General features: G+C 70.4%; 84 protein-coding genes. 57 read left to right on the forward strand and 27 right to left on the reverse strand.

What is annotated here, in order from left to right:
* The first annotated feature begins 8 nt into the window (after positions 1 to 8).
* On the forward strand, positions 9 to 215 hold the full coding sequence (locus tag ACYQ8L_RS02445) for a hypothetical protein (protein ID WP_459940256.1): 207 nt from the start codon (positions 9 to 11) through the stop codon (positions 213 to 215).
* A 399-nt stretch (positions 216 to 614) separates the two neighbouring features.
* Here ACYQ8L_RS02445 and ACYQ8L_RS02450 read toward each other — a convergent pair whose 3' ends face one another.
* Together ACYQ8L_RS02450 and ACYQ8L_RS02455 are read right to left on the reverse strand one after the other, a co-directional pair.
* Positions 615 to 1,565 (reverse strand): PA2778 family cysteine peptidase, encoded by a 951-nt coding sequence (locus ACYQ8L_RS02450; RefSeq protein ID WP_459940174.1) that lies wholly within the window; start codon positions 1,563 to 1,565, stop codon positions 615 to 617.
* A gap of 101 nt (positions 1,566 to 1,666) precedes the next feature.
* Entirely contained in the window at positions 1,667 to 2,065 is a 399-nt protein-coding gene (locus tag ACYQ8L_RS02455) for a PA2779 family protein (protein ID WP_459940175.1), read from the reverse strand.
* 171 nt (positions 2,066 to 2,236) lie between these two features.
* Here ACYQ8L_RS02455 and hemL point away from each other — a divergent pair, with 171 nt between their 5' ends.
* From hemL to ACYQ8L_RS02485, 6 genes are all read left to right on the forward strand, one after another.
* Positions 2,237 to 3,520, forward strand: a complete 1,284-nt coding sequence (gene hemL, locus ACYQ8L_RS02460; protein ID WP_459940176.1) for a glutamate-1-semialdehyde 2,1-aminomutase — start codon at positions 2,237 to 2,239, stop codon at positions 3,518 to 3,520.
* A 104-nt stretch (positions 3,521 to 3,624) separates the two neighbouring features.
* Positions 3,625 to 3,957 carry a P-II family nitrogen regulator gene (locus tag ACYQ8L_RS02465; protein WP_459940177.1) on the forward strand — a complete coding sequence of 111 codons (333 nt, stop codon included), beginning with the start codon at positions 3,625 to 3,627 and terminating at the stop codon, positions 3,955 to 3,957.
* A complete protein-coding gene (locus tag ACYQ8L_RS02470; RefSeq protein WP_459940178.1) occupies positions 3,954 to 4,205 on the forward strand; it encodes an AtpZ/AtpI family protein in 252 nt (83 codons plus the stop codon). Before ACYQ8L_RS02465 ends, ACYQ8L_RS02470 begins: the two co-directional genes overlap by 4 nt.
* Positions 4,189 to 4,599 carry an ATP synthase subunit I gene (locus ACYQ8L_RS02475; RefSeq protein ID WP_459940179.1) on the forward strand — a complete coding sequence of 137 codons (411 nt, stop codon included), beginning with the start codon at positions 4,189 to 4,191 and terminating at the stop codon, positions 4,597 to 4,599. Before ACYQ8L_RS02470 ends, ACYQ8L_RS02475 begins: the two co-directional genes overlap by 17 nt.
* A gap of 46 nt (positions 4,600 to 4,645) precedes the next feature.
* On the forward strand, positions 4,646 to 5,398 hold the full coding sequence (atpB, locus tag ACYQ8L_RS02480) for a F0F1 ATP synthase subunit A (RefSeq protein WP_459940180.1): 753 nt from the start codon (positions 4,646 to 4,648) through the stop codon (positions 5,396 to 5,398).
* Between the two features lie 71 nt (positions 5,399 to 5,469).
* Positions 5,470 to 5,799 carry an ATP synthase F0 subunit C gene (locus tag ACYQ8L_RS02485; protein ID WP_459940181.1) on the forward strand — a complete coding sequence of 110 codons (330 nt, stop codon included), beginning with the start codon at positions 5,470 to 5,472 and terminating at the stop codon, positions 5,797 to 5,799.
* 26 nt (positions 5,800 to 5,825) lie between these two features.
* Here ACYQ8L_RS02485 and ACYQ8L_RS02490 read toward each other — a convergent pair whose 3' ends face one another.
* The 5 genes from ACYQ8L_RS02490 to ACYQ8L_RS02510 all read right to left on the reverse strand — a co-directional run bounded on the left by ACYQ8L_RS02490 (position 5,826) and on the right by ACYQ8L_RS02510 (position 12,126).
* Positions 5,826 to 7,958: a PAS domain-containing sensor histidine kinase gene (locus ACYQ8L_RS02490; RefSeq protein WP_459940182.1), complete on the reverse strand. Its 2,133-nt coding sequence runs from the start codon at positions 7,956 to 7,958 to the stop codon at positions 5,826 to 5,828.
* Positions 7,959 to 7,961: 3 nt separating this feature from the next.
* On the reverse strand, positions 7,962 to 8,219 hold the full coding sequence (locus ACYQ8L_RS02495; protein ID WP_459940183.1) for a sulfurtransferase TusA family protein: 258 nt from the start codon (positions 8,217 to 8,219) through the stop codon (positions 7,962 to 7,964).
* On the reverse strand, positions 8,216 to 9,328 hold the full coding sequence (locus ACYQ8L_RS02500) for a YeeE/YedE family protein (RefSeq protein WP_459940184.1): 1,113 nt from the start codon (positions 9,326 to 9,328) through the stop codon (positions 8,216 to 8,218). Before ACYQ8L_RS02500 ends, ACYQ8L_RS02495 begins: the two co-directional genes overlap by 4 nt.
* A gap of 500 nt (positions 9,329 to 9,828) precedes the next feature.
* On the reverse strand, positions 9,829 to 10,926 hold the full coding sequence (locus tag ACYQ8L_RS02505) for an LbtU family siderophore porin (RefSeq protein ID WP_459940185.1): 1,098 nt from the start codon (positions 10,924 to 10,926) through the stop codon (positions 9,829 to 9,831).
* 150 nt (positions 10,927 to 11,076) lie between these two features.
* Positions 11,077 to 12,126 carry an energy-coupling factor ABC transporter permease gene (locus ACYQ8L_RS02510; RefSeq protein ID WP_459940186.1) on the reverse strand — a complete coding sequence of 350 codons (1,050 nt, stop codon included), beginning with the start codon at positions 12,124 to 12,126 and terminating at the stop codon, positions 11,077 to 11,079.
* Between the two features lie 147 nt (positions 12,127 to 12,273).
* Here ACYQ8L_RS02510 and nikR point away from each other — a divergent pair, with 147 nt between their 5' ends.
* The 4 genes from nikR to ACYQ8L_RS02530 all read left to right on the forward strand — a co-directional run bounded on the left by nikR (position 12,274) and on the right by ACYQ8L_RS02530 (position 15,861).
* Positions 12,274 to 12,693 carry a nickel-responsive transcriptional regulator NikR gene (gene nikR, locus ACYQ8L_RS02515; RefSeq protein ID WP_459940187.1) on the forward strand — a complete coding sequence of 140 codons (420 nt, stop codon included), beginning with the start codon at positions 12,274 to 12,276 and terminating at the stop codon, positions 12,691 to 12,693.
* 2 nt (positions 12,694 to 12,695) lie between these two features.
* Entirely contained in the window at positions 12,696 to 13,496 is an 801-nt protein-coding gene (gene cbiQ, locus ACYQ8L_RS02520) for a cobalt ECF transporter T component CbiQ (RefSeq protein ID WP_459940188.1), read from the forward strand.
* Positions 13,497 to 13,520: 24 nt separating this feature from the next.
* A complete protein-coding gene (locus ACYQ8L_RS02525) occupies positions 13,521 to 14,306 on the forward strand; it encodes an energy-coupling factor ABC transporter ATP-binding protein (protein WP_459940189.1) in 786 nt (261 codons plus the stop codon).
* A 211-nt stretch (positions 14,307 to 14,517) separates the two neighbouring features.
* On the forward strand, positions 14,518 to 15,861 hold the full coding sequence (locus ACYQ8L_RS02530) for a pyridoxal phosphate-dependent aminotransferase (protein WP_459940190.1): 1,344 nt from the start codon (positions 14,518 to 14,520) through the stop codon (positions 15,859 to 15,861).
* A 90-nt stretch (positions 15,862 to 15,951) separates the two neighbouring features.
* Here the strand turns inward: ACYQ8L_RS02530 and ACYQ8L_RS02535 are convergent, their stop codons facing one another.
* The 4 genes from ACYQ8L_RS02535 to ACYQ8L_RS02550 all read right to left on the reverse strand — a co-directional run bounded on the left by ACYQ8L_RS02535 (position 15,952) and on the right by ACYQ8L_RS02550 (position 21,473).
* The gene (locus ACYQ8L_RS02535) at positions 15,952 to 17,139 is read right to left on the reverse strand and encodes an ATP-binding protein (protein WP_459940191.1); all 1,188 of its coding nucleotides are present in this window, start codon (positions 17,137 to 17,139) and stop codon (positions 15,952 to 15,954) included.
* Between the two features lie 500 nt (positions 17,140 to 17,639).
* A complete protein-coding gene (gene cooS / locus ACYQ8L_RS02540; protein WP_459940192.1) occupies positions 17,640 to 19,520 on the reverse strand; it encodes an anaerobic carbon-monoxide dehydrogenase catalytic subunit in 1,881 nt (626 codons plus the stop codon).
* 58 nt (positions 19,521 to 19,578) lie between these two features.
* Positions 19,579 to 20,193 (reverse strand): 4Fe-4S dicluster domain-containing protein, encoded by a 615-nt coding sequence (locus tag ACYQ8L_RS02545; protein WP_459940193.1) that lies wholly within the window; start codon positions 20,191 to 20,193, stop codon positions 19,579 to 19,581.
* A gap of 5 nt (positions 20,194 to 20,198) precedes the next feature.
* Entirely contained in the window at positions 20,199 to 21,473 is a 1,275-nt protein-coding gene (locus ACYQ8L_RS02550; RefSeq protein ID WP_459940194.1) for an NAD(P)/FAD-dependent oxidoreductase, read from the reverse strand.
* 941 nt (positions 21,474 to 22,414) lie between these two features.
* Between ACYQ8L_RS02550 and ACYQ8L_RS02555 the strand changes: the two genes are divergently transcribed.
* The gene (locus ACYQ8L_RS02555) at positions 22,415 to 23,134 is read left to right on the forward strand and encodes an HAD-IA family hydrolase (protein ID WP_459940195.1); all 720 of its coding nucleotides are present in this window, start codon (positions 22,415 to 22,417) and stop codon (positions 23,132 to 23,134) included.
* Positions 23,131 to 23,979 carry a tRNA1(Val) (adenine(37)-N6)-methyltransferase gene (locus ACYQ8L_RS02560; RefSeq protein WP_459940196.1) on the forward strand — a complete coding sequence of 283 codons (849 nt, stop codon included), beginning with the start codon at positions 23,131 to 23,133 and terminating at the stop codon, positions 23,977 to 23,979. The genes ACYQ8L_RS02555 and ACYQ8L_RS02560 overlap by 4 nt, the downstream gene beginning before the upstream one ends.
* Before the next feature lie 236 nt (positions 23,980 to 24,215).
* Here ACYQ8L_RS02560 and ACYQ8L_RS02565 read toward each other — a convergent pair whose 3' ends face one another.
* From ACYQ8L_RS02565 to xth, 3 genes are all read right to left on the reverse strand, one after another.
* Positions 24,216 to 24,392, reverse strand: coding sequence for a hypothetical protein (locus ACYQ8L_RS02565; protein ID WP_459940197.1), 177 nt, complete (start codon positions 24,390 to 24,392; stop codon positions 24,216 to 24,218).
* 155 nt (positions 24,393 to 24,547) lie between these two features.
* The gene (gene fbp / locus ACYQ8L_RS02570; protein WP_459940198.1) at positions 24,548 to 25,576 is read right to left on the reverse strand and encodes a class 1 fructose-bisphosphatase; all 1,029 of its coding nucleotides are present in this window, start codon (positions 25,574 to 25,576) and stop codon (positions 24,548 to 24,550) included.
* Between the two features lie 196 nt (positions 25,577 to 25,772).
* Positions 25,773 to 26,561: an exodeoxyribonuclease III gene (gene xth, locus ACYQ8L_RS02575; protein WP_459940199.1), complete on the reverse strand. Its 789-nt coding sequence runs from the start codon at positions 26,559 to 26,561 to the stop codon at positions 25,773 to 25,775.
* Between the two features lie 123 nt (positions 26,562 to 26,684).
* On the opposite strand from xth, the gene ACYQ8L_RS02580 reads away from it, so the two are divergent.
* Positions 26,685 to 27,515 carry a 50S ribosomal protein L11 methyltransferase gene (locus tag ACYQ8L_RS02580; RefSeq protein ID WP_459940200.1) on the forward strand — a complete coding sequence of 277 codons (831 nt, stop codon included), beginning with the start codon at positions 26,685 to 26,687 and terminating at the stop codon, positions 27,513 to 27,515.
* Positions 27,512 to 27,991 (forward strand): L-2-amino-thiazoline-4-carboxylic acid hydrolase, encoded by a 480-nt coding sequence (locus ACYQ8L_RS02585; RefSeq protein ID WP_459940201.1) that lies wholly within the window; start codon positions 27,512 to 27,514, stop codon positions 27,989 to 27,991. The genes ACYQ8L_RS02580 and ACYQ8L_RS02585 overlap by 4 nt, the downstream gene beginning before the upstream one ends.
* Before the next feature lie 19 nt (positions 27,992 to 28,010).
* Here ACYQ8L_RS02585 and ACYQ8L_RS02590 read toward each other — a convergent pair whose 3' ends face one another.
* On the reverse strand, positions 28,011 to 28,895 hold the full coding sequence (locus ACYQ8L_RS02590; RefSeq protein WP_459940202.1) for a CopD family protein: 885 nt from the start codon (positions 28,893 to 28,895) through the stop codon (positions 28,011 to 28,013).
* Positions 28,896 to 29,027: 132 nt separating this feature from the next.
* Here ACYQ8L_RS02590 and ACYQ8L_RS02595 point away from each other — a divergent pair, with 132 nt between their 5' ends.
* The 8 genes from ACYQ8L_RS02595 to ACYQ8L_RS02630 all read left to right on the forward strand — a co-directional run bounded on the left by ACYQ8L_RS02595 (position 29,028) and on the right by ACYQ8L_RS02630 (position 36,508).
* Positions 29,028 to 29,804 (forward strand): enoyl-CoA hydratase, encoded by a 777-nt coding sequence (locus ACYQ8L_RS02595; RefSeq protein WP_459940203.1) that lies wholly within the window; start codon positions 29,028 to 29,030, stop codon positions 29,802 to 29,804.
* Positions 29,789 to 30,238, forward strand: a complete 450-nt coding sequence (locus ACYQ8L_RS02600) for a hypothetical protein (RefSeq protein ID WP_459940204.1) — start codon at positions 29,789 to 29,791, stop codon at positions 30,236 to 30,238. The genes ACYQ8L_RS02595 and ACYQ8L_RS02600 overlap by 16 nt, the downstream gene beginning before the upstream one ends.
* A 67-nt stretch (positions 30,239 to 30,305) precedes the next feature.
* Entirely contained in the window at positions 30,306 to 31,508 is a 1,203-nt protein-coding gene (locus ACYQ8L_RS02605; protein ID WP_459940205.1) for a citrate/2-methylcitrate synthase, read from the forward strand.
* The gene (gene icd, locus ACYQ8L_RS02610) at positions 31,505 to 32,674 is read left to right on the forward strand and encodes an NADP-dependent isocitrate dehydrogenase (protein WP_459940206.1); all 1,170 of its coding nucleotides are present in this window, start codon (positions 31,505 to 31,507) and stop codon (positions 32,672 to 32,674) included. Before ACYQ8L_RS02605 ends, icd begins: the two co-directional genes overlap by 4 nt.
* 104 nt (positions 32,675 to 32,778) lie before the next feature.
* On the forward strand, positions 32,779 to 34,101 hold the full coding sequence (gene tolB / locus ACYQ8L_RS02615) for a Tol-Pal system beta propeller repeat protein TolB (RefSeq protein WP_459940207.1): 1,323 nt from the start codon (positions 32,779 to 32,781) through the stop codon (positions 34,099 to 34,101).
* Between the two features lie 254 nt (positions 34,102 to 34,355).
* Positions 34,356 to 34,967 (forward strand): peptidoglycan-associated lipoprotein Pal, encoded by a 612-nt coding sequence (gene pal, locus ACYQ8L_RS02620; protein ID WP_459940208.1) that lies wholly within the window; start codon positions 34,356 to 34,358, stop codon positions 34,965 to 34,967.
* Complete coding sequence (ybgF, locus tag ACYQ8L_RS02625) at positions 34,968 to 35,861, forward strand: tol-pal system protein YbgF (RefSeq protein WP_459940209.1); 894 nt, start codon at positions 34,968 to 34,970, stop codon at positions 35,859 to 35,861.
* A gap of 2 nt (positions 35,862 to 35,863) precedes the next feature.
* Complete coding sequence (locus ACYQ8L_RS02630; RefSeq protein ID WP_459940210.1) at positions 35,864 to 36,508, forward strand: HEAT repeat domain-containing protein; 645 nt, start codon at positions 35,864 to 35,866, stop codon at positions 36,506 to 36,508.
* Here the strand turns inward: ACYQ8L_RS02630 and ACYQ8L_RS02635 are convergent.
* Positions 36,423 to 37,742, reverse strand: a complete 1,320-nt coding sequence (locus ACYQ8L_RS02635) for an HD-GYP domain-containing protein (RefSeq protein ID WP_459940211.1) — start codon at positions 37,740 to 37,742, stop codon at positions 36,423 to 36,425. The genes ACYQ8L_RS02630 and ACYQ8L_RS02635 overlap by 86 nt on opposite strands.
* Positions 37,739 to 39,370, reverse strand: coding sequence for a HEAT repeat domain-containing protein (locus ACYQ8L_RS02640; protein ID WP_459940212.1), 1,632 nt, complete (start codon positions 39,368 to 39,370; stop codon positions 37,739 to 37,741). The genes ACYQ8L_RS02635 and ACYQ8L_RS02640 overlap by 4 nt, the downstream gene beginning before the upstream one ends.
* Positions 39,371 to 39,498: 128 nt before the next feature.
* On the opposite strand from ACYQ8L_RS02640, the gene ACYQ8L_RS02645 reads away from it, so the two are divergent.
* From ACYQ8L_RS02645 to ACYQ8L_RS02745, 21 genes are all read left to right on the forward strand, one after another.
* The gene (locus ACYQ8L_RS02645) at positions 39,499 to 41,814 is read left to right on the forward strand and encodes a penicillin-binding protein 1A (protein WP_459940213.1); all 2,316 of its coding nucleotides are present in this window, start codon (positions 39,499 to 39,501) and stop codon (positions 41,812 to 41,814) included.
* Entirely contained in the window at positions 41,811 to 42,803 is a 993-nt protein-coding gene (moaA, locus tag ACYQ8L_RS02650; protein WP_459940214.1) for a GTP 3',8-cyclase MoaA, read from the forward strand. The genes ACYQ8L_RS02645 and moaA overlap by 4 nt, the downstream gene beginning before the upstream one ends.
* 175 nt (positions 42,804 to 42,978) lie before the next feature.
* Positions 42,979 to 44,580, forward strand: a complete 1,602-nt coding sequence (locus ACYQ8L_RS02655; protein ID WP_459940215.1) for an ATP-binding protein — start codon at positions 42,979 to 42,981, stop codon at positions 44,578 to 44,580.
* Positions 44,577 to 45,992, forward strand: a complete 1,416-nt coding sequence (locus tag ACYQ8L_RS02660; RefSeq protein ID WP_459940216.1) for a sigma-54-dependent transcriptional regulator — start codon at positions 44,577 to 44,579, stop codon at positions 45,990 to 45,992. Before ACYQ8L_RS02655 ends, ACYQ8L_RS02660 begins: the two co-directional genes overlap by 4 nt.
* Positions 45,993 to 46,307: 315 nt before the next feature.
* Positions 46,308 to 46,940 carry a corrinoid protein gene (locus ACYQ8L_RS02665; RefSeq protein ID WP_459940217.1) on the forward strand — a complete coding sequence of 211 codons (633 nt, stop codon included), beginning with the start codon at positions 46,308 to 46,310 and terminating at the stop codon, positions 46,938 to 46,940.
* A gap of 12 nt (positions 46,941 to 46,952) precedes the next feature.
* A complete protein-coding gene (locus ACYQ8L_RS02670; RefSeq protein ID WP_459940218.1) occupies positions 46,953 to 47,750 on the forward strand; it encodes a methyltetrahydrofolate cobalamin methyltransferase in 798 nt (265 codons plus the stop codon).
* 52 nt (positions 47,751 to 47,802) lie between these two features.
* Positions 47,803 to 49,230, forward strand: coding sequence for an NAD-dependent succinate-semialdehyde dehydrogenase (locus tag ACYQ8L_RS02675; protein ID WP_459940219.1), 1,428 nt, complete (start codon positions 47,803 to 47,805; stop codon positions 49,228 to 49,230).
* A 233-nt stretch (positions 49,231 to 49,463) separates the two neighbouring features.
* Positions 49,464 to 50,786, forward strand: a complete 1,323-nt coding sequence (locus ACYQ8L_RS02680) for a phenylacetate--CoA ligase family protein (protein WP_459940220.1) — start codon at positions 49,464 to 49,466, stop codon at positions 50,784 to 50,786.
* A 38-nt stretch (positions 50,787 to 50,824) separates the two neighbouring features.
* Positions 50,825 to 52,309 (forward strand): 4-hydroxyphenylacetate 3-hydroxylase N-terminal domain-containing protein, encoded by a 1,485-nt coding sequence (locus ACYQ8L_RS02685; RefSeq protein ID WP_459940221.1) that lies wholly within the window; start codon positions 50,825 to 50,827, stop codon positions 52,307 to 52,309.
* Positions 52,306 to 53,361, forward strand: a complete 1,056-nt coding sequence (locus tag ACYQ8L_RS02690; protein WP_459940222.1) for a uroporphyrinogen decarboxylase family protein — start codon at positions 52,306 to 52,308, stop codon at positions 53,359 to 53,361. Before ACYQ8L_RS02685 ends, ACYQ8L_RS02690 begins: the two co-directional genes overlap by 4 nt.
* The gene (locus ACYQ8L_RS02695) at positions 53,358 to 54,701 is read left to right on the forward strand and encodes an NAD(P)/FAD-dependent oxidoreductase (RefSeq protein ID WP_459940223.1); all 1,344 of its coding nucleotides are present in this window, start codon (positions 53,358 to 53,360) and stop codon (positions 54,699 to 54,701) included. The genes ACYQ8L_RS02690 and ACYQ8L_RS02695 overlap by 4 nt, the downstream gene beginning before the upstream one ends.
* A 62-nt stretch (positions 54,702 to 54,763) precedes the next feature.
* Positions 54,764 to 56,065, forward strand: a complete 1,302-nt coding sequence (locus ACYQ8L_RS02700; RefSeq protein ID WP_459940224.1) for an ABC transporter substrate-binding protein — start codon at positions 54,764 to 54,766, stop codon at positions 56,063 to 56,065.
* Positions 56,066 to 56,114: 49 nt separating this feature from the next.
* Positions 56,115 to 56,969 (forward strand): branched-chain amino acid ABC transporter permease, encoded by an 855-nt coding sequence (locus tag ACYQ8L_RS02705; RefSeq protein ID WP_459940225.1) that lies wholly within the window; start codon positions 56,115 to 56,117, stop codon positions 56,967 to 56,969.
* Positions 56,969 to 57,946, forward strand: coding sequence for a branched-chain amino acid ABC transporter permease (locus ACYQ8L_RS02710; RefSeq protein WP_459940226.1), 978 nt, complete (start codon positions 56,969 to 56,971; stop codon positions 57,944 to 57,946). The genes ACYQ8L_RS02705 and ACYQ8L_RS02710 overlap by 1 nt, the downstream gene beginning before the upstream one ends.
* On the forward strand, positions 57,943 to 58,689 hold the full coding sequence (locus tag ACYQ8L_RS02715; protein WP_459940227.1) for an ABC transporter ATP-binding protein: 747 nt from the start codon (positions 57,943 to 57,945) through the stop codon (positions 58,687 to 58,689). Before ACYQ8L_RS02710 ends, ACYQ8L_RS02715 begins: the two co-directional genes overlap by 4 nt.
* Positions 58,683 to 59,375, forward strand: a complete 693-nt coding sequence (locus ACYQ8L_RS02720) for an ABC transporter ATP-binding protein (RefSeq protein WP_459940228.1) — start codon at positions 58,683 to 58,685, stop codon at positions 59,373 to 59,375. Before ACYQ8L_RS02715 ends, ACYQ8L_RS02720 begins: the two co-directional genes overlap by 7 nt.
* Before the next feature lie 52 nt (positions 59,376 to 59,427).
* A complete protein-coding gene (locus tag ACYQ8L_RS02725) occupies positions 59,428 to 59,859 on the forward strand; it encodes a nitrous oxide reductase accessory protein NosL (protein ID WP_459940257.1) in 432 nt (143 codons plus the stop codon).
* A 304-nt stretch (positions 59,860 to 60,163) separates the two neighbouring features.
* Positions 60,164 to 61,309 (forward strand): ABC transporter permease, encoded by a 1,146-nt coding sequence (locus ACYQ8L_RS02730; protein ID WP_459940229.1) that lies wholly within the window; start codon positions 60,164 to 60,166, stop codon positions 61,307 to 61,309.
* 56 nt (positions 61,310 to 61,365) lie between these two features.
* On the forward strand, positions 61,366 to 61,971 hold the full coding sequence (locus ACYQ8L_RS02735) for an ABC transporter ATP-binding protein (protein WP_459940230.1): 606 nt from the start codon (positions 61,366 to 61,368) through the stop codon (positions 61,969 to 61,971).
* An 89-nt stretch (positions 61,972 to 62,060) separates the two neighbouring features.
* Entirely contained in the window at positions 62,061 to 62,954 is an 894-nt protein-coding gene (locus tag ACYQ8L_RS02740; protein ID WP_459940231.1) for a hypothetical protein, read from the forward strand.
* Between the two features lie 429 nt (positions 62,955 to 63,383).
* On the forward strand, positions 63,384 to 64,079 hold the full coding sequence (locus ACYQ8L_RS02745) for a vitamin B12 dependent-methionine synthase activation domain-containing protein (protein ID WP_459940232.1): 696 nt from the start codon (positions 63,384 to 63,386) through the stop codon (positions 64,077 to 64,079).
* Positions 64,080 to 64,112: 33 nt separating this feature from the next.
* Here the strand turns inward: ACYQ8L_RS02745 and ACYQ8L_RS02750 are convergent, their stop codons facing one another.
* The 7 genes from ACYQ8L_RS02750 to selB all read right to left on the reverse strand — a co-directional run bounded on the left by ACYQ8L_RS02750 (position 64,113) and on the right by selB (position 72,592).
* Positions 64,113 to 65,108, reverse strand: a complete 996-nt coding sequence (locus tag ACYQ8L_RS02750) for a M23 family metallopeptidase (protein WP_459940233.1) — start codon at positions 65,106 to 65,108, stop codon at positions 64,113 to 64,115.
* 506 nt (positions 65,109 to 65,614) lie between these two features.
* Positions 65,615 to 66,352, reverse strand: a complete 738-nt coding sequence (locus ACYQ8L_RS02755) for a ComF family protein (RefSeq protein WP_459940234.1) — start codon at positions 66,350 to 66,352, stop codon at positions 65,615 to 65,617.
* Positions 66,349 to 67,890, reverse strand: coding sequence for a 2,3-bisphosphoglycerate-independent phosphoglycerate mutase (gene gpmI, locus ACYQ8L_RS02760; RefSeq protein WP_459940235.1), 1,542 nt, complete (start codon positions 67,888 to 67,890; stop codon positions 66,349 to 66,351). Before gpmI ends, ACYQ8L_RS02755 begins: the two co-directional genes overlap by 4 nt.
* Positions 67,887 to 69,224, reverse strand: coding sequence for a tetratricopeptide repeat protein (locus ACYQ8L_RS02765; protein ID WP_459940236.1), 1,338 nt, complete (start codon positions 69,222 to 69,224; stop codon positions 67,887 to 67,889). The genes gpmI and ACYQ8L_RS02765 overlap by 4 nt, the downstream gene beginning before the upstream one ends.
* Positions 69,225 to 69,347: 123 nt before the next feature.
* Positions 69,348 to 69,710, reverse strand: a complete 363-nt coding sequence (locus ACYQ8L_RS02770; protein WP_459940237.1) for a TraR/DksA family transcriptional regulator — start codon at positions 69,708 to 69,710, stop codon at positions 69,348 to 69,350.
* Entirely contained in the window at positions 69,691 to 70,515 is an 825-nt protein-coding gene (gene fdhD, locus ACYQ8L_RS02775; RefSeq protein ID WP_459940238.1) for a formate dehydrogenase accessory sulfurtransferase FdhD, read from the reverse strand. The genes ACYQ8L_RS02770 and fdhD overlap by 20 nt, the downstream gene beginning before the upstream one ends.
* A gap of 121 nt (positions 70,516 to 70,636) precedes the next feature.
* The gene (selB, locus tag ACYQ8L_RS02780) at positions 70,637 to 72,592 is read right to left on the reverse strand and encodes a selenocysteine-specific translation elongation factor (protein ID WP_459940239.1); all 1,956 of its coding nucleotides are present in this window, start codon (positions 72,590 to 72,592) and stop codon (positions 70,637 to 70,639) included.
* Between the two features lie 334 nt (positions 72,593 to 72,926).
* Here selB and ACYQ8L_RS02785 point away from each other — a divergent pair, with 334 nt between their 5' ends.
* The 10 genes from ACYQ8L_RS02785 (at position 72,927) to ACYQ8L_RS02830 (ending at position 85,829) form a co-directional block, all read left to right on the forward strand.
* Complete coding sequence (locus tag ACYQ8L_RS02785; RefSeq protein WP_459940240.1) at positions 72,927 to 73,535, forward strand: TetR/AcrR family transcriptional regulator; 609 nt, start codon at positions 72,927 to 72,929, stop codon at positions 73,533 to 73,535.
* Positions 73,532 to 74,692 carry an acyl-CoA dehydrogenase family protein gene (locus ACYQ8L_RS02790; protein ID WP_459940241.1) on the forward strand — a complete coding sequence of 387 codons (1,161 nt, stop codon included), beginning with the start codon at positions 73,532 to 73,534 and terminating at the stop codon, positions 74,690 to 74,692. The genes ACYQ8L_RS02785 and ACYQ8L_RS02790 overlap by 4 nt, the downstream gene beginning before the upstream one ends.
* 143 nt (positions 74,693 to 74,835) lie before the next feature.
* A complete protein-coding gene (locus tag ACYQ8L_RS02795) occupies positions 74,836 to 76,005 on the forward strand; it encodes a (Fe-S)-binding protein (RefSeq protein WP_459940242.1) in 1,170 nt (389 codons plus the stop codon).
* 121 nt (positions 76,006 to 76,126) lie between these two features.
* Positions 76,127 to 76,918, forward strand: coding sequence for an electron transfer flavoprotein subunit beta/FixA family protein (locus ACYQ8L_RS02800; protein ID WP_459940243.1), 792 nt, complete (start codon positions 76,127 to 76,129; stop codon positions 76,916 to 76,918).
* Positions 76,915 to 77,880, forward strand: a complete 966-nt coding sequence (locus tag ACYQ8L_RS02805) for an electron transfer flavoprotein subunit alpha/FixB family protein (protein ID WP_459940244.1) — start codon at positions 76,915 to 76,917, stop codon at positions 77,878 to 77,880. Before ACYQ8L_RS02800 ends, ACYQ8L_RS02805 begins: the two co-directional genes overlap by 4 nt.
* A 403-nt stretch (positions 77,881 to 78,283) precedes the next feature.
* The gene (locus ACYQ8L_RS02810; RefSeq protein WP_459940245.1) at positions 78,284 to 79,600 is read left to right on the forward strand and encodes an FAD-dependent oxidoreductase; all 1,317 of its coding nucleotides are present in this window, start codon (positions 78,284 to 78,286) and stop codon (positions 79,598 to 79,600) included.
* Positions 79,597 to 81,339 carry a CoB--CoM heterodisulfide reductase iron-sulfur subunit A family protein gene (locus tag ACYQ8L_RS02815; protein WP_459940246.1) on the forward strand — a complete coding sequence of 581 codons (1,743 nt, stop codon included), beginning with the start codon at positions 79,597 to 79,599 and terminating at the stop codon, positions 81,337 to 81,339. Before ACYQ8L_RS02810 ends, ACYQ8L_RS02815 begins: the two co-directional genes overlap by 4 nt.
* Before the next feature lie 31 nt (positions 81,340 to 81,370).
* Positions 81,371 to 83,314 (forward strand): ATP-binding protein, encoded by a 1,944-nt coding sequence (locus tag ACYQ8L_RS02820; protein WP_459940247.1) that lies wholly within the window; start codon positions 81,371 to 81,373, stop codon positions 83,312 to 83,314.
* 344 nt (positions 83,315 to 83,658) lie between these two features.
* Positions 83,659 to 85,047, forward strand: coding sequence for a sigma-54-dependent transcriptional regulator (locus ACYQ8L_RS02825; protein ID WP_459940248.1), 1,389 nt, complete (start codon positions 83,659 to 83,661; stop codon positions 85,045 to 85,047).
* Positions 85,044 to 85,829, forward strand: a complete 786-nt coding sequence (locus ACYQ8L_RS02830; protein ID WP_459940249.1) for a phosphorylase family protein — start codon at positions 85,044 to 85,046, stop codon at positions 85,827 to 85,829. The genes ACYQ8L_RS02825 and ACYQ8L_RS02830 overlap by 4 nt, the downstream gene beginning before the upstream one ends.
* A 60-nt stretch (positions 85,830 to 85,889) precedes the next feature.
* Here ACYQ8L_RS02830 and ACYQ8L_RS02835 read toward each other — a convergent pair whose 3' ends face one another.
* Positions 85,890 to 88,694, reverse strand: coding sequence for a class I adenylate cyclase domain-containing protein (locus ACYQ8L_RS02835; protein WP_459940250.1), 2,805 nt, complete (start codon positions 88,692 to 88,694; stop codon positions 85,890 to 85,892).
* A gap of 387 nt (positions 88,695 to 89,081) precedes the next feature.
* Here ACYQ8L_RS02835 and ACYQ8L_RS02840 point away from each other — a divergent pair, with 387 nt between their 5' ends.
* The 3 genes from ACYQ8L_RS02840 to ACYQ8L_RS02850 all read left to right on the forward strand — a co-directional run bounded on the left by ACYQ8L_RS02840 (position 89,082) and on the right by ACYQ8L_RS02850 (position 93,325).
* Positions 89,082 to 89,432 carry a hypothetical protein gene (locus ACYQ8L_RS02840; RefSeq protein ID WP_459940251.1) on the forward strand — a complete coding sequence of 117 codons (351 nt, stop codon included), beginning with the start codon at positions 89,082 to 89,084 and terminating at the stop codon, positions 89,430 to 89,432.
* The gene (locus ACYQ8L_RS02845; RefSeq protein WP_459940252.1) at positions 89,429 to 91,105 is read left to right on the forward strand and encodes a hypothetical protein; all 1,677 of its coding nucleotides are present in this window, start codon (positions 89,429 to 89,431) and stop codon (positions 91,103 to 91,105) included. The genes ACYQ8L_RS02840 and ACYQ8L_RS02845 overlap by 4 nt, the downstream gene beginning before the upstream one ends.
* Before the next feature lie 108 nt (positions 91,106 to 91,213).
* Complete coding sequence (locus ACYQ8L_RS02850; protein WP_459940253.1) at positions 91,214 to 93,325, forward strand: cytochrome c3 family protein; 2,112 nt, start codon at positions 91,214 to 91,216, stop codon at positions 93,323 to 93,325.
* 231 nt (positions 93,326 to 93,556) lie between these two features.
* On the opposite strand, the gene ACYQ8L_RS02855 is transcribed toward ACYQ8L_RS02850, so the two are convergent.
* Both ACYQ8L_RS02855 and ACYQ8L_RS02860 read right to left on the reverse strand, forming a co-directional pair.
* Positions 93,557 to 94,333: a sugar phosphate isomerase/epimerase family protein gene (locus tag ACYQ8L_RS02855; protein ID WP_459940254.1), complete on the reverse strand. Its 777-nt coding sequence runs from the start codon at positions 94,331 to 94,333 to the stop codon at positions 93,557 to 93,559.
* Positions 94,334 to 94,352: 19 nt separating this feature from the next.
* Positions 94,353 to 94,757 (reverse strand): acyl-CoA thioesterase, encoded by a 405-nt coding sequence (locus ACYQ8L_RS02860; RefSeq protein WP_459940255.1) that lies wholly within the window; start codon positions 94,755 to 94,757, stop codon positions 94,353 to 94,355.
* Between the last annotated feature and the right edge of the window lie 188 nt (positions 94,758 to 94,945).

Below are 94,945 nucleotides of genomic sequence, written 5' to 3' on the forward strand. Positions count from 1 at the left end.
ACGAGATTTTGGCGGAGGTGGCGGAAGAGTTTGGGGTGGAACAGGCGGCGATCACTGGGCCGAGTCGGGAGCGGAAGGTAACACGGGCCCGGCGCGAGTTTTACCGGCGAGCCCGCCGGGAGGCAGGGGCGACATTTGACGAATTGGCCCGGCGTACGGGCCGGACACAGGCATCGGTGTGGCAGGCCGTAAAGTCGGGGGAACGAACGCAGTAGAGGGGAGCAGGACTTTATAACCTGTCAACGTCCCCTAGGTTTTGTGGCAGGGGGAGGGCGACCGAGACGGGCCCGGCCGGGCGGGCGCTGTCGTGGTGTTCCCCCAGACCACTCGGTCGGATGCCCTGCGGCTCGATCGGTTCAACACCATCGGGGCGAAGCTCGCCGCCCGCTCCGGGGTGCCCCTGGTGCCGGTGGTCCTTCGGACCGATGCCTGGGGCACCGGCCGGCGGCTAAAGGACTTCTCTATCCCGGTCAACGACGTCCCGGCCTCTCCCGCGGTCCGCCGCACGCTCCTCTTCGGCCATTTTCGCGTCCGTCGAAAAATGGTCGCGACCGTTTTACGACGATCCGTAAAATGGTCAGGGCCCCGGGCGAGTCTTCCCGCGCCCCACCGTCCTACCGTCCTACCGTCCGCCCGGCGTCCCGGCCCACCGACCGCTCCGTGTCCCGGTATGCCGCCGGGTCGAGACCGAGGCGTTCCGCCGCGTCCACGGCCATGCGGGCCAGGGCCTTGGCCTCGTCGTGCCGGCCCTGCTTCGCCAGTAGGAGCGCCAGGTTGTTCAGGGGTTCGGGCCGTTCGGGCGCGGTGGCGTGGGCCCGCCGGAACGCGGCCTCGGCCCCGGCCGGGTCGCCGGTCGCCGCGAGCGCGTTGCCCCACCCGAAGGCCCCCCGCCAGTCCTCCGGCCAGCGGGCCAGGAAGGCCCGGTAGCCCCGGGCCGCCTCGGCCGGCCGCCCGGCGGCCTCCAGGTCGGCCAGGGCGTCGAGTACGGCGTCCGGGCCGGCCTCGGCCGGGAGTTCCTCCGGCGGCAGGACCGCGAGGCCGAACCCGCCGGCCCGAAGCCAGGTCCGCACGAAGGTGCTTCGCCGCACCGCCTCGGGCTCGGGCCCCCCGGCGTGCAGGATCACCTCGTCGGGGGTGAATCCCACGAGCACGGAGTAGTGGTACACGGGCGCCCAGGAAAGCCCCCGGTTTTCCAGCACCAGCACGGGATGACCGGCGGCCACCTCCCCGAACAGGGCCGAGGGCTCGGCCGGCAGCCGCCAGGCGAGAAGGCCCCGACTCCGGGCCTCCCGGGCGAGGTCTAGGGGAAACGTGCCGTTTCGGCCGGGGGTGAAGACGAGGGGGGCGAGGTCCTCGGGCGAGGCGGCCTGCCCCGCCCACCCGAGCACCATGGCGAGCGCCGCCGGGCCGCAGTGGTCGCGGGTCTGCGCGATCACCGGCACGCCCTCGACCCGGGCCGTCCGGGGCAGGTCGGGTCCCAGTGCCACCCGGGGCGCGCAGCCCGAGCAGACCAGGGCGCCAAGGGCGAGGATCGCGGCGAGACGGGAAAGCGCGGAAGTCCCCATGGGCGAGGAAGCGAAGGGGGGCGGCGTGGTCCCTAAGGGCTCGCCGCCCCCCGCGGGTTTTGCCCCCCACTCCCCCCATCGGGGGAGTGGGCCGGGGGGCCCTACCGCACCGTGCGCTTCACGAACGGAAACACGTCGGTAAAGCCAAGGATGTCGGTGATGAGGAGCACCAGGAACACGAAAACGGCCGACCCCACGATCACCCCCAGGGGGTCGCCGCCGGCCGGCATGGCGGCGAGCCGCTCCAGGGCCTCCCGGGCCTCGGCGTCGGTGAGCCCCAGGGCCCGCCGCTGGGCCTCGGCCGGATCGATCCCGAGCTCCCGGAGCGCAGCCGCGATCTCCTCGCGCTCCAGCGCCGAGGCGAGCCGCTCCTGGGGCGCCAGGGCCTTCCGGGTCGGGATCCAGCCGGCCACCGCCGGCGAGGTGGGAAGCGAAAGGCACAGGAACGAGAACACCAGAACCAACGCCGTACCCGACTTCCACGACTCACGAAATCGCATGCCAACTCCTCCCTGATGGGACCGGTGGGAACGGAGACGGCCGGAAGTGTAGGCAACTTGACCGAACGCCTCAAGCCGTTGGGCCGGGCCCGGCGAGGTTGCATCGGGCGGCCGGGCCGTGGTAGCCATGCCCGCTGGTCTTCGTTCCCCCTTTCCGTTTCGGAGGATTCCATGCGCCACGACCGGTCCCACGAGCTTTTCGAGAAGGCCCAGCGGTTCATCCCCGGCGGCGTGAACAGCCCGGTGCGGGCGTTTCGGGCGGTGGGCGGGAACCCCGTGTTCATCGCCCGGGCCGAGGGGGCCCGGCTCTACGACGTGGACGGCAACGCCTACATCGACTACGTGGGCTCCTGGGGCCCGATGATCCTGGGGCACAACCACCCCGAGGTGCGCGAGGCCCTCGCCAAGGCCCTGGCCGACGGCACGTCCTTCGGGGCGCCCACGGAGCTCGAGGTGGAGATGGCCGAGCTCGTGTGCGAGATCGTGCCGAGCGTGGAGATGGTGCGGATGGTGAACTCCGGCACCGAGGCCACCATGAGCGCGATCCGGCTGGCCCGGGGCTACACCGGCCGGGACAAGATCGTGAAATGCGAGGGCTGCTACCACGGCCACGGGGACTCCCTGCTCGTCAAGGCCGGCTCGGGCGCGACCACCTTCGGGGTGCCCACGAGCCCCGGGGTGCCCGCGGATTTCGCCAAGCACACCCTCACCATCCCGTACAACGACCTCGAGGCGTTCGAGCGGGTGGTCCGCGACAACCCGGGCCAGATCGCCTGCCTCATCGTGGAGCCGGTGCCCGGGAACATGGGCTGCATCCCGCCCCAGCCCGGATACCTGGAGGGGCTGCGGGAGATCACCGAGCGGGAGGGGATCGTGCTCATCTTCGACGAGGTGATGAGCGGGTTCCGGGTGGCCCTGGGCGGCGCCCAGGGGCGGTTCGGGGTGACCCCCGACCTCACGACGATGGGCAAGATCATCGGCGGCGGGCTCCCCGTGGGCGCCTACGGCGGAAAGCGCGAGATCATGGAGAAGGTGGCGCCCGTGGGGCCGGTGTACCAGGCCGGGACCCTGTCGGGGAATCCACTGGCCATGACCGCGGGGCTCGTGACGCTGAAGCTCCTGCGGCGGCCGGGTGTGTACGAGGAGCTCGAGGCGAAGTCCGAGAAGCTCTGCGACGGGATCGCCGAGGTGTTCTCCCGCCGGGGCGTGCCGGCGTTCCACACCCGGGTGGGCTCGATGTTCACGACCTTCTTCCAGGAGGGACCGGTGACTGACTACGCTTCGGCTCTCCGGAGCGACACCGCGGCGTTCGGCCGGTTCTTCCAGGGCATGCTGGAGCGGGGCGTGAACCTGGCCCCCAGCCAGTTCGAGGCCGGGTTCATGAGCCTTGCCCACACCGACGAGGACATCGCCCGCACGGTGGAGGCGGCCGACGAGGTGCTGGCATCGTTCTGACGCCGGCGCCTTTCCCATTCTCGGTTGACCCGTTTTTCGGCCGTGTGCTATAGAGGGCCGACTTTTCGGCCCGGGGGCTTTTCCGGGCGCCCCGGGGCGTGCCCATGCAGCTTCTCATCCTGGTCCTGAACCGCGAAGAAAAGCTCGAGGAGGTGCTCACCTACTTCCTCGAGGAGGGGGTGAGCGGGGCCACGATCCTCGAAAGCGAGGGAATGGCCCGGTTCCTCTCCCAGGAGGTGCCGATCTTCGCGGGGTTCCGGGATCTGTTTTCCCCCGCCCGGCCGTTCAACCGCACGATCCTCTCGGTGGTGCCCGACGAGAAGGTGGACCACCTGGCCGAGGGGCTCGGCCGGATCCTGGGCGGGTGGGACAAGCGGGGCCAGGGCGTGCTGTTCACGGTGCCCGTGGGGCGCACCTGGGGGGTGCGTACCGAATGAAGGCGCCTCGGCGCGAGACGGTTCGTCTGATCACCCACGTGAGCGCCGGCACCCTGGAGCTGGGGATGTCGGTGGCGATCGGGGCCGGCATCGGGTACGCGCTCGATACCTGGCTCGGCACCGGCCCCTGGATGACCCTGTTTTGGCTCGTCTGCGGGGTGATCGCCGGGTTCCGCAGCCTGGTCCGGGTGCTCCGGAACCTGGAACGGGCCGAGGCGCAAAAGGAAGACGATGCGGACGCCCCCTGAGACCCCTGAGTCGCCGTTGGGGGAACCCGAGGAGGACGCGGGCGAACCCGTCAGCATCCGCCGGATCCAGGTGTTCAACCTGGTGCTCACGGCGGCGGGGACCCTTGCGGGGCTTGCGGTTTCGCGGCGGTTCGGCCTGGGGATCCTGCTGGGCGGGCTCGTCATGGCCGCCAACTTCAAGGTGATGGCGGCCGTGCTCCAGTCGGTGTTCGGCAAGGGGTCCACGAACCCCGTGAACATCGGGCTCTACTGGGCGAAGTTCGCGGGGCTGATGCTCCTGGTGGGGGTGCTGGTGGTCAAGTTTCGGGTCGATCCCATCGGCCTGTTGTGCGGATTGGGCGCGATCTTCGTCGCCATCACGGCCGAGGCGGTGTTCCGGCTGATCGGCTGGTAGCGGCGGGACCGGCCCGTCGGGGTTCCAGATCGGGAGGCAGGGTTTCATGGCTGCGGAAGGGCACCACGATATTCTCTGGAGTTCCCTGATCCCCGGGCTCAAGCAGCTCGAGGAACACTTCGTCAACCCCTCGAACGGCGAGCCCGCGTTCCACGTGTCGAACGCGATCCTGATCGTTCTGATCATCCTGTGCCTGGTGGTGATCGCCCGAAGCAAGATTAAGGACCGGATCGAGCGGGACGAGGACCTGATTCCCGAAGACCGGCTCACGGTGCGAAACCTCATGGAGCTCATGGTCTCCGGGATCCTGAAGATCATGGAGGACTCCATGGGCCCGGTGGCCCCGCGGTTCCTCTACCTCGTGGGTTCGCTCGCGTTCTTCATCCTGTTTTCGAACCTCGCCGGGCTCGTGCCCGGGTTCGCCCCGCCCACCGACAACCTGAACACCACCCTGGCCTGCGCGCTGGTGGTGTTCGTGGCCTACAACCTCTACGGGTTCAAGGAGCACGGGCTCGCGTACCTCAAGCACTTCATGGGGCCGTTCTGGTGGCTCGCCTGGCTCATGATCCCCATCGAGATCATCTCGCACCTGGCCCGGCCCATGAGCCTGAGCCTGCGTCTGTTCGGAAACATCATGGGCGACCACAAGGTTGGCGCCATCTTCTTCATGCTGGCCCCCCTGGCCGTGCCCGTATTCACCTCGGTGTTGGGCCTGTTCGTGTCGTTCGTGCAAACCTTCGTGTTTATGCTGCTCACCATGGTGTACCTGTCGGGCGCCATCGAGCACGGCGAGCATTAGGGTTCGGCTACGCGGCCCGCGTGGGCGCGGACCGCGTTTTTCAAAAACCCCACAGAGAGGAGGTGAGAGACATGCTGAAGCGCATCTGGACCATCGCACCCATGGCCTTCACGGCCATCGCCCTGGCCGCCCCCGCGTTCGCCGCCGAGGCCGCCGAGGGTGGGGAGAGCCTGGCCCTGCGGGGGTTGCTGGCCCTTTCGGCCGGCTTCGCCATCGCCATCGCCGCCGCGTTCGGCGCCCTGGGTCAGTCGAAGGGCCTTGCGGCCGCCCTGGAGGGCATCGCCCGCAACCCCGCCGCCAGCGGTAAGCTGGTGACCCCGATGATCATCGGCCTCGCCATGATCGAGTCGCTGGTGATCTACGCCCTGGTCATCGCCCTGATGATCGTGCTGAAGCTGTAGGAGGCCGTTTTCTCCTATCGGCTTCTTCATCTCGGTTCGGTTCGAGGGCAGGGAGAGTTTTCCCTGCCCTTTTTGTTTGCCCCGAGGGCGGCCTCGACGGCCCCCAGGAGGTCGGAGAGTCGGTAGGGCTTGGGCGCCGTGGCGCAAAACCCGTACGCCTCGGGCCGGGCGAGGACCGGGTCGTTGGCGTACCCGCTTGAGGCGATGGCCCGCACCTCGGGGTCGAGGTCCCGCAGGGACCGAAGCGTCTCGAGGCCGCCCTTCCCCCCGGGCACGGTGAGGTCCAGGATCACCACGTCGAAGGGCCGGCCCCGGTCGAAGGCCTCGCGGTACAGCGCGACGGCCTCGTCCCCGTCCCGGGCGGTTTCCACCTCGAACCCCTCCATGTCGAGGAGGTCGGCCGCGGCGTCGAGGATCATCTCCTCGTCGTCCATGAGGAGAACCCTCACCGGGCGGTCTGCCTGCGGTGTCTCGGGTTCCGCCGTCTCCGGCGTCTCGGCTTCCCGAACCGATGCCCCCGCGGCCGGCAGCCACACCCGCACCTCGGTGCCCCGGCCGGGTTGGGAGTCGAGTTCGATCCGGCCCCCGTGCCGGGTCACCACCGAATAGGCGGTTGTGAGCCCCAACCCGGTGCCGTCCGGCTTGGTCGTGAAATAGGGGTCGAACACCCGGGGAAGCACCTCGGGGGGGATGCCCTTGCCCGTGTCCGCCACGGTCACCAGCACCCCGGGTTGCCCGGAGGCGTCCGGGGCCGGGGCGGGTTCCAGGGCGATCCGGATCGCGCCCCTGTTCCCCATGGCCTGGGCGGCGTTGAGCACGAGGTTTTGCACCACGTGGGCCAACTGGTGGGGATCGGCCTCCACGGCGGGCAGGTCGGGCGGGGCGGAGAACTCATAGGCCACGGAGGAACCCGCCAGGGCGAACCGGGCCGTCTCGTCCACCAGGGAGGCGAGATCGATCGTCTGCTTCCGGGGTTCCCCGCCCTTCGCGAAGGTGAGGAGTTGGTGGGTCAGGCCCTGGGCCCTCACGGCGGCCTCCTGGGCCGTGGCGAGCCGCTCCCGGGCGGGGTGGTCCGTGGGCAGGGAGCGGGCCGCGAGTTCCAGTTGCCCGAGAATCCCGGCCAGGACGTTATTGAAGTCGTGGGCGATCCCGCCGGCCAGCACCCCAAGCGATTCTAATGTCTCCCGTCGCCGCCGCTCCTCCTCGGCCCGGCGCAGCGCCGTCACGTCCCGGAAGATCCCCCGGGTGGCCACCGGCCGGCCGTTTTCCCACACCCAGTTCACCGCCCCTTCCGCCTCGATCCGGCGGCCGTCCTTGGTCCGGAACGCCACCTCGATGCGCCGGTTCTCGCCCGCGGGTGTGGGATGGGCCAGCAGGCTGCGGCAGTGTTCGATGTAGCCGGGATCGAGCGCGTCGAAGATGCGCATGTGTTGGAGGTCGGCGTCGGCGTAACTGAGGGTTTTCTTCCACGTCCGGTTCACGTAGAGAATCCGCCCTTCGGGGCTCACGCTCAGGATGAGGTCGCTTGCGTTGTCGAGAAAGTCCTGGAGCCGCTCCTCCCGTTCCGCGATCTCCCGGTGGGCCCTCACCCGCTCGGTGATGTCCAGGTAGATCAGGACCACGTGGTCGGCCTGCCCGGTTTCGTCGAACACAGGGCTCGCGAACACTTCGTAGGCCCGGCCCTCCCGCTGCCATCGGGGGTGGCGGACCGGCCGTCCCGTCTTGAGGGCCCGGAGGGCCGAGCAGCCCAGGGCGGGGGGACGGGCACGCCCGCAGAGGGCTTGGTAACAGGGGATGTCCTGGCGGCCGGTCGGGTTGATGCAAAACAGACGTTTGGCCGCGGGGTTCGAGGTGCGGATCCGCAGGTCCTGGTCCACCATCACGATGGCCACCGAGGCATACTCGAAGATGGCGGCGAGTTCCGCGTAGGCGAGGTGCAGCCGGGCGTTTGTGTGCTTGAGGTGCTCCATCACCTGGGCGAACGCGCCCGCCACCGTGCCGATGGGGTCCAGCTCGAGGAGGTGCTCCTCGTCGAGTTCCTCGGGGCGCAGGGGGGCCGTGCCGATCACGCCCAGGAGTTCGTTCGTCTTCTCCCGCACGTAGGCGAGCAGGCGCTCGTGACGTCGGGCGGGGTCTTGGGAGTCCCGGGGCTCGGCCATGGTCTACTCCCGTTTGGCCTGGATCGTGATGCGAAACGAAGCCCCATCGGGCTCCACGGCAACGTCATAACCCATGGCCCGGGCCGAACCGGGCACCGTGGCGGTGGCATCCCGGTAGTCGGTGTGCACCACGAGCCGGACCTCGCCCGCCCGGAGGCGTTCTTTGAGGCGGTTCATCTCCCGCAGGGTGACGAGGAGGGTCGAGGGACAGATCTGTCCCCGGACGTCGATCACGTGATCGCGGGGCGGTTGGTGGTTCATGGGGAGGCCTCCTGGGCTCTCGCGGCGGCGGGGTTTGACAGCACCACCCACGAGACGAGGATCCGGGTTCCGAGCCAGGTTCCGGGGAGGAGCCCGGCCACGAACACGAGGCTTTGCAGGGCGAGGATCGGCACCCCGCCCCAGAGGTGCCACACGTTGCACCCGGCGCCCATGCGGGCCCCGATCCCCATGAGGCCGCCCCCGACGATCGCCGAGACGTACTGGCGGGCCGGGGCCCTCAGCCGGAGCCGCCACTCCCCGGCAAGCCGCGCCGAAAGGCCCGCGCCGGCCAGGATGCCGGCGATGATCGGCCCCTGGAGGAGGGCCACGCCGTCCCAGCGGGGCCCGGGGCCTCCGACGAGGGGAAGGTCGGCCCAGGCTAGCCGGAACGACAGCGGCGCCGCCCGGAAAAACTCGTTGGCGGCCACGTGCGCCGGCGCGAGCCATGACTCGGCGGCGGCCGCCAGTTTCGTGTAGGCGGTGGTCACCCCGATCGGCACCCCCGACACCGCGCACACGGCCGCGCTGATCCCGCTCAAACTCAAGGCCGCGGCCAGGGGGGAAACCCCCCCGGGCACGGAAAACGGCCGGGAAAGTTCCCCTCGGCGCCACCACCGCCACGCCCACCCCAGGAGGGCGGCTGTGAGCGGCAGGACGAGGGCCCACGGGGGAAGGCCGAGCGCCTGGGGCAGGGTCACGGCGTCGCCCCCCACCCTGGTGGGCGCGGCGACCCGGGTCCAGAACGGGTGAAATTCGGCGTAGAGCCCGCTTCCCCCGAGGATCCCGAGGAAGGCGGCCAGGTGGAGCCCCCTGCCCTGGGCCACCTTGTAAAGCGTGCCCACCACACACCCGCCGGCGAGCACCATGCCGACGCCGAAGAGGACCCCCCCGGCCGCACCGGCCAGGTGGGCCGGGCCCAACAGGGGAAAGGGGTAGGCGGAAAGGAGCCCCGCCGCCCGAAGGGCCTCGAACAGAAGGGCCGTCACGGCGATGCCCACGACCAGCGTGCGGGTCAGCACGCGGTCCCCGAACAGGAACGGGTCGCGCAGGGCGGCCACCAGGCAGTAATCGGCCCGGTGGAACAGCGCCCCGGCTGCGACGCCTAGCACGAAAAGGCTTCCTGCGAGAGTGACCGGCGTCATACGCCCCTTCCAAGGATCTTCGGCTAGGCGGCTGGCTGCTTGGCAGCTAGGCGGCTAAGAACATTCGGGATCCCGACATCATCGCGCCGGCCAACCCGTGGGAGCGGCTGCCGTATCAGGGGCCGGAATTCAGAAGACAGAAGTCAGAGCACCCCCTGTCCTCTGTCGTCTGTCCACTGACTCCTGACACGGTCGCCGGTCTGCGGCCTCCGGTCCTCTGTTCCAGGAGGTCTACCGGAGTTTCCACCTTTGCGCAGACCCGATTGCCCGTAAGGTACCGCTACTTGTGCTGCATGTGAAGGTCGGCACGTTCGGTGGCGTCCTTGAGGCGGAATCCCGGTTTTGGTGCTCAAGGCGAGCATTCGAGAAAAAAGAGGGCGACCCATGGTGGGTCGCCCACGGCGAAAGGGCTCCGGCGCCGCGGTTCGGAAGGAGGGCGCCTCAGCCGAGGTCCCGTGAACCCTTTCTCAAAACTCCACGGCGAGTTGGGCCGTGAGGGTGTCGGCGGAGTCGGTTTCGGGTTCGAAGTCCTCGTCGAAGGCGGCGTGGAGGTACTCGAGGGCGAGGCTCACCTGCTCCCAGGGGCTCCAGGACACGACTGCGCCGGTCTGGAGCCGGGGGAAGCCGGCGAGATCCCGGCTCCCGGCGAGGCGGGCGGCGACCTCCACGGTCGGCCGGACGTCCCAGGCGGCTTCCAGGTTCCAGGTGAGGGGGCGGTCGCCGGACCCGTCGGCGTCTTCGTCGAGGTCGGCCCGGTCAAAGGCCCCGAGGGAGCCCAGGAGTTCCCCGGAGAGCTCGAACGGCCCCGCCGCGATGACGGCGTAGGCGCTCCAGCCGGCCACCCGGTCCCTGTACTCCGGGAGGAGATCCGCGTCGGTGTCGGCGAGGTCCGACAGGAGGCTTGCCCCGAGTTCCACGCCGTCCAGGGGCCGAAGGACCGCGCTCACGCCCCAGTCCTTCACGTGATCCTCCTCGGCCTGGCCGGCGGCGTTCACCTTCTCGGCGTCGCCGTTCATGGCGAAGAGCGACAGCGTGAACCGGTCGTGGTCGTACCCGATGAGAACGGCGGTTTCCCGGGTTTCCCCGAGCTCCAGTGTGAGGGGGTCGGAAACGAAGTGGCTCGGGAACGCTCCGAAGGGCACGTACTGCCTGCCGAACCGGCCGAACCAGGCGCCCCGGCGGTAGTCCAGGGTGGCCTCGTCCACCTCGACCCCTTCGGTCTCGTCCTCTTCGTACAAGAGAACCAAGGTGGCGCTCAGGTTCTCGTGGATCGCGGCCTCGAAACCCAGTTGGGCCGTGGCCAGCACGAGGTCGCTCGCCGCCTCGTCATCCCCGGAACGGGCGTCCCGGCGTTCGTAAGAGGCTTCGACCTCGAGGAGCCCTGAAAGGGAAAGGCGGTCGCCGATCCGTGTGCCGACCCCGGCGGCCTTCTTTTCTTCGAGCGTGTGATAGAGTTCGGCGTTTCGCTTTTCCAACGCCTCCACCCGCTCTTCCAGCGTGGCAGCCGGCGACAGGGCGGGGGGCAGGGCCAGGATGGCGCACAGGCAAAGGGCACGGCAGCGCATGATGTCTCCTCCTTCTGGAATTTCCAAGGTTTCCGGCCGCACGGGTGCCCACCCGCCGAAGGGGGCGGAGGGGGAACCGAGGGCCGAAAGCGGGGGAAAGGAACGGGGGCCGGGCGGAGGGCCCGGCCCCGGGTCAGTCCGAAGGCCGGATCAGGTCGGGGAGTTCGCCGCGGTCCGGCCCTTTCTTCGCAGGGCGAACCCGAGACCCAGGGCCGCGGCCAGGGTGAGGAGGCCGCCCACGATCCCCGAGACGCTCGTGCCGGGGTCCACGGCGGGCCAGGCCTCGGATCCGGAGGCCTCCCCGCCCGCCTCGGGTTCCTCGGCGGGGCCGGGCAGGCTGTAGTCGGGCAGGAACGAGAGCTTCTCCTGGAGGCGGGCGAGCGCACCGTGGACGCCGTCGGCCGGGGCCGGGAGTTCCTCGGACCCGGTCACCTTGGCCAGCGACCACTCCAGGCCGTCGGGGTGGGCCGAGGCGAACCACGACAGGGCCCCGCCGACCACGAGGGCGGCCACGCCGAGGGCCACCAGGAGCCGGCGATGCCCGGCGGCCGACCGGGGAGCGTCGGGGGCGAACAGGCCGGGCTCGGCCCGGCGGGCGAAGTTCACGACCGCGGCGGTGACCAGGCCCTCCCCCACGCCGATGGCGAGATGGATCGGGAGTATGAGCGCGGCGAACTGGCCGAAGGAAAGCTCGGTGATGCCCGAGGCGATGGTCTCCACCACCACCCCCAGGGCCCCGAGCTCCAGGCCCACCACGGCGCCTGCGAGGCTTGCGAGGCTCAGGCGCACCGGGGAGGGTCGGTCGCCGGCGAGCGGCCGGAAGACCAGGGGGTAGGCCACGAAGCAGGGAAACACCCCCAGGTTGAAGATGTTGGCCCCCAGGGCCAAGAGCCCGCCGTCCGCGAAGAAGAGGGCCTGGACCGCCAGCACCGAGGCGATGGTGAGAAAGGCGGCGTGGGGCCCCAGGAGGATCGTGAGGAGGAGGCCCCCTCCGATGTGACCGCTCGACCCGGTGCCCGGGATGGTGAAGTTGATCATCTGGGCCGCGAACACGAAGGCGCCCAGCACCCCCATGAGCGGCACTTTGCGGTCGTCGGCCTCCTGTTGCACCCTGCGGGCGCAGTAGACCGTGGTGGCGGCCGTGGCGGCCCACATCGCGCCGCCGACTCCGGGGGACAGAAGGGCATCGGCCATGTGCATCGGGGATCCTCCTGTGTTATGGTTTCTGCAATCGTGGCACCGAACGCTACCCGTCCCCGGGGCTCGTGTCAACAAAAAAATATTCGTGCTACCGTAGTCCTTAGAGCGTGCCACGAGGGCGGGCGGTCATGGAGGCGGAGGCATCCGATGGGAGAACTGGTTCGGTTCGGGATCTCGATGGACGAGCAACTTTTGGGTCGGTTCGACGAGCTCATCGCCCGCAAAGGGTACGCGAACCGGTCGGAGGCGATCCGCGACCTCATCCGAAACGCCCTGGTGGAGGACCAGTGGAGCCGGGGGGACGAGGAGACCGTGGGAACGGTGACCCTGGTCTACGACCACCACGTGCGCGACCTCGCGGACAAGCTCACCGAGCACCAGCACGACCACCACGACGCCATCATCTCAGCCCTGCACGTGCACCTGGACCACGACCACTGCCTCGAGGTGGTGGTGGTGCGGGGGCCGGCCGAGCGGGTGCGGCGCCTGGCCGATGAGCTGATCGGCACCAAGGGCGTGAAGCACGGGAAACTCGTGACCACCACCACGGGGCGGGGCATCGCCTGACCATGGCCCGCATCGAGGACGCGGTTCTCGACCTGGGGCGGCTCGACCGGCTGGCCTACGCCGACACCCCGGTGCACCGGCTCGACCCCCGGGCGAAGATCCTGGCCACGGTGGTCTACCTGGTGGCCGTGGTGTCCCACGGCAAATACGAGGTGTCGGCCCTCCTGCCCTTCGCCGTGTTCCCGGTGGTGCTGGCGGCCCGGGCCGGGCTGCCGGCCGGGTACCTCCTGCGGAAGCTCCTTCTGGTGGCGCCGTTCGCGGTGCTCGTGGGGGCCGCGAACCCTTGGCTCGACCGGGCCCCGCTTCTCCAGTTGGGCCCCGTTACGGTGACGGGCGGGTGGGTGAGCTACGCCTCGATCCTGGTGCGGTTCGCGCTCACCATCGGGGCCGCGCTGGTGCTCGTGGCCACCACCGGCTTCTACGGGGTGTGCCTGGGGCTCCAGCGGCTGGGCACGCCGCGGGTCATGGCCGTGCAGCTCCTTCTGCTCTACCGCTACCTCTTCGTTTTGGCCGGGGAGGCCCTGCGGCTCGTGCGGGCCCGGAACCTCCGGCGCTTCGGTAGGGGCGGGGCCGGCGTGGGGGTGTACGGAAGCCTCGTGGGCAGTCTGCTCTTGCGAACCCTGGGGCGCGCCCGGAGGATCCATACGGCCATGCTGTGCCGGGGGTTCACGGGAGAGTTTCGCACGATCCGGGACCTTCGGTTCCGGCCGACCGACTGGGCGTTCCTGGTGGGCTGGTCGGCCGTGTTCGCCCTGTTTCGGTGGGTCCATCTGCCCCGCCTGCTGGGCAGCCTCTTCACCTGACCGCGTACGCATCATCGGGACGCCATGAGCCATCACATCGTCGAAGTGTCGGATCTCCGGTTCGCCTACCCCGACGGCACCCAGGCCCTCCGGGGCGTGTCGTTTCGGATCACCCATGGGGAGTCGGTGGCCGTGGTGGGCGCGAACGGGGCCGGGAAGTCCACCCTGCTCCTGCACCTGAACGGCGTGCTCGTCCCCCAGGCGGGCGACGTGCGCATCGGGGAGGTGCCGCTCACCCGCTCCACCCTGCCCGAGGTGCGGCGCACCGTCGGCATGGTGTTCCAGGACCCGGACGACCAGCTCTTCATGCCCACGGTGTACGAGGACGTGGCGTTCGGGCCCCTCAACCTGGGGCTCCCGCCCGATGAGGTCGACCGGCGGGTGCGGGAGGCCCTGGAACGGGTCGGGGGCTGGGAGCTCCGGGATCGCCCGCCCCACCGGCTCTCGGGGGGGGAGAAGCGGGCGGTGGCCATCGCCACGGTGCTCGCCATGGGCCCCGACATCCTCGTGATGGACGAGCCGAGCTCCAACCTCGATCCCCGGGCCCGCCGCAGGCTGATCCACCTCCTCGCCTCGTTCGAACACACGAAGATCATCGCCACCCACGATCTCGACCTCGCCCTGGAGCTCTGCGAGCGCACGATCGTGATCGCGGGGGGGCAGGTGCTCCGCGACGGTCCGACGCGCGAGGTGTTCTCGGACGACGAGGTGCTGGAGCAGGGCGGGCTCGAGCGGCCCCCGGCTCTGCGGCCGTGCCCGGCCTGCGGCGCGGTGCCCGCCCGGCCGGTTGACACGGCCCCTGTGCCGTGATACGAACGTTCGCCATGCAGACCGAGCGTTTCCTTCCCGCGATCCCTGCGTCGGCTCGAGCTACCGGCGCGGCCGCTGCGGCCGCATCGCGTGGGTCCGCCCGTGGAGCGGGGTCCGGAGGCGCCCGGTAGAGCGATCCGAGGCGGGTTCCGACACACCGAAGGCCACGGGCAGAACGCCCGTGGCCTTTTTCATGGGAGGCGAAACGGCCATGCGCAAGAACATCGTCCACGTGGGAGCCGGGGAGCTCACCTACGAGATCCGGGCCATCGTGCGGGTGGGCGAGGAGCTCCAACGCCTGGGGGTGCCGGTGCGGTGGGAGAACATCGGCGATCCCGTGGCCAAGGGCGAGCCGGTGCCCCGGTGGATGAAGGAGATCGTGGCCGACCTGGCCCTGCAGGACTGCTCCTACGCCTACTGCCCCACCAAGGGGCTCCAGGAAACCCGGGAGTTCCTGGCCGACCGGGTGAACGCCCGGGGCGGGGCCCAGGTCACCCCCGAGGACATCGTGTTCTTCAACGGGCTCGGCGACGCGATTCAGAAGGTGTACGGGTTCCTGCGGCGGGAGGCCCGGGTCATCGGCCCGTCGCCGGCCTATACCACCCACTCCTCCGGCGAGGCGGCCCACGCGGGCCAGAAGCCGGTGTGTTACCGGCTCGATCCCGACCGGGGGTGGATGCCCGACCTCCAGGACCTTCGGCTCTCGGTCAAGTACAACCCCTCGGTGGCGGGCCTGTTGCTCCTCAACCCCGACAACCCCACGGGCGCCGTGTACCCGCCCGAGGTCCTGGAGGAGATGGTCGAGATTGCCCGGGAGTTCGATCTGTTTGTCGTGGCCGACGAGATCTACGCGAACCTGGTGTTCGACGGGGTGCGCACCTGCCAGCTCGCGGACGTGATCGGCGATGTGCCGGCCATCTCCATGAAGGGCATCTCGAAGGAGCTCCCCTGGCCCGGGGCGCGGTGCGGCTGGATCGAGGTCTACAACGCAGAGAAGGACCCCGTGTTCCGGCGCTATGTCCAAAGCATCGTGGACGCGAAGATGGTGGAGGTGTGCTCCACCACCCTGCCGCAAAAGGCGATCCCGCCGATCCTCTCCCACCCGGAGTACCCCGGGCACCTGGCCGAGCGTCGGGCCCGGTACGCCCGGTACGCCGATCTGGCCTGTGAGGTCCTGAACGCCTTGCCGGGGATCCACGTGGTGCGGCCCAACGGGGCCTTCTATCTCACGGTGCGGTTCCTGCCAGGCGCGCTGACCGCCCGCCAGACCCTTCCGGTGGCCCAGGAGCCGGTGCGGCGCCTGGTGGAGCGGCTGGTGGCCGAGCCGGGTACCAGCCTGGACAAGCGGTTCGTGTACTACCTACTGGGGTCGGCGGGGGTGTGCGTAGTGCCCCTGAGCTCGTTCGCCACCGAGGAGCAGGGGTTCCGGATGACCCTGCTCGAGCCAGACGAGGGGCGGTTCCGAGAAACCCTGGAGATCCTGGCCGACGCCATCGAGCGTTACCTGGCCTCGGACCCGGCGGTCCAACCGGCGGCCCGGGCGGCGGCGGGGTAAATGGAATTATCCTTGCAAATTGGGAGACAGGCTTCCCGATTTGCAAGGATAACCAGGAGGGCGTGGGGTTCCGAGAAGCGCGAAGCCCCGTCAGACCCCACCTGCCTGGCCGGCGAGTTCCTGGGCCAGGAACGCAAGGGGAACGGCCCACACGTCTTCCGAGAGCGGGTAGGGCTCGTTGCCCGGGTACACCACGAACCGCCGTGCCGGCTGGAGGTCGGCGCAGGCCGAATAGAACCCCCGGGCGGGCTTGGGTGTGAGGTTTCGCTTGACCTCCACGGCCCAGAGGGCACCTTCGGGAAAGCGGAGGAGGAGGTCGATCTCGGCACCCCCGGCGGTCCGATAGTAGAACCCTTCGACCCCTTCCGGGGCCACCGCCAAGAGATTCTCTACCACAAACCCCTCCCAGCTCCGGCCCGCGATGGGGTGGGCCAGCAGGGCGTCCAGGTCGCGGATCCCGAGCAAGGCGTGCACCAGGCCGCTGTCCCTCACGTAAACCTTTGGGGATTTCGCCAGGCGCTTTCGGATGTTCGCGTGCCAAGGAGGAAGGCGCCGCACCAGGAGCAGGTCGGCCAGAAGGTCCACGTACGCCGAGGCCGTCTTGGACGACACCCCCAGACTCCGGGCGAGTTCGGATGCATTGAGGGGGGAGCCCTGAAGATGGGCGAGCATCGCCCAGAAGCGCCGTAGGGTCTCCGCCGGGATTCTGCGGCCGAACTGGGGCACGTCCCGTTCGAGGTACGTGCGCACGAAGTCCAAGCGCCACCGAAAGCTTCGGGCGTCGTCCGGCGCGAGAAAACTCTCGGGAAAGCCCCCCCGGAGCCAGAGACGGCTCTCGGGGTCCGGTGCTCCCGCGTCCTTCACCTCAAGAAGATCGAAGGGCCCCAGTTCGAGGAACGATACCCGTCCGGCCAAGCTTTCCCCGGATTGCCGCAGTAAGTCCAGCGAGGCGGACCCCAAAAGGAGGTACAGCCCCTCCCGGTGCCCCTCTCTCCTTGCGCGGTCGATGAGCCCCCGCAGTACGGGAAAAAGCCCCGGCGCGCGATGAACCTCGTCGAGGATCACCAGTCGGCCGAACAGGGTGGGCAGGTAGCGCTCCGCCTCCGCGAGTTTGGCCCGGTCCTGCTCCGACTCCAGGTCCAAGTAGACGGCCTCCATCGCCTCCGCCACGGTCATGGCGAGGGTCGTCTTTCCCGCCTGGCGTGGCCCCAGGAGCACCACCGCCGGGGTGTCCTGAAGCCTGCGAAGCACGGTGGGGAGAAGGCGCCGTTGGATCATGGACGTCACTATGGAGGGTGATATCCAAAATTGCAAGGATAGAATGATCTGCGGCTGAGGATTGTTGGAGTTTTGGATATGCGAAGACCTGAAAACGCATTGCCGGCGCCGGGTGGTGGCCGGTTCCCTCCAGGCGCGAGTGCGCCACCCCTTTTCGCCGCGCCTTCGCACGCCGCCGCCAGTCCGGGGCACCAGTGGCGGAAGTTCGGGATCTTCCAAAGCCATGCAAGCCTGGTGGGCCGCGGTCACTTGAGGGGCCACACCCGGCTTTCCACTAGCCCCCACCCGCTGGTTTCCGTGGCAAGAACGGGGCCCTGACAATGCTTCCGTTGGCGTTGGTAGAATTATGCTTGCAAATTGGGAGAGAGGTTTCCTGATTTGCAAGGATCATCGGCGAGAACGGTTGGGGCTCGGTGGGGGAAGCGCAAAACGGGCCGGAGAGGGATCTTCCCCTCCGGCCCGTTTCCGTCGCCGTCGCTTCGGGAAGCGGGCTCCCGGGATCAGATCCCGAGGCCCGTTCGCTTCGCCTCGATGTGGGCCGTGATGGCCTCGGCGCATTTCGCCGGGTCGGGCTCCACCACGAACCGGGCCCCGATCACGTCCTCCAGGCCCTCGGTGGCGAGTTTTACGATGTTGGGGGAGCCCAGGATCGGGGGCACCACCCCGAGGAACGTGGTGATCCCGGCCGCCACCACGTAGAAGGCGATGGCCACCGCCTTTTCCGAGTACCACTCGGGCGCGGCGCCGGCCAGCGGCAGTTTGGCCGTATCCACGCCGAGGGTGTTCGCCAGGGCGCCGGCCAGGTGTAGGATCCGGGTGTTGTCCACGCACGAGCCCACGTGGAGCACCGGCGGGATGCCCAGGGCTTTGCACACCTCCCGGAGCCCGGGGCCGGCCAGGTCGGCCGCTTCCGGCACCTTGAACCCGGCCTTGGCGTTGGCCACGGCGGCGCACCCGGTGTCGAGCACCAGGATGTCGTTGGCGATGAGCCGTCGGGTGAGCTCCACGTGGCCCTGGTCGTGCTTGACCTTGGGATTGTTGCACCCCACCACCCCCACGGCGCCCCGGATCTTGCCGGCCGCGATCGCGTCCACGAGGGGCTTCGGGGTGCCGCCCAGGGCCTCGAGCACCGCCTCCACGCTGAACCCCGACATCTGGCTCACCGGCTCCGCCGGGATCGAGACGGCGCCGGGTTTGCGGTTTCGGAAATTCTCCACGGCCTCGCGCACCACCTCCCGCGCGAGGGCCTCGGCGTTCTCCGGGTTGAACTCCCGGTGCTCGGCCCCGGGGAACTTGGCTTTGGGGCTCGTGGACACGAACTTGGTGTGATAGCACTGGGCCGTGCGGGTCAGCGCCGGCATGATGCACTGGTAGTCCACGATCATCATGTCCACGGCCCCGGTGACGAGCACGAGCTCGGTCATGAGGTGGTTCCCGGCCATGGGGATGCCCCGGCGCATCAGAAGTTCGTTGCCGGTGCAGCATAGCCCCACCAGGTTGATGCCCTGGGCGCCGAGTTCCTTCGCCCGGGCCACGAGCGCGGGGTCCTCGGCCGCCCGGGCCACCATCTCGGACACCACCGGGTTGTGGCCGTGGAGCAGGATGTTCACCTGGTCGGCCCGGATCACCCCCAGGTTCGCCCAGGAGGTGGTGGGCTTGGGCACCCCAAACAGGACGTCGGAGAGCTCGGTGCCGATCATGGAGCCCCCGAGGCCGTCGGCCAGGGCCGTGCGGAACCCGTGGAGCAGGATGTTCACGTAGTCGTTGTCCACCCCCATGTGGGTGCGGTGCATCATCTCGGTGACCTCCCGGTCGATGCCCCGGGGGAGGATGCCGAGCTTCTCCCACACGGCCACCCGCGAGGCCGGCATCCGGTTCACGAACTGGAGCCGGCCCTTCTTCATCCCGAACTCCTCGAGCATCTCCTCGGCGAGCTCCCGGGCCAGCGCGAGGGCGTCCTTGCCGTCGGTGGCGATCCCGTACTCGGCGGCCAGGGCCCGGAGTTTCCCCTCGTCGTCGATGGCGTAGCCGGGGGCGCGGCCCTCCCCCACGGCCAGGAGCGTCTCCACGAGGTCTCGGCCGTGGTCAGAGTGGCTGGCCGACCCGGCCGCGATCATCCGGCCGAGGTTGCGGGCCACCATGATGTCGGCGTCGGCGCCGCACACCCCCTGCTGGGGGCCTTCGCCGAAGGGGTCGATCCGGCACGGCCCCATGGCGCAGATCCGGCACGACAGGCCGAGGTCGCAGTACCCGCACCGGGGCTTCTGGGCCTCGTGGCGGTCCCACACGGTCTCGATGCCCTCCAGGCGGGCCTTCTCGATGACGCTCGGGGCGTCCTGGGTCACGGTGAGTTCTCGGACTTCCTCGATTTTCACGGCCATCGGTTCTCCCTCCATTCGGTGGGAATGCGGGTTCGAGCAGACGGGACGACGGGGAACCTCAGGCCCCGGGGCCCACGGCCTCGGCGGCCTCGCCCAGGGTGCGCCACAGTTCCACGGCGGGGGGCCGCCGCGGCGGGACCTCGGCCGCGGCCCTGAGCCCCAGGCTCACCTCCCGCGCCAGCCGGCGGGACTCGGCGCGCAGGATCTCGTTGGGGTCACCGAACTCCAGGGCCCCAACGAGGCACGTCTCCACGCAGGCCGGGACGAGGCCGCGCTTCTGACGCTCCACGCAGTTGTCGCATTTGACGGCCACGGTGCGGCCGGGCACGCGGTGATCCTCCCGGTACCGGATGACCCCGAACGGGCACGCCATGGCGCACATCCCGCAGTTGATGCACCGGGAGGGGTCCACCACCACGGCCCCGGTGGGCCCGTCGCGCCGCAGCGCCGCCGGCATGCAGGCCTGCACGCAGGGGGCCGGATCGCAGTGGCGGCACTTGTTGGGGAAGGCCAGGGTGCCCGGGCCGGGGCCCACGTGAATCCGCGGCGCGGGTCTCGGCGTCTCGAACACGGCGCCGTAGAGGGTTTGGGTTCGGGAGTGGGCCACGGCGCAGGCCGTCTGGCACTGCATGCAGCCCACGCACCGGTCGGGATGGACCACGACGGTCTTCATGCTCGCTACCTCCCGTGGATGGATGGAAACGGCGGAGGGGCAAGGGGGAACGCGAACCCGCCCCACCCGATGCGGTCGAAAAGGGGGTCGAAAGGGAGTTCCGCCAGGGAGGCGCCCCGCCGGATGGCCGCGATCACGATGCCGGCCCGGCTCGGCGGGGCCGACCCGTCCGGGCCCCAGGCCACGAACCCCACGAGCCGCCCGTCCCGGAGCACCACCCGGCGGTACCCGCCCTTCGGGTCCTCGGCCTCCCGCACCTCGAAGGGGCCCTCGGGCGGCCGGGTGATGCCAGCGCTCACCAGGTGCCAGGGGCCGATCTTCACCGAGTTCCGGGCGAGGCTTCCGGGGTAGGCCTCGTCGCACCCGGCCATGTTCCGGCCGGCCGCCGTGCCCTGCTCCACGGCGGCGGGCCAGATGGCGTTGAGCCGGGGTTCGCCCCAGGCCACGTCGTACGCCCGGATCGCGTCGCCGGCGGCCCACACGTTCGGAAGGGGGGTGCGAAGCCCCTCGTCCACCGGGATGCCTTGCCAGGCATCCACGCCAGCGGCCCCCAAAAGTTCCCCTCGGGGCTCCACCCCCTTTCCCCGGATCACGAGGTCGCAGGGCAGCACCTCACCGCCCTCGAACCCCACCGCGGTGGCCCGGCCTTCCTCCCGCACGATCTCGGCGGGCCGGAGCCCGGTGCGGACCCGGATCCCCTCGGCCTCGAGGGCCTCGGCCATCCGCCTGCCGGCCTCCGGGTTCACCACCTGGGACAGGGGCGCCCCGGAACCGATGCACAACGTCACCTCCAGGCCGCGGCGGGCGAGCGCGTGGGCCGCCTTCACCCCCACGAGCCCTCCCCCGAGCACCGCGGCGCGTTGGGCACCCCCGGCGATTTCACGGTCGATCGCCTCGGCGTCGGCCCGGGTGCGGAACCCGAAGACGTTCGGGGCGTCCTCCCCGGCGATCCCCAGCGGCTTCGAGGCCGCGCCGGTGGCGAAGAGGAGCCGGTCATAGGCTAGGCCTTCTCCGGAAGCGAGGCGCACGGTCCGATCCACCGGGTCGAGGCCGACGGCCTTCGCCCCGGTCCGGATGCGGATTCGCCCGTCGGAGGAAAGGGGCAGGGGGTAGAGGGTTTCCGGCGCCTCGCCGGCCAGCACGTAGGAGATGAGGGGCCGGCAGTAAGGGGGGTGGGGTTCCTCGGTGAGGAGGGTGATCTCGGCCGCGGGGTCCACCGAGCAGATCGCCTCGGCCGCCGCGAGCCCCGCGGCGCTCGCTCCCACGATGACGTAGCGCATGGTTTGTCCCCCGATCGTCGTGGTACGCTGGAAACGGGCCAAACCTAGCAGGCGAAACCCCGTTCGACAAGGGTTCGCGGGGGCCGCGGGGTTACATCTTGATACCTCCAAGAGTATTGCCGGGGGCGGGTGGGGGACTGGTTCCGGCCGGGCGCGAGTGCGGCACCCGATCGCCGCGCCTTTCCATGCCATTGTCGGCGCGGCAGGGCGGGGCGACGGTGGCGGACGTTCCGGATCTTCCCAAGCGATCCTGGCGTGGTGATGGCGCGGCGGGGTAAGGGGCCGCACCCGCCTCTCCACCAGCCCCCCACCCGCGGGTTTCCGTAGCGACGACGGGGAGCTGACAATACTTCCGTTGGTCTTAGTGCCCCATTTTGTCGATGTCCGACGGGTTGGGGGAACCACGGAGGACACGGAGGGCACGGAGGAGACGGTGTGAGGCGTGACAAAAGCCTGGGCGCCGGTTCCCGCCGCCGAGGGCCCGGGAAAGCGGCGGGGCCAAGACGAAAGGGCCTCCTCCCGTTCCCGCCCTACAAGTAACTTCGGGTAGGCGGCTGGGCTGCTTGGCAGCTAGGCGGCTAAGAACATTCGGGGCTCCGGCGCCATCGCGTCGGCCAACCTGTGGGAGCGGCTGCCGTATCAGGGGCCAGAATTCAGAAGTCAGAGGTCAGAGAACCCCCTGTCCTCCGTCGTCTGTCCACTGACCCCTGACACGGGCGCCGGTCCCACGCTAACCCTTGACTTCGGCGTTACTGTCCTGCGTAGAGGGCCCCAAAGGGGCCTCGGGTAGCTTCCAGGTAGCCTCGGTCCGCGGTTGCTCGTCGGCGGTCTCCAGTCCTTTGGCCCAGGCCGCGGCGATTCACCTGTGGCTGAAAGCGAGGAGTTATTGTTCTTGCGGGCTGGCCGCCCCGCGGCCTACGAGAGCTTCCATGAAGGAGCGCATGACCATCGAGGCGGTTTCGTTCGACGCGGGAAACACGCTCATCCGGCCCCGCACGTCGGTGGGGGAGGTCTACGCCGAGGCGGCCCGGCGCCACGGGGTCGAGGCCGATGGCTGGGCCCTCGACCGCAGGTTCCGGCAGGTGTTTGAGCAGCGCCGGGCCGAGTTTCTGCCCGCGGTGTCCCGGCCCCACACGCCGGAACGGGAGCGGGCCTTCTGGAGGGGGCTCGTGGCCGAGGTGTTCCGGGCCGAGGGACTCTGGCCCGCGGTCCAGGACCGGTTCGAAGAGATCTTCGACCACCTGTACGACGCCTTCGCCCGGCCGGAGCCGTGGGAGGTGTTCCCCGACGTGCTACCGTGCCTCGCCCGGCTGGACGAGTTCGGGATTCCCGCGGTGGTGGTCTCCAACTGGGACAGCCGGCTGCGGGAGATCCTGGCCGGGCTGGGTCTCCTGGACCGGTTTCGGTTCGTGGTCGTGTCGGCAGAGGTGGGGGCGGAAAAGCCGGATCCGGAGATCTTCCACGGGGCGGCGAGGCGCCTGGGTCTGCCCCCCGGGCGGATCCTCCACGTGGGCGACCTCGTCCGGGAGGACCTCCTGGGTGCGCAGCGGGCGGGTCTCCGGGCGGCGTTGGTGGACCGGGACGGCACGGCTCCGGGGCACCGCCCGGTGGTGCGGGATCTCCGGGAGATTTGGGGTTGGCTCAACGGAGGGCAACCGTGAGGCAGCGGCCCCCCGGTTGGGTCCCACCCGGCCCCGTGCCCCCGGGGGACCGGGGGGACCCAGAGCTCCGGCCCGCGCCGGGGGAGACCCTGGACTGCCTCTCGGGGCACTGGAAGATCTTCCAGTTGCGCCGGGGACACCGGTACTCCACCGACGACCTGCTGACGGCCTGGTACGCCGTGGCCTGGTGCCGGCGGGTCGGGCGCGTCCCACGGCGCCTCCTGGACCTGGGGTGCGGCATCGGCTCCGTGGGGCTGATGGTGCTGTGGCGGTTTCCGGAGGCGAGCCTCGTGGGCGTGGAGGCCCAGGCCGTGAGCGCGGGGCTCGCGAGGCGCACCGCCCGGTATAACGGGGTGGCCGACCGGGTGGAGATCCGGCATCGGGATTTTCGGGACCCGGACGCCTTCGGGGCCGGCGAGCGGTTCGACCTGGTCACCGGGAGCCCGCCTTATCTAGAGCCCGGGGAGGGGACCCGGAGTTTCCTGCCCCAGCGGGGGCCGTGCCGGTTTGAGGACCGGGGCGGTATCGAGGGCTACGCCCGAGTGGCGGCGGAGAGGCTTGGGGAGGGCGGGCTGTTCGTGTGGGTTCATGCCACCCGGTACCGGGACGGAAACCTCCGAGCGGCCGAGGTCGCCGGCCTGGGCCGGATTGCGGTTCGGCCCGTGGTGTTCCGGGAGGGCCGGGAAAGTCTGATCAGCTTGTTCTGTGCATCACGATCCGACAGGCTGGTGGTGGAGGAGGAGCGGCCCCTCACCGTCAGGGCGGCCGACGGCACCTGGACCGAGGAGTACCGGGCGGTCCGCCGGGAGATGGGGTTCCCGGCATATTCCCCACGGTCACGCTAGGGCCCGCAGGAGCCTGCAAGGGACCGGAGACCGTGTCAGGAGCCAGAGGACAGACGACGGAGGACAGGGATTCTCGGACCCCTGACCTCTGAATTCTGGCCCCTGACACGGAGACGGCGGACCGCCGACCGTGGACCGAAGTGCCCGGCCCTTCCCCTCTTCCGACCCCCGAAAAAACGAAAGCCGCCAACGGCGGCAACGGATGCTTCCCCCAGGATGCCCTTCTCCGGGAAGGGTCAGGCCGCCTTCCGTCGCGAGATCGACTTGATCTCCCTCCAAAGCCTGCGCTTCGTGTCGGGGTCGAACCCCTGGCGGTCGGCCCAGGCGTCGAAGGCCAGGCGCTTCTCGACGGGGTAGAGGCGGTAGTCGCGGAGAAATTTCTCCGCCAGGTAGGTGGTGTACTCCCGAGTCATGGTGTTTCACCTCCGTGTCGGGGAGTAGGTGTGGTAGTGCTCCTTTTCACGAACAGGAAGAATAGATCCAACCAAAATGGTTGTCAACCCTGGGGGGCCAGAAAAACAGCGCCCCCGCCGAAGCGGGGGCGCCGGGGTTTCGCAAACGGGGCGGCTCAACGCGGGGTGTCGTGTTCCGCGATGAACCGCTCTGCCTCCCGTACGTTCTCCACCGAACCGGCGAAGAAGGGAACCCTCTGGTGGAGCGATTCCGGCACGACGTCCAGCACCGGACCCGTTCCGGTGCTCGCGGCACCGCCGGCCTGCTCGCACAGGAACGCCATCGGGGCGCACTCGTAGAGGAGCCGGAGCTTGCCGTGGGGTTTGCGGGGGTCCTTGGAGTCGGCCGGGTACATGAAGATTCCGCCCTTGAGAAGCGTCCGGTGCATGTCGGCCACCATCGACCCGATGTACCGGGCGCCGTAGGGCCGGCCGGAGGCCGAGTCCTTTTCCTTCATGTACGACACAAACCGCCGCACCCCCTCCGACCAGTAGGGGAAGTTCCCCTCGTTCACCGAGTAGGTCTTGCCCCGGGCCGGGATCCGGATGTCCGGGTGGCTCTTCAGAAACTCGCCCACGGAGGGGTCGAGGGTGAACCCGTGCACGCCGTTCCCGGTGCTCAGCACGAGCATGGTGGAACTCCCGTACACCACGTACCCCGCGGCCGCGAGCCGGCGGCCCGGTTGCAGGAGGTCGTCGGGCGTTCCCTCGTCGCCCTCGGACACCCGTCGGTGGATCGCGAAAATCGACCCGATGCTCACGTTCACATCGATGTTCGACGACCCGTCCAGGGGGTCGAGGGCGATGGCGTACTTGGCCTTTCGCCACTTCGGCGGGAACACCACCGGTTCGGCCAGTTCCTCGCTCGCCAGGATGCAGAAGTGCCCGCTGTTGCGGAGCACCGACATCCAGACCTCGTTGGCGTACCGGTCGAGCTTCAAGACCTCCTCCCCCTGCACGTTCCGGTCGCCGGTGTACCCCAGGATGTCCACGAGTCCGGCCTTGTTCACCTCCCGGGAGATCACCTTGGCGGCCCAGGCGATCTGGTTCAGGATGTCGCTGAACTCGCCCGTTGCCTCCGGGTGAACCTGCTGTTCCTCCCAGATGTGCCGCGTGAGCGTGATGCCGAGTCCCCGTCCGTCCATGCTCGTTCCTCCCGTGGAAAGGCTGAAACGCTGGAAAGCTAGGAGGGTTGGGAAGCCGGGAGGCGAACCATCCGCTGTTCCGGCCCGTTCCCGGCCTCCTGGGAAAAAAGCCCTCTGACCCCTGCCGCCTCCGTGATCTCCGTGTCCTCCGTGGTGGATCCCCTGCAGGGCGATCCACCGGGGGGACCGGTAACCGCTAGGCCCCCTCCCCGAACGCCACCCACACCGGGGCGTGGTCCGAGGGGCGCTTCCACCGCCGGGGCGAAAGGTCCACCCCGGCCTGGGTGCACCGGTCCGCCACCGGCGGGGTCGCGAGCACGTGGTCGATCCTCAGGCCCTGGTTCTTCCAGAAGGCGCCGCCCCGGTAGTCCCACCAGGTGTACATCTCCTCCCCGGGGTGGAGTCGGCGCAGGCAGTCCTCCAGCCCAAACTCCCTCAACCGGCGGAGGGCCTCTCGTTCCGGTTGGGAGAACAGCACCCGGCCCTCCCAACTCGCCGGATCGTAAACGTCCTGGGGTTCGGGGGCCACGTTGAAATCCCCCGCCAGCACGAGTTCGTCCCCCGGGGTGAACTCCCGGTCCAGATACTCCCGCAAGGCCTCGAAAAAGGCGAGCTTGTAGCCGAATTTTTCGGACCCCACCGCCTCGCCGTTGGGCGCGTACACCGAGATCACCCGGAGGCCCTCCACGGTCACCGCGAGGAGCCTCCGCTCCCGGTTCAGGGGGTGATCGTCCGAAAGGTGGGGAAACCCCACCACGGGATCGGCCAGTGGCAGCCGGGACAGCACGGCAACCCCGTGGTAGCCCTTCTGGCCGGCGACCGCCACCCGGATCCCCCGCTCCTCGAACGGTTCGCGGGGGAAGGCGTCGTCCTCCACCTTGATCTCCTGCAGGCACAGGACGTCGGGGCGGCGCCGATCCCAGTACCGGAGCACGTGTTCGAGCCGGGCCCGCAGCGAGTTGACGTTCCAGGTGGCAAGGACCAAGGCGGTCTCCGGGATGAGCAGGCGACGGTAGACCCGGTGCTTCAATAGCAAACCGGGGCTCCCGTGCCAAGGAGGGAACCTCCGCCTGGCGCGGAGCGGACCGGACCCCTATACTGCCAACCCATGCTCACGCGAACGCGCTGGAAGGTGCAGGAGATCCCGGCCGAGCCGGGGGAGGCGGAGGGGCTGTGGGCGGCGGCCCGGGAGGGCGGTGCGACCGGGGCCGTGACGTCCTGGGGGAGCGGGATTCCTGGCCGGCGATTTCTCCGCGTCTTTTGGGAGGTCCGCGAGGGCGCGCCCGTCCCGAGCGAGGGGGAGGATCTGGAGGAGGAGAACTGGACGCCGTACTGGCGTCAGACCCTGCGCGCGGTGCCCGTGGAACAGGGGATATGGCTGGTCCCGGCCTGGACGGAGCCCCCGGACGAGGCCGAGGGGACGGTGCTCCGGATCGACCCGGGCATGGCGTTCGGCGCCGGGGACCACCCGACCACCCGGCTTTGCCTGCGGCTGCTCCGGGAACTCGCCGGGGCCGGCCGGTTGCCCGAGCGGGTCCTCGACGTGGGCACGGGCACGGGGGTTCTGGCCCTTGCCGCCGCGGTCTGGGGCGCCGGGGAGGTGATCGCTCTCGACATCGACCCCTTCGGGTTCGCGGCGTGCCGGAGAAACGCCCGGCTGAACGGTCTCGAGGATCGGGTGCGGCCCCTTCTGCTGTCCCCGGATCTGCTCCGGGGCCGGTACCCGTTGGTGCTCGCGAACATCGTGGCTTCCCAGTTGCGAACCCTCGCGCCGGACCTGCGCCGGTTCCTGGCCCCGGCCGGCCGGCTCGTGGTGAGCGGGTTTCAGGCGGAGGAGGCGGACGGGGTGGCCACCGCCTTGGGGCTCCCGTTGGAGGAGCGCCGGGAGGAAGACGGGTGGGTCGCCCTGGTGGTGGCGAGCGGGGAGGAGGAACCGTGACCGCCCAGGTGATCCCGCTCCTGCCGCGACGGCGGATCGAGGCGGAGATGCTCGCGCGGGTGTACCGGGTGCTCTGCCCCCAGGTGGGCCCGGAGAAGGCCCTGGCCGTGATCCGTTCGGCGGTGGAGGGCGCGGCCGAGGCGGCCGGCCGGGAGTTCGCGGCCTCGGCCACCGAAGGGCCGTGCCTTTCCCACTTCGCCACGGTCGTGGACCGGTGGCGGGAAGGGAACGCCCTCGAGATCGAGGATTTTCGCCTCGGGGAGCGGGAGCTCTCGTTCCGGGTGACCCGGTGCGCTTACGCCGAGCTCTACCGCTCGATGGGACTTTCCGAAACCCTCGCCCACACCCTCTCATGTTCCCGGGACGCGGCCTTCGTCCGGGGGTACCATCCCGGGCTCCGGATGGAGCGGGAGGGAACGATCGTGGAGGGCCACGGGGCCTGCCGGTTTCAGTTCCTGTGGGGTTGCTCGGCGTAGCGCCGTTGGCCGCCCCGGATCAGCCCCATCGCCAGAGGCCGAGAACCACCAGGACCCCCAGGGCCACGACGAGGTTCACGTAGGACAGCACGAGGAACACCCGCTTCGCGGGATGCCGCCCCTCGTCTCCCTCCTCGAGGGCGGGCCACGAAGGGAACCCTTCGAGCTTTTCCGGGCCGTGGGGCGCGTGGGTGAGGGCCTCGGTGAGATCCTGGCCGGCCCGGTGTCGACGCACGTGGACGCCGTCGGCCCACCGGGGGCTTCGGGTGAGGTCGTAGATCCGGTCGCCCACCCGCACCCAGGCCGGCCGGCCTTCCTGGCCGTCGTTTTTCTGCCAGGCGCCCTGGAGCCGTTTGAGCCGGGGGCTCAGCACCAGGGTCACGAAGGCTGCGGAGACGACGAGGAACAGGAAAAGCCCGATCTTGACGAGCAGGAGCCGGCCGGAGTGGGAGGCCAGCAAAGCCGCGGGGTGGTGAAACCGCATCTTCGTCAACGGCACGCCCGTGGCCGCCAAAAGCGCCATGGAGATCCAGGCCAGCCGCATCTCGGCCTTGGGCAGCCCGCCCAGGGCGTACCGGGGCCTTAGGATCAGGTGCACATAGAAGATCGTCCCGAACCACACCACCGCCGTGGTCAGGTGGACGAATCCCAGGACGAACCGAAGGACCTTGACCGGGCCGGACCAGGCCGAGCGCTTCACCTCCCCGGGGATCGGCCACCGGTACCCCCCGGCCGAAAAGGCCTCGCCGGTCGGGGTGAGGGGCCCGCCGCCCCCGGGGTCGCGGTGGCACAGGGCGCAGTCCTGGCCCGTGCGCTCCGCGTACTCCTCGGTGGCCGAGGAAACGGCCGCCGAACAGAGAAGGAGCGCGACCGCGAGGGTGGCTAACCAAGCGGGTCTCGGCATCGGAGTGGTCTCCTTCTGGCCTGGGGGAGGGCCCCGCTTGCGAACCTTCCCGGCTTGGTATCATCTTGCGGCGGCTGCGGCAAGTGGGCGCCGGGCTGCCCCCGTACCCGGAACACGCAAGGAGGAAACCCGATGACGTATCAAAACATCCTGCTCGAGCGAGACGGCCCCGTGGCGATCCTGACCCTGAACCGGCCCAAGCAGATCAACGCCCTGAGCCTGGCGCTCATGAACGAGGTGCTCCACGCGCTGGAGGCCATCGCCGCCGACCGGGAGGTGGGCGCCGTGGTGATCCGGGGGGCGGGCAAGCACTTCTGCGCCGGTCACGACCTCTCCGAGATGACCGGCCGGGACGTGGTCGCCTACCGGGAGATCTTCGACACCTGCACCCGGATGATGCACCGGATCCAGTCGATTCCCCAGCCCGTGATCGCCCAGGTGCACGGGGTGGCCACCGCGGCGGGGTGCCAGCTCGTGGCCACCTGCGACCTGGCCGTGGCCGAGGAGGGGGCCCGGTTCGCGACGCCGGGGGTGAAGATCGGGCTTTTCTGCTCCACCCCGATGGTGGCCCTGAGCCGGGCCGTCGGCCGCAAGAAGGCCCTCGAGATGCTCCTGACCGGGGAGTTCCTCGACGCGGCCGAGGCCCGGGTGTTCGGGCTCGTGAACCGGGTGGTGCCGGCCGACCGCCTGGCCGAAGAGACCCTCGCCCTGGCCCGGAAGGTGGCGGCCGCGAGCCCGCTCACCGTGGGGCTGGGGAAGCAGGCCTTCTACCAGCAGATCGACATGCCCCAGCCCCAGGCCTACGCCTACGCCAAGGAGGTCATGAGCCTCAACGCCATGGCCGCGGACGCCCAGGAGGGAATGTGCGCGTTTCTCGAGAAGCGGGCGCCCAAGTGGCAGGGCCGGTGACCTGTTCGGCCTGGGAGCGATGGAAGCCGGCCGCCCGGGCCCGGACCCACGCCCTGGCGGCCGCGGTGCTCTGGACCCTCGTCGGCCTGGGGCTTGCGGCGGCCGGGATCGTGTGGACGGCCGGGGGGCTCGGGGTGTGGGGGTGGGGCTCGGGGCTTGCGGCGGTGGCCGTGGGGGTCGCGAAAGCCCGGATGGCCCTGGAGCCCACGGCCCGTAAAGCGCTCGCCCGAATCCGGGCCCGGGGGGACGGGCGGTGCCTGGGAGGGTTCCTGTCGTGGCGGTCGTGGATGTTCGTGGTTGCCATGATGGCGCTCGGGGCCGTGCTCCGCCGCAGCCCCGTGCCCCGGGGCCTCCTGGGGTTCGTGTACCTGGCCGTGGGCACCGGGCTCCTCTGGGCGAGTCGGGAGTTCTGGGCCGGGGCCCGGCGGCTTTGACACCGGCCGGACGGCGGGTAGGTTGGAACGGAGACGTTTCCCACCCTGCCGTACGGAGGCGACGTTCATGGCGACCGAGCAAGTCTGCTACCCGCGGGTCAAAAATGTTGGGCTGCGGGGCATCACCGTGGCCGACACGAAGGTGAGCTTTATCGACGGGAACGAGGGCGTTCTGATCTACCGCGGCTACCGGATCGAGGACCTGGCCCGGTACAGCACCTACGAGGAGGTGGCCCATCTCCTGATCCACGGCCACCTGCCCTCCAAGGCGGAGCTCGAGGCGTTCTGCGCCCGGCTTCGGGCCGCCCGGGAGGTGCCGGCTGGGGTGGTCGAGAGCCTGCGGCTCCGGCCGACGTCGGCCTCGCCCATGGACGTCCTGCAGGGGGCGGTGGCGTTTCTGACGGACCACGATCCCGACCTCGGCGAAACGACGAAGGAGGCGGTCCAGGCCCAGGCCGAGCGCCTTGCGGCCCGGCTGCCCGGGGTGGTGGCCGCCTGGGACCGGATCCGGAAGGGCGAGCCCGTTCCCGAACCCCGGGACGACCTGGGCCATGCCGCCCACTTCCTCTACCAGCTCACGGGCAAGGTCCCCGACCCGGAGACGGCCCGGCTCTTCGACGTGTGCCTGCTCCTGCACGCCGACCACACCTTCAACGCCAGCACGTTCGCCGCCCGGGAGGTGGCGAGTACCCGGGCCCACCTGTACGCCGCCGTGGGGGCGGCCGTGGGGGCGCTCTCGGGGGAGCTCCACGGCGGGGCGAACACCCGGGTCATGGCGATGCTCCGGGAGATCGGGTCGGTGGAGGCCGCCGAAGCCTACGTCAAGGCGCGGCTCGACGCCGGGGAGCGGATCATGGGCATGGGCCATGCCGTGTACAAGACCCTCGATCCCCGGGCCCGGATCCTCAAGGAGATGGCCCTGGCGCTGGCCGAGCGCACCGGAGACCGCCACTGGCTCGACATCGCGGAACGGGTTCGCGAAGTGACCCAGCGGGAGTTCCGGGCACGCAAAGGAACTGAGATCTATCCCAACGTGGATTTCTACTCGGCCCCGGTGTACTACCAGATGGGGATCGAGCCCGACCTGTTCACCCCGGTGTTCGCCCTGGGCCGGGTGGCCGGCTGGGCGGCCCACGTGATCGAGGAGAAGTTCGCCGAGGCCCAGGAAAAACCCGCGCTCTACCGGCCCAAGGCCGAGTACGTGGGCGAGTACTGCGGGCCCCAGGGGTGTGTCTACGAGCCCCTGGAGGCGCGGGAGAGGGGCGCATGACGGCCGAACGTCCCGAGGTGGTCTACATCCCGGGCGACGGGATCGGCCCCGAGGTGATGCCGGCGGCGATCGAGGCGATCGAGGCGGCCGTCCAGGGCGCGTACGGCGGGGCCCGGTCCATCCGGTGGACCGAGGCCGCGGCCGGGAAGCGGGCCCTGGCCGAAACCGGGTCCCCCTTGCCCGAGGCCACCCTCGATGCCATCCGGCGGGCCCGGGTGGCCCTCAAGGGCCCCCTGGAGACCCCGGTGGGGGGCGGGATCCGGAGCCTTAACGTGGCCCTGCGGAAGATCCTGGATCTCTACGCCTGCGTGCGCCCCGTGCGGTATTTCCCCGGCGTCCCCTCGCCCCTCAAGAACCCGGAACGGGTGAACGTGGTGATCTTCCGGGAGAACACCGAGGACGTGTACGCCGGGTACGAGTGGCAGGAGGGCACCCCCGAGGCAATGCGGGTGATCCGGTTCCTGAACGACGAGATGGGTTGCGAGATCCCGAAGGACTCGGGGGTCGGGATCAAGCCCATGAGCGTCACGGGGTCGAAGCGCCTGGTGCGGATGGCGATCCGCCACGCCCTGCAGCGGGGGCGGGGGGTGGTGACCCTGGTCCACAAGGGCAATATCATGAAGTACACCGAAGGGGCGTTTCGGCGGTGGGGCTACGAGGTGGCCGCCCAGGAGTTCGCCGAGAAGACCGTGGTGGAGGCCGAGTTGGGGGGCGGGGGGCCGCCGCCGGGCACCGTGGTGGTGAACGACCGGATCGCCGACGCCATGTTCCAGGAGCTCATCCTCCGGCCCGAGCGCTACGCCGTGCTCGCCCTCTCGAACCTGAACGGCGACTACATGTCGGACGCGGCGGCCGCCCTGGTGGGCGGATTGGGACTCGCGCCGGGCGCGAACATCGGCGACGACTACGCCGTGTTCGAGGCGACCCACGGCACCGCCCCCGACATCGCCGGGCAGGGGAAGGCCAACCCGGGGAGCCTCATCCTGTCCGGGGCCATGATGCTGCGCCATCTGGGCTGGGACGAGGCGGCCGACCGGCTCGAGGGGGCCGTGGAGCGGGTGCTCGCGGCCAAGCGGTTCACCCCCGACCTGGCGGCCCAGGTGGACGGGGCGGAGGTGCTTTCCACGGCCGCGTTCGGCCGGGCGGTTGCGGCGGAGGCGGCCTGAGGGGATCCCCGGCCCCGGCCTTGACTTCCCGGCCCCCCTGTACTATGGTGCCGGCGCTCTGAAATCGCTCAATATTTCTAAGGTTTTTCTAATTTAGGGGTCTCGTGGCGCGAAACGCGACTGGCGCGCGGTTCTGTGCGCTCTTCCTCGCTTTGGGCTGGCTCGTGGCCGCGCCGACGGCGGGCGCCAAGGTGTACATCGACATCAACGCCCCGGCGCTTCGGCCCGTGCCGGTGGCCGTGCCCCTCCTGCGCAAGGAGGCCGGGGTGTCGGGCGAGCCCCACCGGGTGATCGCCGAGGTGCTCCGGTGGGACCTCGGGTTCGCGGGCCTGTTCGAGGTGGTGGACCCCCGGGCCTACCTGGAGGACCCCCAGAGGGCGCCTCTCCAGCCCGACGCGGCCGGATTTGCGGACTGGCTGGCCGTGGGGGCGGAACTCCTGATCAAGGGGCGGGTGGCCCCGGGGGAGGCGGGGCTCGCGGTGGACCTGTGGGCCTACGACGTGCTTCGCAGGAGCTTCATCCTGGGCCGGCACTACGAGGGGCCGGCCCAGGCGGCGCGGACCGTGGCCCATCGGTTCGCCAACACCCTGCTCGAGGAGTTCACCGGCACGCCGGGCCCGTTCGGATCCCGGGTCGCGTACGTGGTGGGGGCGGGGCGGGGCAAGGAGCTCGCCCTGGTGGACATGGACGGGGCGAACCCCGTGCGGCTGACCCGCACCGGGTCCCTTAATCTGAACCCGTCGTGGTCGAGGGACGGCGGATTCCTCTACTATACGTCCTACGTGTTGGGGGAGCCGGACCTCTACCTCCTGGATCTTTCGGACGGGCGCTCCTGGGTGGTGTCGCGGCGGGGGGGCATCGACCTCGGCGGCCGGGACTCGCCGGACGGCACCGAGATTCTGCTCACGCTCTCGGAGGACGGGAACTCCGAGATCTACCGCATGGACAAGGCCACCCGTCGACTCGTCCGGCTCACCCGCAGTCGGGCGATCGACGTGGCGCCGTCGTGGTCGCCCGACGGCCGGCAGGTGGTGTTCGTGTCGGACCGGATGGGGAATCCCCACATCTTCGTGATGAACCGCGACGGGGGGGATGTGCGCAGGCTTACCTACTCGGGCACCCACAACGGGGATCCCGAGTGGTCCCCCCGGGGGGACTGGATCGCGTACACGGGCAAGGACGACCGAGGCCGGTTCCAGGTGTATCTCGTGGACCCCCAAGGCCGGGAGGTCCGGCAGTTGACGTTTGGGGCCTGGGACACCTACGATCCCACCTGGTCGCCCGACGGGCGGTTCCTGGCCGTGACCTCGAACCGGGAGGGGGAGAAGGCCGTCTACGTATTCCGGGTCGGCGGCCAGGAGTTCCGCCGGATCACCCCCCGGGGCGAGGTGGCCGAGCAGCCGGCCTGGGGCCCGGCGGGGCCGTGACCGCGACCGTGCAAGGTTGAAACACGCCACGACGCCGCGAAGGCTGCCAGCGCGTGGCTTGTTGGCCTCCCGGCCACCGGGCCGGGCTGCGGTCCGCAGACACGAGCCGGTCGAGGCCGGGACGTTCGGAAGGACCTAGAGTGGGCGTCGGGTTGCCCGGTTTGCCGGGATAGGCTTCCCAGTATTCCGGCTTTCACGCATGTCTGCCGCTTTCCTGCCGTATGATGCGGGACGACGAAAAGGAGGATCGTGACATGGGTCGTACGACGCTGCGATGGGCTGTGGTGGGGATGATGCTGGCCGCGCTGGCCGTGGCTGGGTGCTCCAAGAAGCAGGTGCGCCAGGAGGGGGAGACGGCGGCCCCGGCCGCCAAGGTGACGCCGGTGGAGCCCGCTCCCGCACCGAAGCCGGTGGTACGCGAGACGCCGAAGCCCGCCCCCGCGCCCGAACCCCCGCCGGTGCGAACCGGCGCGGTGGAGCCGGCCCCCGAAAAGCCCGTGGAGGGGGCGGGGCTCGCCCGGGAGACCACCCCCGGGCTCGAGCGGATCCATTTCGACTTTGACAAGGCCGTGATCCGGCCCGACGCCCAGGAGGTGCTTCGCCGGAACGCGGAGTACCTGCAGCAAAACCCCGGGGTCCGCATCCGGATCGAAGGCCATTGCGACGAACGGGGGACCACGGAGTACAACCTGGCCCTCGGGGAGCGGCGGGCCAAGGCCGCGTTCCAGTACCTGATGGATCTCGGCATAGACCCCAACCGCATGAGCGTGGTGAGCTACGGCGAGGAGATGCCCCTCGATCCCCGCCACAACGAGGAGGCCTGGGCCAAGAACCGCCGGGCCGAGTTCGTGGAGGTGGAACGGTAGATGCCGGCTCTCTTCGGCCGGGGTGGTCGCGCGGGCAGGATCCTCGCGGGGGCCCTGCCCGCTCTCGCCCTCCTCGCGGTGTCCTGCGCGCAGATCCCCACCCGGGACGACGTGGCCCGGCAGGACGCCCGTTTCGCCGCCCTGGAGGAGCGGTTCCTCAGGCTCGAGCGGGCGCTGAGCGAGGCACGGGCCACCGAGGCGGCCCCCGCGGCGCCCGACTACGGGCCCCGGCTGGCCGAACTCGGCCAGCAGGTCGAGGCCCTGGACGCCCAGGTCCGGACCCTGCTCGGCCGCGTGGACGCCCTGGAGAAGCGGCCGGCCCCCGCGTTGCCCTCCGGCCGGCTGGAGGCTCTCGAGCGGCGGCTCGAGGAGCTCGGGAAGCGGGTGGCCGCGCTGGAGGCGAGGCCGGCCGCGGCCGCCCCGGCGGCCCCCGCCGCCAAGCCGGCCCCTGCGCCGGCCCCGGCGGTCGAGCCGCCGAAGCCGGGGGCGGCAAAGCCCGAGCCGCCCAAGCCCCAGGTCTCGGCCCAGGAGCTCTACGACAGGGCCTACGCCCTCTATAAGGAGGGGAAGCACGAGGAGGCCCGGGAGGCGTTCCAGCGCTTCATCGAGCTCTACCCCAAGAGCGACCTCACCGACAACGCCTACTTCTGGATCGGCGAGAGCTACTACGACCAGCGGGAGTTCGAGAAGGCGATCCTGGCGTACGACAAGGTGGTGCAGGAGTTCCCCCGGGGCGACAAGGTGCCGAGCGCCCTCCTCAAGCAGGCCTTCGCCTTTGACGCCATCGGCGACCCGGTGGACGCCCGCATCCTCCTCAAGAAGCTCCTCCGGGAGCACCCCTCGTCGGAGCAGGCCGCCATCGCCCGGAAGAAGCTGGAGATGCTGGGGGAGTGAGGGTGACGCCCCGTCGCCGTCACATCCTGGCTCGGCTTCAGGACGACGACCCCGGGGTGCGCCGGGCCGCCGCCGGGGCCCTGGACCGCCTGGACCTCCTGGAACGGCTCCCCCAGGCCGTTCAGGAGGCGGCCGCCGGGACGGTGGAGGACTGGGTGGCGCTCCTGCGGGCGCTCGAAGGGGTGCGCGACGAGCTGGGGCTCCGGTTCGCCGTGCGGGCCCTCGGGCACGGCGACGCCGGGGTGCGGGTCGCGGCCCTGCGGGTCGTGGAGGCCTACCGGGACTGGCGGGTGACCCCCCGGGTGGTGGAGCGCTTGGCCGACGAGGAGCCCCTCGTCCGGGTTCGGGCGGCCGAGGTCCTGGGGGACCTGGGGGACCGGAGGGCGGGCCCGGCCCTGGCCGAGCGGCTCGACGACCCGTCGCCGTCGGTGCGGGCGGCCGCGGCCCGGGCGCTGGGGCTCTTGGGGTTCCAGGCCGCCGAGGGACGACTCGTGGCCTTGGCGGCGGACGCGGACGCCGCGGTACGGGCCGCGGCCGTGGAGGCCCTGGGCCGGATCGGGTTCAGCGGCGAAGGCGGGCGAGAACCTCGTGGGCCCGGATCCCGTGGACCAGGGGGTCCACCCACCGAACCACCTCCCGGCCCGTGATCGGCCTCACGGCCTGCTCCCCCGGGGGGAGCGGCCGGCCCGAGGGATCGACCACGACGCACACCTCCCCCACCTCGCCGGCCTCGGTCAAACGGGTCACCACGCCCACCTCGCCCGTCGTGAGCCGAACCGCCGACCCTACCGGCACCGTGCCGATGGCTTTCCGGAACGCCTCCACCGCCTCCGGGTCGAAGTTCTTTCCCGAAAGCCACTGCACCTGGGACACCGCCTCAGGAAGCGGAAGGGGCCGGCTGTAGGGGCGGTGGGTCGTCATGGCGTCGTAGGCGTCCACCACCGTGACGATCGGGCTCAACCGGTCCCGCCGGTAGCCGGGGGGGCGGTCCGGATACCCGCCGCCGTCGTGGTGCATGTGGTGTTCGTAGACCAGCCGGGCGGCGCCGGGGGGAAGCCCGTCCATGGCTTCCAGGAGTTGACGGCCCAAGACGGGGTGGCGCCGCATGGCGGCCCACTCCGTCGGATCCAGGTGCCCGGGCTTCCGGACGATCTCGGCCGGGGTGCGGGTCTTCCCGATGTCGTGGAGGAGCGCTCCCACGCCCAGGCGCTCGGTCTCCTCTGTGCCGAGCCGCAGCTGCTGCCCCAGGGAGAGGGCCAGCAGGCACACGTTCACGCTGTGGTGGAAGGTGTACCGGTCGTAGCTCTTGAGGAGCGCGAGCCCCTGGGCCACCGCGGGGTCCTCCTCCAGGATGCCCATGAACTGCTGGACGCACCGGCAGGCCCGCTCCGGGTCGGGGATCCGCCCCTCCTGGGCCTCCCGGTAGGCGACCTCCAACGCGTCGAGCGCCTCGAAGTAGGTTCGCCGGCCCCGCTCCCACGGGCTGCCCTCGTCCACCTTGGTCAGCCGCACGTGGGGGCTCCTCCAGGGGGAGGGGTCGGAGCCGGTGAGCCAGGCGAGGAACCGCCCCACCTCCGCCCCGGTGGCCCCCGGCCCGATTTCCACGGCCTCGACGTCCCGGGCCGCGAGCCACCGGACCAGATCCCCGGCAACCGGATCCTCGGGGAGCCAGGACACGCCACCGCAAAGGAGGTGGGAAGGGGTCTTGGCGAGGAGCAAGGGTTCGCCGGGGGCGAGGGCCTCGGCCAGTTCCCCGTCGAGGGCCCGGAGGGCCCGCACGACCGCCTTGTGCCCCGGCGGGTAAAGGGTTTGGGCCTTGGCCGCGCCCACGAGGCTCCGCAGGAGGCGGTCGGCTTGGCCGGGCGTGAGTTTTTGGGTCATGACGCGGCTCCTCCGTCCCGGGCCGCGGCGAGCGCCCGGCGGGCGGCCGCCCGGAGCCGGGGGTTCCCCCCCTGGGCCACCCGCTCCAGGGCCGCCACCGCCTCCTCGCCGCCCAGATCTCCGAGCGCCTGGATCGCGGCCTCCTGGATCTCCTCCCAGCGGGACCTCCGAAACCAGGGGCGTTTGCGGACGACTCGGAGGAGCCGCGGCACCGACTCCCGGTGGCCGATCCGGCCCAGGGCCCGCAGCACCGCCGGCTTGAGGTCCCACTGGGGCGATCGCACCGGGATGCTGTCATAGAGTTTCCAGAGGGCGTCGGCCATCGCGGCCGACCGCCGGGCGGCCGCGGCCGAGATGGCCATGAGCCGCACCGAGGGGTCGGGGTCGGCAAGGAGTTCCCGGATCCGCTCCTCGGCTTCGGGCAACCGGGAACGGCCGAGCATCCGGGCGGCCTCGCGCCGGATCCGGGGGTCCGGATCGGTGCTTGCACGCAGCACCCCCTTCACGGCCTCGGGGGTGCCGATGCCGCCCAGGATCGTCACCATGTTCCGCACCACGTACCACCGCTGGTCCTCGAGCATCTTGAGGGCCACGGGGACCACCGGTTCCCCGATGCCCACCAGGATCTCCACCAGGCGGCGCCGCCCGAGGCGGCGCTTCTCGGCCACGAGGGCGTTCACAAGGGGTACCACGGCATGCCGGCCCAGGGCCCGGAGCACGTAGGCCCCGGCCTCGGCGTCGGCCTCGGAGGTTTCGCTGGCCACGCGCCCGATGAGCCAGTCGAGAAACTCCCCCCTGAGGAGCATCCGGATGGTGTCGAGCAGGTAGTCGCGCCGGACCTCGTCCCCCAGGGCATCCATGCCCTGGGCCTCCCGGAAGAGGAAAAGGACCACGTCGTAGGCCTCGCGAAACCGCTGCATCTCGGTGTAGTCGCCCACGAACCGGGCCACCTCCTCGAGGACCGCCAGAAACCCCGGCACGCTCTCTTCCTGGCCGAGCCGCATGAGGAGGTCGAACACCCGCTTCTCCCGGGGGCCCCGTTTGCCGAGCGCCCCCCACCGCGCCTGGAGGGCCGGGTCGGCCAGGGCCTGGGGCACGCGGTCGGGCGGCAGGGCCTCCCCCCAGGCTTTGGGCCTCCGGGGGTGGGGCTGTTTCGGGGCGGCAACCGCCTGGGCCGCAGCGATCTCCAGATGGGAGGCGTAGGGGCTTCGAGCCCAGAGGGTCGCGAGACCCCCCTGGGGGGCCAGCGTGTCGGGGCTCGCCGCCAGAAGGTCCACGAGGTAGGCGAAGGCATCCCTGGAACACGGCCGGAGCGCGCGCAGTCCGCGAAGCCCGTGCCGGCCCCACAGCCGCGCCAGGCCCGTGACCGCCGGGTTTCGGGCGCCCACGGGCTCGTCGCCGAGCCAGAGTTTCCCGTCCCGAAACGCGAGCCCGGGTTCGGCCCAGCGGTAGTCCTCCTCGGCCTCGCGCCACGCCCGGTACGCCTGGTCGAGGATCCCGGCGAGCTGGGGGTGGCCCTGGGGGTAGAACTGCCGCGCCGTCACGGCCCGGTGGAGGCCCGTGAGGGCCGCCTCGATCTTGGCCGTGGGAAGGATGAGCCGGTTGTCGGCGGCGAGAGTGGGTTCCATGCAGTTCGGCTTTCTTGTTCGGATTTTTGGCCCTGTGCTACAGTGCGCAGCGGGCGAAGCGTTTACCCTTCCCGGCCCTGTTTCCACGGGGCCGGGTTTTCCCCCTTTCCCGGAACGGTACCCTTCCCATGGGCAAAGCGGCCCGCTGGTGTCTCGTTGCCGCGGCAGTCCTCGGCATCCTTGGGGGCGCCGCGGGGCTTTTCTTGCGGCAGGTCCTCACCGATCTCCCCGACGCGACCTCCCTGCGGCGGTATCGGCCTCCCCTGACGACCACGGTCTGGAGCCGGGACGGCGTGCTCCTGGCCGAGTTCTATCAGGAACGGCGCAAGCTGGTCCAGGTGGAGGACCTGCCCCCCCACGTCGTCCGGGCGTTCCTAGCGGCCGAGGACAGCTCGTTTTACTCCCACGAAGGGGTCGACCTCCCCGGCATCCTGCGAGCCGCCTGGACCAACCTGCGGGCCGGCCGCGTGGTGCAGGGTGGAAGCACGATCACCCAGCAGGTGGCGAAGTCGCTCCTTCTGAGCCCCGAGCGAAGCCTCCAGCGCAAGATCCGGGAGGCGGTGCTGGCCGTGCGGATCGAACGGGACCTCACGAAGGACGAGATCCTCCGGCTCTACCTCAACCAGATCTACCTGGGCCACGGCGCCTACGGGGTGGAATCGGCCGCTGAGGTATATTTCGGCATTTCGGCGAAAGAGTTGAGCCTCGCCCAGGCCGCCTTGCTGGCCGGGTTGCCCCAGGCGCCGAGCCGGTACGACCCCTACCGCCACCCGGAGCGGGCCTTGGAGCGGCGCCGGTACGTGCTGGGCCGGATGGCGGAGGAGGGGTGGATCACGCCGGAGGCGCAGGCGGCCGCGGCCGAGGAACCGCTTGGGCTGGCGGGATACGAGAACCCTTTCGGCCGGGTGGCCCCCCACTATGCGGAGTACGTTCGCCGGTTGCTGGTGGAGCGGTACGGGGAGACCGCCGTGCTGCGGGGCGGGCTCACCGTGGTGACGGCCCTGGACACGCGCCTCCAGGCCGCGGCCCAGGAGGCGCTCCGCCGGGGGCTCGAGGCGGTGGACCGGCGGGGTGGGTTCCGCGGGCCGGTGGGCCACCGGGATCCGGGCGATCCGGGGCCGTTTGGGGAAGGCCCGGCTCCTGTCCCCGGGAGCCGGGTCCAGGGCCTCGTGGCGGAGGTGTCGGAGAAGGGGGCCGCGGTGCTCGTGGGGGGACTCAGGGTCCCGATGCCCGCCGAAACCATGGGGTGGGCCCTCCGCCGCGGCAAGGGGCCCACGGATCTGCTCCGACCCGGCGATGTCGTCTGGTGCGACATCGAGGACGACGGGGCCGGGGGGCTTGCGGCCCATCTGGCCCAGGAGCCCGAGGTGGAAGGGGCGCTTGTGTGCCTCGACCCCCATACGGGCGAGGTGCTGGCCCTGGTGGGGGGGTACGACTTCCGGCGGAGCCAGTTCAACCGGGCCGTTCAGGCCCGGCGCCAGCCCGGTTCGGCGCTGAAACCGCTCCTCTACACGGCCGCCCTGGCCAAGGGCTACACCCCGGCCACCCTGGTGTACGACACCCCGGTGGTGTTCGAGTCGCCCGACCTCCCGGAGAAATGGAAGCCGCACAACTACACCGAGCGGTTCTACGGCGCCACGACCCTTCGCGAAGCGCTCGTGCGTTCGCGAAACGTGGTCACGGTGAAGGTGCTCCAGGACATCGGGGTGGGGTACGGGGTGTCCTTCCTGAAGCGCTTGGGCCTTCGGGCCGAGATCCCGGCCGACCTCTCGGTGGCGCTGGGGTCCCCGGCCGTGAGCCCGCTGGACCTTGCCGCCGTGTACACCGCGTTCCCCTCGGGAGGCGTCCGGCACGACCCGGTGTTCCTGCTCCGGGTGGAGGACCGGGACGGCAACGTGCTCGAGGCCTTCGAAGAGCCCGCAGGCGACCCCGTAATGGATCCGGCTTTGGCCTACGTGATGACCGACATGATGCGGGGCGTGGTGCGGGAGGGCACCGGGCGGGCGGTCCGGGCGCTGGGCCGGCCGGCCGCCGGAAAAACCGGCACCACCAACGACTACCGGGACGCCTGGTTCGTGGGGTTCACCCCGGACCTCCTGGCGGTGGTCTGGGTGGGGTACGACGACAACCGAAGCCTTGGCCGTAAGGAAACCGGGGGTCGGGCTGCGGCGCCCATATGGCTCGGCTTCATGCGGGAGGCGCTCCGGGGCCGGCCGAAGGCCGATTTCCCGGTACCCCAGGGCGTGGAGTTTGCAAGGGTCGACGCGGAAACCGGAAAGCTGGCCGGCCCCGGCTCCCGAAAGACGTTTACGGCCGCGTTCGTGAAGGGCACGGTCCCCGAGGCCCCGCCTGCGGCCGCGCCCCGCGAGGAGCCGGAACACGCCGTTCCCGTGGGCCGCGCGGTGGACCCCCGCGATCCGGCGGCCCTGGAGCTTCTGCGATGAACAATCCCCAGCCCCTGACCGATCGTCACCGCCGCCGCATCAACTACCTGCGGATCTCGGTGACCGACCGGTGCAACCTGCGGTGCCGGTACTGCATGCCCGAGGAAGGGGTGCCGTCGCTGCGGCACGAGGACGTGCTGTCCTACGAGGAGTTCCTGCGGGTGGCCCGCGTGGCCGTGCGGCTGGGGATCGAAAAGATCCGCGTCACCGGGGGAGAACCCCTGGTCCGCAGGGGGATCGAGGACTTCCTGGGACGGCTCTCGGCCCTGGAGGGCCTGAGGGATCTGGCGCTCACGACGAACGGGGTGCTCCTGGCGGAACGGGTGGAGGCCCTCCAACGGGCCGGCCTGCGCCGCGTGAACGTGAGCCTGGACACCCTCCGGCCCGACCGGTTCGAGCACATCGCCCGGCGGCCGGGGTTGGAACGGGTGCTCGCCGGCATCCGGGCGGCACGGGATGCGGGGCTTCGGCCGGTCAAGGTGAACGTGGTGGCCATGCGGGGGGTGAACGACGACGAGATCCTCGATTTCGCGGCCTTCGCCCGGGACGAGGGGGTGGAGGTCCGGTTCATCGAGTTCATGCCGGCCGGGGCCGACTGGGAGGAGGCGCGGGTCGTTCCGGCCCGGGAGATCCTGGGGGTGCTCTCGACCCTGGGCCCCCTCGTGCCCCGGGCCAACGGCTCCCACGGCGGGCCGAGCCGGGTGTTCGAGCTTCCCGGCGGCGGCACCGTGGGCGTCATCAGCCCCCTGAGCGATCACTTCTGCGGCTCGTGCAACCGCATGCGGATCACGGCCGAGGGGAAGCTGCGCACCTGCCTCTTTTCCCGGAACGAGATCGACCTCAAACCCGTGCTCCGCTCGGGCGCGGACGACGCCGAGCTCGCCCGGGTGCTCCGGGACGCCGTCTCGGCCAAGCCGCCGGGCCACGGCATCGCGGCCGCCCCCGACGGCCCCCGGGACCGTCCCCTTATGCACAAGGTGGGGGGGTAAGGGGTAGCGTTTCTCTGCATAACCGGGGTTGATCTTGCGCCGTGGCCGCCGGGGAGGCTTTAATGGGGGCATGCCTCGCGATTCCCACGAGCCACAGAACGGACTCTTGGCGCAGTACCGGAGGGCTCTGGTTGCCCTGAACGACATGAATATCGCCCTTCACACGGCGAGGAGCATGGACGAACTGCTCCATGTCCTCGTGGTGAAGGCCTTCGAGGGCCTCGGGTTCGACCGGGGCCTCATCTATCTCCGCGAAGGCAGTTATCTGCGGGTGGCGGCAGCGATCGATCTCATCCGGATGGAACACGGGGGGGTGATCCACCGCCGTATCGGGTACGATCTCACCCGGGAAACCGCCATCGAAATCGACGCGCTGCGCACGGCCAAGTTAGTCCACGTACGCGACGCGCGTTCCAACCCCCGCGTCTCCCCCAAGTTTCGCTACGCCACCTCCTCGACCCCGGAATACTGCGCGGTTCCGATCCTCGGACGCGAGGATGCGATCGGGGTGCTCACGATCGACAAGTTCTATTCCGGGGAGGAAATCACGGAGACGGAGAAGTTTTTTCTCGAGATCTTTGCCCGCCACATCGGGGTGGCGATTGAATCGCTCCGGGCTAGCCGGGAACTGGAAAGCCAGGTCGAGGAGAAAAGCCGGGAAATCCGACGGCTGCAACTCTTCCTGGAAGCGGTGTTCCGGAACATCCCGGCGGCGGTGCTCACGATGGACGCCAAGGGGAGGCTCACGGCGGCAAATCCGGCCGCGCTGGGGGCGTGGGGCCTTCCGGAACTCGGTGTGCCACGGGCGGAGGAGAGCCTGCCGGCGGAGGTGCGGGAGGCTGTGCGCCCGCTGTTGCGGTGGATGCGGGAGGGGCTCGGGGGGACGTTCGTCTCGGATCGGACGGTGCGCATCGGCCCGGACCGGATGTACTCGGTCTCTACGGCGCCCCTCCGGGACGCCTCGGGCCACCGGGTCGGAGTGGTGTGCATCGCGGCCGACGTGACGGAGAAGGAGCGGATTCAGCAAACCCTCCAGCGCATGGCGCGCCTGAGCGCGTTGGGAACCCTGGCGGCCGGGGTGGCTCACGAGATTCGCAACCCCCTGGCCGGGATCAGCGGACTGGTCCAGATTCTGCAGAGTCGGGTCCAGGACCTAGACCCGAGAAACCGGCTGATCGAGAAGGTGATCGAGGAGATCGACCGGCTCAACGGGATCGTGCGGGACCTTCTTCGTTTTTCCAAACCCGGGGGCACCGGTAAGGGGCCCGTGGTTCCCGCGGAACTCTATGAGCGTGTCCTGCTGCTCTGTCGCAAAGACTTGGAAAGCCGAAAAATCTGGGTGCGGCGAGAGTGGGCCTGGTGCCCTCCGGTTTTCGGAGACGCGGCGGCGGTGCAGCAGGCCCTTCTCAATCTGGTGATCAACGCGGCCCAGGCCATGCGCGGCGGGGGCACCCTGACGCTCGGGGTCGCCCCGTCGGACCGCGGGGCGGACGACGTGGACGGGTTGTGGCGGTGGATCCGGGACGGGATGCCCGACTCCAGGTCCGCGCGGAGCGTGGTGTTCTGGGTGCGGGACACGGGGGAGGGAATGCCGCCCGACGTGCTCGCCCAGGTGTTTCACCCGTTTTTCACCACGCGCCGGGAAGGGACCGGTTTGGGGCTGTACCTGGTGCATCGTATCGCCGAGGACCATGGGGGCGTTGTGCTCGTGGACAGCCAGGAGGGAAGGGGGACGGTGTTCTATCTGGCGCTGCCGGCGGCGGGGGGTGGAGCTTGAGCGAGCGAACGATCCTCGTGATCGATGACGAGGAATCGATCCGGATGACCCTGGACGAGGCCTTCCGGGCAGCGGGACATCGGGTGTTGGCGGCGGCGACCGCCCGCCAGGCCCGCCGAATCCTACGACGGGAGGGGGTGGATGCGGTCGTCCAGGACCTCATGCTGCCCGACTGCGCGGGATTGGATCTGTTGGACTGGATCCGATCGGCCGCGCCGGAGGTCCCGGTGATCCTCATCACCGCGTACGGGACGGTGCGCACGGCGGTCAACGCCGTCAAACGCGGGGCGTACGATTTCGTCGAAAAGCCCTTCGACGTGGAACACTTGACGCTGGTTGTGGATCGGGCCCTCGAAACCCGGTGCCTGACCGAGCGGGTCGGACAGTTCGAGAGAACCCTGGCCGCTTCCTTTGACCCCGATGGGGTGGTGTGCCAGAGCCCGGCCATGAGGGAGGTGATGGACCAGGCGCGGCGGGTTGCGGCGAGCCCGACCGCGACGGTTTTGATCACGGGGGAGACCGGGGTCGGCAAGGAGGTCGTGGGCCGGGCCATCCACTTTCTCGGGCCCCGCAGGAAGCACCCGTTGTTTGAGGTGAACTGCGCCGCTCTACCGGCCCACCTCCTGGAATCCGAGTTTTTCGGTCACGTGAAGGGCGCGTTCACGGGAGCGGACACGGGCCGTAAGGGGATTTTGGAGGAGGCGCACGGGAGCACCCTGCTTCTCGACGAGATCGGGGAGATGCCCCTCGATCTCCAGGCCAAGCTCTTGCGGTTCCTGGAAGACCGCACGGTTCGCCGCATCGGCGAAACGAGGGGGCGCCGGGTGGACGTCAGGATCGTTGCGATGACCAACCGGGACCTGGAAAAGGAGGCAGCGGCCGGGCGGTTCCGTCGAGATCTGTACTACCGGCTCCACGTGGTCCCGATCCACGTGCCGCCCCTGCGCGAGCGGCCCGGGGACGTGGTGCCCCTGTTCCGGCTTTTCCTCCGTGCCACGGCCGTCTCCCTGGGGCGCTCCACCCCCGATGTGTCCCCCGAGGTAGAGGATCGGTTGCGGGCGCATTCGTGGCCGGGGAACGTGCGGGAACTGCGGAATCTCACCGAACGAATTCTCCTTTTGGAGGATGTGGGGGACCGGGTCGAGGCGCGACACCTCCCCCCAGAGCTCTCGGACTCGGTCCCGCCCGCCCGGAGGACCGACACGGCGCAGATCCCCCGGTTTGCCGAGGCCCACGACGCGCTGTCCCGGGAGTTGATCCAACGGGCCCTGCGCGAGGCCCCGAGTCTGGCCGCGGCCGCCCGCCTGCTCGGCATCGACCGGGCGACATTTCGATACCACGCTCGGCGCCTCGGCATCTCCTACCGCGGAGGCGGGGAGAATTCCCCGCATGGGGAGAACGTCCCAGGGTAGAGGGCAGCGAACCCCGGAGCCGAGGGGGGCCGCCCATCGGTGGGTGCGTGGTGTCGGCGGCGGGCCGCGTGCCTTGGCGTGCTCCAAACGCCGGCGGTTCGAACCGCCCTCCCCCGGCCTGCCCGACGCCCTTTCCGCTGCCGATGGCAGGCTCCGACCCCGTAGGGACCGGCGCCCATGTGACGTCTCTCTCTTCTCTTTGCCCACGTCCCCGTGCCTCTCCCCCGGGATGCACCACCTCCAATGGGAACGCTACTTGCTTTGTGCCGTCCCGTGGGAGGGCGCTGTGATGAACCCGTGGGAAAGGAGGCAGACATGGCGCTGGAAGACGTCTACCGCGCGGTCATGGAATTCCGTGAGGACGAGATCGCCGGGTTGGTCCAAGCGGAACTCGAGGCCGGCCGTCCCGTGTCGGAGGTCCTCAACCGGGGCCTGATCGCGGCGATGGACGAGTGGGGGAGGCGATTCGGTGCCGGAGAGGCGTTCGTGCCGGAATTGCTCATGGCGGCCCAGACCATGAAGGCGGGGCTCGAGGTGCTGCGCCCCGTTCTGGCCGCCGGAGACGTGGAACCCCAGGGCACGGTCGTGATCGGCACGGTGAAGGGGGATCTTCACGACATTGGAAAGAATCTCGTGGCGATGATGCTGGAGGGGGCCGGGTTCCGGGTGCTCAACCTCGGAGTCGACGTTGCGCCCGAGCGGTTCCTCGAGGCCGCCTCGGAGGCCAAAGCCGATATCGTCTGCATGTCGGCCCTGCTCACGACCACCATGCCCCAAATGGAAGCCACGGTCCAACTGATCCGCGAGCGGGGACTACCGTTCAAGACGATGGTGGGCGGCGCCCCGGTCACCCCGGAGTTTGCGCAGCGAATCGGCGCGGACGGCTACAGCGATGATGCTCCCGGGGCGGTGGCACTGGCGCGACGGTTGCTTGGTCTGGCGGCGTAGGAGGAGATCCGAATGCTGATCGTCGGAGAACTGATCAACGCAAGTCGGAAACCCGTGGCGGAGGCGATCCGAACCCGTGACGCGGAAGCGATCGGCGAGTTGGCCAGGGGCCAGGTGGAGGCCGGCGCCGCCTACGTCGACGTGAACGCCGGGGTGTTTGTGGGGGAAGAACCCGAGCACCTGTGTTGGCTCGTGCAGACGGTGCAGGAGGCGGTCGGCGCGCCGTGCTGCATCGACAGCCCTGATCCCCGGGCTGTGGAGCAGGCGTTGGCCGTTCACTCCGGCCCCGCCATGGTGAACTCCATCAGCCTCGAGCAAGCCCGGTTCGAGGCCTTGCTGCCCGTCGTTCGGGGGACGGACCTCAAGCTCGTCGCGCTTTGCATGGACGACGAAGGCATGCCCGAAACGGCGGACCAGAGGATCAGGGTGGCCGACCGCCTGGTGAATCGCCTGGTCCAAAACGGTTTGCGCCCAGAGAACCTATATGTGGATCCCCTGGTGCAGCCGGTTTCCACGAACCATTCCTTTGGACAGGAGTTCCTCAAGGCTGTGGCTGGAATCCGGGAAGCGCTCCCGGATGTCCACCTGATCTGCGGGTTGTCGAACGTATCGTACGGCCTGCCCCACCGCCGTCTTCTCAACCGTGTGTTCGCGGCTCTCGCGGTGGGAAGCGGGCTCGACGCGCTGATTATCGACCCCCTGGACGAGGCCCTCATGGCGGTCCTGACCGCGGCCCAGGCGCTCCTGGGGGCGGATCCGTACTGCATGGGGTACTTGAAGGCCTATCGGGCCGGCCGATTGGCGGGCTAGGAAGGGAGCCGGCCCGGGGGGAAGGGTGGCCCCGACGCGCGGGAGAGTGACGATGTTCATTGACGGAACCTGGAGGAAGCAGGGGACGGGTGGCGAGCTCGTGTCCACGGACCCTGCCACGGGCGAGCCGCTGGGGAGCGTTCCCGCAGGAGGCAGTGCGGAGGCTCGGGAGGCGGTGGACGCGGCCCAGCGTGCGTTTGGGCCGTGGGCGGTGCTGTCGGCCCACGAGCGGGCCGACGTGCTTTACCGCGCCTACCGGCTCATGGTGGACCGGAGCGAGGCCCTCGCCCGTCTCATGAGCCGCGAGCAGGGAAAACCGCTGCGGGCGGCCCGCAACGAGGTGGGGTACGCGGCGGATTTTCTCTTGTGGTTCGCGGAAGAGGCCAAACGGGCCTACGGTAGGGTGATCCCTTCGCCGAGAGCCGGCCAGCGATTCCTCGCGTTACGTCAGCCGGTGGGCGTGGTGGCGGCCATCACGCCGTGGAACTACCCGGTCTCCATGATCACGAGAAAGGTAGCGCCGGCCTTGGCGGCGGGATGCACGGTGGTTCTCAAACCGGCCGAGCAGACCCCGCTGTGCGCCGTGGAGGTTTTCCGGATCCTGGAGGAGGCGGGCGTTCCGCCGGGGGTGGCCAACCTGGTGACGGCGTCCGATCCCGTGCCGGTGGCCCATGCGTGGCTGGACGACCCGAGGGTGCGCAAGGTCACGTTCACCGGCAGTACCGAGGTGGGGAAGGCCATCGCCCGTCGGGCCGCCGGCGGGGTGAAGCGGGTGAGCCTGGAACTCGGGGGGCATGCCCCGTTCGTGGTGTTTGGAGACGTGGACCCCGCATACGCGGCCAAAGGGGTCAGTCTCGTGAAATTCCTCAACACCGGACAGGCGTGCATCTGCCCGAACCGAATTCTGGTCCAGCGCGAGGTGGCGGAACCCTTTCTCGAGGCCCTGGCCGCTCGGGTGGACCGGTTGCGGGCCGGACACGGGTTGGAGGAAGGGACCACCATCGGGCCCCTGGTGGACGAGGCGGCGATCGAGAAGGTGCACCGACATGTGACCGATGCCGTCGACAAAGGCGCCCGGTTGGTGCGGGGCGGCCGACGGCTCCTCGACCCGCCCCTGGACCGGGGGTGTTTCTACGCGCCCACCGTGCTTGCAGACGTGGGACCGGACACCCTGGTGTGGCGGGAGGAGACCTTCGGTCCGGTTGCCCCGGTGACCCCGTTCCGCGACGAGGACGAGGCGTTGTCCCTCGCCAACGACACCCATTACGGACTCGCGGCGTATGTGTACACCCGCGATCTGTCTCGGGCTTTGCGCATGGCAGAAGGGCTACGGTTTGGGATCGTGGGCGTGAACGACATCAACCCTACGGCGGCCTGTGCTCCGTTTGGCGGGGTAAAGGAAAGCGGCCTGGGGCGGGAAGGGGGATCGGAGGGGCTGGACGAGTACCTGGACACCAAATTGGTCGGCATCGCCCTCTGACGCGCAGCCGGAAAGACGGCACGCCGTACGAAGAAGGGTCCCCACGGGGGCCCTTCTTTTTTTGGGGCGGGGGTCTGGGGAAATTTCCCCGGCTGGGGAAATTTGCACCTGTGTTTGGGCGGAGCTCCGTTGAGGTATGCCTTCCCGGCAAAGCAGTTGTGCCGACAAGTGCGCTGGCATGGAGGTTGCTTTGGCAGGAGGACAAAACAAGATTCTACTTCCAGGAGGTGCCCATGGGCTTTAAACGGTACTGGATCGAGGAGTTCGAAACCATGGACCGAGCTGCCCTGGAAAAGTGGCAACTCGACCAGCTCAAACAACATCTCGCGTTTGCCTACGCCAACGCCCCGTACTACCGGGAGGCCTTCGACCGGGCCGGAGTGCGGCCGTCGGATCTCAAAGGGCTACCGGACCTTGGGCGGTTCCCGTTCACCAACAAGAAGATCGAGCGCGATCGGCAGGTGGCCCACCCGGACCTGGGCGACATGGTCGCCGTGCCGGAGGAGGAGATCGTGTTCGTGGCGGCATCGAGTGGCTCCACAGGAGTCCCGACCCTGAGCCCGTTCACCCGCCAGGATTTCGAGGAATTTCAGGACGTGCAGGCCCGGTTGTTCTGGGCCGCCGGCATGCGCCCGACAGACCGGTACGTTCACGCCCTGAACTTCACGTTGTTCGTGGGCGGTCCGGACGTCATCGGGGCCCAGAAACTGGGAGCCCTGTGCATCTGGGCCGGCGCGATCCCGTCCGACCGGCTTCTGTTCATCCTCAAAGAGTTCAAACCCACCGTCACTTGGACCACCCCGTCCTACGCCTGGTACCTCGGGGAGACGGCCCGAAAGCAAGGCATCGATCCCGCCCGTGACCTCGCCATCCGCCGGATCATCGTGGCCGGGGAGCCGGGAGGGTCCATCCCGGCCACCCGCAACGCCATCGAGGAACTCTGGGACGCCGAGGTCTACGACTTCTACGGGCTGTCCGACATCTTCGGGGCCAACGCCGGGATGTGTGAGGCCAAGGACGGCCTCCACGTGGCGGAGGACCATACCCTGATCGAGGTGCTCGACCCGGAGACCCACGAGCCGGTGCCCGAGGGGGAGATGGGCGAACTGGTCCTGACCACGCTTCGAAAACGCGCCCGTCCCATGATCCGGTTCCGCACCGGTGACATCGTCAAATGCGTCAAGGAACGCTGCTCGTGCGGGAGGACCCTGGCCCGGATCTACATCCACGGGCGCATCGATGACATGTTCATCGTCTCCGGGGTGAACGTGTTCCCCAGCGACATCGAGTACGTGGTGCGAAACGTCGACGGCATCACGGGCGAGTACCGGATCGTCGTCTACACGGAGGAGCACCTGACCCGGTTCGACGTCGAGGTGGAGAGGGACCCCGCCGCCGGCAGGCCCGAGCCGGAGATCGCCGCCGAGATCTCGGAACGGGTCAAGGTTCGCACGGGGGTACGTCCCCGGCGGGTGAAGGTGCTCGAGGAGGGAGCGATTCCCCGCGCCACCCACAAGGCGAAACGGCTCGTGGACCTGCGAAAGTCCAACGGATAGCGCCGGCCTCCGGCCGGCCCCAAACGAGGAGGCCCAACATGGCGGTCAAGAGTCCGGAGCACTACCTGAAGCGCGCGAAGGCCATGAAACCTCGGGTGTTCATGGACGGGAAGGCGGTCGAGGACATCACCGAACACCCCGTCACCCGCACCGTGGTGGAGGCGAACCTGGCCAGTTACGAGTGGGCCATGGACCCGGAGGGCGCCAAGGTGTTGACGCGCCCGAGCCACCTCACCGGGGAGCCGTGCAACATTTACAACACGCTGAACCGAAGCACCGACGACCTTCTGCAGCGGGCGGCCGCCGGGCTGTACGCCGCCGAGCACCTGGGGACCTGCATCTATCGATGCGTGGGCTGTGACGCGTTCAACGCCCTGGCGGCCACTACGTACGAGGTCGATCGGGACCTGGGCACCTCGTACCACGGCCGGTTGATGGACTTCCTGCGGTACGTCCAGGACGAGGATCTCACCGTCGCCGGGGCGATGACCGAACCGCGGGGCCCCCGGAACCAGAAACTCGGGGAGTGGGCCGACCCTGATCTGTCGCTCCACATCGTGGACCGAAACGACAAGGGGATCGTGGTGCGGGGGGCGAAGATCAACATCTCGGGCGCGTATGCCTGCGACTGGACCATTGTGATGCCCCAGGGGGCGCGCCGTCCTGGGGAGGAAGACTACGCCCTTTCGTTCGCGATTCCCAACGGGGAGAAGGGCGTAACCTACGTTTGCCAGTTCACCCCGTACTCCGCCGAGCGCCTTGTAGCGGAAAAGCCGGAAGAACTGGGAAACCCGCGCTTCGGGCAACGAGAGACCTCGATGATCGTGTTCGAGGACGTGTTCGTGCCGTGGGAACGGGTGTTCCTGGCTGGCGAGACGAAGTACGCGGGCCGCATTGTGACCCGGTTCGCCCAGATGCACCGGATGGTGTGCGGGGGGTCGTGCAAGGTGGGGTTCGGCAAAATCCTCATCGGGGCCGCCCGCCTGATCCAGGAGTTCAAAGGCCTGGAGAAGGTGCCCCACATCAACGACCAGCTCACCGAGATGATCACCCTGCTTGAAACCGTACGGGCCTGCTCCAAGGCCGCTGCGATCGAAGGAAAGGAGCAGGTGCCCGGGTCCGGGGTCTACTTCCCGGACGATCTGCTGGGCAACGTGTCCAAGCTCAACATCTGCAACGCGTTCTGGCGGATGATGGCCCTGGCGGGGGACATCGGGGGGGGGCTGCTGGTCACCATGCCCAGCCTCAAGGAGTTGGAGAACCCCGAGACCCGCAAGTACATGGAAAAGTACTACGGGTTCGGGGCGGACGTCCCGGCCGAGAAGATCCTCCGGGTGACGAAGCTCCTGCAGAACTGGACCGCGGGGCTCCACGGGGTGGGAACCTGGCACGGAGCGGGGCCGGTCCAGGCGCAGAAGATCATGGTGCAGCGGTTGGCGGACTTCCAGGAGATGAAACGCCTGGCGCTCCAGATGGCCGGGATCGACGAGGGAGACCGTCCCGGCAAGGAGGCGTCGGCATGAGCGCGGAGCGGATCACCGGAAAGGACAGGGTCAAAGCGGCGTTTCGGCGCACCCACGCCGACCGGATTCCCAGTTACCCCATTTTGGGGGCCTACACCATCCGGTTGACCGGCGCGAGTCTGCGTTCGTTCTACACGGACGCCCGGGCCCTGGCCGACGGCCAGTTGGCAGCTCTCGAGGCGTATGAACCCGACATCGTCGTGATGATGCGGGACCTCCTGACCGAGGCCGAGGCCATGGGGACCGAGGTGGAGTTCCCGGAAGGCCAGATGTGTCAGACCCACCGGTACGCTCTGGCGGAGGAACCGGAACGCCTGGCCCGCCTGGAGGTTCCGGATGTGCGCAACGCGGGGCGGTTCCCCTCCTACTGGGAAGCGTGTGAGCGGGTCGCCTCCCAGGTCCGGGACGTCCCGGTCGGAAGCCTGCTCGTCGGGCCGTGGACCATCGCCGCGAATCTGCGGGGGGCGGAAAACCTCATCCTCGACGCCATGCGCCGGCCCGACTACGTGCGGGATCTCCTAGAGCTCACCCTGCAGGTGGCCGTGGCGGCCGCGGAGGTGGCGCGGGAGTGCGGGGTGGGGGTGAGCTACTCGGAGGCGGCGGCCTCGTGCAGTTTGATTTCCCCGAGAATGTACAGGGATCTCATCCAGCCGGTGCATCGCCGGCTGACCCAGACGCTTCGCGAGAAAAAGATCCCGGTGACCCTTCACATCTGCGGCTTCATCGACCCGATCATGGAGGACGTGGTGGACACGGGCATCGTGGCGCTCTCCATCGACAGCGCCTCGAGCTTGGAGCGCATGGTGGAAGTAAACCGGGGCCGGGTCGTGATCATCGGGAACGTTCCGGTGACCACGTTTGAGCAGGGCAGCCCGGCCGACATCGAGGCCGAGGTGCGCCGTTGCGTGGACACGGCCGCGCCGGCGGGGGGCTTCATCCTGTCCTCGGCCTGCGAGCTGTCCCCGGCCGCCAAGCCGGAAAACGTGGCCCACTTCTCCCGCTTTGCCAAAGAGTACGGCAGGGTCGGGGCCGCCGGCGGGGTGAGCGCGTGAGTCTCAACGTGGTGGTCGTCGGGGCGGGGGGGGCGGCGCACGCCCTGACGGGACAGCTTCGAGCCCTGGGCAACGACGCCCGGATCGACATCTTCACCGACCGGCCTTACGCGGGCTATGTGGTCTGCGAGCAACCCTACTTTCTCCGGGGCCGCGTGGGGTTTGACGACATGTTCTACGCCGGGAAGGGCTGGTACGAGAAGGTCGGCGCCCGGATCCACTACGAGACGCCCGTCCACGCGGTGGACCGGGAGCGCAAGGAGGTGGAGACCGCGGCCGGTGTCGTGCCTTACGACGTGTTGGTTCTGAACACGGGGGCCGAGCCGGCCCCCCCTCCGATCCCGGGGCTCGATGGGGTCCGGGAGTATCATCTCACATCCGATGTGCGGCGGTGCCTGGCGTTCGCCCAGGCGGTGGAGGGGGCCCGGCGGGCCGTGGTGATCGGGGGCGGCGCCATCGGCTTGGAGGTCGCCGAGGGGCTCGTGGAGCGGGGGTTCGAGGGGGTCACCGTGATCGAGGGGGAGGATCACGTGCTGCCCAGGGCCCTGGACCCGGACATGGCGGCCGGCCTCGAGGACCGGATCCGGGACCGGGGCGTGGACCTACGCACGGGGGTTCGAGTCCGGGCCGTGCGGACCGAAGGGGCGGAGAAGGTTGTTGCGTTGCCGGAAGGGGAGGTCCGGGCGGATTTCGTCCTCCTGGCGACCGGGGTGCGGCCGCGGGTCGAGCTCGCGCGAGCGGCCGGGCTGGAGATCGGGCCCACCGGGGGGGTGGCGGTGGATCCGTTCCTGCGGACCCGGGACCCCTCGGTGTACGCGGTCGGAGACTGCATGGAGACCTGGGAGCGGGTCACGGGGCAGCGGCACCCGGTACTGCCCATGTTGGCCTCGCACACCAACCGCTCGGGCCGGCTCGTGGCGCGAAACATCCACTACGGCCCCCGGTTCGAGTACCCGGGCACGTGCCTGCCGTTCGGCATCGAACTGTTCGGCCTCACGGTGGCCACCTGCGGCCTCACGGGCACGCTGGCCGAGCGGTGGGGTCTCGACACGGTGGCGGTGCGGTCCCGCGGGGTGCTGGCCAAACCGCAACTCGGAGGGAGCCGGGTCGAGATCAAGGTGCGGGCGCTGCGGGCGACGGGACGCATCGTAGGGGTCCAGGCCGTGGGCGGTCCGGGCACCGCCCGGCTGGTCGACCGGGCGATCCTGGCCGTGGGGGAAGGGGTTCCGCCCCATCGCCTGTCGTTGAGCGAGACCGTGTACAGCCCGACCTTGAACGTTGCGTACGACGCTTTCACCCAGGCGGTGGACCGCCTCCTGCTTGCGGGCGGCTGGTTCTGAATCGGACACCGTCACTTCCTCTCCCCTCATCGGCGCGGGAATGCGTCGGAAAGGAGGTCGCAATGCGTCGAAACGAAGACACGAGGCCACGGGGGGTAACCCGAAGGGAGTTCTTATCCCGCACCGTCGCCGGAGCCGGCGTCCTCACGGCGTCCTCGCTGGGGCTGACGCGGTTCGCGTGGGGGAGCCCGAAGCCGATCGTCCTCGGCCTCCACGCGGACATCACGGGGGTCGCCGCGACCTACGGGTACTGGTTCCAGCGGGTTGTGAAGGCCGCCGTAGACAAGGTGAACGCCGAAGGGGGCATCGCGGGGCGGGAGGTCAAGCTCGTCGTGGCGGACACGGCAAGTTCCGCCGAAACCGGCCCCCGGAACCTCCGGCAATTGATCTACGAGGAAGAGGCCGATTTCGTGATCGGCTCGGTCCACTCGGGTGTCGTCCTAGCCTCCGCCCCCATCGCCAAGGAAACCGACACGTTCTACTTCTCCGGCGGGGCCATGTCGGCGAGCATCACCGGCAAGAAAGCCAGTCCGTACATCGGGCGCTGCCACACCCACGCGCGGATGCAGGCCCAGGTGGGCTGGAAGTGGGCCTTCGACAACCTGGGTAAGAAGTGGACCATGGTGGTGGCGGACTACGCCTGGGGCCGTAGCCTGGCAGAGGAGTTCGGGAGCCGGGTTCGGAGTGCCGGCGGCGAGGTCCAGGTCATCAAGGCACCGCCGAAAACGAGCGATTTCATCCCGTACCTGCAGAAGGTCCACGGGGACTCTGAGGTCCTGTTCACGGCGTTCCTGGGATCGGCGGCCCTCGGGGTGATGCGTCAGTCGGTGGAGATCGGGCTGCACGAGCGGATGAAGCGATTCTCCGTGATCTGCACGGCCGACGGCATCTCGATGGAGCAGATCGGCAAGGAGGCGGTCGGCATGCATTTCCTGTCGTACCACCCCCGGTACCTCGACCAGGTCCCTGAGCCGCAACGGGCCTACGAAGCGGCGTTCCGCAAGGCCGTGGGGGTGACTCCCGAGGGCCGGGACGCCACCAACCCGAAGAAGGTGATCGTGGGATCCCACTACTGGTCCGGGTGGGAGTACGTGGGGCTGATCAAGAAGGCGGTGGAGGCCTCGGGCTGGAAATCCAAGAAGGACAACAAGGCGTTCCACGACGCGTTCTTCTCTTTGCGCGTCGAGCCGGGACCGTGGTTCCCCCAGGGCGCCTTGGAGATGCGAGCCGAGGACCAGCAGGGGTTCCATAACCACTATTTGGTCCGGGTGGAGCAAGACCTGCGGCTCCGCCGGATCGCCGTGTTGCCCAAGGAGCAGGCGGTGTACGAGCCGCCCGTGGATCTCCGGAAGTTCTGGACGTGATTCAGGGGCCGGGGGCGGGCGGTTCCCGCCCCCGGCCGGGAGGCCCCCCGTGGCACAGCTGGCCCTCGTCGTCGTGAACGGATTCGTGTGGGGTTGGATCGTGGCCCTGCTCGCCTTGGGGCTCAACCTCATCTTCGGCCTTACCCACGTCATCAACATCGCCCACGGTGCGTTCTACATGCTCGGGGCGGTGGTGGCCTGGTACGTGGTGGAGGCCACGGGGCATTTCTGGTTGGCGCTCGCCGTCGCCCCCCTGGCGGTTGGCCTTCTGGGACTGGGGGTGGAGCGGTGCGTGCTGCGGAGGGTGGAAGGAAACCCCGTCATCACCATCGTGGCCACCTTCGGGGTTATGTTGATCCTCGAACACACCGTGCTCCTGACCTTCGGGGGGGCCTCCCAGCGGATCGCCGCCCCCGTCACGGCGCGGTTTCCGCTATTGGGCATCCAGTACCCCGCCTTCCGGCTCGTGGTCATGGGATTCAGCGTCCTCGCCGTGGCCGGGGTGGCCGCGCTTCTTCAACGCACTGCGGTGGGGCTGTGGATGCGGGCGGCCAGCCAGAACCCCGAGGCAGCCCTGGCTCTGGGGGTGCCGGTGGAGCGGGTGTACTTCCTCACGTTCGGGCTCGGGTCGGCCCTGGCCGGCCTGGGCGGGGTGCTCGCCGCCCCGATCGTGAGCGTGAACTTTCTCATGGGACTCGACGTGCTGATCCTCGCGTTCATCGTGGTGATCGTCGGGGGGTTGGGCAACCTCCCGGGGTCGGTGTTCGCGGCGGTGCTGATCACCGAGGTCGAGGGGATCGCAAGTCTGTACGTGGATCCCACCTCGGCCCGGGTCCTGAGCCTCGTCATCATGGTGGGAGTGATCCTGTGGAGACCGCACGGCCTGTTGCAAAGGGCGGCCTGATGGCGCGAAGCGGGACCGGCGCCCGGTTCGTTGCCCTGGCGCCGCGGATCGGAACAGCCGGTCTGTTGGCGGCCCTGGTCGTCGTGCCCCCCCATCTTGGGTATTTCAACCAGATCTTCTTGAGCGAGATCCTGGTGTGGGCCCTGTTCGCCATGTCGTTCGACCTGGTGTACGGGTACACGGGGCTTCTGAGCTTTGGCCAGTCCCTGTTCTTCGGGGCGGGGGGGTATGCTGTGGCGCTAGGGGTGAGCCGGCTCGATCTCTCGGCCCTGCCGTGTCTCGGCCTGGCCGTCCTCGTGGGGGCCCTGCTCGCTCTGTTAGTAGGTTTCGTGGCGGTTCGGGTGTCGGGGATCCACTTCGTCCTCATCACCATCATCTTCGCCTTGATCGGGTATCTCGTGGCCCAGCGTTGGGTGTGGCTCACGGGGGGGGACGACGGCATGACCTGCGCCTGCCCTCTCTTGGTCCTGGGGGGCTGGGAGATCTCCATCGCCAAGCCGATCCGGGGGTACTACTTCACCCTGGGCGTCGTATGCGTCGCTGCCCTCGGGTTGGTCCGGCTGGTCAGCAGCCCGTTCGGATGGGTGCTCCGGGGGATCCGCGAGAACGAGACCCGCATGGGGTTGCTGGGGTACGACGAAAAGCTTTGTAAGCTGTTCGCGTTTGTCGTCGCCGGGGCGACGGCCGGGTTAGCCGGCGGGCTGTTCGCGATTTTGAGCCGGTTTGCCAACCCGGCGTTTCTGCACTGGACCACCTCCGGCAAGGCGGTCGTTTGGACCATTGTGGGAGGGCCCGGGAGCCTCGCCGGCCCGGCTTTGGGAACGGCGCTTCTCATGGCGATCGAGCATGCGGCCCGGCGGGTGATGGAAGGCAGCGAGTTGCTCGTGGGCGCCATCCTGATCCTGTCGGTGATCCTGGCGCCCCAGGGGATCGTGGGGGCGTGGAGAAAATGGAGCCGAACCCGGGAGCGGGCATGAGCGATCTGGAGGTTCGGGGGGTTCACAAGTCGTTCGGGGGGTTGATGGCGCTCCACGACGTGAACCTACGGGTTCCCGCGGGCGAGTTGCGCGCCCTGATCGGCCCGAACGGGGCCGGCAAGACCACCCTGATGAACGTGATCACAGGGAGGTATGCCCCGGACAAGGGCAGCATCCGGTTGGGCGAAACCGAGATCGCCGGTCTCCCCCCCCACCGGATCGCCCGGTTGGGGGTGGCCAGGACCATGCAGATCACTTCGATCTTCCCGGGGCTCACCGTGTACGAAAACCTGTGGTTGGCGGTCGCCTCGCGCCGACGGATCAAGAGCCCGTGGGTGTCGGCGCGGCGGTGGCGGAGCGAGGACCACAAGACCCGGGAACTCCTGGCGTTTCTCGGCCTGGAGACGAAAACGGACCAACCGGCGTCGGAGCTCGCGTACGGGGAGCAGCGACTCCTGGAGGTGGGGCTGGCCCTGGCCCGGGATCCGAGGGTGTTGCTACTGGACGAGCCCGCGGCCGGGTTGTCCGCCCGGGAGGTGGCGGTGGTGGTGGAAAAGATCCGCGAGTTGGCGCCGGGCCGGACGATCCTGCTCATCGAACACGACATGGACCTCGTGATGAGCTTGGCCGACCGCATCACCGTGCTTCACTATGGCAAGGTGCTCGCCGAGGGCGTCCCCGACGAGATTCGCGCCAACGAGGAGGTGCAGCGCGTATACCTGGGAGGGTGGCGGCCGTGTTGAAGGTGCGAGGACTGCACGCGTTCTACGGGAAGAGCCACGTTCTCCACGGGGTGGATTTCGAGGTCGGGCCCGGGGAGTTGGTTGGGCTCCTGGGGCGAAACGGGATGGGCAAGACCACAACTCTGAAGGCGGTGATGGGGCTGGTCAGACCCGCCCGCGGCACGGTGGAGTTCCAGGGGGAAGACCTCCGGGCACTCAAACCCCATCAGATCCCGCGGAGGGGCATCGCCCTCGTCCCCCAGGGCCGGGGCCTTTTCCCCGAGTTGACCGTTTTGGAGAACCTGCGAATCGCCCATCCGAAGGGGCGGCCGCCCGCGGAGCGGTTGGAGCAGGTGTTCGAATATTTCCCCCGGTTGAAGGAGCGGCGGGCCCAGAAAGCCGGTACCCTGTCCGGGGGAGAACAGCAGATGCTGGCCATCGGCCGGGCCTTGATCCCCAATCCCCGCCTGATTCTGTTCGACGAGCCCAGCGAGGGATTGATGCCCTTGTTGGTGCAGGCGATCCACGAGACCGTGCGCGCCATCAACGCGAAGGGGGTCGGGGCGGTTTTGGTGGAACAGAACGTTCAGGCGGCCCTGGGAATGTGCGACCGGGTGTATATCCTGGAGGGGGGGCGCACCGTTTGGAGCGGATGTCCCACAGACTTGGACGAGGCGACCCAGCGCCAGTATCTGGGGGTGGGCTGATGCGCTGGCGTGGAGGAGGTGCCGCGAGATGATGCACGGCCGATGGCGCGCGATGGCGATCTTGGGACTCCTGGTTTCGTTTCTCTCGGGGGTTGGCCAAGCCACCGAGCGGGAGGTGTGTGCCAAGTGCGGGATGGATCTTTCCGCACATGCGCACACCCGGTTCGAGTTGGTGGCGGCGGACGGAACCCGACTGGTGGCTTGCGGTGTTCAGTGTGGGATCCTACTCGCGCGATCTAGGGGGGTGCAACGCGCGTGGGCTACAGACTTTATCTCCGGGCAACGCGTGGACGCGGGCGGCGCGTGGTACGTATTCGGGTCGGCGGCTGTGCCTGATATGGCCCCCGGCCTGATCGCGTTTGCCCGCAGGGACGACGCGGAGAGATTCCAAAAGGGGTTCGGGGGGCGGGTGTTGGACTGGGTGGGGGCCCAAAAGGCCTTGGAGGGCCCGTTCCGAAAAGGCATGGGGCATCGCACCCAATGACTACTCCCGGGGCCACCGAGTCCTTCATGCCCGGACGGGGCCTTTTGGCCCTGAGCGCGGTTCTGACGGGCATTGCCTTTGCGGTAGCCCTGACGCCGGTGGCGACGGCGCCGGAAGGGGAAGCGTTCCAGAGGGCCGCGGGGGGCCTAGGACTCGGGGCCGCCGTAGCTCCCCGGTGGAGTTTCCATTCCTTCGACCTCCGATTAGCGCCAGTCGACGAGACGCTGTGCGCACCGCTGCCAGGGCGCATCTTCCCGAACCCGGACGCTGCCTCGGTGGTGGGCCTATTCCCGGAGGTCTGGCGGTGAGCCCGCGGATTCGGGAACTCGCCTTAATGGCCGCGGCCAACCTGGCCCGCCACCCTTTCCGTGCTGTTGCGGTGGGCGTGTGCTTGTCGGCGGCGCTCGTTCCGTATCTCGCAGGGGTGGCCGTGGTGCGGGGGTTGAAGCACGAGGCCCGCGCAAGCCTTGCCGCGGGCGCCGACCTCTACGTTACGGGCGAAGCGTTCGGGCGGACAAGGCCCCTGGACGAGGCGGTGGTCGACGCGATCCGAATGCTGCCCGGGGTGGAGCGGGCGGTTGCTCGAATCACGGGGCGCGCGGACGTGGGAGGTGTGCTCGCCGTGGTGCTCGGGGTGGAGGGCGCGGGCGGCTGGGATGTCCCCAGGACGGGCCGTGGGATCGAGGGCCCGGGGGACGTGCTGGTGGGAGCGGAGTTGGCGCGGGCCTTGAACCTGTCTCCGCGGGACCTCCTTACGTTTCCTCGGAACCCCACCCAGGTGTTCACCGTGGCGGGAGCCTTCCTTCCGTCTGCCGGAGTGTGGAGCCAGAATGTGGTGGTGATGGGCCTCGGCGATGCCCAGGACCTGTTTGCCCGGCCCGGCCGGGTGACGGAGGTTCTTGTGTGGGTGCGCCCGGGGTTCGCCGACGTGGTTGCGGCGCGTATCCGGGGCCTCGCAGGCGTCGGTTCGGTGCGTATCCAGGATCGGTCCTTGGTGGAAGCTTTGGTCGAGGCGGGTTACGGCGTGACCGGAGGGGTGTTTACGGCCTTGTTTTGGGCGGCCTTCGCCTGCTCGATCTTGGCGATGTGGGTGGTCTTGGGATTTTCTGCGGGGGAGAGGGGACGAGAGGTAGGCTTGCTCAAAGCCTTGGGCTGGTACACGGAGGAGGTTCTGGCCTGCGTGGCCATGGAGAACTGTTTATTGGCGCTTCTCGCCGCATCGGGTTCCGTGGCGCTCGCGTGGCTGTGGGTCGGGTTCGGGAAGGCGGCGTTCTTGGCGCCCTGCTTTGTCCGCGGATTACCGTCGGTGCCCCTCGCAGGTCCCCCTTACCGCTTCGGGCTCGACCTTCTCCTAACAGCGGTGATGCTGTCGCAGGCCCTGGTCATCACGGCCGCGTTGGTGCCCACTTGGTGGCTGGCGCGGCGCCCTCCGTTGGAGGTATGCGTTTGATCCCTTTGCGGGCGGAAGGGGTGGAGAAGACATTCCAAGCCCGGGCAGGACACCAGGTGAGGGCCTTGTTCGGTGTGGATGTGGAAGTGCCCGCCGGAGGGGTGCTGTTCGTCACCGGGCCGTCCGGGTCGGGGAAAACCACCCTCCTTCACGCGCTGGCAGGACTCCTTCGGCCGGACAGAGGGGAGGTGTGGTGGGGGGAAGAGCGAATCACCGGGCTACCGGAACCCCAGGTGACCCGGCTGCGACGGCGGTTCGGAGGGGTTGCCTTCCAAGGGGATCGATACCTGGAACGGGCCCCGGTGTGGGAGAATGTGACAGTACTGCTGGCGGCGCAGGGGCTTGGTCGCCGGGAGCGAAGGGCGCGGGCTGTAGAGCAACTCCGCCGTTTGGGAGTGGAAGACTGGGCTGACCACTACCCGTGGGAGCTGTCTGGTGGGCAGAGGCAGAGAGTCGCGCTGGCCCGAGCCTTGGTCCATAAGCCCTCGGTTCTGTTCGCGGACGAACCGGTCGCCCAGGTGGACCCGGAAACGGCCCGCGTCGTGGAGAGGGTCCTGCGCGAAGAGAACGATCGCGGAGTCACGGTGGTGGTGGCGAGCCACGAGACCTTGTGGACGAGGCCGCGTGATCGGAAGATCTGCTTGCAACCCCTCGATCCGTAAAGGAAATCAGAGTGGCCTTCGTCCAGTTGAGCCGGTTCCTATTCTTGCTACAGGCGTTGGTGGCAGCGGCCTTGGTGGGAGCGGGGGCCGTGCGACGCAAGGACCCGGCCGGGGCCGGGTCCTTGTTGCTGCTCGGCGGGGTCGGGGTGATCGCGATTCTCGCGGTGTCGGGGGGGGTGCTGTACTACTTGGGGCTCGCGGCTCGGATCCCCTTTACGCCCGGGGCCATGTGTGTGTTCGGGGTCCTCCGGGCCGGGCCTCCGGCGCTCCGGTGGGTAGAAGCCGGGTTTCCAACGGTGATGGTGCTGGCAGGGGCCGGCGTTGCAACGTACCTCCTGGAGCACCGAGCAGGAGACCCTTCAGGCCGCACGGTGAGAGGGGTATTGACCGTCGGAGCCTTGGCGGCTTTCGTGCACGCGGGCACGGGGCTTTGGGCGTGGCACCACCTCTTGACCCCGCCCCCGGGGCAGGCGCTTTCCGTCTCGTGTTGCACGACCGTGTTCGACGTTTCCGGAACGGACATCCCGGGTGCGGCCGCGACGGACCTTCCGACGGCGTGGCTGTGGGGGAGTTTGGCCGGGAGCTTGGGCGGGCTGGCGGTTCTGGGCCGGCCGGGGGGTAGGAGCTCCCGCGGGTTCTTGTGGGGGGGAACGATGCTCACCGCAGGGGGGTTGGTCGTCGCGGGTCCCGCTGTGCTCCTGGGACGGTGGGCCCCGAAGATGATGGGGCTGATCGACCACCATTGTCCGTACTGCCTGCTCCAGCGGGTTCCGGCCGCTGCGCCGGCGGTGCTGCTGGCCGGTCTGGGGCTAGGTTGCGTGGCGTGGGGGGGCTGGGTGGCGTGTTTGGGAGCGGTCCGTCCCGACCTTCGGGGCGAGTCCCTTCGGATGGACTCGGCACTAGCCCGGGCGGGGTTTTGGCTCGTGCTGTCGGCGGCGGGTATGTTGGGGGCGTACGCTTTGGGCCGGGGGATCGGCCCATGAAGGGGTGGGTCGGGCCCCTGGTGTTTCTGGCGGCGGTCGCCTTCGGGTTCGGATCGGGTCTGCAAGACCGCCCCGACGGACCACGGTGCATGCGGTGCGGTGCCGCTTCGAACACGATCGGGCGGGTACAGTTTTTGTTGCCAGACGGCACGAGACAGGTGTTCTGTTCGATCCCGTGCGCATTGGCGGTCCCGTTACCTGCTGGAGCCCGGGTCCGTGTGACTGACGAGGCGACCGGCGATGAGGTGGATGCGGACGCAGCGTTTTTTGTCGAAAGCGAAGCGGTGAGCGTGGCTCACAACCGTACCCGGATCCACGCGTTCGCCAGAACAACGGACGCTTCAGCCCATGTGAGAGCACACCAGGGACGGTGGGTGCCAAACCCGTTTCGCAAGTGAGCCGGCTGTGGACAGGGAACGCTTCCGAACGATGGCCCCCGAAGAATGGGTGCCGTCGGCCGAGCCCGATCCTGGAGAGGTGCTCCGTCTGCTTGGGATGCACCGTGTGACCAATGCTCCAGCGCAGTTCATGGCTCGGCTCGACACGATCTGGGACATGGCCACCTCGTTGCTTCATCCCAGGGTGTGGGACGTCGAGGTGGCTGTTTCGAGCGTCGATGCACGGGGTGTAACCGTGGGGAAGGGGGTGCGTTTTCGCAGCCCGCGGTTGGCCCGGGCGCTCCGGGACGCATCCGCTGTGCGGGTGTTCGTGGCCACGGTGGGCGAGGGTCTGGAGCGTTTCGTCGAACGGTGGGCGGGCGAAGGGCGTGTGGCGGACGCGTTTTTGTTGGATGCGTTTGCGTCAGCCGCGGCCGAAAGCCTGGTGGAACGGTACCACCTCTTGGTGGGCGAGCATGCCTCCTTCTCCGGGTTCGCCGTGACGTTGCGGTTCAGCCCGGGTTACTGTGACTGGCCCCTCGAGGATCAACGGCGCCTGTTCTCCCTCTTTCAGGGCGGGAACGTGGCCGTCACCCTGACCCCGTCCTGCTTCATGAAACCGCGAAAATCCGTGAGCGGGGTGTTTGGGATGGTGCCCCTCCCCAACTCCGGGACGGGGAGTTTGGGCGTCTACAACCCCTGCCGGGAGTGTGGCAACCACGGGTGTCCTTTTCGACGCCAGGAGTAGCCCAGGGCGCTTTCGAGGGCTTCCGGGACGGGATCACCTCCGGGCGACCGGGTAGGGGACCCGGCCGCGGTCCAGGAGGTAGTGCTTGGGGTTGACGTATTTGCCGTCCACCTTGACCGAGTAGTGGAGGTGGGGGCCGGTGGACCGGCGGCCGCTGGAGCCCATGGTGGCGATCCGATCGCCTCGCTTGACCCGCTGGCCCCGCTTCACGAGCACCTTGTCCAGGTGCCCGAAAATGGTCCGGATGCCGTTGCCGTGGTCCAGGGTGATCGACCGGCCGAGGTTCCGGTCGCGCACCACGCGCACCACTGTGCCGTCGGCGGGGGCCACGATCGGGGTGCCCTTACGGCCCGCCATGTCGATTCCGTTGTGAAACTCCCGCTTTCCGGTGAACGGACTCCGGCGCCAGCCGAATCCCGAGCTGATCCAGTGCTCCCCGTCCACCGGGGTGATCGCCGGGATCGCGTCCCAGGAGCGTTTCTGGGCTTCCACGGCCCGGGCGAGATCCCCCAGGTCTGTGGCGAGGGACCGCACCTCGTCCAGGAGCCGGGGGGCCTGGGTGCCGGGTGAGGCGTCCTCCTCGGCCTGAGCCGTCCGGTCGGCCGGCGAGACCGCGTCGAGCCCCACATCGCCGAGGCTCCCCTTCCCTCCCCCTTCCTCGGCGGGGACGTCCGCCGCCGAATCCTCGCCCGCATCGGTCTCGAGGCCCAGCCAGGACCGGATCTTGGCCTCCTCCGCCCGCACCCGGGCGAGGCCCTCCCTCACCTGTTCCATCTCGGCCCGGGCCGCGGCGAGCCGCTCGGCCAGGTCGGCCCGTTCGCCCTCCACCCGGGCCAACCTCTCCCTCAGGGCGGCGCTTTCGGCCTGCAACCGGAGTGCGGTGGCCGTGCCGACCACCGCCAGCAGCACGGCGGCCAGAACGACGCCCAGGCTGACCAGGAGAAACCGGCGAGAGAGCACCAGCCGGTTCGCCTCGCCCGTGGCCCGGGAGGTCCAGGAGAGGGTGACGAAATCGGACTTTTGGTCCATGGGAATCCTCGCTGAGGCAACCTCCGGCCGCCCCCCGGATCGGCCGAAAAACGGCCGGCATTTCTTACCACAGGGGTCCTTCGATGTCCATTTCAACGGGGCGTCTCCCCCATCCGTGCTGCAAAGGGCGGGCCCGGTCAGAGGGAAGTTCCCCACGGCCCCCTTAGGGTTCCGCTACGCAGGACAGTAACATCCGAGTCAGGGTCCAGGGTGGGAGCGGCGTCCACGCCGCGATCCGGGCCGCAAGGCCCGAAAGAAAGGGCGTCGCGGCCCGGAAGCCGCTCCCACGGGTTGGGACAGCCGCTGACGCTGGAATCCAAAAGGATTTTGGAGTCTTAGCGTCCGAGCCTCCTAACGTCCTAGCGGGAAGTTACTTGGAATCTCCGGTAGGCCGCGGGGCGGGGCCTATTCGCGGAAACAATCACTTCCGCCCCTGCTACACGGTGAGCCGCGGCCGTCTGGACCACGGGACCGAAGACCGCGGGACCGGCGACCGTAGACCGAAGTTAGTCGGAAGGCTCGAGGGAAGGGGTCCGGGCGAGCACGAGCACGTCCACCGCCGCGGCGCCGGCCGCGAGGCAGGCCGCCGCGGCGGCCCGGGCCGTGGCCGTGGTGGTGGCCACGTCGTCCACCAGGAGAACGCTCCCGTCCAGCCGCTCCGAGGCCCGGTAGGCTCGGGCGGTTTGGCGGAACCGATCGGGGGCCGACCGGCCCACCAGGTCCGGGGCGGTCGGGTCCTTGTGTAGAGCCTGGGGGCGCCAGGGGGCCCCGCTGTGGGGCGCCACCGCCCGCGACAGGATGCCGGGCAGGTCGAACCCCCGGCGCAGGAACGCGGGCCGGGGCGGGGGGACCGGCACCACGGCATCGTAGTGATCTTCCGGATAGTGGCGCTCCAGCGCCTCCCGGGCCCACCGGACCAGGGTGGACCGCACCTCGATCCGACCCCCGTATTTCATGGCCTGGATGAGGTCGGCCGCCGCCCCCCGGTAGGCGGCCCAGGCCCGGAGCCGGCGGAACGGGGGCGGCGCGGCGAGGCAACGGGGGCAGGGATGGGAGGCTGTCTTACCGGGGTAGGGCAGGGAGCACGTGGGACACCACGGCTCCCCGAGGAGGTCGAGGCTTGCGGAGCAGTCTGGGCAAAGGCCCGTGGGGCCGGGAGCTGATTCGGCGCACCGGGGGCACAGGGGCGGCACCACCACGTCGAGCACCGCGCCCCAGGCGGCGTGGGCGAGAGCCCGGATCACCCCGCCACGAGGTCCTCCCCGGTCATGGGGTCGGGCTTGGGAATCCCGAGCACCCGGAGCAGGGTGGGCGCCACGTCGGCCAACCGCCCCCCCTCGCGCAGCCGCAGGCCCGGCCGGTCCGGGTCCGAGAAGATGCAGGGCACGCGGTTCGAGGTGTGGGCCGTGTGGGGCTGACGGTGGGGCTCGTCCCACATCTCCTCGGCGTTTCCGTGGTCGCCGGTGAGGAGGAACGCGTACCCCTCCTCCCGGAGGGCCGCCACCACCTCCCCCACGCACCGGTCCACCGCCTCCACGGCCCGCACGGCGGCCTCGTACACCCCGGTGTGGCCCACCATGTCCAGGTTCGCGAAGTTGACCACGATGAGCCCGTAGGCGCGCCGCCGGATCTCCTGGACCAGGCGGTCCTTCACCTCGAAGGCGCTCATCTCGGGCTTCTGGTCGTAGGTGGCCACGTCCCGGGGGCTCGGGATCAGCACCCGGTCTTCCCCGGGGAAGGCGGTTTCCTCCCCGCCGTTGAAGAAGTAGGTCACGTGGGCGTACTTCTCGGTCTCGGCGATCCGGAGTTGCTTGAGGCCCGCCTCGGCCACCACCTCGCCGAAGATCTTCTCGAGCCGCTCGGGGGGAAAGGCCACCGGGAGGTCGAAGGTCTCGTCGTAGAGGGTGAAGGTGACGAAACGGCTGAGCCGGGGCCGGTCCGACACGTCGAAGGCGTCGAACCCGGGCTGGGTGAACGCCCGGGTGAGCTCCCGGGCCCGGTCGGCCCGGAAGTTGAAGAACACGACGGCGTCCCCGTCGGCCACCCGGGCCACCGGCCGGCCCGCCGGGGTGTGGATGATCCGGGGCACCACGAACTCGTCGGTCTGGCCCTCGGCGTAGGCCGAGCGGACGGCCTCCGCCGCCGAGGGGGCGGGAATCCCCTCCCCCCGCACCAGGGCGGCCCAGGCCTTCTCCACCCGGTCCCAACGGTTGTCCCGGTCCATGGCATAGTATCGGCCGCTCACCGTGGCGATGGCCCCCACCCCGATCCGGGCGAGCTCCCGCTCCAGGGCCTCGATGTAGCCCAGGCCGCTCTGGGGCGGCGTGTCCCGGCCGTCGAGAAAGGCGTGGACGTACACCCGGTCGAGCCCCTGGCGCTTGGCGAGTTCCACGAGGGCGTAGAGGTGCTCCTGGTGGCTGTGGACCCCGCCGTCGGAGACGAGGCCCAGGAGGTGGACCGCTCCCCCGGCCTCCCTCGCGGCCCGGCAGGCGTCCACGAGGACCGGGTTCTCGAAGAAGCTCCCGTCCCGGATGGCGAGGTTGATCCGGGTGTAATCCTGGTACACGATCCGGCCGGCCCCCAGGTTCAGGTGCCCCACCTCGGAGTTCCCCATCTGGCCCTCGGGCAGCCCCACGTCGAGGCCCGAGGCGCCGAGGGTGGTCCACGCCTCGGTGGCGAACAGCCGGTCCAGGTTCGGGGTACGGGCCCCGGCCACGGCGTTGTGGGTGCCGTCGGGCCGGTACCCCCAGCCGTCCAGGATGATCAGCGCCGCGGGCCTCATGCCGCAGCCTCCCGGGTCACCGGGGCCTTCTCGGTCCGGGGCGGCACGGCCTCGAGGTCGAGTTCCAGGGTGTCGATCCGGGAGCACCCCGGGCACCCCACCTGCCAGATCGCGGTGCGGCGGCCGCAGGCCGAGCAGACGAAGGCGAATCCCGGGCCGTCGGGACCTTCGCCGGCCACGGCGGCCCGGAACTCGGCGGCCGCCAGGTCGAACGACCGGGCCCGGTGGAGCGCCTCGGCCTTGAGAAGCCGGGCCGCCCGGGTGGCCGCGACCGGGGCGGGCAGTCGGTCGAGGACCTTGAGGGCCTCCTCGTTCTCCTCGAGGTCCAAAAGGAGGCGGGCGAGAAAGAGGGGGCCGGCTTCGTTCTTGCGGCTCAGTTTCTTGAGGGTCTTCGCCAGGTCCTTCTCCGTGCCCCTGCGTTTCGCCTCGTCCACGGCACGCATGAGAAGCCCGGTCTGCCCGGTGGCCTGATACCCCCGGATCCAGGTCTGGAGGGCCTCGTCGGCTCGGCCCTCGGCCAGGAGCGCCTCCCCCAGGGCCAGGTGGGCCGGGGCGAACTCCCGCTCCGACCGGATCAGCTCCTGGAGCACCGCCACGTCGGGCCGGGCCGGGTCGGCCGTGGCCTGGCGGAACCGCATTTCGAGCAACTCCCTTCTGGCCGCAGCCTTGGCCTCCCGGCCCTCGGCCAGGGTCACCAGCTTCTCCTGGACCCGCACCGCCTCGCCCCAGTTGCCGCGCTCCCGGTAGAGGTCGCGCAGCCGGGAGAGCGCCTCGCGGTGGTTCGGGTCGCGCTCGAGCCACCGCCGAAGCACCGCGACCTGGCCCTCGTAGTCCCCCCGGAGCCGGTACACGTCGAGGAGCTGCACGAGGGCCTCGGCGTTGGAGGGATCGCGGGCCAGGAGGTCCTTGAGCACCTTCTCCGCCTTCTCCGTTCGGCCCTCGGCCAGCTCCACCCGGGCCATCTCCAGGGCGACGAGGGCCTCGTCGCCGGCCTTCCGACGGGCCTGCCGGAGGAGCCGCAGGGCCCGGCGGTGCTTGCCCATGGCCGCCTCGGCGCGGCCGGCCAGAAGGAGGGCCCGGGCCTCGGCCTGGCGCTCGTCGGCCTTGCGGTGGCGCCAGAACCCGAACGACCGCAGGGCCTCCCGAAACGCGCTCAGGCCCAAGGCCACGCCGAACCCGGCCAGGAAGAAAAGAAAGATCACCAAAGCCACGCTGGTGGTCACCCGGGTGCCGGGATAGATCTGGAACTCCACGGACCCCGGGTTCAGGGTGAACACGTACCCGAACGCCACCAGCAGCAGCACGATCGCGACGACCGCCAGTTTGTTTTTCACCTCGTCACCCCTTCCGGGGCCTCGGGGCCCCTCGAACCCCGGCACGCGGTCCGGGTCCGTTGTCCGACGGCGCGGAACGACCGGGCAGGCCACGGGCGCCTCCCGGGTCGGCTCCCCCGGGGCCTACCCCGCCGGTTTCCCTTCCTTCTCCCGCAGGGCCTTGCACTCCACGCACAGGGTCGCCCAGGGCACCGCCTCCAGCCGGGCCTCCGGGATCAGCTCCCCGCAGTCCTCACACCGGCCGAAGCTCCCGTCGGCGATCCGCTCCAGCGCCTCCTCGATCTGGCGCAGCCGCTCGCGCTCGCGTTCGCTCAGGTTGAGCAGAACCTGGCGGTTGTACGTGTTCGCCGCGTCGTCTCCCACGTCCTGCACCGCATCGGTGCCCAGGGAGAACCCCTCCTCGCGCAGTTCCTGCACCTCGCCCGCCAGTTCGTCCCGGAGGGCGAGGAGCTTCTCCTTCCAACGTTCAAGCTGCTCCGGCTTCATCGGCCTTATCCCTTTTCGTTGGTCGTTCGTCGGTTCCGGCGATCCGGTGGGGGGCCGTGTACACGTTGAACCGCTCCCCCCGCACGTAACCCACCACGGTCACGTTGAGGTCCCGGGCGAGTTCCAGGGCCAGGTGGGTGGGCGCCGAGCGCGACACCAGCACCGGGCACCCCATCTTGGCCGTCTTGAGCAGGATCTCCGACGAGACCCGGCCCGTGGTGAGGAGCAGGGTTCCGGCCGTGTCCACGCCCTCCAGGAACGCCCAGCCCCCCAGCATGTCCACCGCGTTGTGGCGCCCCACGTCGGTGCGGAAGCACAGCGTGCGCTCCCCGTCCGACAGGCTCGCGTTGTGGGTCCCCCCGGTCTCCCGGTAGAGGCCCGAGCGCTTCTGGAGTTCCTGCATCCGGCGCAGGATCTGGCCCGGCGCCACCCGCAGCCCGTCCGGGAGGGGCCGGGTCCGGAGTCCGTCCAGGGCCGAATAGAAGGTGGTGCCCTTGCCGCAGCCCGTCGTGACCACCCGGCGGTCCATGAGTTTCAAAAGGGCGTCCACGTCCCGCCGCACCCGCACCCGGACGGCCCCGGGTTCGGCCCGGTACGCCTCGAGCTCCTCGCGGGTCTGGAAGAACCCCTCCGACCGCAGGAACCCCAACGCCAGTTCCACGGGGTGGTCCCCGAGGGTGAGGAGGGTCACCACCTCGCGGTCGTTCACGTAGAGGGTGAGGGGCTCCTCCCGCACGACCACGTCGTCGAGCCGGTGAAACCCCCCGTGCTGGTAGCGCACGATCGGCCAGGTCTGGGTTCCCATCGAAGGGTCAGCCTTCGGTCCGCGGTCAATCCCCTGGCGGCCCGGGTGGGGCGCGGGCCGCAGATGGCAACCCGGTTGCGCTCCCCTCGGGGTCTCCTTCCCCTTTCGGGCGTTCCGGCCCCTAGCCTCGGGTTTCGGCGGCCGGATCCCTCGCCCGCGCCTTGGGCCCGGGCAGGCGCACGTCGCCCCGGCGGGTGGTGATGCGCTTGCCGTCCAGGTACTCGAGGAGCGGGATCGTGTATTTGCGCGTCGTGTTCGTGAACGCCTTGATCTCCGCCACCCCGATCTCGGGCTTCTCCCGGAAAAGCGCCACCACGTGGTCGGCCAGGCCCTCCAGGTCCTCGGTCCGAAAAAGGTAGCCCTCCTTCGTCCGGTGGAGGATCCCCTGCTCCACCAGGTACTCCACCACGGGGCGGACCGTGCGCTCGTCCTCCCCGAGTTCGGCCGCCAGTTCCGCCAAGGTCGGCCCCTCGAACCGGCGCCGCTCCATGACGGAGAGGATCCGCCCCCTCGCGGCCTCGTCGGCCGCGTCGAGCTGGGGCACGAACGACGAGAGCCGCACCGTGTTCCCCTCGGTGGCGATCCGGCCCTCGGCGGCGAGCCGCTCCAGGGTGAACTCCACGAGCTTCGCATCGGCGAACCGGGGCAGGCGGCCCCGCAGTTCCTCGAGCCCCAGCCCGCGGCGCAGGGGGTTTTCCGCGTGGAACCCTTCGAGGATCCTCTCCGCCCGGGTCTCCAGGTCCTCCACCACGGCCCGATGGTGATGGCGCTGGGCCTTGCGGTCGGTCACGAGCGCGACCCCCGACCGCACGGCCGCCTGGAGGAGTTTGCGGGCCTCGTCGATCGTGCTCCCCAGGGCCACCTGGGCCTCCAGCGGCGTCATGCCCCGGTGGGCCCGGGCCGCCAGGAACTGGGCCAGCCGGTCCGCCGGTTCCCCGAGGTGGAGGACCCGGAGGCTCTCCACGGTTTCCGCCCGTTTGCCCCGGTGCTTGCGGGGCTGGTGGTCGAGCACCACCCCCCCGCCCAGGGTGCGGGCGGGGGAGAAGGCCCGGAGCACGAACCGGTCGCCGGGGCAGGCGACGAACCACTCCGGGCTGCGAAGCTGGGCGTAGGCCGCCTCCCCCGGGGCCAGCCGGTCGCCCTCCTGCAGGGCCACGATCACCGGCACCTCCTGGGCGGCCACGTGGAGCCGCACCCGGGCCCGGTCGGCAAGGGCCCGGGGCTCGTCCGGCAGGAGCTCCAGGTGGACGTCCACCATCCGGGTGGGGGCCAGGGTTTCGGGGTGGGCGACCGTGGCGCCCCGCTCCAGGTCGTCCACCTCCAGGCCGGCCAGGTTCAGCGCCGCCCGCTGCCCGGCCACGGCCTTGGTCACCTCCCGGCCGTGGACCTGGATGTTCCGGATCTTCGTGGGCCGCACCCGGGGCAGCACCACTGCCTCGTCGTCCCGGCGCGCGGCGCCCGAGATCACCGTGCCCGTGACCACCGTGCCGAACCCCCGGATGGTGAACACCCGGTCCACGGGCAGCCGGAACACCCCCCGGCTGCCCCGGGGCGGGATCTTGGCCACCAGGGCGTCGAGCTCCCGCAGGAGGTCCTCGAGCCCCTGGCCGGTCACGGCGCTCACCGGCACGATGGGCGCCCCCTCGAGGAAGGTGCCCTCGACCGCGAGTTCCACGTCGTCCCGGGCGAGCTCGAGCAGGTCGGGGTCCACCATGTCGGCCTTGGTGAGGGCCACCAGGCCGTGGCGCACGCCCAGAAGCCGGCAGATGTCCAGGTGCTCGCGGGTCTGGGGCATCACCCCCTCGTCCGCGGCGACCACCAGGAGCACCAGGTCGATCCCGGCGGCGCCCGCCACCATGTGGCGCACGAACCGCTCGTGGCCCGGCACGTCCACCACCGAGAGCCCGACCCCGCTCGGCAGCTCCAGGTGGGCGAACCCGAGCTCGATCGTGATCCCCCGCTCTTTCTCCTCCTTGAGCCGGTCGGTGTCGATGCCGGTCAAGGCGCGGACGAGCGAGGTCTTGCCGTGGTCGATGTGCCCTGCGGTGCCCAGGGTGAGGCGCGGCGCGTCGGACATGTGCCCCGTCGGATGAGAGAACGAAAACGCAAGGACCCCCTGGCGAAAGACCGTAGGATGCTAGCAGAGGGCCCCCGGCCCTTCAAGCAAACCGGGGGACGCGGGAAGCCCCTTGACACGGCGGGGGGGGGTATGGGATTTTACCGTCCGGTAAGTAAGCGGCGGGGCGCGGGCCGGCCTCCCCACCGAGACCCGGGCCGTGGGGTTGTCGCGGCTCGACCGCCGGTCCCGCAAGGTCGGGCAAAAGAAACGAAGGGAATCGGATCGGTTCTGGGCCTCTCGGCGGCCGAGCGGCCCGGCCGCCAGGCCCTTCCATCCGCGAGCGAGGCGATCCGTGGCTCAACCCGTTACCCGGGAAGACCGGCGGGAACAGATCTTCGCGGTGGGCGCGCGGCTCTTCGCCCGGCGGGGCTACGAGCGCACCACGCTCCAGGACGTGGCCGACGCCCTGGGGGTCACGAAACCCGCCTTTTACTACTACTACCGGTCGAAGGAGGATCTCCTCTACGAGATCCTCTCGTTCTCCATGGACCGGGTCACCGAAGACATCGAGGCGGCCCTGGCCCTGGACGCGCCCCCCGAGGAGCGCGTGCGGGAGTGGATCCGCCGGTACGTCGGGTTCTTCACCTCCCATCCCAACGAACTGACCCTCCTTTCGACGGCGGTGGACGCCGTGGGCCCCGAGCGCCGCGAGGAGCTCAAGGCCCGCCAGCGCCGGTACCTCGCCATGGCCCGGCGCCTGGTGGCCGGGGTGAAGGACCCCGGGGCCGGGCTCGACGACACGGTCACGGCCTTCGCGCTCCTGGGGATGATGAACTGGATCTTCCAGTGGTACCGGCCCGACGGCCCGGTGGACCCCGAGGCCCTGGCCGGCCATTTCTACCGGATTTTCGTCCACGGGGTGGCCCCCCGGTGGGAGACGACACGAGGAGGTGCGCCGTGACCCAGTTCGCCCTCACGCCCGAGCAGCGGGACATCCAGCAGGCCGCCCGGGAGTTCGCCCAGAACGAGTTCCCCAAATACGCCCGGGAGGCGGACGAGAAGGAGGAGTGCCCCAAACACCTCTACCGCCAGGCGGCGGACCTGGGGTTCCAGGGGATCTTCTTCCCCGAGGAGTACGGGGGCGCCGGGCTCGGGTACCTGGAGTTCTGCCTGGTGGTGGAGGAGTTCTGGCGGGCCGATCCCGGGCTCGGCCAGGCCCTGGGGTCCGTGGTGTTCGGCTCGGATCTCCTGCTCCTCTACGGCACCGAGGAGCAAAAGCGCCGGTACCTCCCGCCGCTCACCACGGGCGAGGCCATCATGGGCGCGGCCATCACCGAACCCGACGCCGGAAGCGACATCTCGGCCGCCCGCACCACCGCCGTACTGGACGGCGACGAGTGGGTGATCTCGGGCACCAAGATGTTCATCACCAACGGCACCCTGGCCGACTTCCTCATCGTGTACTGCCTCACCGAACCCCACGCCCCCGACCGCCACAAGCGCCATTCCTGCATCCTCGTGGAAACCGACCGGCCCGGCTACAAGGCCCAGAAGCTCAAGCGCAAGATGGGCATCCGGGCCTCGGACACGGCCGAGGTGGTGCTCGACGAGGTGCGGGTGCCGGCCTCGAACCTGATCGGGACCCGGGGCGAGGGGTTCCGCCAGTTCATGGAGTTCTTCAACCGTACCCGGCTCCACGTGGCGGCCCAGGGCATCGGGGTGGCCCAGGGGGCGCTCGACCGGGCCGTGCGCCACGTGCGCACCCGGGAGCAGTTCGGCCGGCCCCTGGGGGCGTTCCAGGGGGTGCAGTTCAAGGTGGCCGAGATGGCGACCCGCATCGAGGCGGCCCGGAGCCTCCTCTACCGGGCGGCGGCCCTGGTGGACGCCGGCACGGTGGACCACAAGCTCATCGCCATGGCGAAGTGGCTCGCCGGCGAAACCGGGGTGCGGGTGACCGACGAGGCCCTCCAGCTCCACGGCGGCTACGGGTACCTGGCGGAAAACGACGTGGAGCGCCTGTACCGCGACGCCAAGATCGTGGAGATCTACGAGGGCACGAAGGAGGTGGAGAAGCAGATCGTGGCCCGCGGGGTCATCGGGCGGCTGGGGGAGTCGTAGGCCGAGCCGTGTCCCCGCGGCGTACCCGGAGGACGGCCGTCCGGTTAAAACGGTCTCCGCGGGCCGGAGCATGCGACGAATCTGGAATCACAGGGGGATTGAGCTTTCCAGCTTGCTAGCCTTTTTGCGGAGAAGACCCCACCGTGCCCAAGCTCCGAGACATCGAAGGCGTTCCCCTGGCCGAGCGGTTCGAGCTGGCCGCCTGCCTCCAGTGCGGCCGGTGCACCGGCGGGTGCCCGGTGGGGCTGCGCTCGCCCCTGAACTCCCGGCGGCTCCTCTACGAGGCCCTCCTCCGGGAGGACGGCGAGGCCCTCGTGGAGCGCGAGGAGGTGTGGGACTGCACGGCCTGCCGCACCTGCGCCGACCGGTGCCCCCGGGGCATCGACCCGGTGGGCGTGATCCGGTCGATCCGCACCCTCAAGATCGAGGAGGGCCGGATCCCCCAGACCGTGATGGACGCCCTGGAGTCGGCCCTCAAGCACGGAAACCCCTGGGGCCGGTCCCGCCGCAAGCGCGTCGAGTGGGCCGAGGGGCTCGGGGTGCCGAGCCTGGAGGAGGGGGACGAGGCGCCGAACCTCTGGTTCGTGGGATGCACCCCGGCCTACGAGCCCCGGTGCCAGGGGGCGGCCCGGGCGTTGGCCGGGGTGCTTTCGGCCGCCGGGTATCCGTTCACGACCCTGGGCACCGAGGAGACCTGCTGCGGGAGCGAGATCCTGCGGCTCGGGGAGCTGGGGCTCTTCGAGGAGCTCGCCGAGGCGAACCGGGCGCTGTTCGACGAGGTGGGGCCCGAGGCGATCCTGACCACCTCGCCCCACTGCATGAACGCGTTCCGGAACGATTACGCCCCGGCGCTCCCCGCCGAGCACTACGCCCAGGTGCTCGCCCGGCTCGCCGGGGAGGGGCGGATCCCGTTCCGGCGCGAGGTGCCCATGCGGGCCGTGTTCCACGACCCCTGCTACCTGGGGAAGCAAAACGGGATCTACGACGAGCCCCGGGCCGTGGTGGACGCCGTGCCGGGGGTGGAGCGCCTGGAGTTCGACCGCGCCCGGGAGCGGAGCCTGTGCTGCGAGGGCGGAGGGGGGCGCATGTGGCTCGAGGGCCTGGGGGAGGGGGAGCGAAACGCCCAGCGCCGGGTGCGCGACGCCGTGGAGCTCGGGGCCCAGGCCGTGGTCACGGCCTGCCCGTTTTGCCTGCTGACCCTGGAGGACGCCCGGAAGACCACGGGCCTGGAGGAGGCCCTCGAGATCGTGGACCTGGCCGAGCTTGTGTGGCGCTCGGTCGCCCCGGACGAGGACGCGTCCATCGAGGGGTGAGCGGGGGCCGAACCGGGATCGAAACCACGGAGGACACGGAGACCACGGAGAAGGGGTGAGGCGGGTTTTCCCTTTTTCGCCTCCCAGCTTCCCAGCTTTCTAGCCGTCAAAGGAGCCCCCCATGAACCTAGCCGTGTTCGTCAAGCACGTGCCCGACGCGGCCGAGGCCGATCTTCGGATCGCCGACGGCGGCCGTACGGTGCGCACCGAGGATCTCCCCTTCCAGATGAACGAGTGGGACCGGTTCGCCCTGGAGGAGGCCGCCCGGCTCAAGGAGGCCGCCGGCGGCACCCTCACGGCGTACCTGATCGGGCCCGAGGCCCACGAGGACTCCCTGCGGCGGTGCCTGGCCGTGGGGGCCGACCGGGCCGTGCGCATCTGGGACGAGGCGTTTCCCGGCCTGGGGCCCGCGGCCGTGGTCGAGGCCTTGGCCAAGGCCGTCGAGGCCGAGGGGTACGATCTGCTCCTGTTTGGCGCCCAGGCCGCGGACGACGGCTACGCCGCGGTGGGCCCCGGCGTGGCCGCGCGCCTGGGACTGCCCTGGGCCGCGTTGGTGTGCCGGCTGGAGCTCGGGGAGGGCCGGATCGTGTGCGACCGGGAGCTCGAGGCGGGGTGGCTCGAGCGGGTGGAACTGCGGCTTCCGGCCGTGGTGACCATCCAGACCGGCATCAACGAGCCCCGGTACGTGTCGATCCTGGGGATCCGCAAGGCCCGGTCGAAGCCGCTGGAGGTGAGGGCCCCGGCCGACCTGGGCCTCGACCCGGCCGCCCTGGAGCGGGCCGGACGGCGGCTCACGGTCGAGGCCCTCGAGCCCCCGCCCCCGGGCCGGGAGGCCGAGATCCTCGAGGGCAGCCCGGCCGAGGTGGCCCGGCGGGCGGTGGAGATTCTCCGGGACAAGGGAGGTGTGCTGTGAGCGTCTGGGTGGTGGTGGAGCACCGAAACGGCGAGGTCCGGGAGGTCACGGCCGAGCTCGTGGCCGCGGCTCGGGGCCTGGGCCTCGGCCCGGTCACGGCGATCGTGCTCGGCGGGCCGGGGGAGACCGAGGGGCCGGCCGCCGCCCTGCCGGCCGGGTTCGACCGGGTGGTGCGGATCGAACACGAAACGCTCCGGGGCGGAAACGCCCCGGCCGTGGTGGAGGCCCTGGGGCGCCGGGCCGAGGCGGAGGGGCCGCGTCTCATCCTGGGCGCCCACTCGGCCGCCGGCATGGACTGGGCCCCGGCCCTGGCCGCGCGGCTCGGGGCGCCGCTCGCGACCGACGTCACGGCCCTGGGGACGGACGACGCGGGGTTCTCCGCGACCCGCACGGTGTACGCCGGGAAGCTCCAGGCCCGGGTGCGGCTGGCCGACGCCCCCACCGCCGTGGTCACGCTGCGCCCCGGGGCGTTCGCCCCGGCCGAGGGGAGGGAGGCCGGCGCCGCCGAAGCCGCCACGGAGGACCTCCCGGCCGACCTCGGCCGACGGTTCCTGGAGTGGGTCCAGGAGGCGGCCGGCGAGGTGGACATCACCCAGGCCGACGTGCTCGTGAGCGTGGGCCGGGGCATCGGCGACCCCGAGGACCTGGACGTGGCCCGGGAGCTCGCCGAGGCCTTGGGAGCGACCCTTTCGTGCTCCCGGCCGGTGGTGGACCTGGGGTGGCTCCCCAAGGCGCGCCAGGTGGGCATCTCCGGGAAGACCGTCAAACCCAAGGTGTACATCGCGCTCGGCATTTCCGGCGCGTTCCAGCACGTGACCGCCATGAAGGACTCGGGGCTCATCCTGGCGGTGAACAAGGACCCGAAGGCCCCCATCTTCCGGGTGGCCCACTACGGCATCGTGGGCGATCTGTTCAAGGTGGTCCCCGAGCTCACGAAGGCCGTGCGGGAGGCCCGGGGGTGAAGAGTCGTCCCGGGGCCGAGGGCGCGGCGGTTGGCCGAGCGGCGGTGCGAGCCGCCGGCCTCCCCGCTTTGCCGGTGCGTGGGTGTGGGGGCTCGGCCTTCGCTGACGCCCTCGCAGGGGCCGCCTCGGTTCGGTCCGCTGCGGCGCGTGAGGGCACGCGCCGCGGCCGCTCCCCTGCACCGAGCGGCCCGGGCTGCTCGGGCGTCGCGCTCCGACCAAGCCCCCACACCCACCCGGCGGCCGCCCGGTTCCCCCTGCGTGCCCCCCCCTCGGCGCGGCGTTCGGGTTTCCCTGTCGGTGGGGACCACGGTAGGGGGAGCGCCGGGTGGCTGGCGCCCCCATCCTCCGTGCCCTCCGTGTTCTCCGTGGTTTCCCCCACGCCCGTCCTCCTGGGAGGGTGACCGTGCCCCGGGTCCTCGTGGTGGGCGCCGGCATCGCCGGCATCCAGGCCGCCCTCGACCTCGCCGAGGCCGGGGTCGAGGTGGTGCTCGTGGAGCGCGAGGACTACGTGGGCGGCAACATGGCCCGGCTCGACAAGACCTTCCCCACCCTGGACTGCTCGTCGTGCACCCTGACGCCCCGCACCTCGGAGGTGGGCCGCCACCCCCGGGTGCGCATCTGGACCCGGGCCGAGCTCGTGGGCCTGGAGGAGCGGGGCGGCGGGTTCGCGGCGCGGGTCCGGGTGGGGCCCCGGTACGTGGACCCGGAGCGGTGCGTGGCCTGCGGCCGGTGCGCCGAGGCCTGCCGGCTGGCCGGCCGCGTGCCCCGGGCGTTCGACCTGGGCCGCTCCCGGGGCGCGGCCATCGATCTCGCCTTTCCCCAGGCCGTCCCCGCCGCCTACGCCGTGAACCCCAGGGCCTGCCTCCAGGTCACCCGGGGCCGGTGCGGCCGCGACGGGCCCCGGTGCGTCGCGGCCTGCGACGTGGACGCGATCCGCCTCGACGAGGCCCAACGGGTCGAGGAGCTCGAGGTCGGCGCGGTGATCGCGGCCGCCGGGTACCGGCTGTACCGGCCCGACGCCCCGGGGGAGGGCCGGCCCGAACTCGGGTACGGCCGGTACCCCGGGGTCATCACGAACCTGGAACTGGAGCGGATGCTCTCGGCCTCCGGGCCCACGGGCGGCGAGGTGGAGGTGGAGGGCCGGCTGCCGGCCCGGGTGGCGTTTCTTCAGTGCGTGGGGTCCCGCGACCGCACCACCGGCGCGGCCTACTGCTCCCGGGTGTGCTGCATGGCGAGCCTGAAGCAGGCCCTCCTGCTCCGGGAAAAGCTCCCGGAGGCCGAGATCACGGTGCTCTACATGGACCTCCGCTGCTTCGGCAAGGGCTACGAGGAGTTCCTGGAGCGGGCCCAGCGGGCCGGGGTGCTGACCCGCCGGGGGAACCCCTCCGAGGTGGTCCGGGGCGGCGGGGGGCTCCGGGTCCGGTTCGAGGACACCCTCCTCGGCCGGGCCGAGGATCTCCCGGCCGACCTCGTGGTGCTGGCGGCCGGGCTCCGGCCGGCCGACGGGTTGGCCAATCTGGCCGGCGCCCTGGGGGTGCCGGTGGGGCCCGACGGGTTCCTGGAGCCCGCCGACCGGCGCGACCCGGCCGTGGCGGCCCGGCCCGGGGTGTTTTTGGCCGGGGCGTGCCTGGGGCCCATGGACATCCCCGACGCCGTGGCCTCGGGGTCGGCCGCGGCCGGCGCGGCCCTGGCCCACCTGGTCCGCAGGGGGGCGGCGTGAGCCGGCGGGTGGCCGTGTACTTGTGCCACTGCGGCCGCAACATCGCGGCCCACGTGGACCTGGCCGAGGTGGCCCGCCGCGCCGGCGCCGAGCCCGGGGTGGTGTTGGTCCGGGACTACCCCTACCTGTGCTCCAAGCCGGGCCAGGATCTCATTCGGGCCGACCTCGAGGCCGGCCGGGCCGACCGGGTGGTGGTGGCGGCCTGCTCCCCCCGAATGCACGAGCCGACGTTCCGCCGGGTGCTCGCCGAGGCCGGCCGGAACCCGCACCTGCTGCACCACGTGAACGTGCGGGAGCAGTGCGCCTGGGTCCACCCCGACCGGGCCGCGGCCACGGCCAAGGCGGCCGATCTGGTGGCGGCCGGGGCCGCCCGGGTGCGCCGCCACGAGCCGCTCCGGGCCTCGGAGGCCCCGGTGGAGCGCCGCTGCCTGGTGGTGGGCGGCGGACCGGCCGGGCTCGCGGCCGCCGACACCCTGGCGACGGCCGGGGTCGAGGTGGTGCTCGTGGAGGCGGCCGACCGCCTCGGCGGACGGGCGGCGGATCTGGGCCGGGCGTTCCCCGGGGGCGGCGAGGTGGGGCCATGGCTCGGGGAGCTCACGGCGCGGGTCCTGGGGAGCCCGCGCACCCGGGTGTGGCTCCGGAGCCGGATGGTGGCGGTGGAGGGGGTGCCCGGGGCGTTCCGGGCCGGGATCGAGACCCCCGAAGGCCCCAGGGAAGAGACGGTCGGGGCCCTCGTGGTGGCGACGGGGTACGACCTCTACCGGCCCGACGATCCGGCCGAGGGCCGCCCGGAGTTGGGGTACGGCGCGGTGCCCGGGGTCGTGACCCAGGCGCAGTTCGAGGAGGTCCTGCGGCGGACCGAGGGGCCGGTGGCGGTGGGCGGCCGGCCGGTGGGCCGGGCCGTGTTCGTGCAGTGCGTGGGATCCCGCGACCGCACGGCCGGGGCGTTCCACTGTTCCCGGGTGTGCTGCATGGTCAGCGTGCGCCAGGCCCGGGACCTGCGGGCCCGGAACCCGGAGGCCGGGGTGGAGGTGCTCTACATGGATCTCCGGGCCTACGCCCGGGGCGCCGAGGAGGAGTACGAGGCGGCCGGCCGCGAGGGGGTGGTGTTCCGGCGGGGCGGGGTGTCCGAGGTGTTCCGGCGGGGGAACCGGGCCGTGGTGCGCTGGGAGGACACGCTGCTGGGCCAGGCCCAGGAGACCGAGGCCGATCTCGTGGTCCTGGCCTGCGGGGCCCGGCCCCGGGCCGACGCCGGGGACGTGGGCCGGGCCCTGGGGCTCGCCCGGGGGCCCGACGGGTTCTTCCTGGAGGCCCACGTGAAGCTCCGGCCGGTGGAGGCCGCGGCGGCCGGCCTGTTCCTGGCCGGGGCCTGCCTCGGGCCGCGCACCCTGGACGAGGCCGTGGCCTCGGGCCGGGCCGCGGCCGCCCGGGCCCTCACCCTTCTCCTCCGGGGCCGGATGCCCCTCGACCCCCAGGTGGCCGTGGTCGATCCGGACCGGTGCGCCGGGTGCGGCGCCTGCGAGGCGGTGTGTCCGGCCGGGGCGGTCCGGCCCTCCGGGCCCAAGCGGGTTCGCCGGGTGGAGCCCGGCGCCTGCCGGGGCTGCGGGGCCTGTGCCGCGGCCTGCCCCTCCCACGCCGTGGTGCTCCTCCACCACCGGGACGACCAGATCCTCGCCGAGTTGGATGCCTGCCTGGCCGAAAACCGGTTGGCCCCGGGCGGGCCGGCCGTGGTAGAGTGAATTTTCACCGATCCTCCCGGCCGGAACGCCCATGCCCCAGACGTTCGCCTGCGACCCCCGGGTCCTGGAACCCCTGATCCGGCTCACCTCGTCCCTGGCGGCCGCCCGTTCGGCCGCCGAGGTGGCCCGGTGCGCCGTGGAGGTGCTGGGGGAGATGGGGTTCGGGCCGGTGGGCGTGTTCCGGGCCGCCCGGGACGGGGCGGCGCCGGAGCCCGTGGCCACAACTCCCGGCGCCGAGATTTCGCCCCCCGATCCCGGGGCGGACTCCGGCGCGGACCCGGCGGGACCCGGCCGGGTCCGGTACCGCACCCAGGCCCGGAGCCACGACCGGGCCGTGGGGTGGGTGGTGGCCGAGGGGCCCGAAGCCCCCTGGGCCGGATCCGCGGTGCGGGTGGTGGCCGACTGCGTGGCCCTGGCCTTCGAGAACGAGGCCCTCCACGAGGCCAACGAGGCCCGGGTGCGGCAGCTGCTGGCCGTGCAGCGGGTGGGCCGGGAGATGACCTCCACCCTGGACCTGGAGCGGCTGCTTCGGATGGTGGTGGGGGAGGCGGCCGGGCTCACCGGCGCCGACGCCGGGGCGGTGTACCTGCGGGTGCCCGGATCCGAACGGCTGGCGCTCGCCGCCTGGACGGGCCGGGAGCCCGCCCGCCGCGAGGTGGAGGTGGGGTACGGCATCCCGGGCTGGGTGGCCCGGGAGGGGCGGCCGCTCCGGGTGGTGGACCGGGGCAGGCCCGACGCCCCGGTGGCCGAGCGGCGAAACCACCTGGCCGTGCCGCTCCTGAGCGAGGGGGAGACCCTGGGGGTTCTCGCCCTGGAGGCCCGCGGCCCGAACCCCTTCACCCCGACCCACGAGGAGATCCTCTCGATCTTTGCGGCCCAGGCGGCCAAGGCCATCGAGGCCACCCAGTTCTTCCGCCAGATCCGGGAGGAGAGGGATCTGCGGGACGCCATTCTCTCGGTGACCCCCAACGGGGTCGTGGCCCTGGACGCGCGGCGGCGGGTGGTGCTCATGAACCCGGCGGCCCGGCGGCTCCTGGAGGTGCGGGAGCCCCCCGAGGGGAACCCGGTGGAGCGGTACCTGGGGCCGGCGCCCGTGCTCGAGGCCCTGGGGCGGATCGTGGAAGGGGACTCCGACCTGGAGCAGGTCCCGGTGGACCTGGGGTCGGGCCCGGGCCTCCGGCACCTGCTCGTCAGCATGGTGCCCATGGGCGAGGCGCCGCCCCGGGGGGCCACGGTGATCGTGCAGGACCTGACCGAGCGGCGAAGGCTCGACGAGCGGGTCCAGCGCATGGCACGGCTCGCCTCGATCGGCCAGCTCGCGGCCGGCATCGCCCACGAGATCCGAAACCCCCTGACCGGCATGGCGATCAGCCTCGACGTGCTCGCGGAGGAGCCGGGGCTCGGCGAGGGCGGCCGGGGCCTCGTGGCCGACATGCACGCCGAGATCGACCGCCTGGAGGCCCTGATCCGGGGCCTCTTGGACTTCGCCCGGCCCCAGCCGGTGGAGGCCCGGCCCATGCGGATGGCCAAGGCCCTGGAATGGCACCGCACCTTCGAGAAGCAGTGTGGCCGCAAGGGGGTGCGGTTCGCCCTCGACCTGGGGCCGAACCCGAAGATCCAGGGCGACCCGGAAAAGCTCAAGCAGCTCTTCCTGAACCTGGCGATCAACGCCCTGGAGGTGACCCCCGAGGGCGGGGAGATCCGGATCGGGGTGGCCCGGGCGGGGGACGACTGGGTGCGGGTGACGGTGGAGGACACCGGGCCCGGCATGGACGCCGAGACCCTGGCCCACGCCTTCGACCCGTTTTTCACCACCAAGAACGAGGGCACGGGGCTGGGGCTCTCCATCGCCCACAGCATCGTGGAGCAGCACGGGGGCCGGATCGACGTGGAGTCGGAGCCCGGCCGGGGCACCCGGTTCACCGTGGACCTGCCGGCCCACGGCGCGGCCGCGGGGCGGGAAGGCGGGGGTTGAACCACGGAGGACACGGAGGGGGACTGTCGCGGTTTGGTCCCCCCGGAACCGTGCGGGGGGCCCCATAACGCGGGAACGTCGCCGCGGCCGGGTCAGAGCCTGGTGTGGGAGCGGCGTCCACGCCGCGATCCGGGCCGAAGGCCCGCGTAGCGGGACCGGAGTTCGGAAGACCGAAACCGGGAGGGGAGGACCGACGGAAGGTCGCGAAGGGGGCCGAGCGGCCGGACGATTCACGAATTCACGATTCACGGCAGTTGAGCCGCCTAGCCGCCTCGCCGCCAGGCCGCCAAGCTTTTCAGCGTCCTAGCTTTCTAGCTTTCTAGCCCACTCCCACGGAGTCTCCCATGGCCGATCGCATTTTGATCGTGGACGACGAGGCCCTCATCCGGAAATCCTTGGGCCAGATGCTCGGGCACAAGGGGTACGACGTGGTCACGGCCGCGAGCGCGGCCGAGGCCCGCAAGGTGTTCGCCCCCGGCGAGTTCGCCCTGGCCCTCCTGGACCTTCGGCTCCCCGACGCCTCGGGCATCGACCTCCTGCGGGAGTTCAAGGCGGCCCAGCCCGATCTCCTGGTCATCATGATGACCGCGTACGGCAGCGTGGAGACCGCCGTGGAGGCCATGCGGCTCGGGGCCTACGACTACGTGAACAAGCCGTTCAAGTCCCGGGAGATCGAGGTCATCGTCCGGCTCGCCCTGGAGGCCCGGCACCTCAAGCGCGAGGTCAAGGAGCTCCGGGAGGAGGCCCTGGGCGCCACGGGCCTGGGGAACCTGGTGGCCCGCGACCCGGCCATGCTCCGGGTGCTCGACATGGTGCGCAAGGTCGCCCAGAACCCGGACGTGACCGTGCTGATCCAGGGGGAGAGCGGCACCGGCAAGGAGATGATCGCCCGGGCCATCCACGCCGAGAGCCCCCGGGCCGACGAGCCCTTCGTGGGGATCAACTGCGCCGCGATTCCCGGGAACCTCCTGGAGAGCGAGCTCTTCGGATACGAAAAGGGCGCGTTCACCGACGCCAAGGCCCGGAAGATCGGGCTCATCGAGCGGGCCCAGGGGGGCACCCTGTTCCTGGACGAGATCGGCGACATGGACGTGGGGCTCCAGGCCAAGCTCCTGCGGGTCCTGGAGGAGCGCAAGATCCGCCGGGTGGGGGGCTTGGACGAGGTGGCCGTGGACGTACGGATCCTCGCCGCCACCAACCAGGACCTGGAGGAGAAGCGCCGCAACGGCGCGTTCCGGGAGGACCTCTACTACCGGCTCAAGATCATCCACATCGACATCCCGCCCCTCCGGGACCGGAAGGCCGACATCCTGCCCCTGGCCCTGCACTTCATCCAGGACGCGAACCGACGGTTCCACAAGAACGTCCAGGGGTTCTCGCCCCAGGCCGAGGAACTGCTGCTGGCCTACCGCTGGCCCGGGAACGTCCGGGAGCTCAAGAACACCATCGAGCGGATCCTGATCCTGGAGGACACCGACTGGATCCGGCCCGAGCACCTGCCGCCCGAGATCCTCCGGGGCCGGCCCCCCGAGGAGGGCGGGGTGTGGATCCCCCAGGAAGTGGAGATCCTGCGGGGCATCTCCTACGACCGGGTCATGGACGACGTGGCCCGGTACCTGATCGGGGAGGCCCTGCGGCTCGCCGGGGGCAACAAGGCCCAGGCCGCCCGGCTCCTCGATATGGACCGGGGCACCCTGCGCTACCAGATCAAGCGACTGGGGATCGAGGCGTGATCCGGCCGCCGGTGGAGGCCCTGGGCGATCCCGTCCGGGTGGTGGAGACGGTGCTCGGGTGCCGACCCGACGACGTGGCCCCCCGGGTGGTGGTGACCCCCTTCGTGCCGCTCTCGTCGTTTCGGCGCCACGCCCCCGAGCCCCTGGCCGACCTCAATCCCCGGTTCTTCTTCCAGGGCTTCACCGCCGCGTTCGAGGGGGTGCCCGTGACCGTGGTCCACACCGGGGTGGGCCCGACCCGGGTCGGCGACTGCCTGGGCGCCCTGGCCCTCACCCCGGCCCGGCGGGTGCTCTTCGTGGGGGCCGTGGGCGGGTTGGGGGACGATCTCGCCCTGGGCGACTGGTTTCTGCCCACGGCCGTGGCCGACGGCGAGGGGTACACCCGGTACGTGCGCGAGGGGTTCGGGGCCGTGGTGGCGGGGGCCGAGCCGGTCCCGGTGCCGGAGTCCCCGGGGCTCGGGCCGTTCCTGGAGGGCCGGGGCGGCCGGGTGGCCCGGGGCCCGGTGTTCACCGTGGGCCCCATCACCTTCGAGTCCGAGGAGAATCTGCGGTTCCTCGCGGCCCGGGGGTACCGGGCCATCGAGATGGAGCTCTCGGCCTTCTACGCCGCCGCGGCGGCCCTGGGGCTCGAGCCCGCCTGCCTCACCTACGTGAGCGACCTTCCCCTTCGCCGTTCGCTCTGGGCCGAGAAGACCCCGGCCGAAACCGAGGCCCTGCGCGCGGCCTGGCGGGCCGCCCCCCGGTTCGCCCTGGAATGGCTTTGCGGCCAAGGGGAGGGATGATCCCGGTGCGGGAATTCCCTGAAGGAAATGGGTGCCGAGGTGGAAGGGGGCTCTTCGTGTTCACCCGGAGAGCCGCTGCTCGATGGCCTTCTTGTAGAAGAGGTAATGGCCGGTCGTGGCGAACCGGCCGCAGTGCTCACGCCGGAAGGCCTCGTCCAGGAAGAGCCGGGTCACGAACACCTCGTACTCGAGTCCGGACCGGCGCGCCTCGAGGATGCGCCGGCGCACCTCGGCCAGCGGGTTCGGGTACTGGGAGCTGTCGATGACCTGCATGCCCCAGGTGATGCGGTAGCCGGCGGGCGAGTCAGGGCCGGCGTCCCGGCGCTCGATCACGAGGCCCGTGGGCCGAAGACCCAGCGCCCGGACCCGGCTCAGGTGGTCCTGGGTGGCCGTGAACGCCCGGCAGGTGCCCTCGAAGATGACGGTGTGCACGCGCAGAACGTCGGCGAGCGCCTTCCCCTCCACCGGGCTTCCCGGCTGGGCCGCCACGTCGGGGAACACGTTCTCCAGAAAGTGGAGGAGCTTCGCCAGGAGGTAGGGCTGGGGGTCGGCGGGGGCCTCCCAGTGGCTCAGGTTCCCCGCCTCGTCCACTACGAACACCCGGTCCCGGTCCCCCTCCCGGAGCACGAACAGGTCCAGAATCCCGTGGTGGGCCTCGTCGAGGAGGGTCGCGATGAGGGCGAGATCCCCGGCCTGGCGTTCCACCCGGGTCTCCACCCGGCCGAACGGGCCCACGGCCCCGAGGATCCGGAGGAGATCCTCGCGGCCGAACGCCGTGCGGTGGGCGATCTGGTCGGGGCCGGTCTGGTCCAGCACCGAGTAGCCGCCCTCGGCCCCGCAGACGTATCTCCGTCGGGTTTCGGCGGGAAGCCCGGAGGCCAACCACCGGGCCACGTCCGGAAGCCGTCGGTCGAGGGGGAGGGCGAGGCGGTGCCCCCCCACCTTGGGGCTCGGCGCGTACACCCGCAGGCGCTCGGGGGCCCCCCGCTCCCGGAGGTAGGGCACGAAGGCCTCGTCCATGAGCCCCGCGTAGGCGCCGGGGCCGGTCCAGGTGCGGTAGAACACCTCCCCCCACGAGGTGGCCCACACCACGGCGAACCCCCCGGCGGATCCGGGTTCGCCGAGCACCACCAGGTCCTCGGTGCGGGGAGGCCGGAGCAGGGTGGGGGCGTCGGGCGACCGGGCCCGCACCCGGGCGAGCACCTCGGTGACCAGGCGGGCCGCGGGCTCGAGTTCGGCGCCCGTGACCCGGCGCTCGGTGTCCCAGCATCCGAGTTGGGTTCGCCGGCCGAGGAGCCCGTTGTGGGCGGCCCACACCAGGGGTTCGAGGGGGTCCTCCGATTCGCGTAGGAGGTCGTTGGCCTTCTGCTCCACGTTCGAGGGGCTCGCGTGGCCCCGGTAGAGCCGCCAGGGCGCGGCGCCGTCGGGCAGGGCCTCCCGGTAGAGGGTGAGATGGCTCTCCTCCAGCCCGGGGGTGACGAGCCGCAGGGTTTCCATCTTGTGGGGGGCCTTCCGGTACCGGATCTGGAGCCGCCGGCCCAGCACGGTGAGGTCGCGGGGGGTGATCCGCTGGGTTTCGCCGGCGTTGTCCAGCCGGGACCGGATGCGCTGGTAGGTGCGAAGGAAAAACCGGTCGAGCTCCTCGGCGAGCTCCCGGACCCGTTCGAACTTCCAGGTGCGGAACTCGTTGAGGTGCCGGAGCCGGCGGGGCCCCCACCCCCAGGCCTGGGCGTAGCGGGTCATGGTGCCCAGGTCCCCGGGGTCCCGCTCGCAGGCCTTCAGCCGGTCGGGGTCCACCCGGACCCCGGCCTTCAGGTAGAAGCACCGGGCCAGGAGATCCTCGGTGGCCGGATCGCCCTGGTTGCGGTAGTGTTCCACCACGGCGTCGAACAGCACGCAGTAGGGATCCGGGGTTTCCCCGGCGTGGACCCGCCGCTTGACCTCCTCGCACAGGGGCTCGGGGGGGCCGCCCTCGGAGCAGAGGATCTTTTCGAGGAGCCCCAGCTTGAGCGCCGATTTGAAGGGCGCGTGCTCGCCCTTCACGATCTGCCACACCGTGGCGCCAAAGAGCTCTCCCAGGGGAACCCGGGCCACCGGCCCCAGATCGACGTAGGCGTCGGTGATGAGGGTGGGGTCGTCGAGGATCCGGGCGAGCTCGGCGGCGTAGCCGTCGGCGTCGAGCCCCGGGGGGAGCACCCACCACACCGGGAGCTTGCCGCCCAGGAGCACGTGGGTGCGGTAGAACTCCTCCTTGAGGATCGCGCCCATGGCAGAGCCGCATCCTTCGAGGTCGGTCTGGCCGAACCGGTTGGCCCGGATGTCGGCCGTGGACTGGAGGAACAGGTGAAACTCGGCCCCGGTGTGCCTGTTGAGCCACGCCTCCACCTCCCGGACCTTCTGGCCGTAGGCTTCGACCGCCGACTCCGAGAGCGCCGGGCTGTGGCAGATCCACACGTCGAGATCGGACTCGCCCGTGAACCCGATGGACCCGGCGCTGCCCATCACGGCCACCAGGTCCACGGCCGGGCGGTAGAAGGCCCCGCGCTTGATGCGGGCTTCGGGGAACAGCCGCTTCGCGCGGCGAAGCGCCTCGGCCGAGGGGGAGTAGTCGGCGATGCCCACCGGGCACGCCGGGTCGTCCACGTGGCCCGGGAGCCCGGGTTGGTTCACGTGCAGCAGCAGCGGAAGCAGGTGGAGCGCCTCGGCCACCCGGTCGCCGGTCTGGGCCTGGAGCCGGGCGAGCCGCCGGCGCAGATGGGCCCGCGCCCGCTCCTCCCGCAGCGCCGCTTCTTCGGCAAGGGGGGTGGGGGTGTAAGCCTTCGCCGCGGATTCGCGTCTAAAGAGATGGTCGAGCAGTTTCGCCATGGTGGTTCCCTGCACCGCGCACGTTTACCCTTTTCGGCCGTCCGGACGAAAAGGATGAGGGGGCGGAGGGGGAACCACGGAGGGCACGGAGTGCACGGAGAAGAGGGTGTGAAAGCGATGGGGACGGAAGCTGCGGTAGGCCGCGGGGTGTGGCCGGCTCGCAAGAGCCGTAGCTTTCGCCTCGGCCACCCGGTGGGCCGCCGCGGTCTGGACCAGAGGACCGTAGACCGCCGACCGCCGACCGCGGACCGAAGTCACTCGGAAGGGAACGGGAATAGGGACGCCGGGATGGGGGGGCGAACCACGGAGGGCACGGAGGACACGGAGAGAGTCGGGGTGAACGGGATCCATGTTGCAAGAGACACGAACCGGGGAGCCGGCGGGGGGATGCGGCGCGGGCGGTGGGGCGGGATCGTGCTCGCAGCGGTGATGACCCTGCTCGGGTTCGGGGGGCCGGCCGGGGGCATGGGGAAGGCCCCGGAGCCGCCGCCTCCCGTCACTTCGCTGGAACGCATCGCCCGGGCCGTGGAGGCGGGGGAGCTCGACCCGGACACGGCCGAGATGTACCGGGTCTTTGCTGTGGTCGGAGACGAGCGCCTTCCCGAGCGGTTCCGGGGCACGGAGCCCATCCGCGACGGCACGACGGTGCTCCGCCACGCCCGGAGCCGGTTCGGGGAACTACGGCCCGAGGTGCAGGAGGCCCTGCGGCCCTACCTGTTCCCGAAGGAGAACCGATGAGGAAACCACTCTTCGGGGCGCTGATCGCCCTCCTCGCCGTCGCACCGGTCTGGGCCGGGCCGGCGCCGGTGGCGGATCTGGCCGACCGGATCGACGCCCTGGTGGCCCGGGGGGAGACCTCGCCCGACCAGGCCGAACTGTACTGGCTCTACGCGGTGCGGGCCCCTGAACGGTTGCCGGCCGGGCTCCGGACGGCCCCGGCCGGCAACCGGGCCGCGCGAGCCGCGGCCGAGGCTTCCGAACAAGAGCCCTTCGCGCTCCGGTGCGGCACCCCGGTGCTGCGCCATGTTCGGGCGCGGCTCGGGCGTCTTCCTCCCGCGCTTCGCGCCGAGGCCGTGGAGCTCCTCGGCCGCCCGGCCGCCGGGCGCGGGGCGGCGTTCCGCACCGCCGCGGGGAAAACGGGCGCACCCGCTCTCGCCAACCCGCACGTCACCGAGCACTTTTCCATCGAGTGGGGTCCCGACCTCACGAACGAGGACGGCTCCACGCCACTGAGGGACGATGGACCGCTGGGGCCGGGAGATCCTGCTACGGGGGGAAACGGCATCCCCGACGTGGTCGAGCGCTGGGCCGCATACTTCGAGGCGGCCTACGCGGCCGAGGTGGGCGAGATGGGCTACACCCACCCGGCCGTCGAGGCGAACCTGATCCCGGTGTACATCGGGAACTCGGACGCCACAACGTCGCTCGAGGACATCGGGTCTCGGACCTACGCCTTCACCTGGTCCGACGAAGGCATCCCCTACATCGTGGTGAACAACGACTTGAGCTTCGTGCCGCCAAACGGGGAGGGCACGTCGGGCCTCGCCAAGATCCACGGCGCCATGAAGATCACGGCGGCCCACGAGCTGTTCCACGTGTTCCATTTTTTGTATGAACCGCAGGGGGTGTGGAACGCCACCGAGGACGACTGGTGGTTCGAGTGCTCGTCCACCTGGATGGAGGACGAGGTGTTCGACGACGTGAACGATTACTACCAGTATTTCAACCAGACCGGCGGGCGTTCGGGATGGGCTGATTTTCTAGAAAGCGGGCTCCCGGTGGACCGCGGCGTGGGCGACTTGGAGTGGGTGACCCGCGCCTACGGGTCGGTGATCTTCGCCAAGTACCTCTCCGAGCACGTGGGGGGGCGGCAGGCGATGTTCGACGTGTGGGACCGGATCCGGTTCGACGGGCAGCGGATCCTGGACGCGCTCGACGCCTTTGCCACGGCCAACGGGTTCGCCGGGCTCCCGGACCTGTTCCTGGGATTCGTGGGCGCCACGGCGATCATGGACTACGAGGAAGGAGCGAACTACGGGAGCGTGCCCCTTGCCGGAACGAGCCTGGAGTCGCTGAACTTCTTTGGGCTGGGCTATCTTGGCGCCCGCTACGAGAAGGAGACGCTGGCTGCAGGGGTGAGCACCTTTGCGTACGACACCCCCACCGAGTCTGGCTGGGGCGTTGCCACCGCCTACCGGGATCCGCTCAACGGGCGGTTCGTGTACGGCCGATCTCTCGCGGCTGCCGGCCGCGTGGAGGTGACCCTGGATCTCCCCCGGTCTGCCGAGGTCTACGTCGCGGCGGCTCGTTTGACCTCCGGGGAGGTCCCTGCCGAGCCTCCGGCAGCCGATGGCGGCGGCGGTGGTGGTGGGGGCGGCGGCGGATGCTTCCTCTCAATCCTCGGGTTTTGACGCCGGTTTCTTGAACCGGCAACCTCCGTTTGGGTAGAGTATGCCCGCCCCGGTTCGACGGGGCCGGCCTTGTGAAACCGGAAACGATCTACCCGCACGGAGGCCCCCATGCCCCAGGCCCGACGGCGAAGGTTCGCGGCGGTTCTCGCCGCCCTGTGGTGGGTCGTCGCCGCGGCCGGGGCCCGGGCGGCCGAGGTCCTCTTCGTCTATCCCCCCCCGAACTCCCTCGTCACGGAGTCGCCCGTCACCGTGCTCGGGTACGTGCTGGGCGATCCCGTGACCGAGCTCGCGGCCCGGGTGGTGCCCGAGGACCGCTCGGTGGAACCCACCCGCACCGACCTCTACCTCTTCAAGGGCAAGGTGTTCTCCGGCGCCCTGGAGCTCGCCCCCGGCCGGAACAACGTGGTGGTGGGAGCCACGGTGCTCCCGCTCCTCTACCGCCCCGGGTTCGAGGGCGACGCCCAAGGGGAGTTCCGCCGGCCGAAGCCCCACGCCGGGGGCATCGAGTCGTGCAATCCCTGCCACGGGTTCTCCCGAGGGAGCTTGACCCTCAAGGCCCGCGTTCCCGACCTCTGCCTCGGGTGCCACAAGGTGGGCACCGAGTCGCTCCGGGCGGTGATCAAGAAGAACCGCCACACCGAGGAGATCACCCCGGACTGCCTGCGGTGCCATGATCCCCACGTGTCCTTCGAGCCCCAGTTGTTGCGGGATCGCGAGCAGGCCTGCGCGTCGTGCCACGAGGAGGAGAGCGGACCGTCGCTCCACGCCGAGGCGGCCGCCTCGCCCTGCGGAGCCTGCCACGACGCCCACGCGTCGGCGTACCCGGCCATGCTTCGGGGGGAGGCCCTGGAGCTCTGCGCCCGGTGTCACGAGGACGTCGCCGATCCGGACCGCTACCCCCGCTCGTACCACCGGCCGGTAGACGACGGGAAGTGCTTTGACTGTCACCGACCCCATGCCGGCGGGTACCCGTCGCTCCTCTTGGACGTGGCTCCGGGATTGTGCGGCCGGTGTCACGAGGAGGCCGCCGAAGGGGTGCACGGTGGGGAACTGACCGAGTGCCGGACGTGTCACGATCCTCACCTGTCGAAGCAGGCCGATCTCCTAAAGCCCGGGATCTCCGAGCGGTGCCTCGACTGCCATGGCCAACCAGGAAAGGGGAAGTACCGCCATCCCGCTTTGGAGGATGGATGCGTCACCTGCCACAATCCCCACGATCCCAAGGGGCTCAAGGCGGCCGACAAGGTGTGCGGCCGGTGCCACGGCCTCCGGAAGGAGGGGTTCCGCGCGACGCACGGGGAGCTCCCCATGAACGACGTGCGCCAGTGCACGTTCTGTCACGAGGCCCATGCCGGCGATTACCCCCGCCTGCTTCGGGGGAAGGTGCACTACCCTCTCGACAACGGGGGATGCAACGCCTGCCACGACGTTCGGGAGGGCCGGATCGAGCTGCGGTACGAGGGGAGCAAGAACTGCACCCGCTGCCACGGTCAGATCACCGGCACCTCCCAGATCGTGGAGGTCGACAAGGTGCACAAACCCGTGTACCAGATCGACTGCATCGCCTGCCACAACCCCCACCTGGGGGTGCGCGACAAGTTCCTCCTGGAGGAGCCCGTGACCCTGTGCGGCTGGTGCCACGGCATCCTGTTGCGGGGTGTCGAAAACCTCCACGGCGTGTTTCAGAAGGGGACCTGCTACACCTGCCATCTGCCCCACATCAGCGATTTTCGGCCCCTCCTGAAGCGTCCCGAGCGGGCTCTTTGCGCGAGTTGCCACACGGGGGTCGTTCCGGAATCACCGGCCGAGGGGCGGTTCCTCCACGGAGCGCTGAAGGAAGGGCGCTGCACCGGGTGCCACAACCCCCACGGAACGAACACGGAGAAGCTCCTTAGGGGAAGCCGGGACCGGCTGTGCCGCGACTGCCACCCGCAGGTGCTCGAATCGGAGCCGGGCAAACCCTACCGGTACGCCCACGGGCCGGTGGGAGCCGGAAACTGCACGGCGTGCCACACCCTCGGCCACCGGCACGAGCGGGAGGGCGACCGGTTCCTGCGGGCCCGGGGCAGCCGGGTGTGCGCCCTGTGCCACGATACCCAGCCCGACCACGTGCCCCAGCGGTTCCGGGCCAAGATGGCCGAGGTGCGAAACGACTGCCTCGCCTGCCACCTACCCCACGGCTCGGACAACCGGTTCATGATGCGGGAGGAATATTACTGAGGCTGGGCGGCAAGGCGGCTTCGAAACCCCCTGGGCCCCTGCAGGGGTCCCCCAAGCAGGAAGGCAGCCCCTGGGTCGGCGCCCGCTGTAGGAGCGGCGTCCTCGCCGCGATCCGGGCCGAAGGCCCGAAAGGACATGGTCGCGGCTCGAAAGCCGCTCCCACAGGGTGGGACAGCCGCCCACGCTAGAATCACAAAGGATTTTAGCGTCCTAGCAGGAAGCTACTTGCCTTCACCCCAGCAGGGCGGCGAGTTTCTCCCGGCTGATCCGGAGGTAGTCCCGGTCCCGGGCGAACACCTCCAGGGTGACCGTGCCGCGGTACCCCACGTCCCGGAGGATCCGCGCCACCCGGCCGAAGTCGATGGCCCCGGCGCCGATGGGCAGGTGGTCGTCGTGGCGGCCGAAGTTGTCGCTCGCGTGGAGGTGCCGTAGCCGAGGCCCGCACGCCCGGGCGAGCTCCTCGAACCTCTCCCCCCCGAGGCTTCCCAGGTGGGCGTGCCCCACGTCGAGGGTGACCCCGAGGTCCGGGAACCGGGCGAACAGTTCCTCGAAATCCCGCGCCACGGCCAGGGTGTGGGAGCGGGGGAACAGGTTCTCGACGCACAGGGGGACGCCGATACCCTCCGCCTCTGCCGCGATCTCCCCGAGGCTCTGCCACCCCGCCCGGGCCGCCTCGTCCGGCACCCGGGGCCCGAGCCCCGTGGCCACCCCGGGGTGCAGCACGGCCTTCTCCGCCCCCAGGTCCCGCGCCACCCGCAGCGCCTCCAGCGTCTCCTCCACCGAGGCCCGCCGCAGCCGCTCCGTGAGATCCGCGGTGGAGACGAAGGTGGGCATGTGGCACACGAGGCCCAGGCCGTGGCGGTCCAGGAGGCGGCGGATCTCCCCCAACCGCCCCCGAAGCCGCCCCGGCGCCGCCTGGGGCGGGTCCATGGCGAGCTCCAGGTAGTCGAATCCCAGCCGGCCCACGAGCTCGATCTCGTCGGGCACCGGCAGGAGGGGTGAGTTCATGGCGCCATAGCGCATGGGCTCAGGCCCCCAGGGCGCCCTTGAGGTATTCGGGAACGGGGCAGGGCCGGCCCGTGGTCCGGTCGAGCACCACGTACACCTCCCGGCCCTCGGCCACCGTGCGGCCCGAGCCGGTCTCGGTGGCCCGCAGGACGAAGGTGAACGAGGTGCGGCCGAACCGCTCCACCCCCACCTCGACCGCGAGTTCCTCGCCGAGCACCGCCGACGACCGGAAATCGCACTCCGCCCGCACGAGCACGAGGTCGTGGCCCCGTTCGGTGACGAGGGGGTAGGGCACGCCCCGGGCCTCCAGGAAATCGGTCACCGCGTCGTCGAAATAGGCGAAGTAGTTGGCGTTGAACACATGGCCCTGGCAGTCGGTGTCGCGGAACCGGACCTTCTGGCGGTGGACGAAGGGATCGGGCATGGGGACTCCTCTCGGGCTAGGCGGCTGGGCAGCGAAAATTCTCTTTGCTGTTCGCACGACTACGAAGACCAACGAAAGTATTGTCAGATACGCGGCGTTGCTGCGGAAACCTGCGGGTGGGGGGCTGGTGGAGAGCCGGGTGAGGCCCCTTACCTCGCCGCGCCATCACCACGCCCGGATGGCTTTGA

Source organism: Deferrisoma palaeochoriense (genome assembly GCF_054656955.1).

Bases quoted from the DNA above. Each gene is read 5' to 3' on its own strand.
- ACYQ8L_RS02450 (WP_459940174.1), bottom strand. From the start codon at position 1,565: ATGGGGACTTCCGCGCTTTCCCGTCTCGCCGCGATCCTCGCCCTTGGC.
- ACYQ8L_RS02455 (WP_459940175.1), bottom strand. From the start codon at position 2,065: ATGCGATTTCGTGAGTCGTGGAAGTCGGGTACGGCGTTGGTTCTGGTG.
- hemL (WP_459940176.1), top strand. From the start codon at position 2,237: ATGCGCCACGACCGGTCCCACGAGCTTTTCGAGAAGGCCCAGCGGTTC.
- ACYQ8L_RS02465 (WP_459940177.1), top strand. From the start codon at position 3,625: ATGCAGCTTCTCATCCTGGTCCTGAACCGCGAAGAAAAGCTCGAGGAG.
- ACYQ8L_RS02470 (WP_459940178.1), top strand. From the start codon at position 3,954: ATGAAGGCGCCTCGGCGCGAGACGGTTCGTCTGATCACCCACGTGAGC.
- ACYQ8L_RS02475 (WP_459940179.1), top strand. From the start codon at position 4,189: ATGCGGACGCCCCCTGAGACCCCTGAGTCGCCGTTGGGGGAACCCGAG.
- atpB (WP_459940180.1), top strand. From the start codon at position 4,646: ATGGCTGCGGAAGGGCACCACGATATTCTCTGGAGTTCCCTGATCCCC.
- ACYQ8L_RS02485 (WP_459940181.1), top strand. From the start codon at position 5,470: ATGCTGAAGCGCATCTGGACCATCGCACCCATGGCCTTCACGGCCATC.
- ACYQ8L_RS02490 (WP_459940182.1), bottom strand. From the start codon at position 7,958: ATGGCCGAGCCCCGGGACTCCCAAGACCCCGCCCGACGTCACGAGCGC.
- ACYQ8L_RS02495 (WP_459940183.1), bottom strand. From the start codon at position 8,219: ATGAACCACCAACCGCCCCGCGATCACGTGATCGACGTCCGGGGACAG.
- ACYQ8L_RS02505 (WP_459940185.1), bottom strand. From the start codon at position 10,926: ATGCGCTGCCGTGCCCTTTGCCTGTGCGCCATCCTGGCCCTGCCCCCC.
- ACYQ8L_RS02510 (WP_459940186.1), bottom strand. From the start codon at position 12,126: ATGCACATGGCCGATGCCCTTCTGTCCCCCGGAGTCGGCGGCGCGATG.
- nikR (WP_459940187.1), top strand. From the start codon at position 12,274: ATGGGAGAACTGGTTCGGTTCGGGATCTCGATGGACGAGCAACTTTTG.
- cbiQ (WP_459940188.1), top strand. From the start codon at position 12,696: ATGGCCCGCATCGAGGACGCGGTTCTCGACCTGGGGCGGCTCGACCGG.
- ACYQ8L_RS02525 (WP_459940189.1), top strand. From the start codon at position 13,521: ATGAGCCATCACATCGTCGAAGTGTCGGATCTCCGGTTCGCCTACCCC.
- ACYQ8L_RS02530 (WP_459940190.1), top strand. From the start codon at position 14,518: ATGCGCAAGAACATCGTCCACGTGGGAGCCGGGGAGCTCACCTACGAG.
- ACYQ8L_RS02535 (WP_459940191.1), bottom strand. From the start codon at position 17,139: ATGATCCAACGGCGCCTTCTCCCCACCGTGCTTCGCAGGCTTCAGGAC.
- cooS (WP_459940192.1), bottom strand. From the start codon at position 19,520: ATGGCCGTGAAAATCGAGGAAGTCCGAGAACTCACCGTGACCCAGGAC.
- ACYQ8L_RS02545 (WP_459940193.1), bottom strand. From the start codon at position 20,193: ATGAAGACCGTCGTGGTCCATCCCGACCGGTGCGTGGGCTGCATGCAG.
- ACYQ8L_RS02550 (WP_459940194.1), bottom strand. From the start codon at position 21,473: ATGCGCTACGTCATCGTGGGAGCGAGCGCCGCGGGGCTCGCGGCGGCC.
- ACYQ8L_RS02555 (WP_459940195.1), top strand. From the start codon at position 22,415: ATGACCATCGAGGCGGTTTCGTTCGACGCGGGAAACACGCTCATCCGG.
- ACYQ8L_RS02565 (WP_459940197.1), bottom strand. From the start codon at position 24,392: ATGACTCGGGAGTACACCACCTACCTGGCGGAGAAATTTCTCCGCGAC.
- fbp (WP_459940198.1), bottom strand. From the start codon at position 25,576: ATGGACGGACGGGGACTCGGCATCACGCTCACGCGGCACATCTGGGAG.
- ACYQ8L_RS02580 (WP_459940200.1), top strand. From the start codon at position 26,685: ATGCTCACGCGAACGCGCTGGAAGGTGCAGGAGATCCCGGCCGAGCCG.
- ACYQ8L_RS02590 (WP_459940202.1), bottom strand. From the start codon at position 28,895: ATGCCGAGACCCGCTTGGTTAGCCACCCTCGCGGTCGCGCTCCTTCTC.
- ACYQ8L_RS02595 (WP_459940203.1), top strand. From the start codon at position 29,028: ATGACGTATCAAAACATCCTGCTCGAGCGAGACGGCCCCGTGGCGATC.
- ACYQ8L_RS02605 (WP_459940205.1), top strand. From the start codon at position 30,306: ATGGCGACCGAGCAAGTCTGCTACCCGCGGGTCAAAAATGTTGGGCTG.
- icd (WP_459940206.1), top strand. From the start codon at position 31,505: ATGACGGCCGAACGTCCCGAGGTGGTCTACATCCCGGGCGACGGGATC.
- pal (WP_459940208.1), top strand. From the start codon at position 34,356: ATGGGTCGTACGACGCTGCGATGGGCTGTGGTGGGGATGATGCTGGCC.
- ybgF (WP_459940209.1), top strand. From the start codon at position 34,968: ATGCCGGCTCTCTTCGGCCGGGGTGGTCGCGCGGGCAGGATCCTCGCG.
- ACYQ8L_RS02635 (WP_459940211.1), bottom strand. From the start codon at position 37,742: ATGACCCAAAAACTCACGCCCGGCCAAGCCGACCGCCTCCTGCGGAGC.
- ACYQ8L_RS02640 (WP_459940212.1), bottom strand. From the start codon at position 39,370: ATGGAACCCACTCTCGCCGCCGACAACCGGCTCATCCTTCCCACGGCC.
- ACYQ8L_RS02645 (WP_459940213.1), top strand. From the start codon at position 39,499: ATGGGCAAAGCGGCCCGCTGGTGTCTCGTTGCCGCGGCAGTCCTCGGC.
- moaA (WP_459940214.1), top strand. From the start codon at position 41,811: ATGAACAATCCCCAGCCCCTGACCGATCGTCACCGCCGCCGCATCAAC.
- ACYQ8L_RS02655 (WP_459940215.1), top strand. From the start codon at position 42,979: ATGGACGAACTGCTCCATGTCCTCGTGGTGAAGGCCTTCGAGGGCCTC.
- ACYQ8L_RS02665 (WP_459940217.1), top strand. From the start codon at position 46,308: ATGGCGCTGGAAGACGTCTACCGCGCGGTCATGGAATTCCGTGAGGAC.
- ACYQ8L_RS02670 (WP_459940218.1), top strand. From the start codon at position 46,953: ATGCTGATCGTCGGAGAACTGATCAACGCAAGTCGGAAACCCGTGGCG.
- ACYQ8L_RS02675 (WP_459940219.1), top strand. From the start codon at position 47,803: ATGTTCATTGACGGAACCTGGAGGAAGCAGGGGACGGGTGGCGAGCTC.
- ACYQ8L_RS02680 (WP_459940220.1), top strand. From the start codon at position 49,464: ATGGGCTTTAAACGGTACTGGATCGAGGAGTTCGAAACCATGGACCGA.
- ACYQ8L_RS02685 (WP_459940221.1), top strand. From the start codon at position 50,825: ATGGCGGTCAAGAGTCCGGAGCACTACCTGAAGCGCGCGAAGGCCATG.
- ACYQ8L_RS02690 (WP_459940222.1), top strand. From the start codon at position 52,306: ATGAGCGCGGAGCGGATCACCGGAAAGGACAGGGTCAAAGCGGCGTTT.
- ACYQ8L_RS02700 (WP_459940224.1), top strand. From the start codon at position 54,764: ATGCGTCGAAACGAAGACACGAGGCCACGGGGGGTAACCCGAAGGGAG.
- ACYQ8L_RS02710 (WP_459940226.1), top strand. From the start codon at position 56,969: ATGGCGCGAAGCGGGACCGGCGCCCGGTTCGTTGCCCTGGCGCCGCGG.
- ACYQ8L_RS02715 (WP_459940227.1), top strand. From the start codon at position 57,943: ATGAGCGATCTGGAGGTTCGGGGGGTTCACAAGTCGTTCGGGGGGTTG.
- ACYQ8L_RS02725 (WP_459940257.1), top strand. From the start codon at position 59,428: ATGGCGATCTTGGGACTCCTGGTTTCGTTTCTCTCGGGGGTTGGCCAA.
- ACYQ8L_RS02745 (WP_459940232.1), top strand. From the start codon at position 63,384: ATGGCCCCCGAAGAATGGGTGCCGTCGGCCGAGCCCGATCCTGGAGAG.
- ACYQ8L_RS02750 (WP_459940233.1), bottom strand. From the start codon at position 65,108: ATGGACCAAAAGTCCGATTTCGTCACCCTCTCCTGGACCTCCCGGGCC.
- gpmI (WP_459940235.1), bottom strand. From the start codon at position 67,890: ATGAGGCCCGCGGCGCTGATCATCCTGGACGGCTGGGGGTACCGGCCC.
- ACYQ8L_RS02770 (WP_459940237.1), bottom strand. From the start codon at position 69,710: ATGAAGCCGGAGCAGCTTGAACGTTGGAAGGAGAAGCTCCTCGCCCTC.
- fdhD (WP_459940238.1), bottom strand. From the start codon at position 70,515: ATGGGAACCCAGACCTGGCCGATCGTGCGCTACCAGCACGGGGGGTTT.
- selB (WP_459940239.1), bottom strand. From the start codon at position 72,592: ATGTCCGACGCGCCGCGCCTCACCCTGGGCACCGCAGGGCACATCGAC.
- ACYQ8L_RS02800 (WP_459940243.1), top strand. From the start codon at position 76,127: ATGAACCTAGCCGTGTTCGTCAAGCACGTGCCCGACGCGGCCGAGGCC.
- ACYQ8L_RS02820 (WP_459940247.1), top strand. From the start codon at position 81,371: ATGCCCCAGACGTTCGCCTGCGACCCCCGGGTCCTGGAACCCCTGATC.
- ACYQ8L_RS02825 (WP_459940248.1), top strand. From the start codon at position 83,659: ATGGCCGATCGCATTTTGATCGTGGACGACGAGGCCCTCATCCGGAAA.
- ACYQ8L_RS02835 (WP_459940250.1), bottom strand. From the start codon at position 88,694: ATGGCGAAACTGCTCGACCATCTCTTTAGACGCGAATCCGCGGCGAAG.
- ACYQ8L_RS02840 (WP_459940251.1), top strand. From the start codon at position 89,082: ATGCGGCGCGGGCGGTGGGGCGGGATCGTGCTCGCAGCGGTGATGACC.
- ACYQ8L_RS02845 (WP_459940252.1), top strand. From the start codon at position 89,429: ATGAGGAAACCACTCTTCGGGGCGCTGATCGCCCTCCTCGCCGTCGCA.
- ACYQ8L_RS02850 (WP_459940253.1), top strand. From the start codon at position 91,214: ATGCCCCAGGCCCGACGGCGAAGGTTCGCGGCGGTTCTCGCCGCCCTG.
- ACYQ8L_RS02855 (WP_459940254.1), bottom strand. From the start codon at position 94,333: ATGAACTCACCCCTCCTGCCGGTGCCCGACGAGATCGAGCTCGTGGGC.
- ACYQ8L_RS02860 (WP_459940255.1), bottom strand. From the start codon at position 94,757: ATGCCCGATCCCTTCGTCCACCGCCAGAAGGTCCGGTTCCGCGACACC.